The organism is Paenibacillus sp. FSL F4-0243 (assembly GCF_037963295.1).
In the GTDB taxonomy this organism is placed as follows: domain Bacteria; phylum Bacillota; class Bacilli; order Paenibacillales; family Paenibacillaceae; genus Paenibacillus_AQ.
Genome location: NZ_CP150151.1, coordinates 3,514,229 through 3,629,571, shown reverse-complemented (window position 1 = coordinate 3,629,571; position 115,343 = coordinate 3,514,229). Strand labels below are relative to the sequence as shown.

The window sequence follows — 115,343 nt, the reverse complement described above, 5'->3', positions numbered from 1 at the left end:
GCTGATAATCCGGTTCCAGCCTGCGTGCATCTCTTATCATGAAGCCAACTTTACCCTTAAATAACTTTTGGTCCAACAAATCGGGAGTATTCATTGTCACCCAGTCTGGATCTACAACTTTGGCTTCCATCATTTTATTGATATAAGCGAGCGCCTCTTTCATTTTTGGGTCGGTATACAGGAACACCGGTTCATTGTCTTTCACATCAATGGCTGATGGAGGATTGACACCAAACATCCACATCAAACTATCGAAGCCGTAGGTTTGCAGATTGCCTTCTTTATTCATGCCGCCTATGAATCCGTAAGTATCGTTTTTGCCATTACCGTCCGGGTCTTTCTCTGTAAAGGCTTTCATAACTTCGAATAACTCGTCAGGTGTCGTTGGCACTTCCATATTCAGTTTTTTCAGCCAATCATTTCGAATGAAGAAGCTTCGACTGATACCATTTACATTATCATAACCTGGAACCCCAATGGTTTTTCCTTGATAGGACATCGCCTCCCAGGAGTCGTTGCTAAAACGTTTCTGTAATTCAGGAAATTGATCCAGATACGGTGTCAAATCCGCAAGAACGCCTTGGTCATAATATTGCGCAAGATCAGCCCGGCTCTTCAAGAAAATCAAATCTGGAATATCTCCTCCAGCAATGAGCGTATTTAATTTAGTCGTTGCTTGACCTGATTGAGGAATCATCATTTCCAAGTCGATATTTACTGCTTTCTCCAACATTTGGCGTTGGATATCTTCTTCACGGGGAGGAATCGGAGCAGCAGCATTGAAAGTGCCTTGGTTAAACATCGAAATTTTCAATTTTTTTTCAAAGGGACTAGACTGGCCTTGTGAATTACCCGTAGCTGACGATGTAACCTCTTTTTTGTCCCCACAACCTGACAATACCGTTCCCACACCGACCATTGCTGTCAGAATAGCAAATGTAATCGCTTTACGTTGCATAATGACCTCTCCTTTGCTTCTATATTATCACGGTTTCCCCGTAACAACTCAGGTTGGAATTTCTTTTTAACCTTTAACAGATCCCAAGAGTACACCTTTGGTAAAATGCTTTTGCATAAATGGGTAAACGATCAAAATCGGAACTGTAGTCACGACAACTGCTGCCATTTGTATAGCGAACGTACTAACAGCTCCGGTATTGGCAAGCGAATCAGCACTTTGTGTTGCGACGTTAAGCAGGATGTTGCGCAAGATCACTTGAAGCGGCATTAAGTTGGAATCATTGATATAAACAATAGCATCGAAATAACTATTCCAATGCCCGACTGCGTAAAATAAGGAAATTGTGGAAAGGACGGGCAAGGACAAGGGTAAAATGATCCGCCATAACGACTGAAGCTCACTTGCACCGTCTACCCTCGCTGATTCCTCGATTTCAGCAGGCAATTGCTCGAAAAAGCCTTTAATGATCACCAGATTAAATGCACTAATGAGATTTGGAATAATCAATACCCACGGACTGTTTAGCAATCCCAGAGAGCGGACTAGTAAATAAGTCGGAATTAATCCTCCCCCAAACATCATGGTGAAGACAATGAATAGTAAAAATGGGCTTCGACCCGGCAAATATTTTTTGGATAACGGATATGCCGCTATTACCGTAAAGAACACATTAAGAGCAGTGCCTACTATCGTTCGAAACAATGTAATTTTATACGCCTGCCCGATACCATGAGAAATGAATACTTCTTTATAGGCTAGAAAGGTAAAGGATTCTGGTATAATAACAATTCCTCTTCTTAATACTTCCGATTCTGGCGTCACTGAAACAGCAACTACATATAGAAAGGGTAGTAAGCAAAGTAGAGCTAGCAAAATAAGAATAAAATAAACGACTGCTTGCCAGACTTTCTCTCCGATTGTCAAATTGATCATATTGATAACCACCTCACCAAATTTGCCCATCGAATTTTTTGGCGAGCTTATTCGCTGCCAACACTAAAACAAATCCGATGACCGCTTTAAACAATCCCACAGCAGTTGCCAAGCCAATCTTAAGTCGCTCGAGCCCTTCACGGTATACCCATGTGTCGATAATGTCGATCTTCTCCTGATTAAAGCTGTTGGCAAACATGAATATTTGGTCAAAACCAGCATCCAGAATATGGCTTAATTTAAGGATCAGCATCAGAATCATCACGCCTCGAATGCCGGGAAGTGTTACATGCCATAGCTGTCTCCATTTGGAAGCGCCATCAATTCTAGCCGCTTCATATAAGCTTGGATCGATTCCTGCTAATGCTGCAAGGTACAATATCGCTCCCCATCCAATATCCTTCCATATTTCAGATAAGATGATCAGCAGTCTGCCCCAGGCAGGTTCCGTTAGGAATGAGATGGGTTCAACTCCAGCTTCCTTCAAAATCATGTTAAAAAGACCATCCCCTGGGGCTAATAATGCCACCATCATTCCATAAACAATGACCCATGATAGAAAGTGGGGTAAATAAGTGATCGTTTGTACGATTTTCTTAAACCATTGGGTATAAACTTCATTGAGCAGCAAAGCAAGTATGATAGGAGCTGAGAAACCGAACAATAGCTTATACAGCGATATGATTATCGTATTTCTCATGATGTCCCAGAAATAAACGCCGTTCATAAAATCTGTAAAATTTCTAAATCCCACCCATGGACTATCCCATAGTCCCAATGCTAGGTTATAGTTTTTAAAAGCAATAATGATTCCCGCCATAGGAATGTATTTGAATACGGCAAAGTAAAGTAATGCCGGGAACAAGAGAGCGTACATCACTTTATACTTTTTTATCGTTCTTATCCATGAATTTCGCTTTTTGGTGAGGGGAATGGCGTCCGCTGCCAATTTTGCTTGCATATCATCACCTCGTCTTTATTTATATTTGTATAATAGCATCCCACTACCCGAATAAATTTCTGTGATTTCAAGAATTTCTTATAAGATTTTAAGTAAGTACAGCCTTGGATAATTCCAATACAATAGGCATGATAATACAATCCAGAGGTCCCAAACAAAAAAAGCCCAAGAAAAAATTGGGCTTAATTAAATGAATCATGTTTTTTATATAATGCATCCACGTATTTTATTTTCCATTACTAAAGACTACATTCATGAGCAAAAAAGGCGTCCTCCAGCGTGGAAGGGTTTCCTTTTACTTCTCCAATGTTCCATCTGCAACGATTGTTCCATGCTTAATAATCACCACATCATCAACCGTCGCTGCATGCTCTTCCATTAGATGAATGAATAGTAACACCGTGTTTCCAGACTCAGCCCGTTCACGTAAGTTTAGACTTCTCATTAAATAAAGCAATAGTGCTTATGGCTGAGCCAAAATTCCTTTAACAAACAATGAGACACTGTGCTTGTAGAACTCTTCTTCGGTGACGAGTTGGGATTGATATTGACGGTGAATCAGCTCGCTCATCTGAAATCCGTAGCACATCGAGAGAAAAGACATTGCGACAAGACGCTCATCCTGTCTGGCTATAACTTTTTTCTTCTGCAAGCGTTCAAAATATTCAACCAGCAAGGAGTGAAGCTTCGCCGGCGGATCGGCCAGCACTCTGTCTAATTCGGGAAGCATTCCTTTGTCGCGGATGCCAATCAAAATGATATCCGCATTTTTATGGAAAAACAAACGGTACTGCTGGCTTACATTCAGCAGATCGATTTCCGGGTTATCGGTCGCGTCCTCTTTTAACAGCTTCTCAAATTGCGGGATATCCGAATGTCTTTCAATGATGGCTTCCAATATGCCCTGCTTGCTTCCAAATTGCCGAAAAATCGTAGATTCATTGACTTTAGCTTCCGTTGCAATGGCTTTGGTGCTTACTCCCCGATAGCCATTCTTTTTGATGAGCTGTGTCGCGGCTTCAATGATTCTGTCTGAAGTTTGCATTGTATTTCTCCTTTTGCATATGTTAATCCTATTCTACTACAAGTTTTGCATATGCAGCAGGGTCGGGGTTCATCATTTTGATAAACGTTTTTTAAGGCAAATCGCTTCTTTTTTCCCAGCGGCTTGGTTCCGTAATCTTGACATGAACAGGCACCAATTGCGTGAGCGTGCCTAATTTATCAAATGTAATCTGGATTCGGTCAGAGGGCAACAGCCATTCTTCGGTCTCGATTGCGCAGCAATCCGGTATCGTCCCCATTCCTATAATCGTGCCCGGGAGCGGCGTGAAAACTTTGAGAACCTCCTCCATCACTTTTGCAGGATGTGCAGAATACTCGGATGTGCTCCCCTTCCAGTGCAGTCTCTCCCCGATGAATACATTCACATCCAGTACCAGCGGATTGTCGATTTCATCCGGCGTAACCAGAAATGGCCCTATTCCTTTGCTGCGATCAAAATCTTTGCAGCGCGTCGGTCCGGTCAGCCCCTGGAAATCCGGCCATTGCACATCGCGGACAGTACTGTCATTAAAAATAACATAACCTGCAATGCAGTTCTCCATCCCTGTAACAAAGGCCAACTCCGGCTCAATATCCAAGTAGGAAGAGTACGAAGGCCAATGAATCGTATCTCCATCGCCAATTAATGCATTATGGTTACATTTGTAATAACTGAAAGTTACTTTGTTCGGATCTTGCTGGAATTTTTCAGCAATTTTTTGTTTAAGCTCTTCTCTTTCCGGCCCTGTATATTCTCTTTGCAGCAGATTTACGCCAGCATTTCTCAGATGTCTTGGTGTCAGTCCGAAATCGATAAGCGCAGCCGGATTTGGAACTGGCGGCAGCAGTTTTACCGCTACAATCGGGCAGATTTCATTTTCATTAAATTGATGCGACTGTTCGACCGCATATTGCATTAATTCCTTAGCGGCATCATAACTTGACGGTAAATAATGAAGATAGCTGTCCATACTTTCAAGACTGTCAACGAATGTTCCCTGCTTTTTCATGATTACGGCAAAAGACACGACAAATTTCTCGTTAATTACAAGCCCAAACAAAGGTTCCTGGGATGTCTTGGTTTGAAAGGTTACTAGTTTCATGTTGCAGCGCCTCCATGCATGTAGTGTGATGTTGTTCTGTTACATCATATTACATGGAGCGAATGCATGCAAGTACATGCTTGCATTTATGTTTTCCACTCTCTATAATAAAGGCATGCTTTACCCCAAAAACATATACACAAAGGAGAATTTTCATGAAGTATGGACGTATTATCCAAAAACCTCGCGTTAAATTTTTTGAAGTCGCAGATGGCGTCTTTGCCGGTATTTCGCCGTATCGCGGCATCAGTTGGGCCAATGCCGGGTTCATCAACAAGGGTGAAGGGCTGGTGTATGACACGTTCTTCGATTTGTTCCATGCACGGGAAATGCGGGAGGCTTTTAAGGAAGTAAGTAACGGTGGCTCTCCCGCATATGTGGTGAACTCGCACTATAACAGTGATCATGCCTGGGGAAACAAAGTGTTTGAAGATGCTTGCATTATTATGCACAAGGAAGCGTCCAGAGAGCGTCTCACCGAAAATATCGCCTGGATGGATAACGTCATCAGAAGAGGAAAGGATTCTCCGGAATCGACTTCGGGCGAGCGGTTTTTTGCAGCAGAATTTGAAGGATTCGACCTGGAAGGCGTAGAATGGGTGCTCCCGAATATTGAGATAAAGGACGATATCAACATCCGTCTTGGCGATACGGAAGTTATGATTTACAACGTAGCTCCGGCCCACTCTGACAGTGACTTGCTGCTGTGGATGCCAAAAGAAAAAGTGCTGTTCGCCGGCGATGTCGTGTTTAACGGGTGTACGGCATACAGCGAAGAGGGAACCCACAATTGGGTTAAAGTGCTTGACCGCATTATTGATGAAATTAAACCCGAAATCGTTATTCCAGGACATGGCGCCATCTGCGGCCTGGACTTCGTGAAGGAACAGAGAGACTACCTCCTGAACTTGATCAGCGAGTTCAACAAGCATTACAATGACGAAATTGATGCCTTGTCCCTGACCAAGCAAATTGATATTTCCCGCTTCCTTCATTGGATTCAGCCAGAACGCTTGTATGTTACAGTGGACATCCTATTGAAAAGCAAACGAGGGTTACCACCCCTTCCAATTTGGAACGAGGTGCCTGCTAAGCTGGAAGACATGAAAGTTTTTTTGGCCGGAAAATATGGTAATCAAATCAAGCCATGGGACCCTATGAGTGTTTGGCAAGAATAGCAATTTACAGCTAACCTATGAAAAACAAAAGAACGGCCCTGTCGCAAACGATGCGAACAGCGGCCGTTCTTTTGAATTGTTCAACGGAATTAAAATGGGCGCTTAGAACCGACTATGATCAACCCCAACTAGATTTGGAGAAGATTCCCGTTGTTTTAATATTTATTATTCCAAATAGCCTTTTGCAATTTTCATCAAAGTTTCTTTGCTTACTTTATTTATGTCTCCACGTAAAGTATAGGCGTATTTCACCTTTTTGTCTGGGCTCTCGTATACCCATTTCAGCTCGTGCGTCTGCGAAGGAGCAAATTCTGTATGCAGCATTTCTACTCCCTTCACTTGAACCTTCTCCTGCTTAAATTCAACCTTCTCGTCAATATACATCGTAGGATCGCTCTTTCCACTCAGATTAGTGATATTAACCCCGATTTTATCTTCGCCATTTTGATACGTAGCAAAGAGAAGGAAAAACTGATCTGTCATTTCAACCGGCATCATGGCATATCCCTGATTGGATTCTTCCGCCTGCTTTCTCAGCTTTTCTGCCATTTTCTTTTTTTCTTCCGAAGAAGGAGGATTCACTTCCTGAGCATTTTTAAAGATTACGTCCGCCTTTTGGAATGTATAATTTCCATTGACTTTGTCTGCGATCTTAATGGATTTATCCGTAATCTTATCTCTCAATTGAGAAAGATCTTGGAAGATAGTCACCTTCGTTCCAAGAATTGTTTCATGATTCGGATTATTGGCAACCATATAGAACAGCCCAGCTTCCCCGTTCTTTAGCACCTTATCCTTAAGTTCATAAAATGCCTTGTAACGCTCTATCTCATCTTTCGATTCTGTTTTTCCGTAATCTTTCGTCGATTTAGTCTCATATACGACTTCGCCATCCTTATTCGTCAAAGAATGATATTGAACTGCCGCATAACCTGTGGAGGCCATTAACATCATCCCTACACACGCAGTCAAAACAACTTTATATTTCATAAAAAACCTCTCCTTTTCTTTTGGCTTAGCATGTAATATTCTCATTACTTTTCCTGTCAAGTCGGCGTCGGGAATGCGCGGGTCATCAAACAGTCTTTTCAAATCCCGATCCCTGTCCATATTCATACACTCCCACTCCCTTCACTTGAGCATAATACTTTCGAAATTTTGCAGATGCACGTTCGTACTTTTTACGAAGGCTGGCACTGTTTTTGCCGAGAATCAATCCGATCTCCTGGTAGCTTTTATCCTCGACACAACGTAAGATTAACAAATTACGCTCTTCCGCCGATAATTTTGCCATGGCTTGATGTACGGATTCATCAAAATAGTTGGCTTCAATATGCAAGTCGACTTCATTATTTTCTTTCTCATCCTGGTAAAAGAAAGGCAAATATTTCACCAACTTTCGCTTACGGATGATGTCGATACATTGATGGTAGGCAATCTTGTATACCCAGGCGCCAAAATCTATTTGATATTGGGTATATTTCTTCAACGTGCGGAATGTCTTCAAAAATACTTCCTGTGCGTTATCCTCGGCTTCGGCGTAATTGCCCAGCATATGATAACAGTAGAGAAAAATCGGTTTTTGATAAACCTCCATGATTTTTTCGAATTTTTCTGTGTCCCCATCCAACACATCTGCAATGATCTGACTTAACTCCGTATCATTCAAGCTGTCTCCCCCCCTTTCACTCTATACAACGAAGAGCTCGACCCAAAATGTGACAGCAATTGTTCATGGATTAAGCCATAGCTAATTACTTCAAAGAGTATGCCATCATAAACCTTAGGAATATCATGACTATGTATCATCACATTTTCTGTAGTAGATTCAAAGAAAAAACGGATTTTGGTGTTACCTAAATCATATATAAAAAACGAAAGGTGCCCTAAACAGCCATAAATTGGCCTTCTGGACACCGCAAGTGAATTAATCAGTCTTTTGTTTTAGATATTCATCTAGGTACGATTGTTGAAATAAAACTGTAATAAGTAGTGCTAGAACTTCATAAATCCATATCGTCAGTTTACTCATGAGCAGCCCAATCGATTCGAAATTGTTTCTCTTGATGTCCATTTCCTTCTCCTATTAAACTGCATACTTTATTCTATTAACAAGAAGGGAGCTGAATGCAATGGGACTTAGTTTTCGTAACAATACGAGTTTAACTGTATATGTTGCTTTCGCATATTACTCCTCTGCAAGCTGTAATCAGGGCTCTAACCCCTTGATACCTTGGCCCAGCTGGTATGAAGCGGTAGGTTGGTACACAATAAATCCAGGTCAAACGGTAGAGGTATTGAGTGGGGCAGTCAACAATCGAGAGAAATATTACTATGCTGAATCTACAGATAGGAGTCTTGTATGGTCAGGTGTTAACTATCTTACTCTACCGCAAAATGCTTTCAAACTTTGTGGTGGCGCAGGTTACTGTGATGCTCCGCTTTGTAGAAGGCTAGGATTGAGAAAAATCAGTATTGGTAACTTCAGAAATTATACAGTTAATATTGTATCTAGTAATATTCAAAGTCAATCTAAGTTTTTAAATGTCAACACAGCAGTTCCTGGTAAAAAGAATAGTGTTGGCCGGAGTACCTCTCCTATTAAAGGTCTTCGAGTTGTACGGCCTGCTGCTGGCAGAAAATCTATCTCGAAACGTTAAGCGAAAAAATGCAGAAACAGTCTTGGACTTTCCTATTCAGTCCAAGACTGTTTCTACTTTTCAAAACATCACACTCCAACTTCTCCTATCATTTGCTGTTCGATTTGTTTCATCTCATAAAAATAGCCTTTTTGCCCCATCAACTCCGAATAGGAACCCGTTTCGACTACCTTGCCTTGGTCCATGACCACAATTCGGTCCATCTCTTCCAATCCGGTTAGCCGATGACAAATCAAGAGAAGCGTATCATTAGCCGCCTGTGCGTAGAGATGCTTCAAAACGTGATGCTCTGTCAAATAATCCAGCGATGAAGTTGGTTCGTCCAGAAGCCATACCCGTCCTTTGCGGAGCATCGCTCGCGCCAGAGCCAACCGCTGCTTCTCGCCGTCTGACAGATTCTCTCCTTTTTCATACACCGTATCGGTCAACGATGTATCGGGCAGCTGCATTTTAGCTAGCACATCCAACAATTGTTCGTCAGTATGTTCTTCTCCATTCAGCAGCAGGTTGTCCCGGATCGTTCCCCGGAAAAAATGACTTTGCTGAAACACTACATTAGCCGTTTGCCAAATGCTCGTCTCATCCAGTTCCTTCACCGAAGTACCGTTTAATCGTATATCTCCAGCCGTTGGTGTTCGCAGTTTGAGCAGCAATTCGATAATTGTTGATTTTCCTGACCCACTCGGCCCGACAATCGCCGTTTTGGAGCCAGGTATAATGTGCAGGGACACATCCCTGAGCGCCGGTCTCCACTCCCCATCATATTGAAACGTAACATCGGATAGTTCCATCGTAACAGCATGATCAACAGACAATGTGCCACTTGGCTGCGAGGACTGCTCATCAAAGGTCTGAACTGTTTCCGTCAGTCGTTTGGCTGCGTGTTCGCTGTCCTCTTTATACGCGGGTAATGTGGCCATAGCCGTCGCTTCTTCAAATACGGTTTGGGATGCCATGACCAACATGGCAAGAAATACTCCTGCAAGCGCTCCTTCCATAATTAAATAGGCGCCGAGCGTCAGCACTCCCCAGGAAACGAGAAACGTAACAAAAGTGTGCATCGATTGCCCGCGCAACAAGTGCCCGGCTGCTCGTTGCTGTTCAGTTGCCAATACAGCGGAAGCGTGCTGAAGCTGTTCCTCCCGTTGTGCCAATTGACCGTATACTTTCAAATCCCGGAAACCGTACAACACTTCGGTAACTTCCGTAGATAGCTGCGCCCTCTGCTCACGAACGCGTCCATGTATTCTCCGCTGCCCGAGTAACACAATTCCCGGTACAACGAATGCCGTTATCAGCATACCTAGTACAAACAAAACGGCAATCCAGATCGAAAAGGTAGAAGTAAACAGCACCGTAGCCAAAAACACCATGACGACCATGATCGGAGGATAAGCGACTCGCAAGAAATAATTTTGTAAACTTTCGACATCCCCAACGATCCGCGCAAGCAGATCCCCGCTTCGATTTTTGTTCAATATACCAGGCGTTAAAGGAATAAGCTTGGCAAAAAAGGATGTACGTAAACGGCTAAGCATGGAGAATGTCGCCCGGTGAGAATATAAGCGTTCTCCATAACGACTCGCCGCCCGAAGCAGACCAAGCAGTTTGACCATCGAGGTGAGTACAATTAAAGTATAAAGCGGTGGCGCAAATACCGTTTGCGAAATTAGATACCCGCTCGCAGAAAAGAGTGCCACACCGGCTATGCCGGCGATAAATCCACCCAAAATCGAAAGAATGATATCCTTACGCTCCTGAATCATCGCCTTTGACAGAACGGCCAGTTCATTCATGAGGATATCCCCCCTTTCCGCTCTACATCAATCATCTCGGCATATTGAGGCAGGCGACCCAGAAGCTCTTCATGCCGTCCGGAGTCCACCAACACTCCATTGTCCATAAACAAAATCTTGTCGGCTTGTTGAATCGTATATAATCGGTGAGCCACCGTAATCATCGTAGCCGTTTTTGCCAGTTTGGCTATGGAGCGTTGCAGTACCCGCTCGGTGTGCAAATCCAGTCCAACTGTGGGTTCATCAAACAAAATGATAGCAGGACGCTTCAAAAAAGTGCGTGCTAAGGCAAGCCGCTGCTTTTCCCCACCAGACAGTCCCCTGCCTCCTTCACCAACAAAGGTATCAAATCCATGCTCCAATTGGGCTGTAAGCGCAGTGAGCCCTGCTTCCTCCCCCGCCCGCTCAATTTCTGCTCTGGAGATGCTCCCACGAGCACCAATCGCAATATTTTCAGAAAATGTGCCTGCAAAAATATACGGATGCTGTGTAATGTAGCTAACATGTTCGAACCATTCGGTTTCATCGTATTGCGAGAGTGGACTTCCATTCACCAGAAGCGTTCCAGATTCTGGTTTCAGCAGACCGGCAATGAGATGGAGCAAAGTCGTTTTACCGGAACCACTTTTACCTACAATAGCAATATGTTCTCCCGGTTTAAACTGGATCCGACCCGTCTCAAGCTTGAATGAATCTGGAGCATATTGAAACTGAAGATGATCTATTTCCATGGATGGCGGTACTGAAAGATCATTGGAATTTCCAATTTCTAATTTGCTTCCCTTGTCGACCCTATCCATGCTGTCGATCTCGTTAATTCCATCGGTTGTTAATGCTCCTTCAATGCTATTCGCGTCCCTGCTCTCCCCTGCCGGTTCTTCAAGCATCTGTTCCACCTTACGAACCGCACCCATACTTGTCCGGCCACTGTGAAAGGCCGTTCCCGTATTCTTTAACAGGTTGTAAAACTCGGGAACGAGCAACAACACGAGAAAGGCGGTGTGGAACGTCATAGATTTGAAAACGAGCAACTGGATGGCCAGTTCAAGAGCGACAATGCCAATGCTTAGCATCACGATCGATTCCAGCATAAAGGTATTCGTAAACGCAATCTTCAAAATGCCCATTGTGGCATCACGGTAACTCAGGCTACTGTGTTCAATTTTCTGTTGCTGACGGTGTGCCCGTCCAAATATTTTCAACGTCACTAGCCCTTGAAGAGAATCCAGAAACGTACCTGAAAACTCGGCCAGTTGCGCATATTTTTCTTCGGATTTGTTCTTCGTTTTCAGTCCTACCAAAATCATGAATAGCGGGATGAATGGAGCTGTAAATAATAGAATGAAACCTGTGTTGGCATGTTGGATAAATGTAACGACCAAAATCAGAATCGGGATGATAGCAGCTTCCATCATACGTGGCATGTACTGACTGAAATAACTATCAGCCTCATCCACAGCATCCAGAGCAATACTGACCTTCCCTCCCGTCTGTCCACGAAGGGTTGAAGGCATGGAAGCATGGGTCAAGTTTTGCAGCACGGCTGAGCGCATATTTGTCTTGGCGGTGGCAGCCATGTGCAAGCCAACTTTACCGTTTCCATATGACAACAGTGTGCGTGCAGCCATAACAGCCAGAAGAATGCCGAGCAACACGATTACCGATGAAAATGAAGCTCTCTCCACAAAAATCCGTTGGACTGCTTCAGCAAGCAGTCCAGCCTGACTCACAATAGCAGTACCAAGCGCGAGCGAAATGATCGCGAGGAGGGCCATATTTTTTCTTTGTGAAGACATTTGTTGAGAAATCAGACTGGATTTCCTCGGCACAGATCACACCTCCTTTATATATAGGCTTATAGAGAAACCTCAAACACACCGTAATGGATCAATTAGCTTTATTTTTTCCCTTTTACATAATCCGCATCAAACAGGAAGAGTTTGAAGACCAGAATAAGGGATGGGATCAACAGGCACAGACCGCCGATAAACACAACAACTAACGCTAAGCCCATTGCTGGTGAAGTTGCACTGCTCTGAATCGTGATATACGGATCGAGAATATAAGGGTATTGCCCAATCCCATAAGCGAAGAAGGCACAGAAAAATTGCAGCATGATGCATATGAAAGCTAATCCGTAACGGCGTCCGTTATATAAGAGCCACATCGCGATCATGAAGAAAGCAACGGAAAGTGCCAAGAGCCACCATAAATCCATCATATTTTGAAAATGCCGCTCATTGTGTTGACCCAAATAGATAAATGCTGTCAGTGCGAGAATTATCGTCGGTGTGCTCCAAAACAGGGCGTAGTTCCGCATCAGCTTCAACGCGGAATGATCCTCTGCACGAGATGCGTAAAAAGTCAGAAATGAGCCGCTTATGAACAAAACGGACACGATTGCCAGTCCAACGATGCTCCACGATAACGGATTGGTAAACAGCGCCCAGTAATCCAGAGAAACCGTCTCAGCCTGCTTCACAATAAAGCCGCCTTCAGACAAAGTAAGTGCCACTGACAACGAAGCCGGAATAAGCAGACCTGTAGCTCCGTACAAAAAAAGATATACTATGTTTTTCTTGGAACCATAATTTTCAAAAGCGTAGAACGAACCGCGAATCGCAAGAAGAATAACTGCAATACTTCCCGGAACAAGCAGCGCAGAGCCATAATAATAGGCTGTGTCCGGAAAAAATCCGACGATGCCAATATAGAAAAAGATAAAAAATACATTTGTAATCTCCCAAACGGGTGATAAATATCGGGAAATCAGACGATTAATGAGATGATCCTGCTTCGTCAAACGGGCATAAAAGGCGAAGAATCCTGCTCCGAAATCAATGGAAGCTATAATTAAATAGCCGTACAAGAACAGCCAGAGCACCGAGATGCCAATTATTTCGTAACTCATCATTCAGTGCCCCCCTTTTCCACAGATTGATTAGGATGTTCCTTCATCCATTTCTCCATCTCAACTTCTGCCGGATTATTGTTGAACAAACGTCTTAGCACGATTACACACATAGTGCCGAGTACGATGTACAAGAGTAATAAGGCGAAGAATATAATTCTTACATTCGGTGAAGTCGTGGCAGCCTCCTCTACACGCATATATCCGCGGATAATCCACGGCTGTCGCCCAACTTCTGCATAAAACCAGCCCAGCTCTACAGCTAGAAAAGCGAGCGGTGCGATCAGTGCGATGATGCCAAGCATCCACTTGTTAAGCACATTGCGTTTTTTCCAGAACACAAACAGGAAGTACAGGACCGAAATCGCGAGCAGAGCAAATCCGATTCCAGCCATTAAATCAAACAGATAGTGAACAAGAAGCGGTGGCCATTCTTCCTTGGGGAATTCCTCCAGCCCCGTTACCTCCGCATTAAAGTCTCCAAAGGCCAGGAAGCTGAGCACTTTCGGCAAATGAAGAGCCCCTATCACTTCATGCTCTGCATTCAGCCATCCCATTAGAACCAAGTCCACACCGCTACCCGTCTCAAAATGCCACTCTGCCGCTGCAAGCTTCTCTGGCTGATGCTCGGCCAAAAACTTGGCGGACACATCACCAGCTAATGTGTTCAGCAAGCTGAACAGCAAAACGACCGCCATCATGAGATTCAAGGATTTTTTGTGGTATGCGGACACTCCTTTTCTCAGCATCGCAAAGGCTGCAATCCCGGCTAACAAGGCAGCTCCTGTCAAATAGGCCGAGCTTAATACATGGAATACCTTGGAGAACGTCGCCGTATTCAGCATCGCTTGCACCGGGTCAATCGCTGTGAATTGGCCCGCTTCCATGACAAAGCCTCCAGGCTGGTTCATGAATCCGTTCACCGTCGTAATAAAAACGGCAGACATGCCTGCCCCGGCGACAATCGGAATCGTCAACAGCCAATGGATATACGGATTTTTAAACCGATCCCACGTATACAAATAAATGCCCAGGAAGATGGCCTCAAAAAAGAACGCGAACACTTCCATGAATAACGGAAGTGCAATAACATTCCCAGCCAGTTTCATAAAATTCGGCCATACCAGGGCTAATTGTAGTGATATGGCTGTACCGGTCACGACACCAACCGCTACAGAAATGACAAATCCCCGAGACCATCTCTTTGCCATAAGTGTATAATGGGGATCCTTTTTGCGGATCCCGATGAACTCTGCAATAGCGATCATTAGCGGTATACCGACGCCAATCGTCGCAAAAATAACGTGGAACCCGAGAGTCAAGCCTGTCACCAGCCTGCTCCATAGCACCGTATCAATTGCCATTCTTTACTGCTCCCTTCAAACGCTGTTCATTTTTCGTCATAACTTGATGCTTATGATTAGGCCGGCTAATTCTGGGGCTGCATTCAATATCAGGTTTAGCAGGGCTCAGCGACATCGTTGCCTGTTCGTTTTAGTATGACGTTCCTCGTTCTTTGCTATGTAAAAAGAGAAAAATTTCACAAAGCAAGAGTTGGCGAGCCTGATTTACCTGATACTGAGCAGTCAAATTAATAACGTGACCTAATGATTAAAATCATCTTATCTTAAATTGCAAGTAATTCAATCACAGATATCTCTTAATCCCTAAATGTTCAAGAAAGGGTCAAATCTTTCTGACAACTCAGTGAATAACATAAAAAGAACCCAAAAGAGCTATTGATTCAATAGCGTATATATGATTTCACAAGTCTCCTCCTACTTCGATGTTAGAAAAAAACAATATTTCCTCATTTTAACCTCTAATATATCCCCCCTTCTGCAACAAAAAAAACACTGACTCAAATCATCAGTGTTTTTGAATTAAAGCTAATGTCATCTTCGTCATGACAAATCTTTCTCCATTTCATATTGCTCGATGTATACGTCAAGACCAACGCTTTTAAGGAAGCGTATAGAATTTGTATCTCTTTTGTCTACATTATTGACGGTGATGATAGAATGTCTCTCTCCCATCCAATGAAATAAGGAACGTCCAAATCCCCGGTTTCTTTTTTCTCGCAAAATACCGAACTGTAGAACTGCTCCGTTGGCCGATTTTATTACCGCGTATCCACAAATCTTATTCTCTTCCCTTATCGTGACCACATCGTATAAATGCGGGTTTCGTAAAATTGCATGAACAGATTGTTCCCAAGAAGGTTCAAAATTCCAATAAGAATGTACCGATGTCCAATCGAATTCTTCCAGTCGAACCATAGTAATGAATGTATGTTTATGATCGTCCGGAAGGGTTACATCAATACGCCCCTTGAAACAAGCCAATTCTCTATGGATTTGAAATCCTATGGCGGTATACGCTTTTATAGCTTTATCATTCGTTTGAATCACTTCAAGCAAACACTTTTGAATATGAGCTTCTTTAAGGATGGGAAGAGCATGACGATATATTTGTTCGACTAGCCTTCTCCCTCTATAAATAGGAACGACTCCTGTACCAGTATTAAAAGCAGTACTTTCGCCATTACGATCCCCGATGCCATGCATAACAAATGCAATCAGTTTATCTTGATCAAAAGCACCAAATGAGATCTGATAATTAACTCCCGCGCCTGCAAATTTATCAGCTAAATACTCCGAAGAAACATGAAATGGAATTACATAATCGGAAAAGGCTTCGTTAAAGCAAGTTGTAAACTCTTGTAATTCAAGATCCTTAACACTTTTGATCAACATATAGTGTTTTTCTCCTTTTCTTTTGGTACTAAGTTCTTCATCATCAGCCAATCTCCAATTCATCATTTAGTACGGCCATAGAAAAAAGAATACCCATCTGACTTTCCAAGCTTATTCGTCTCCGTTGCGTCCACTAGCTTGACCGCTTTCAGCAACGATACAATTTGCGTATGCATAAGCTTTGCATCAAATTTGTCCATCTCTCTGTTTTCACTATCCACGAGCAGATAGTCGGGCATTGGAATGAAGCCAATCACCGGTATCCCTGCTTCAAATAAAGGCTGACTCTCTCCAAACTCAAACTTGTTATGACCACGTAATAATACAGTACGTGTGCCGTCGGTCTTTTCAATAGCCTTCAGCCAAATGGCCGCCATCATTTCATTGCCCGCATAGGTATATTCTGTACTTATTTTTCCAGTTGGTCTATAGTGACCCGTATTATCGTCCTTCCACTCCATACTGCCTAAATGCTCAACCGTAATTCCAGCTACAGCTTTTATATGGCCATTCTTGCCATCCCAGAGCTCTCGATGTCCCTCCATCCAAGTGGAAGTCGCCTGAGAGGATCCTTTGAAATCCGGTAATCTAAAATGGCCTGTCACAAAAGCGAAAATCATCGTACGTTCCGGCTGCTCCTGCTGTAAGTAACGAATCATGGACAGCATGCCCACAGCACCATTTTCCTCCACCACATTTATTCCATCCGTATGGGTATTTATGATAATCGCTTCATCTTTATTTTTCCCGTCAATTTTCACATAAAAGGATTCTGTTGGAGCATTTTTTTGTATTTCCGCTTCTAAAATAACCGTACCTTCTTTGTGCTTCTGGGCTGCATTGATCACCTTTTTCCCTTCCGTTTCATTGACCCAGATCGCAGGAATTCCAGCATAATCGGTAGTAAAAGGCACATACTGCTTTTCAACCTTATCGTCGGATACCCCTTTCCAGACAACAACAACAGCTTTCACACCCATTTCCTTCGCTTGCTCCAATTTAGCTTCTTTTAAAGCTGTAGTGAGGACTAGATCGCCTTCATTTGGGGCAATTTGGCTTTCCATTGGAGAGGAATCCCGCATGTTCATAACGATCCCACTTGGGAAATTTCTGAAATTCTCAATTTCAATGACAGCAATTTTTCCGCTGGCCTGGTCATACTCACCACGCTTCGTATATACCAGCTCCCCTGTTACCCCATTTTCGTCAGTTTCACCGGAATAAGGAAAAGCTGAAGAGACATGAATTGACTGCTGATCAATCATTAAAGAGCTGCTCTTTTCTTCCCATCGGTCAAAAGTATAGTGATCACGATAAACTTTCAGCCCCATATCTGTTACCTGTTGCTCCAGCCATGAAATAAATTGATTATGACCCTCAGAGCCGGTTGTACGGCTTCCAAAAGAATTCATTACTTCAATATCCTTCAGCATCACTGCTGCAGAATCCAATTTACGTTCATCGATCGTCACAGCCGCATCAGCTGCTAATGCCACAGGTGTTGTAATAGGTTTTGAATAGATTCCAATACCCCAAAGTGCAGTAACGATAAGAGCAGCAATGCTGAATAACACTTTACGAACCACTATCAATGGAGTGACTCTTCTGCGCACCTTTTGTCCAAAGAGTCCTCTCCATATGCCCGCTACGATCAGCAGCAAGATAGAAAGCGCAAGCAGCCAAAATTCTCTTGTCAGTAAGTACAACCCTTCTGCCACCATCGCACTAATTAACACCACATGTAACTTTTCACGCTTCTTTAAAAGTAAAAAAGAGATGCCTAATTCCGCTAACAAAAGGGTAATGGTCACTATCGAGATTACCGTTTCTTTGCCAATGAATACCGTAGCACAAAGTGCTAGGATCAAAAGCAGCCCCGCTGACAATCGTCTATATAAGTTTTCTAACATGACGCCCTCCCATTTTATCTACTACTATTTTGACATTACATTTGTAATGCCTTATGGTTTTAGCATATTGAAAAGACTCATGTAAAACAATAAAACGAACACCAGAATGTACAAACGGAGGGGATATGTCATCTCAAATCATGAATTATACAGTCCGAATACCTCTCAGCATCGTTCCAATAAAGAAACCAACCGTTTGACAAGAGAAGCCATCTGCACGGCATTAGTATACTTGATCCAGGAACAGCCTTTTAACAAAATCACCATCACCGATATTGTGAAGCGTGCAGGGGTCTCTCGAACGGCCTATTACAACAACTATTCCTCCAAGCAAGAGATCCTGGTGGATTTGGTCGATTCGCTTATTTTCGAAATTAATCAAAAACTCTTACCTTACACCAATGAATTAACAGGCAAAGCTAAAGAACCTCAAAAATTTATCAGAGTGCTTTTTGAAGTTGTTTTTCAGCAGCGGAACATCTACAAAGCACTTCAAAGCGCAAAATTTGATGATGTGATTCTGCATTGCTTGAATGAAATGATGCTCTCTACTGCTCACGACAAAAGCGATGAAAATGTGTACCGAATATACTTTAAAGCGGGGGCCCTCTATAATGTTCTCCTCAAATGGATACAATCCGACTTTGCAAAATCCATTGATGAGATGACCAAGATTTGTCTCGATGTATACCAAACACCAATGTCCCAGGAATAAGGGGTATTATCAGCAAAAAAACGTTCACTCATCAATCGATGGGTGAACGTTTCAAGCCTAATCATCTAGCAATATGCAGCTGCGGCAGAAGCCCGAATGCTCAACATGTTGAAGACGCCAATACCACGTGATGTATTGGCGTCTTTGTGATTTAACGGCTAAGGATTATTGCACGTACACGGTGATCGTATTACTCGATGTCACTCCAGCTTCGTTCACAAGCTCGCATCGATATTCATACGTGCCCGCCGGTAGATCACGGATCTCCGTTACTGCCGATTGCGCTTGAGGTGTCTTATTGGTGAGCGTCTGGGTATCGATGAGCACGCCGTTCTCATAAAGCCGGTACGACGACCCATTTGTTCCCCACCACATGTTCATGCTCACTTTGAAGGTTCCATCCCCATTCCAGTTATCATGTGAGAGAACTGGTTGGCCTGGATCAGCATCGGTCACGCGCACAGTTAGTATGTTGCTTCGCGTGGTACCGAATGCATTTGTCAGTTCAGCGATATAGCGGTACGTACCGTTTGCCTTGTACGTCACGGAGGTGACTGTGGATTGGGCTTGAGGTGATGCGTCTTTGAGTGTTTGTGTATCGATGAGTGCATCATTCTCATATAATTTGTAAGTTGTACCGTTGTTTCCCCACCACATGTTCATCTTTACGTCATAAGTTCCGTCCATTAAGCCTGTATTATGGCCGTTATTGCTTGATAGTTCGGGTTTACCGGGACCCCCAGAAGCATTCGCCACGATGTTGCTTACCTCCGCTTTCGCCGTACCCGTGTTCCCTGCTGCATCAACGAATTCGAATGTGAAGATGCCATTCTCCTTAAACGTATAGCTATCTGCTCCCTCATTGTTCGTTATCGTAACCGGCTCACTTGCCGTCATTGTAGCGATGACCTCTTGTTTGGTCGGTTCCGTAGTGCTGTATACAATTGATGCCGTTGGTGTAGTCTTGTCTATGCGGAAGGTGATTTTCTGGTTTGCCTCCACATTTCCTGCTCGATCCATCGATCGATACAGTAGGGTATACATACCGTCTTGTTCAAAAGTCAGAGGAATCGTGTACGGCAGCCATATTTTCCCGCCATCTAAACTGTATACCACGGATGCTACACCGGACTTGTCATCGGTTGCGCTCAGTGTCGCTTGTACGCTGCTCATATACCAACCGTTACGTTCCGTCCCTTCGAGTGAAGCGATCGTCGTCGGAGGGGTCATGTCAGTAACAATCCACTGCATGGAACGAAACTTGGAAGATAACTTCCCGTCGCCGATTCCTCCTCCCCATTCAATGAACCCTTTTCTGCCGGATCCGTCATTGTCATTAACAAGCAACGAGAAGCTGATGTTCCCGTTCTTCTCCGGCTTAATCGGTGCGACTTCCGACCAAGGGAGAGATAGTTCGTAGATCGTATTCTGCTCTTGATCTCTTGTAATAGCTAGCTGACCATTGGTGATGGGTCCTTTAATCACGCCCGGAGGGGCATTCCAACTGTATATTTGCGGACCATCAGGTGTTTGAGAAATTCCGATTTCGTACCAATACGGTTCTTCACCCGGAAGGCCATTCGCAATGGCAAACTGAATGCTGTCGTTGTTCCAAATATCGGCACCCAGGAAAGAAGAATAATGCACATTGTCCTTTACTTTCGCAGATAGATAGAGTTGGTTTGTATCGTAACTGATCCAGACATTTCCGCTTAAATCTCCTGCACCTTGATAGCCTGTCATTTTGACCGTACCCTTCGACAGATCGATCGGAGATGCGCTGGCTGCCGTGTCCGGATCCAGCACTCCATCTACTGCAACAGACCTAAGGGGCACAGGATTAAATTCGGCAGATCCCGTGTAGGTATACGGATCAAAACCATCGACATTAACTGTCACTTTAATTGTACTACTAACACCAAGGCTAATGGCAGATAGGGGGAATTTCACGGAGGTAGATGCATCAGCTGGAATCGAAACATTCAGAACCTCCGATCCGGATTGGGTTCCGAATCTCCATTCCACTTTATTAATCTGAATCGGCTTGGTTGTGGATTCGTTCTTAATTGTAACCATAAGTGCTTTGCTGCTATCCGATTCATTAAGAGTAGGTCGTACCTGAACGTTATACGATGGAAGTGTCGATGCCGAACTTCTCAACAGGCCGACTCTCTCGCTCCCATTCATCAATACGCCTGTAATAAGACGAGTACCCGGTTCGTTACCACTCGGCACGCTGATTGTTTCCGTCGTTTTCTGACCGCTAGGTGTAGACACGGAATAGTGCTGTCCTTCTACAACTAGATTGAAATCAAAGTCATCGGACATCTTGTTATCCGTCTCAAGGGCGAGTGACATCGAATCACCTACGTGTGATGACTTACTTGTTAACGTAAATGTGGAATCCTTCTCAATACCTCTAACTTCTCCTGCCACAAAAAAGGGTTCATTGCTTAATGTCACAAATACGTTGCCATTATACGGCGTGTATGTGTGCGTATTTCCCATCATATCCGTGATCTGAATCGGACTCGGCGTACGTATGACGACTGGCGTCGATGTGCTTGTTGTCCATAAGACACGAACCGGTTCACCATTTTTATCGAACGTATAGCTTCGAATATCTTCTTCCGTGACATCCCGCGCAACGAACTGTACGTTGTTCAGTATCCTTGTCATAGTCGCAAAACTCGTATAGGCGGGCTTTGGCGTAAGGCTCCCTAACGGATCGTTCGGATTTCGCAAAAGGCCGAAGTTATCTTCATTAATATTTTGGATCCCGTCATTGATCAGGTCGTACCATACAACCTGATCCACACCATTCGCGATTGCAACGACATAAGCGCGAAGCAAATAATTGGCTTGGGTCTTCTCATCCACGCCGCGGGCATCAAGCTGGGTTGGCCATCCGGTCTCATTAATCCAGATCGGCTTCAGATTTCCGTTGTTGTACTTCAGAATCAAATTTTTCAAATCAGCAATCTGGGTTTCATACCCTTCCGGCGCACCGGGATATAGATAGGGATGAATCGAGAACCCATCCATATATGACATGCCGCCCAGCTTAAGCACATCTTCAATCCATTTGAGATTACCCACTGTCGATGTGCCAAGAACAGGCAGTTCAGGGTACATAGGTTTGATCGTCTCATACGTTTTCTTCAAGAGTGGATAATAGAATTCTGGTTTGGAATCGGCTGGCCCATTGCCGCGATCTCCGAAGCTGCCATAAAATTCGTTGTATACTTCAACGGCATCCATCTGGCCTTGGTAATGATCGACGTAAGCCTTCATATAATTGGCGAATCCTGTCCGCCCGGCATCTGTATAAGGGGTACTGTTATTGTCGTAATTGGGGTTAGTGTATCCGGATACATAAAGGAAATCAAAATCGTCTGAATCTAGCATATTCATGTAATAGTCCGGCTGAGGGGTAAAGGTGTAGTTCCCCTGCTGTCGCTCGATGCCAGGCCACTCATAGCCGCCCCGCACCATGCGGATGCCGGCATCCTTCATCAGCTTCACGATATCAGGAGTCATGGCCTGTGGAAAACGATGCAAATGAGTCGATACTCCGAACGGAGCATGTTCATTTCCCGTTGCATCACGAGTGGCAAGTACAGTGAATGGTGTTTTAATTAATACAGGATCGCTCCCTGCAAGATCGGCTCTGACATGCAGTGTGAAATATCCATACGTGGAATGTGGAACAGTCCATATGGCTTCGTTATGAACCGTTGGTGCCACGCCTTCCGATACAAATGCTCCTTGATAATCGTAAACAGACCATGCGACAGATGGCCTCGCCGTTCGGACTTTGAACTGAATCGGCTCACTGTTCGTATAGACATTCCCTGGACGGGTCTGGATCAGCTTCGTCGTTGGTGTCGCTGCTGTAACATACGGACCATCATTGCTCCATTGATTCTGGGCGTTTCCGGCTTCCACTTTGAACGTATAATTCTGACCTAGCTGCAATCCCGATACGGTGTAAGAAGTCGTTGTTCCATTCACCGTCCCTAAGATGCTGCCATTTCGATACACCGTATAACCGGTCACGCCAACTGGGTCGGTTGCTGTGGACCATTCGAGCTGTAGACCAGACTCCGTTATATTGGTGACGCTCAGTGCTCCACCACCTTGCCAACTCGGTGCATTTGCATTCGTCCTATTGGAAGAAATGTCCAGGTAGGGCTGGTTGACGATGTTCTCCCTGCTGTTGATAGAGACCGAATGGCCTTGCGCCGCCTGCTGTATCAATGCTAGGCTTGCTATACCGTCTGCAGCCTTTTGCTGTTTGACAAAGGCCGTTACATCCCATTCTTGCCAGCTTGCCGTCTTACCGACATTAGCGGAGGACAAATAATGATTGATGTCAGGTTTATTGTTCCAGGTCACTGACTGCTCTTCCCAGGTGTCGTCCTCCATGCCATACGCTTGAACGCCGATCGTCGAATTCTCTGTATCGATTGCATATACCTTTATTTTGGCCGTGCCAATCTCTCCGGTAATGGAGCTAAGATCGAATTTTAAATACGTTTGCCGATTTAAATTAATATCCGCGTTATAATTTTTGACAATGAGCTGATTAGAGGTCCCATAATTTTTACTCGCATTCCCTCCAGCATTGACATAGGTATCTTCGAGCGGATTCAACTGGACAACCGTGGGAGCAGTATTAGCAGAGGCGATAGAAGACGTTACGAACATCGGTGCAGGCCATGGCAGTACAAGACTATGAAGCAAGGCTAACGACAATGCTAATCCCAAGATACGATTGGAGGCTTTCGTTGAGCTCTTATTGAACACCCTTCTCACCTCAATTATTTATTGTTAATCTACTTGATTTCACGTTCACAAACTTCAGAACTTACGTCCTCCTTATTTGTTAATTATGAAATAATACGACCCGTTCGGATGGCTTCTTCGCTAGCTTCAATGTTAGTGATTGGTCAGGCGACTCCAACGATGTTTGAACTTCATGTTCCGAGATAGAGAGCGACGACCTTCTGTCGGAATCCTCGTCCGGTCCGCAAAGCGTCAATGCAAACATGAACAACGCTTCGTTCATCGCATGGAAGTCAATCATCGAAGGTTCTCCTTTGTAGAGGACGTAATCCAAGCTAACAACCGGACCCTCTTCGACCAATTCCCAATGAAACGCACTGAATTCATCCATCGCGCCATATAAAGCCTTGACCGATAACGTCATCTCTCCAAGATACGTTTGGAATGCATCTTTGCCGATCTGTTTCCATGCAGGTACATCACCAGTACTGCCAATTTCAAGCCGGATTCGCAGATCTGACGCCGTCATTCGACCGTGGATAGGATCCAAATTCACATGTGTATCTCCGCCGTCCAGAGCGAATTGGATGCCATATAGTACGGAAGCTTGCTCCTGTACACTTGTATACACCGCCGAACAGAAGTCGTAACCGTCATGCAGCACCCGAAGCTGGATATAACTTCGCCCCTGATTTCCGGTGTGAACGTAACCCAGCAGATTTCGGCACTGCTTCCACATCACATTATGATTGAACGTGCCAAGCGTGAACTCAGAAGTCATGTACGTATAAGCCTTCCGCGTCCGGAACTCGTGATAAGAAGGCAAATCCTGCCTCAGTTCCCGCTCAACAATACTGGTGAACAGTCCATACAGCCGCTCCGGACAGACGATGCCTTGCGCATACCATTCCAGTCCATATACGAATTCGTCATTGCTTACAAATGACACGTCACCTTTACAGGCCATCTGAAGGAATGAGAGATGCGAATTACTTAGGAATGTCTGGTATGAACGGGCGTGGGGTCCGGACCATTGCTTCAGCAGCGGGTGGAAATGCTCGGCAACCATCAGCCAGGTCGCCTCTAACATCTCGTTCGCCAACCGCTTGGCCTCTGCTGTATTCGAATACATCACAAGTGCGGATAGTTCCAGAATGGCTACCGTACTGTACGCCGGGCTATTATATTCGAGGAATGCGCCGGTCTGCATAGAATAATCGTATAGGCGCGTGAGTCGTTCCAAGCCATACTCGAAATAAGTGCGGTTCTTTAAGCGTTCGCCTGCAATCAATGTAACGAATGCCCCCATAATCGCAATATTCGTGTAATCAGGTCCGACATTTCTTTTGATGATGGCTTCGCAGCTATGGGAGATCGCCTGGCTTGTTAATTGCTCAAGATCGCCCGGAAGTCGGTTGCTATGACGTATCAACACTTGCAGTAGTCGCCTCCCGATGAAATCAGCCCAGTTCCAATCCGGCGGTGACATCATGGACAGAGGCTCCTCAAAGTACCATGACCATATTCCGAAGGTAGGCGAATCCAGCTGCTGATCCTGAAGGGATAGAATCGTTCGCAGTATTTCGAACGCCCGATCTTTATAAGCATCTTCATGGCAATCCAGAATGGCCAGGGCATAATCCAGAGACTCCCGGATGGGGTGAACATTTTCTACATTTCTAAGCTTCGTATGATACCCTGGACTCGTAAACGGTGTGCGAAGCAACTTGATCTCATCATTGTAATTCACATGTTTGGGTTCCAATGCTTTCTTGAGGAAGGGAAGCCACTGGGTTTCCTCTTCGTGTATTCTGCTGAATTTCGTGCTCGACATGTTTTTCCTCCTTAGCTTTACCTGGTTACGGTATACTTCTGATCCTTTAGGCAATCAGAAGTATACCTACCGAGTGTTTCAACAGCGTTCTAATTCAGATTATCTTTGTTTGCGTCATACCACGCTTGCGCGAGCCTCTCCACATTGTCGCCGCCAAGACGCTTCCATTCTTTCTGTAACTCGTTCAGACCTTGTGCAGGCGTCATCGAGTTTCCGCCGGTCACAACCTTCGCTTCAATCTGTTGTGCGATCGGATTAAATGTCGCGATTAATTGGGTCAATTCCGGGAAATCAGGATTAAAAGGGATATCTCTGCGGTATTTATTTTTCATGACCAGTTCAAGCGACTTACCCTTCTCTTTGGCATAATTTTGTGACTGCTCATCCTTGGCCGCCATAGCGAGGAACGTCTCTGGACGTAACACATTATCGAGCATGATCGCATATTCAGAAGCATAGGCAACTTCATTCTTGAATTTATCCGGGTCGGTTTTCTGCCGGACGCCGTCGACTATGTTAAAGTGGACGCCTTCTTCGCCATACCTGAGCGGTTCCCAACCATCCTGCAGCATCCAATCGATAAATTGAATTGCTGATTTAATCTGATCTTCATTCATTTTGCTATTGAACGCGGTGAATACGCTCGGCGGTGCCTCTTGATACAATCCGTTTTTGCCATATTTGCTGCTGATCGACTCCAATGGAACTAGCTTTGCTGTGGGATCATTTTTTATTAAGTTATTATTCAACTCTTCGATATCCCAGTTGGCAAGGTAGATGCCAGCTTTGCCTGTCGTCAGCAGTTGACCTGAGCGCTGGAAATTCGTATCCGTGATATATTCCTTGTCGATTAATCCTTCGTCGAAGAGCTGCTTCTGGAAGGTTAACGTATCCACATACCGATCTAGCGTTCTGCCGAATTGCAGTTTGTCATCCTCGACGTACCATTGGTTCTCGCTTGTAAAAAAGAAAGCTTGATCAATCGAGTTGGAACTCACGCTTAATGCGATCGGTACGGTGTCTGCTTGACCATTGCCATCCGGATCCCCCTCCTTGAACTTTCGGGCAACATCGATGAACTCTTCCACGTTTGTCGGCGCTTTCAGTCCAAGCTTATCCAACCAGTCTTGACGTATCCACATCCCGTGGTTGGCAAGCGTTTCCCGTGCGAACGACACCGCATAAATTTTTCCGTTAAAATTCAAGTAGGGCAGTAGCTCAGGATGCTTCTCTAGATACGCTTTGTACGTCGTACTATATTTGTCGATATAATCGCCAATCGGTTGGATTGCGCCTTGATTTGCCAACTGACTGATGTAATTCCGATCGTATTCCCAGATTAGATCAGGTGCTTCCCCAGCGGCGATGAGTGCGTTCAACTTCGGCTGTGCTTGATTCCGCGCAATAGGAACCCATTTCACATGGACGGGTGATTTCTCATTGATCCACTTCGTCCAGCGATTATTCTCATACGTCCCTTCCTCTGTCGGCACTTTCCCACGATCAAACATCGAAATGCTGATTTCTTTCTTGTTTTCCTCATTTACTGTGGTAGCTGTGCCCGATGAATTAACCGGTTTCTCTGATACAGTTTTGTTCGAGCTGCATGCGGCCAACATCGTCACGGACATCGTGATCACCATCATAGTCATCATGGCTTGTTTCAGCTTCTTCATCGTTTCATCCCCTTTTTCCTATTGAACTATATCAAGAGCCTTCAGCCCTGTGATATCAGTCGTCAACCCTTGACCGACCCAATAAGTACACCTTTAACGAAATGCTTTTGTAGGAATGGATACATACATAAGATCGGCGTGACAACGATGACGACGGCAGCCGCCTTCAGCGCCTCTGGTGTCAGGAGTACCTGCTCCAACGCCTCATTTCCCCCCATGTTGTTCAATAAGTTACTGTCCACCAGACTAATCATCTGATATAGCTTGACCATAACGGTCAGCTTCGTTGATTCTGTGATATACAGCATCACGTTGAAATAACTGTTCCACCAGCTGACAGCGTAGAACAGAGACAACGCCGCCAAGATCGGCTTGCACAGCGGCAAATAGATTTGTAAAAGGATCCGCCAGTCGCCCGCGCCATCGATGGATGCCGACTCCTCAATTTCCTCCGGCAAGCCTTCCATAAACGTCTTCATCACGAACATGTTATACGTACTGATCAAGCCTGGAAGCCATACCGACCAATATGAATTCATAAGCCCAAGCGACTTAATCAAAATAAAGTTTGGAATCAACCCAGCGACAAAGAGCATTGAAATTGTAATGAACATCAGCAATACGCTTCTTCCCACCAATCTCTTCCTTGAGAGCGGGTATGCTGCCATAATTGTCATTACTACGTTTAATATTGTTCCGATAATCGTAACGACGACGGTATTTCCCATCGCTTTGATGAGCTGTCCATCATCGAATAGCCGACCATAAGCAACGGTATTGAATTCAATTGGCCACAAGAACACTTCACCGGACGTAATTGCCCTGCTGCTGCTGAAAGAAGCCACGATTTCGTACCAGAAGGGGAATAAGGTTAACAACGAAATAACACCTAGGATTGCGTAAGCGCTTACCATTGCGAGTTTATTTAAGAGTCTTTTTTCGGTTCGTATCATTGGATCACCACAACCCCCGTTCCCCGAAAAGTCGGATCAGTCGATTGACGCTGAGAATAAGAATGACACCAATGATGGATTGAAACAAACCGATGGCCGTCGTGTAGCTGTAGTTCATGTTCTGAAGCCCTACCCTATACACATAAGTACTAATGACATCGGCCACATCCAGTACGGAATTATTCTGGAGGACAAGGGTCTGCTCCAATCCGACATCCATCATTTGTCCCATTCGGAGAACGAGCAAAATGGCTATAGTACCGCGAATGCCGGGCAATGTGATATGCCAGATTTGCCGCAGTTTGGCGGCGCCGTCGATTTTAGCTGCTTCATAGAGTTGAGGATCAATCGAAGCCATGGCCGCCAGATAAAGAATGGTTCCCCAACCAGCTTCTCGCCAAATCCCTGCAAGGGTATAGGCAATAGGCCACCAGAACGAATCTGCCATAAAATAGATGCTTTCCCCGCCGGTTATTTTCTTCAATAGAAGATTCACGATTCCCGTACTCGGCGATAGCGCAGCAATAACAATGCTCCCTAGCACTGCCCACGACATAAAGTGGGGAATGTACAGCATATTTTGCACGATCCGCTTATACCAGTTACGACGTACTTCATTTAATAAGAGAGCTAGTAGTATCGGAACAGGAAAGCTGAACACCAGACTATACAAGTTAAGAACAAGCGTGTTTCTTAGAATCCTCCAAAAATCTGAGCTTGCGAATATCATTTGAAAATGTTTGAATCCAACCCAAGCGCTGCCGAATACACCGTCCGAGAATCTGTAATCTTTAAAAGCAATGACCTCTCCGACAATCGGCACGTATTTAAATAGAAAATAAAATCCGATGACAGGCACAAGCATTAGATATAAATGTTTGTCCTGCAGCATTCTACTCCAGATCGACCGCCTGTGTGTTCCGCTTCGTACTACATGCGATCCGGCCTGCGATTTCGCTGTCGCTAACCTCCCTTTCATATGTTCTCATCCTTTCATATCATCTCGCCTCACCCTTTCGCATGAAAACATGCGACTGATGAATGCTACGATTCAAATTGTAGGATAAGAAGCCTTAACCCGGAAAGAGACGCCTTATGCTATGAGTGACTTTTCTTACAAGATGTCGGGTCGCATTTTTTATGCTTCGTTCATTTTTTTGTGATGAGTTTCGTAAAAATCTTATTCCACGGTGATTTCGGCATTCGTATCTAGCATCCAATCCCGATGTTCCGAAGGCGTCATGCCTGTATATTTCTTAAATGCCCGTAAAAAGCTTCGAGTATTGTTATACCCAACCTCTTCGGCAATATCGTTGATTTTGCGATTCTTATCTATGAGCAAACCAACAGCAGCTTTAATCCGTGTCTCAATCAAGTAATCAATGAAGTTCTTCTCGGTATGCTCTTTGAACAATTTGCTGATGTACGTAGGAGTGAGCTCAAACTGATCAGCCAACTGTGCAAGTGAAAATTCGCTTTCTCTATAATGCTCCTCGATATAGATCAACATGGCCTCGATCAATTTATTACTGCCCCGCTGCTCCCGCTTCTCTTTTACTTTGCTTGCTATCTGCGTAAGCACGTCCAGCACGATCTGCTCCAGTACCTTCCAATCATGACAAAGGTTCATTCGTTCGTGTAGATTGCCCATGCTATCTAGTACTTCGTCTGTTTCAATGCCTGTCACAGCAATGGCCTGCAACGATTTTATCACCAGCTCATAGGATAAATGCCGGATGAGTTCCGGGGACAGACTGTTCCCAATCGCCTCCTGGTATAAGAGTGCAACAGTTATCCTGATTTTCTCGATCTCCGTGTGCCTAAGCGCTTCAATAATGCGCTCTGTCATTTTAATGAGCCGGTAATAATATTGATTATCCGAGCCGATCAAATCTTCAAATGAGATAACGGCATGGCTGCCGAACACCATGCGATATTGCAGTGCTTTTTGTGATTGCTCATACGATGTCGGAATATCCTTCATATCGAAATAACATCTACCTACCCCTGCCGTTACGCATAGTCCGAACTGATGCTTCATAATGTCCAGAATGAGTTCAAGAATCGTTAGGGCATGCAAATGGTTCTGTTCCACATCTCCTTCTGCGAAGCTAAAAATAATGGCAGATCTACCTGAACCTAAATCGATTGCAATGCCGGCGGTCTCCATATTGATCAACTCTTCGGCGACATTACAGAACACATAGGTATATAGCGTCTCATCCTTGGAGCTCATACTGCCTTCTTTCTCAATCTCAGCTGTACAGACGACAAACATGCTCGGATGCAATGGAAACCCAGTAAATTCTAACTGGATGCTTACGGACGAATACTCAGTTCGATAACCCGCTAACATATCCATCACGATTCTCCATTTCAGGATCGGCTTGGAGTCCCGAACTCGCTGCTCCAACTGCTCGCGATCCATGAACATTTGATCAAATACCGTCTCTAAATAATCAAGTCTGGCGGCGTGCTCCGGCTTCATTGGTTTGAATGCGCCAGTCATTTTATTTGCCAAGCGATCCAGCGGTCTAAAGGTTCGACGGTTCACGTAGAACAGCACGGATAATGCGAGTACGACCATCAAGACAACAATCCCGATCATAAGATTTCGAATCGATGCTAATGGATGGTACAACTGAGTCTCAGGAATAACGCTTACAATTCTCCAACCCGTATAATTGGACTTCGTATAGAAGATGGACTGCTTGCCTCCATTCCATTCGACTGCGAATTGCCCACTCCCCTTCTCACCTAGTATCCGGTTGATGTAAGGAATGTCTGTCATATTCTTATATAATTGTGATTTGTCATCATGCGTCACGATGTTCCCTTTGTCATCGATGATGAACGTATGTATTCCTTCTTGATTGCCATCGAACACATCGCTAATCATGCGGTAGAGTACCTCTTCATTAATATTGACAGCTACAAGACCTTTCCGGTAAGCCGGACTACTAATTAGCGGATAGGGTCGGATTAATGTGACGACATCCTGCATTTTCTCCCCATCCCATATCTTGTGCGTCGCGATCCACTTCGTATAACCATCCATATCTAGATAACTTCCTAACCAATGATCTTCTGACTCGTTTTTGTTGATATAAGCTTTATCCGTTAATACATCACCGCTCGTATTCGAGTAAATAAAGACGGAGGAAAATTGATTGTTGGCATGAACCATCGTTTTCAATTTGTTCGATAAACCGAAGAAATTCGCATACTTCTGTGAGACATCATCGTAACTGTCATACATGAAATACACGTATTCAAGTTGTTCAGATAAATTCAGCAAATCTTTCTCTGTTGAGCGAAACACGAGTTCGATCTTATCGTCGATCTGCTTGAGTAGCGCAATATGTGTATCTTTCAAATCGCTACGCAGACGTCCTACCATCCCGAAATAAGACAAGCTAAAGGTAAGGATAATAACGATGATAAAGATCGATCCATAAATCATCATAACTTTCCCCGAAATACTTAAGCGCATAACATATCCCTCCCTCAGCAGATGATTGGATGTCATTCATTTCGTCGTGAATTCCTATATCACTCTTTAAAATTCTAGAAATAGAAAAACTCCCTCCTGTTCCATCGTTTCTCTCTAGTTAAGAGCCTTGATGGACAAAAGGGAATCTATCTTGATTACGAATTCGTTGTTTGCGTGGTCAGATTACCGTACCAGTATTATTTGACTTCCGCCTTTCACTTCAATGACTTCACCATTCACTTCCAGCCATATCGAATGATAAGAGGGATTGTATACAAGATCCATCGCAGCAGAAAATCGTAGGCTCTGATAGATTCGCATGTAATCTACGATTTCGATGTTCGTCGCGTACCATATATCCTCACGACCACTAACCGATTCACAAAAGCTCTCGATTAGTTCCCAATTACTGTCTTGATCGAACTCGTAGCTGTGTCCCCAGATATACATCAAATAAAGATGCTGTCTTCGACCAAGCTGCTTGAATGTCTCGGTCAACGCAAGAAGGTTTTGGTTGTGGTGACAGGTCGGGTTCCACGCGAAGTAATCATCTGGCAGGTGAAAATTCCCATGACTTAGGACGTTTCTGGCATATTCGATCCCGAGGTGTGGGAGCATCTCTTGGATCTGGCGGTTGAATGAACCGTTGGGATAGGAAAACCCTCTGATCGGGTAGCCTGTGACTCGTTCTATAGACTTCCTGTCTTCAATTATCTCACCAACGATTTGCTCCCTTGAACATCGTGTTAGTGTCGGATGCGTAACCGTATGCACCGCGATTTCATGGCCTTTGTACAGATCCTTGACTTCTTCCAAAGGAATTCGTTCGTGATGTCCGGCCAGGCCTGAATTTAAATGGAAAGTTCCTTTAATGCCATATTGATTGAATAAGTGCAACAATCGTCTATCGGCTGATCTTCCGTCATCATAACTCATCGTGAGTACCTTATGTTTCCCCTCAGGGAACGTCAGTTGTACATTAGGCATAGAATTTTCCACAGTCTGCGTGTGCGAGTGATAACAGAATAAGAGTTAGCCCTTGGCCATACAGGGTCGGAATGCACGGAATTTCATCATAGGCCGCAATGCTCGGCATAACTGGCGTTCCTCCAGATACCCCTTGTACTGTACCGTCAGGGTCAATCCGATCTATAACGCCATGCAATGCCAGATTAATGGCTTTCTTGTATGAATCATCCAGCCAACCTAATCGCATACCAGCTAACCAACCCGCCGCGATGCCTGCGCTCCCGGATGTCTCCTTATAAAATTCGGATTGATCCATGACGGTACTCCACATGCCAGATACCCCTTGGAAATGCCGTAGTCCTGCTGCAAGCCGCTGGTATCGTTCTACAATCTCATCTGAAAATGGCGTCGTGGTACCAATCTCCTCCGCAATCCAAGGAATTGCGAGGATGACCCATGCATTCGCACGCGTCCAACGAGCGGAGGACATATGATTCTTCTCCTCACAATTCCAGCCATGGAACAATACACCCGTTGACGGATCCTGAAGCACACGTAAATGGCTAAGTAGTTGGAATTCCGCTTCTATCGCGTATTTGCGATCACCAGTTAGCTTTGCAAGTCGAGCCAGAAAGAGTACGGTCATAAATAAGCTGTCCGCCCACACTTGTTCGGAAAACTGAACATTCTCCGTGACTGTATGCTCAAAAGTACCTTCCCGCGTGCGTGGTGCTTCCGTTAGCATCCAATCCCCGACATTGAGCGCGGTATCCAAGTACCAATGTTCGCCCCCCAGCCGATACAAATCAGGGAAGATCGCATACGGCGCCATGGAATTGATGACATTTACTTGCTCACTCAATTGTTTATTTCGAGCCGTCCATTGAAGCAAATATTCGATGGCTTCATGATTGTTCATTAATTTGCCGTAAGCCAGAATTGAAATGACGCCGACGCCCGGAACCCAATCCCAGCTATCGATACCCATTCCCCAATCATTCGTCGTCTTATCGATCATCCGATGATAGACGCGATCCGCTAGTTCAGCTAGTTCATCTTTTCCCAACATCTAGATCCTCTCCCCTGAACAAGAATCATACTTTTGTTGTTCCCTTTCAAAAGGCTCTATTGTAAATGTAAAGGATATCCCCCTCAAAACTTGAGTAAATGTTCAGGTTTTATGGGGAATTTCCAAATTAGCAAGAAAGCATTGGAATAACACATGGTAATATTCACTTACTGCTCATCATTCCTTTTGGAACAGAAGCGCATATCATGGGTTTGTTTTTCCGTGACGGATTTATTGGACAAAACAAGATATTTTTGCCTGGAAGGTGAGGACAAGCTGCTAGTTGCGCCGATCGCATGTATTCTTTACATCCTGGCTCCATTGTCATCATCAATTTATTACACTTGATAAGCCGATACCTTCAAAACAGCACTTTTTTCATAAAACGTTCGGATTGCCGCTGTCTCTACCTCCGTCAGTTGCTTTAGCGGCTGCCTTGCTCTGTACGAGCGGATAATGCCCTGTGCATAGCAAATATACTTCTCATAAGGGATCACATCGAAAGACACCATATTCGCAATGACCTCATTCGCCTCGCCCTGCAGTTCTGAAAGACTTGACCAGTTCCCATGTTCCGCCTCTTGATACATCTGAACGAATAACGGAGCCATCATATTATAGGTGCTGCCTATAGCGCCGTCGGCTCCAGTGAGCGCGCCAGCCGCATACACCTCATCATGTCCGTTAAAGATTAGAAAGCGGTCTCCGCAGCGAGCACGAATTTGCTGCATCTCAAACAGGTTGAGGGATGTGAATTTGACGCCGATGCATTGGGGATACTGGGCCATCTCTTCGTAGAAATCCATCGATAATTGGACGCCTGTCGCTCCCGGGTAATGATAGATAAGCATCGGCAGCGGGACAGCGGCCATAATTGCAATATAGTGTTCCTTGATCTGTTCAACTGTCGTCTTGTAATAAAACGGCACCACTGCCGACATCGCATCGACGCCCTGCCGTTCGGCATGACGCGCCAACTCGATCGAAGCTTCCGTACCTATGGCTCCGACGTGGGCAATGATCGTTGACTTCCCCTCCGCCGCGCGGACGACTGTCTCCAGCACCTTTTGCCTCTCCACCGTATTCAGGATGAAGCCCTCACCAGTACTTCCGCCTACATAAAACCCTTTAACGCGCTGGCTTTGCAAATGTCGAACTAGACGGGCAAGTGACTCATGATCAATACTACCGTCATCGTGCATCGGCGTAATAAGCGCGGTATACACGCCTTTGAAATCATAAGAATTAGTCATCTCTATCGGCTCCTTTTTTTAAAAAAACTATCAACCCTTTACGCTCCCTGCGGTCATTCCCTCGATCAAATATTTCTGAATAAATGCGAAAATGACGATAATCGGTAAAATAACGATAACCCCGCTTGCGAGCAATCCGCCCCAGTTGGTCGAACCCATGCTTTCCATCAATTCGGCGATGCCGACCTGAACGGTCTTTGCGTCGATAGAGCTGGTTAAAATGAGCGAGTACTGGTAGTCGTTCCATCCGAGAATAAATGCATATAGTGTGATTGACACCAACCCCGGCAAACTAAGCGGAATAATGACTGTGAACAGCGTCCGCCACTTGCCTGATCCGTCAATCGCCGCTGCTTCCTCCAGCTCGGGCGGTATGGTACGGAAAAACCCGCTCATAATCCACACACCAACAGGTATCGTCAGTGTCCCGTAAATTAAGACCAAAATCGCTTTCGTATTCAGCAGTGAAAACGCTGCCGCTATTTTGTACCAGGGAATCATGATCAACGGACCCTGAATCATCTGGGCCAGCACGATTAGCACGACGACCAGGCTAACGCCGGGTACCTTATAACGAGCCAGACCATAGCCGCTAATGCAGGCGATGGCTCCTGTAACCAGTGCGGTGATACCGCATACGATAATTGAATTGAGCAGCAGTCGGGGCAGCTGAAATCCTACATCGCCAAGCGCCCATCTGTAATGATCCCAAGTCAAATTGTCCACGATCCAGGTCGGAATCGTTGAGAACATTTCCGTGTCCGACTTCAGCGTCGTGACGATCAACCAAGCGAACGGCAGCAGCGTGAATACCATCAACAGCGCCAGCCAGACATAATTTGCCGTTCTTTGAGCAAAAGACTCTTTCATAAGTCGCACCTCGAATCATGCATCGTTGTTAGTGGTACTATCCTGCATAGTACAAGCAGGACCAAGACTCGTTAGAACATCGTTTTAATCGGGTATAATATCGTTCCTCTGATGCCTATTCTAGGTTTCGGCCGAACAGACGCGAGTAAATACCGACGAGAATCAATACTATCGCCATCGACAGCGTAGCGATGGCCGAACCTTTGCCGAGATCGAAGTAAACGAATGAATTCGTATATAAATACGTCGGCAAAATACTGGTCGAATAGCCCGGTCCACCGTTCGTCAGCGCCCATATCATTTCGAATTTGGTCCAGGAGGAGACAATGCTGACAAGCCCGGTCACGTACATGATCGGCTTGAGCATTGGCAGCGTAATCCGGGTAAACCTCTGCCACGCGGAAGCCCCATCCATATGCGCCGCCTCAATCATTTCTTGGGAGATGCCCGTGAGTCCAGATAGCATCATCAGCGTAATATAGGGGAATCCCTTCCACGCCGACGTTAGCAGCAGTGCGGGCCAGACCAGTTGTTCATCTCCAAGCCAGACGATATTTTCCGAAATCAAGTGAAACATTTTTAAATAATGATTGAATAGTCCGTAATGACCGTCGTAAATCCACTTCCAGACAATGCCGATAATGACGACCGGCGATACCCATGGAACCATCATCAATCCACGCCACAACCCTCTGAACCGTATCTTGCTGAACAGAATAATTGCGGCGGGTATTGCAATCGCGAATTGAAGGGCAGTGGAACCCAGAACCCAGATGAAGCTGTTCCAGAAAATTTGCCAGAAAGCTCCGTCATTCACGAGCAGCTCCTTGTAATTGCCGAAGCCGTTGAATGACATGCCACGTCCGGAGATGAGCGAATAGTCGTACAAGCTCAGCCGGATCGTTTCCACAAGCGGATAAAATTGAAATACCACAATATAAAGGACGACGGGCGCCAGCAAAAAATACCCGAAGCCGAATTCCCGAAAAAACGCCGAAACGCGTCCCCGCTGTCGGTTGAGCGGCGGATCCTGCCTATCTAGCCTCAGTATGTCGGACATTTCTTACGCTTCCTTTCCTTCACCGGTCCCATAACATCCTGTGAAGCTGCAATGGCTCGGCATGCAGCTCCAACGGAGTCTGGCCTATTCCAGTTTTGCCTTGATTTTGTCAATGCCGTCTTTGATGGAGGCATATGCCTCTTCTACCGTCACTTTGTTGTTAAGCAGCTTGGCCATCTGTTCCTGAACGATGACTTCCATCTCGCTTTGTCCCGGAATTTTGTCCATCGGAACGCCGGATTCATCCAGCAGCTTGCTGAAGTCGTTCAGCATCGTCTTGTGTCCCTCTATCGCTTTTGGATAAATTTTTTCTGACTTCTTGATAATTTCATCGAGGCTTGTACTCTTGATCGCCGTCACGTTGACGACGGACGCTGCCGTGCTGTTGAATTCCTGGGATGACCATTCCTGAATGAGTCTCCAGGCGACTTCCTTGTTTTTACTGTCCTTGAACATCGCGATACCGACGTTCGATACCGGCGCTTTGGCTGATGTGCCTGAAGGCCCCTTCGGATACGCAATCGTACGGGAGACATTGACGATGTCTGGGCTAATGCTGTATACATTGGCTGTAAAGAACGTTCCCGCCGCAATCATGCCAACCTCGCCATTGCTGTATGCGCGAAACATTTCCGGGTACCCCCAGGTCAGATGCGCTTTCGGCTGATAAGGCTCCAGATTTTTGAAATGCTGAAGCGTTTCCAGGTATTTGTTTTTGCTCTCAGCTGACGTATCGCTCAGCAGCAGATTATTGCTATATGCGGCCGTGAACGGCACACGGAATGCGAACCGGGCTGTTCCAAGCGGATAGCCGAAACCGTACTTGCCGTCTTTCGTCATCGCCTTGGCTGCTTTCTCAACATCCTCCCACGTTTGCAAGTCCTCCAGCTTCATGCCTGCTTCGTTCAGCATTTTCTCATTGACGATCATCGTGAAGGAGTTCGCTAGATTCGGTACAGCGTACAGTTTGCCGTCCTCTTGGGCATATTCCATCGTACCCGGCAGAAAATCGTCCTTCTTCAAATGCTCGCCTTCTTGCTCAAAATAGGGGGTCAAGTCTTCCAAGCCGTTCAATCGAACCAAATTGGTGATGTCTTGCGTTTGTGTGAGATCCGGGACGTCCCCCGAATTTAACATGACGGATAGTTTTTTCTCCATATCGGCCCACGACAGATACATGTACTCGATATTGACGTTCGGATATTTTTCCTTCATTCTCGCCTTGAACTGTTCAGCCAGCTCTTTCTCCGCCTCCGAAGTTCCCGGATAGACGAACCGGATGTCAGCCTTGACTGTGTTCCAGTCGATGGCCTCTCCGCTTGCCGCCGTCGATGGCGGCTGGCTGTTCTTTCCATTCTCTGCCGCGTTATTCCCGCCAGATGTTCCGCATCCGCTCGCTAACAGCGACAGTGCAACAACCACCGCGCCGAACCCAAATCTCTTTTTCCCCCTGCGCATATCTGATCATCCTCCCGTTTGGACTTGTCTTGCTTGTGCACAATCCCATCTTACCCGCAGATTCGATACGCAACAATGCGGCAATTTCAAGGTTTAGTGGACTTCGTCAAGTAACTGGTTTCGATCTTCTACCTCCATATTGAATGTAGAGAAAGGATTTGCTAATGTAACAGTATAAATTGCTTATAACATTATTTTCCTATGCGGATGATCAAGCGCCGCCTGTTGGGAGGCTTTCCATGTTCGTATTCAGACATCTGCAAACGAAACTGTTCGTATCCTTTGTATTACTCGTCCTCATTCCGCTGCTGACGCTCGGCTTCTTTTCGTTTCGGACCGCCACCTCCTCTCTAGAGAAGGAAACGGAGCAAAATCAAGCCCAGACGGTACGCTTGATCGGCAATAACATCAAGCTGATGCTAGACGACGCCGGAGACATTACTTCCTACATTATGAATAACGTTAGCTTACAAAGCTTGCTCAGTCGGGATTATAACGGACCGGTCAACACTGAACAGGCTGCCGCACTTGCTTATCTCGACAACATCAAAGCCGCCAAAAAATACGTTAGCTTCCTTGTTATCTACGGCCAAAACGGCTTTTTGTACCGCGATTTCAGCGAGTTTTTCCGGCAGGTCATCCCTTATTCAGACTTCGCTGAGATGCCGCTATACACCGCTGTTGCTTCCCGGGACGGCGAGGCATTCTGGACGTATTACAGCACCCCCCTATTTACATTCGGGCACAGCTACAATGAAATTATGATTGGACGGCGGATCGTCGATTTATATGACCCGGACAACAAGCTCGGCTTGCTTTTTATGGGTGTTAATCGTGACGCTATCGGCAATATCATTCAGGACATTGAGATTGTGCGCTCGTCTAACATCTTTATTTTTGATGATAACTACAATCTTGTATCGAGCAAAAGTCAGGACAACGGATTAAAAAAAACACTGATGGACGATCTGAAACTCAAGCAGCAGCTTTCACTTAAGTCGCATTCGGAGATCTATGATATTAACGGAAAGCGTTATTCCGTCGCCAGTACGGTCGTGGAACCATATCTTTGGAACATTGTAAGCCTCACACCGCTGGAGATTATCCGTAGCCAACACCGAATCATGCTAAATGTAACTCTCGCCCTATCGGTATCGCTGCTCGCTCTCGTCGGGTTCTGCTCGGTATTCCTATCGCGCAGTATTACAAAACCGATTAAGAAGTTACTCCGTTCCATGAACAACTTCAAACGGGGCGACTTCAACCAGAATGTCGAGGTCACCTCACGAGATGAGATTGGATTGCTTACCCAAAAGTACAATGATATGGTCATGGAAACGAACAGTCTCATTCAGAAAGTGTACATTAGTCAAACAAAACAAAAGATGATTGAACTTAAGACGCTTCAGACTCAGATCGAACCGCACTTTCTGTACAATACGCTGGACTATATTTTCCTTAAATCGAAAATGAACGGTGATGATAATACAGCCCAGGTAACGCAATCCCTGACTGAGCTCTTCCGTCTTTCTCTTAACAAGGGTAAAGATTATTATACGATTCGTCAGGAGCTGAGCCAGGTCAAGGCCTATATTCATATCCAATATGCCCGCTTTCCGAACCGATTCATTCCTTGTTATGAGATCGATCCTGACATCATTCACTTCTATATGATGAAGCTACTGCTGCAGCCATTGGTGGAAAACGTGATTCTACACGCCTTTAGTACAAAGCGGGCACAGCCCGGCACGCTCTCGATCAGAGGAAGAAAACTGGACGAGCAGCGGGTTGAATTCGTCGTCGAAGATGATGGATGCGGCATGAGCCCGGAGATGGCAAGTTCTCTGCTTGAAAGTGATACCAGCGGCACCGGTTATGGCATCCGTAACGTCAATGAAAGACTGACGATGATGTTCGGGCCGGAATACGCACTACGTATTGAGAGTGAACTGGGGCATGGCACGCGTGTTATGCTGGTTATCCCGCTCATATCAGACGAAAACCAATGGAGGCTGCTTTATGAAAATCATGGTCATTGACGACGAACCCATCGTACCTCAAGCCCTTCGTGCCCTTATTCCATGGGAGGAGCATGGTTTTACTTGGCTTCCGCCTGCCGATAACGGAGATGAAGCGCTGGAGCTTATCGAGCGAGACAAGCCCGATCTGCTGTTACTGGATTGCCGGATGCCGGGCAAAACTGGCCTGGAGCTGTTGCAGGAAATCCATGCGCGGGAGCTGCCGGTTAAATCGATCATCTTGAGCGGACACGACGAGTTCACGTACGCACAGCAGGCGCTCAAGCTAGGCGCACTGGATTATTTACTAAAGCCACCGGATCTCGACCAGCTGCTGAATGTTGTCCTATCCATCCAACAGCAATGGAAAGATGAGCAAAAGCTCAAAAGTCAACTTAAGGACCATCTGCCGCTGATCCGTTTCCGTTTTCTTACTTCTTTGCTGGAGGGCGCCTGCTTCAACGACGATCTGTTCGTGGAAAAAACGGAGTTCCTACACATCCCTCTACGGATCGGTCCCGTATATCTAGCAATCATCGAGTTGGACGAAGATCCAGACTTTCCGAAAAACTACTCTTACGAAGATCAGCAGTTGATGAACTTTGCTGTTATGAATATAGCTGAGGAGACGCTTGCGGCATGGCCTGACAAATTCTTAATTTGTCCTGAGCACAACCGATTCATTCTGCAGGCCAATGTCACACCGTCGCAGAAGGCTCAGTTTCGGGAGGATTTGTGCAGACTGGTAAGTAATCTGCGCGAGGCGCTTCACTATATGGTGATGATCGGGGTATCGGTGCAAGGGATGAGCCTCAATACGGAGGGCAAACATCTCTATCAATCGGCTCGGACGGCGTTGGAGTACAAATACTATACCGGTCAAAACCAGGTCGTGTTCGTTGAGGATCTGGAATGGGAAAATACCGTCTCACCGAATCAGAAGTTTCCAGCTTCCACTCCAGTTGACGAAGCGCTTCAACTTGCGCTCAAAGTCGGTAATCCCGATCAGCTCACCCGATGGTTAGAGGACTTTATCCAACATTTGAAGAGCCGCGACTATCCTGTACAAGTGACCAAATCCATTGCACTCCAGCACATGGTGGCAGCTGCGGACTCGCTGATGGGCATGCACCCGAAGCTGGCACTCGACGAACTGCTTCCCGCAGGTCAAATTACGATGTTCTTCGAGACGTCTACGCTGGAGCAGTTAGTGGAAGAAATGCGACGCTATCTGGACGTACTTCTGCGGCGGACCCTCGATTTTCGCAAAGTCGGTAAAAACGCTATCGTGGAAAAGACAAAGCGATTTATTGAGGATAATTTTAGGGAGTATGTGACGCTGGAGACAGCAGCACAGGCAGTCTACTTGTCGCCCGTCTATCTAAGCTTTTTGTTCAAGCAGGTCCAAGGCATCAACCTGTCGGATTACTTGACCGAAATACGGCTTGCCGAAGCGAGACGATTACTTGCGGAAACCTCTCTGAAAACCTATGAGGTGGCACTCCGCTCCGGCTACCAAGACGAGAAATATTTCTGCCGTCTGTTCAAAAAAAGGACTGGCCTGACACCGACCGAATACCGCAATCGCCAAAATTGATCAGCCATACCGCTCAAAAGATTAATATAATCTACCAAATCTAGACTCTATCCAATAGGTTAGAAAGAGTTGATTTGGTATGATTCTTAATGTAAGCGCTTTATATTTTATGTCCAAGGAGCTGATGATTCTTTTGAAACAAGCTGTTTCCTGTTTGCTGCTCGTTTGTCTTATGGCGGCTTTGGCTGTGCCAGCAGCCGCTACTGGTTACCGTGTCGATCCGAAACGGATCTATGCAAATGATGGCACCAATGATTTCTGGTGGTCTCATACGCGTTGTGCCACCCTGCCGGGACAAGGTCAAAATGGCACTCCGGCGATATTGTGCACGGCATCCAAAGATTTGAACGACAACCACTCTGACGTGTTTTATGACATCGCCTACACGGTCAGCACTAATCTTGGTGACAACTGGACGCCTTACAACGTTATCCCGCAATACGATTGGAAGACACTTCCGAATGGCTACAGGGGCATGCTCATCGATCCCGTTCCTGTCTATCATGCTGCAACCGGCAAGATCATACTGCTTGGCATGGCGCAGTCGTACGACGCCAATTTCGGCAAAAAGCAAACCTATCCGGCATACGCCGTATTCGACCCAACTATCGAAGCCTGGAGTGCAGATTGGCAACTCTTTGATTGGCCACAAGTATTCGGTCATGCGGGAAGCTCTTATCCACACATAGACGAGCAGACGGGCAAGGTGTTATGGCCGATCCATTCGACCTCCGGCTCTGGCGCGCTGCAAGTTGTGACCGCCTCCTTCGACGGGACCTCGTTGATATACGAAAGCATGAGCGGTACGGTCCCGAACACCGGCGTACACGGCAATCGTTCAGGTATCGAGGCTTCGCTGACCATGTTCGGCGGCGAATACTTCCTGACGAGCCGTGATGACACGAATAATCGTTTGACCAAGAGCGTCAACGGTATCGACTGGCAGCCCGCCGTTGATCTACAGTGGGAAGACGGCACTCCCATCGTCGGTAGCATGAATACGCAGATGCATTGGATTACGCGACCGGACGGCTTGTATCTCGTTTATACTCGGCAAGATTCCGTCAATTCGGATGTGTTCCGATATCGGGCGCCTCTATGGATGGCCAAGATGAATCCGGAAACGCTTAGGCTTAAGAAGGAAACAGAGCACAACGTGATGCCGAACACGACCGACCGTGCGCAGCTCGGGAACTTTGGCACGCTGGATGTTACGCCAGAGCTGAGTATTGTGACCAGCAATGAGTGGAATTCGCTCCAGCCTAACAGTACCATCGTGTCGCGTATCTGGTGGAACCGTTCATTGCTCGGGAGCTGGCCGCTGAACGAAACAGCCGGGATGACGGCCGTCGATACATCAAGTGCAGGACACGACGGCTCGATCTCAGGTGCAGTACCGGGCGCGGAAGGGCACTTTGGTCCAGCACTGAGCTTCTCCCAAGCTGGCGATCACGTCAACCTTAGCCATTCTGCGGACGGCTCGTTTGACTTCGGCTCGACGCAAGACTTTACTGTCTCGGCATGGGTCAAGACAAGCCATACCGGATCGATCCAATATATCGTGAACAAAGGCGATACCAACGGCTCCTTCTGGCTTCGCTTCGAAGCGGACGGCTCACTCCGATTCTTGCTCGATTACGGGAATACGTTCGATGCAGTACAGTCCGCCGTTTCCTTAGCGGACGGTAAGTGGCATCATGTCGCTGGCGCGGCAGACCGCGATGCCGGACTACGGCTGTACGTCGACGGATTGATTGTCGCGCAATCGTCTGCGTTCCTGGGAGGCGACATAGCTAGCAACCTCCCCCTGACGATTGGTTCTAATTCAGCTTTGACGTTAAAGGGGCTGATTTCTGAGGTTAAATTATTCAATTATGTCTTAGAAGAACATGAGATGCTTGCTCTTGGTGGTGTCGCTGGCAGCTGGAGCTTTGACGAACCGACGGTGGGAAGCGGCATTATCACAGCCAACGATATAAGCGATTACGAATACGGGATGCTTTTGAACGGCATGGCTCGCAGCTCATCAGGTAAATCAGGTGGAGCTGTCCAATTCTCGGGAAGTGGACAATTCGTCAAGCTTGGTGATCCGGATTCCGGCTTGTACGACTTCGGCACAGATCAAGACTTTAGCCTGACCGCTTGGTTTAGAACCAATGTTGTCGGCACGCCGAAATACATCGTAAATAAAGGGGATACTAACGCTTCCTATACCCTGCGAATCGAGAGCAACAATACAATTCGATTCTGGCTCGATTACGGTAGCACCGCCGATGTCGTACAATCGACGCAGACGTATACAGACGGCAACTGGCATCATGTCGCGGCTGTAGCGGATCGGGACACGGGACTGAGACTGTATGTAGACGGTATATTAGTTGGAGAAAATAATTCGCTGCTCGGAGGTAACATCTCGAACAAACTGTCGTTGACCGCCGGACATAACTCGTCCTCCACAATGAACGGCCTAATCGACGAGGTTCGGCTGTACCGCTATGCGTTAACGGAAGAACTTTTACTGAACGAAATTGTAGGTGATTAAATCGGTGTACAGTTCCTTGTAGGACAAGTACTTGGACCTTAGCGCTGATTCTCTCTTGATCGGCAGATGTGACACAAGAATTGGAATCAAACAAAAACACCCTAATGCATTATGAAGTGCACCCCTTAGAATAGACATCGGATAAACCCCCTGGTTTATCCGATGAAATTCTAGAGGGTGCACTTCAATTTCGGCTCCGCAGTTCAATTATCAACCCTACAATTGGATTTGTTTCATGTAAGCTTTGAATTCCTCAGCGATTTCTTTGTATTTTGTATGATGCAGGTAATGAGAACCTTCCATCGGAATCATTTTTCCCTGTGCGGATTGTTTGACTTGCTCTTCATGAAGCGGAATCCACTGTTTATTGTGCTCATTATTCGATTGAACGAAGAGAAGCAACGGCAAGTCTTTTGGCATTGTGAGTTTTTCTCCATTTTTAAAATTGGAACCGAGGTGGCTCAGTTCATTCATCAACGTTGGATTGGTCGCGACTTGATTCGAAATCAAACGCATCTGTTCTTTGGTATGCTCATCGAATGCAAGCGATTTATACGCATCTCCGCTCACTTTTTGGAACAATCTCATCAGACCTGATTTTTGAAGAAATTGCATGGATTTCAAAGGTAATTTGACATCCATCCCGGGTTGATTGGGAACGCTGCTATCGATGCCGACAAAAGCAAGAACTTCATCCGGATAAGTGTTCACATAGGTCGCTCCGTAAAGTCCCGCGATGGAATGTCCCATTAGAATGTAACTGTCAACACCCAGTTGCTGCAGAGCTTCGTGAACCTCACTTACTATATTCTCCGTCGTTCTTTCCTTCTCGGTTTCATCGCTCAAACCATAACCGAAAGGCTCGACCAACACGACTTTATAATTAGGGGTAATTTCATCGATCAGCAATTTGAAATCAAGTGCAGGTGACGGGGTTCCTTGTCCCGGTAGGAGTACAACGGTTTGTTCTCCGCTGCCTTGTATGAGCACATTCATCTTTTTCCCATCCACATTGACATACTGGCCATAGGATTCGATTTTCTTTTTCTCTACCCCATCGCTGATTGCATCAACGATAAAAACGATGCCCATGAACAGCACGAGCGCCCCTACAATACCTCCGATTATTTTTAACCATAGGTTCCGTTTCTTGTGGCTCTTAGTCCCAGTTGTTTTTATTTCTACCTTATTTGCCACGTTCATCTCTTCCCTTCCTTGTCTCTGTATCTGAAGTGCCGCCTTGACGACATATTCAAAGTGTAATCAACTAAGATGTACTCATCGTGACGACAATATGAACGGAATATGAACAAGTCAAAAAGGAGGCGTTATATCTGAAAGATATAAGCACCTCCTGGAAACATATTTAGATCAACAGCAAATCGGAATGCAACACCTTGGAATACTTCTTACAAGATTTAAAACGCTCATCGTATTATTTGTTGACGGTTACCTTGATGATATCACTTAGGGTCTCTCCCGCTGCATTAACCAGCTCCGCCCGGTATTCATAATTGCCGGAAGCACGACCAGTGACGTCAGTTGTAGCGCTCTGCGCCGAAGGCGTGTTGGCGTTTAGCGCTTGCGTGTCGATCAGTTGCCCGTTCTCATAAAGGCGGTACTCTGTGGCATTAGTGCCCCACCACAGATTCATCGTTACTTTATAAGAGCCATCTCCGTCCCAGTTGTCATGGGCCAGGACCGGCTTGCCCGGTGCGGCATCGCGGATCGTCACCGTGAGCGGCTGGCTCTTGCTTGTGCCGTATTTGTTGGTAAGCTCCACTGTGTATATATAGGTGCCATTCGGCTTACCGTGAAGCGCTGTGCTTGCCGTCTGCGCGGACGGAGATACATCCTTCAGAGACTTGGAATCGATCAGTGTGCCATTCTCATAAAGCTTGTAGCTGGTAGCGTTATTGCCCCACCAGAGGTTCATGGTGACGGTAAAGTTGCCGTCACTGAGTCCATAACCGTAGCCGCTGTTCGAAGACAACACTGGCTGTCCAGGTTTGTCAGTTGCAAGCGCCGCTCCGCCAGTAATTTGGAACGTGTAGCTCTTTTCGGCAGTGTTGCCTGCGGCGTCGGTCACGACGTAGTTTACAGTATGGGACCCGGCACCCAGCTCCGCAGCATTCAGGGTCTGTCCGTCAGCTACGGGCTGTCCATCCAGCAGAAGCTGCTTGGAGGTGACGCCAGACAGATTATCTTCGGCAGCCAATACAAACTTAAGCTGGGCCTCCTCCTCCACATCTCCGACCGCATGACCGGACTCCGTCAGCTCGGCTGTCGGTGAAACCGTGTCGATATTAAGGCTCAGTGTCTTAGTTTCTTCCGCCTTTCCCTTGCCCGAAACCGCATGATAAGACAGCGTATGCCGTCCATCTTTGCTTACGACCAACGGAGTGCTGTATACGGCTTCCGCACCGCCGTTCAGCGAGTAATAAACTTTAGCTGTATCGGAGTCGGCCTTCAGGGTTACTTCGGTGGGCTGGTTCAACCAGCCGGCAGCGTTCGGATTTGCCGACAGGGTTGCCGTCGTTACTGGAGCCCCCACTTCTTCCACAATGCTGAAGTCTCCGAGACTTCTAGGCTTGAGTTGGTATACGTCTTTGAAGATCGCGGCTACGCCCGTAATATCGAGCTTCTGTCCTTCCGCATAAGGGAAGCTGTCTTTCGTGATGCCCGTCCGGGCATCCACCCGGATGTGATTGCTTGTCCCGCCATCGGCGATGGCGTCAAATTCAAAGGAACCGCTTGGAGTGGCTGTGATAATATTCGTCACTTTCACGTCTTTAAGCTTGAGCAGCTGACCTTGATTGGTATCGTTCACAGCCGGCACGTCAACGGACTCGGGCAGCTTCGCAGTGCCGCTCTTCTCGATCTGCACAACTTCGGTCAACTCTAGCTCCGAATTGTACAGCGCCGTGGACGCTGTTACCTTGACCGTGTCGCCGGCATGGAAGCCACTTTGGCTCTGGTAGACATAAAGTCCGCCGGTCTCATCCTGCAGATAAAAGGTTTGCCCGCCGAAAATACCCGGCTCAGTCGTTACGATCCCCTCAACCGTCACCAAGGATCCAACAATCTTGGTCCGGGCTTCGCCGATGGAAACGGTCGCTGGAATCGGATCTTCCTCGTCCGGAAGCGGTTCTGCTGGGACGTTACCGAGCGTTACTGATTCGGTCTTCAGGTTCGTTCCGTTCTGGCGCAGACGCAGATTGGATGCAGCCGTGGTGCCCGGTTTGATCTGTACGGTCAGATCTTTGTAGGCATGGCCGTTCAAGTCTGAAGTCAGGCTAAAGTTGGCGCTGTAAGCATAGCTACTCGGCCAAGTGCCGTCACTGTTCTGGATCTTGGCGATCTGGGCACCGCTACTCACCTGGTAGATACCCAATTGGAAGCCTGATACGCTCGTATTGGCAGGGAGATTATCTGCGCTGACACGAATCTGGAAATCCTGCGCGTTCGGCAGCACCGTTTGGTGCGTGAAATTGTACACCGCACTTGCAGTAGCTGCCGGTCCGCCGTAAGAGCCCGCCTTGTAGCTGGTGCGGTCAAACCATTTGTAGCCGGCATTCGGAGCGGCCCATGGCTCTGGCTGAGGCTCAGTGGAAAGCGCCGGCTCTTCGAACGGCAGCAGCTGCGTCGGCTGATCCAGCGTCAGGCCACTTACCTTGGTGAAATCCGTATAGCTCTCTTGTTCGGCGAGCCAGTTAACCGTGTTCACCAGGAGCTCAGCATCGTCAGCCTCCTTGAAGCCATCGTAAGTCGTTTTTTTGGCACCGGTATCCTCGCGCAAATACTTCGGCGTGGCATCCTCGACTGGGGAGGAGTCGCCGAGAAAGGCGGCTTTGCCGGCGCCTTTTTTCGCCACGGCCACATAAGGACCTTCCGCTACGCCGCCGCCATTGTAGACACCTTGGTCCACCGCGTTGCCCCAAGCATTGTTGGTTTTCGGCAGATAGACGATGCCCTTCGCTCGGGTCGGGTCGAGGATTGCCAGCGTGGAGCCGGCATGCATGGCTACACTTGATACTCCTGATGTAATACCGAAGGCCTGATCGGGAGCCACGATGTTGGTGGCGTTAATGTCACCGAGCGCATTGAAGCGGAACCGGACACCGAACTCTTCCGCCAGCCAGTCGGAGCTGACCACGCCTTGCATTGCCGCGGAACCGGCCTCTTCAGTGCTCATGCCTTTGGCCGGGTTGTCCCAAGCTCCGCGGCGGTAACCGTTGAATGCCTCATTGCCGTCCCAGCGGTTCTTATTGCGGTCCGCATTGTAATGATCGCCGATGAAGAAGATGCTGCCGCCGTTCTCCACGTATTCCGCCATAGCTGCCTGCTCGCTGGATTTATATGGAATGTTAGATTCGGCCACGACGAAGACGTCATAGCTGGAAAGATCGCCTAGCGTAATCGGAGTGGTCTTACGAAGCTCTTTGACGTAATAGCCTTCTTGCGCAAGCGCATTACCAAAATCGGAAAAAGCGCCATCAATAACCCAGTCGGCCGCTCCGGCCGTCTGCGCGTGGGTATTGTCAAACAGAATTTTCTGGCCTGCATGCTCGTTGACCACTTTGGCTTCAATGAATGGGGCGGGGTCGCTTGGCCCCTCAGCGTATATTGCCGAGCCGGCTCCGAATGCGAACAAATGCAGGGGTACGGCAACAGATGCAACCAGCATGCTTTTTAGCAGCTTCTTATTCCAACCTGAACGCTTCTCCTTCATATTCTTCCTCCTTAAGATATAGATCGGTGGATTTTTCCATAATTGTCCACCGCTTTCGTCTAATATGCTATCTCATAAGGATTAGGAAAAACATAGATTTTTGTAAAGTGTTGTAAATTTATACTTTCGGCCTATACAGTGGGTGAAAACAAGGTCGAATCTTGGAAATAAGCTATGAAAAAAGTCTTAGTGATACTGGAGTTTAGGTCCGGAACGTCCTAAGTGATTCTACAAAAATATAACAACTTTCAGCGGCAAGTAAAGTAATAGACTGACCCTAGAATTAAAACAGCGACAGCAAAGGACGAAAAATATAGTCCTAGACTGTCGCTGTTTAATTGAACTAACGTTTCACGTTAGTTTAGCACTATTTGATATATTAGCCCCTGAATGATTCAAATTATTGGAATCAGAAAATATAGAAGATGAGACCTTTGCCCTTCGCTACAGTTTGACTGTAGAAACGCCGGATTTCGTTAAAATGCTGAAGCATGTAAGCAAAGAACTCGTCCTTATCCTCGTCTGAAACAGTATCAGGATCTAGAGGATATACCTCGTTCTTGACCATGGCCGGGAAATTATACCGCAAACGGAGCTGTGCTTCATCCAGCGTAGACATAGCCTGAAGCGCTTCTGCAACTTGCTCGGCACGTAAGGAAAAAGCCCCGTATGAGCCAAAATCGATGGCTCTTTCTGACGTCAGTGGAACAACATAGCCAAGAGGCGCATCTCCATCGGAGATATCTCCACAAAGCAAGTAGTGAATCGCCTCGCAGGATCTATCAATGTCCAGTCCGGGATAATCGTCTATTTTCAAACTCTTCAATGCAATGTCTCCTACTGCGATTTTCTGCACCAGATTGTCATCCATTGCAAAGTAATAACCACGCATTCCCATGTTCTCAACCTTCTTTCCATTTTTAACCCCATAAATTTCCATGCACTGTTATTGTAAACTGCCTGTTAGCTGAGTGAAACATCGTCTATTGAAAAACGGTTATCACAACCAATATATAAAATCCCACTTTTTTCTCTTTTGAATGTACTTATAACAAATTTTACTGTGCTGAAGTACTGATTCATGAACTGTGTCCTACACTAGAAACTAAAAAATCCCCCCATGTATACAGGAAGAGTTCACAATCACGTGATCTCTTATATTCCTGACTATCATGAGGGGATTTTTGGCTAAAAAGCAGGCGCTGCTTGATGCAGCACATACTTCATTCGATTATTTATTGAAAGTAATCTTTTCCGAACCGTTCTCAAGAATAATCGAAGTGTCCCGCGGCTTTGTTTCCGCGATTTTGCGGCCGGCTCTGAACGAATAAAGTACTCCGGCCTGTTTACGAATGGTCTCATACTCATTCTCTGCTTCAAGAACGATGAAGTTGGCAGGTTTACCTACTTCAATGCCATACATATCCTCGATATTCAACGTTCTTGCGCTATTTTTCGTAATAAGATCGATTGAATTTACGATTTGATCGTATCCGAGCAACTGAGAAGCATGAATACCCATGTGCAGCACCTGAAGCATATTGCCTGTGCCAAGCGGATACCATGGATCAAAAATGTCATCGTGACCGAAGCATACATTAAGTCCCGCTTCCAGCAGTTCTTTGACGCGAGTTAACCCTCTTCTTTTCGGATAAGTGTCAAAGCGTCCCTGCAGATGGATGTTAACCAGAGGATTGGAGACGAAATTTAGGTCAGCCATCTTCAGTAATCTAAACAATTTGTACGTATATGCGTCATTGTATGACCCCATCGCCGTCGTGTGGCTTGCTGTCGTACGGGAGCCAAGCCCGCGTTCGTAAGCTTCTTTGGCTACAACTTCCAAGAAACGGGATTGCTCGTCATCGATTTCGTCGCAATGGATATCGATCAGACGGTCGTATTTTTCAGCGAGGTCAAACGCAACCTTCATCGAATCGACGCCATATTCTCTTGTGAATTCGAAGTGTGGAATACCACCCACCACGTCAACACCCATTTTCAGCGACTCTTCTAGTAATTCCACACCGTTCGGGAAGGAGTGAATACCTTCCTGTGGAAAAGCGACAAGCTGGATGTCAATGAACGGTGCCATTTCTTCTTTCACTTCAAGCATCGCTTTTACGGCGGTCAAGCTTGGATCAGTAACGTCTACATGTGTTCGTACATGCTGGATACCCTGCGCGATCTGCCACTTCAATGCAGTTTTGGAACGCGTTTTGACGTCTTCATGCGTCAGGAAGGCCTTGCGTTCTGACCAACGCTGGATGCCTTCAAACAGTGTTCCGCTCAAATTCCATTCCGGCTCACCTGCTGTTAACGTTGTATCCAAGTGAATATGAGGTTCAATGAACGGTGGCAGCACAAGTGAGCCGTTAACATCAATTACTTCCTCATTCGCAGTTAGCTCCATTGACTGCGTGATAAGCTCAAACTTCCCATCTTTCACAACAATATTCCATAAACCTTCTTTACCCCGCAATTTTGCGTTCTGTATAATCATTTTTATTCCCCATTTCTTTGGATTCTTTCTTAGCAACGATCAGCATTATCACGGTGTATACAACCGCTGTTCCAATCAGTGCATTAAGTGGTGTTATTCCTGGAGCCAGCTGGGCGAAGGCCACTCCGATAACCCAAGCTACCATCGCGATCCAGTTTACATTTTTGAAGGTCATGTCGGCAAATGGTTTATAGTTTCTGCGCTTCACAATAAAATAGTCTGCGATGATGATGGCGCCGATGGACGGGATCGCCGCGCCCAGCACATTCAGGAAACCAACGAAATTGTTGTACATCCACATGGCAAATACGGTACCCACGATGCCGTTAACGATAACGAAAAACTTTTTCGAAATTTTAGTGATATTGGCAAAGCCCAGCCCGGAAGCGTAAAGTGCGTTATCGTTAGTTGTCCAGATGTTCAGCCCCAGTACGATGATCGCAGGAATGAGCAATCCTTGCAAGAACATGACCTCCGAGATATCTGCCAAATTATAAGCCATTGCGCCGACTGCACCGAAGAGAAACATAAGTGAGTTCCCTAGAAAGAACGAAATGACCGTTGCAGTAACCGCCTGCCGGGAGGTTCTGGCAAACCGGGCAAAATCGGGCGTCAACGTTCCGCCGCTAATGAATGACCCGATACAAATGGTCAATGCTGCTGCTGCGGTGAGCGACTCTGTTGGTGTGTAATCGAGCAACCCTTGCATACCACCCAGCGTGTTTACTCCTTCGAACACGGAGTAACCACCGAGAATAGCAATGGCCGGAACTGCTATATAACCCAGAATGACGAGCGACTTCATGCCGAAGATGGCTGATGCCGTCATTGCGAGACCAAACACGAAGATCAAAAGGTACACATTCCAGTCCATCGCTCTGGCGACCGGTACCGCGAACATGGCTACACCGACACCGAACCATCCGACCTGTGTGAAGCCAAGCAGGAAAGAAGGAAGGTACGAGCCTTTTTCACCGAACGCATATTTTGCAAGCAAATGCGTGGAAAGACCTGTTTTGGCAGCGATATGTGCCAGTGCTCCGGTATAGATGCCGAGTGCCAGATTACCGGCAAGCACGATTCCAATGAACTCCATGAATGTCAAACTGACCCCTAACGTTCCCCCTGCCAACATGCTTGCGGAAAAGAAAGTGAATGCTAACATGACGGAGAACGTCTTTCCAAAATGATTTCTCTGCGTTTTCGGCACCGCTTGCCACGAAAACTCTTGATCTTGTTTACTCATCAGAATACCCCCAGTATAAAGTGTCCTGATACCAAAAAAGCAGAAACAAAAGAGGCTACTCGTCAGATCAAACTGACAAGTAGCCTCTTTTGTTCATCATAATCCGCGCTAAGACACAGAGCATCCCTTGACGGAATATGCCCTGCTTCTCACGTGATTATAAAAATCCGCTGTCCTTGTCAGCCTCTCTGGACTGAATTAAAGGTACCAGTATTCAATTACATTCTATTATTTTAGAAAAACCTATAGATGTCAATGTCATTAATATCCATTGATATAAATCCTCTTTTGAATGCTGCGCTTGGAATTATTATGTGGATGAGGTCGACCAAGGCACTTGCTCATAGTACAAAGCCTTATGTGGTACCGGACAACCTCACTCTCGGAGTTCCTCCACTTCCTATCAGGAACGGCCTGATCCACAGTCCAAACGGAGCGTTTTTTTTATTTATTCAGGAGGTGAATTCCGTTTCGTGCAGATGTACCGTATCTATTAAATTATTTAGTAGTGCCAAGTAATAAATTCACAATCGTATCCAGCTGAAGCTCTAATGAAAAAGGGTCCTCCATTACGAATTCATCATGATAGTTATCACCATACAAATAAACTTTGCCATTTTTCACTGCAGGGATGCCTTTCCATATGTTACTTTCCATTGCTTTATTTGTTGCATCAGCATCGCCATTATAAACAAAAACATAATCTCCTAAGTATTCTGGGAGCACTTCAAGTGAAATCGATTCAAACCCCTCCGCCATATTTTTTGCACTTTCTGTTGGAGGCAGCTGCAGCATATTGTATATAGTGGAAGAACCATAGTTTCCTCCCTTTGCAGCTAAGACGTATACCGCTTTTTCTGAAAATGAAACAACCGAAACGGTTTCCCCTTTCTTGATAACACCGGTGAGTTTCGACTTTGCTTCAGCTACTTTCTGTTCGTATTGCGCAATCCATTCTTCTGCTTCTTTTTCTTTTCCGAATATCTTGCTTACACCCCTGAATTTATCAAGCGGCCCTGCGGTTGATAACCCCTCCCAATAAGGCAGAAAAACAGTCGTTCCAATCTTCTCATATTGTTCTATGTTCTCATCGATTGAACCGATAATTAAGTCGGGATCTAGCATCGTTAATTTTTCCAGGTTTAAAGGAAAATCCCCCAGATCTTCAATTTTCTCGATCGTTTCTTTCGGAATGTCCGCCTTCTCCATCCAGCCTTCATCCAGCATAAATGTTCTTGCACCGATTGGAACAATTCCTAATATCAATAAATGCCCCATATATTGGTCAGCCGCTACTCTTTTCGGCTCTGCAGGTACTTCCACATCTCCCTTTGGCGTTGATACTATTCGAGTCTTCGAACTTTCTTCTAATGCAGTTTGATTTTCGGTTCCATTCCCAGTACTCTGCTCCTTCGCAACTGTGCCCGTCCCGCTTGAGCAAGCGCCTAATAATAGAGAACCGCAAAGCAGCAAAGCTGCCGTCGTCTGAGATTTTGTCATTTTAAACATATGTAATTCCCCTTTTTCCGTATTGTGATAATGATTATCATTATTAATATACTGTTGAACGATGTGTTCAAAAATAGAGGATGTGGGGAAGTTTGATGGACTTTCAGCAACTTTATGTGCCTGTATCTCTCTTGTTCTAAAATGTGCTGGGGATACACCTTTTCTTTTCTTAAAAATTCGGCTGAAATAATAAACGTCTTTATAACCAACGCTTGCTGCAATTTCCCCGACAGAAGCCTCTGTTGTCATTAAAAGCTCTGTTGCACGTTCAAGCCGAAAACGAATTAAGTAATCAATCGGACTCATACCTGTGTACTCTTTAAACAATGATGACAAATGATAAGCACTGAAATTAAATACTTCCGCAAGAGAATCTAATGTAATTGGCTCCGCATAGTATTCCTGGATATAGGTGATTACTTGAACTGCAACACTTGTTTGTTTCACCTCATTCTCTTTTTTATGTAATTCTTTTAAAACCTGATCAATGAATTGATAAAACAGTGATTTAACATGGAGTCTCTCTTCTTGCCTGTTCCATTTTTGATGCATCATTTGAAATTTGTTATAAAGTAAAATAGGTGCATTAGGGGAAAAACAATATTGTATTTGGAAGGGATCCTCTTCATGAATCCATGCACGGTAGTAAATGATATAGTAAACAAATTTCTTGCTTGTCGGAACAATATTGAGGGTCGCCCCTTTCCCGCTATGGAGGATTTGAAATCCTGTAAAAGAAAATTCGGCCTGATCTAACTGAACTTGAGCGCTCCCATGTACCGAAAGTAAAAATATACTGGCAGGAATCTTATATTTTTGAAGAATTTCGCTTTGAACCATTTCAATTTGGCGTACATCCAATAACTTGACGGTCGCTTGATCCCAAAGAAATATTTGATTGTTTATGTGCATAATGACTACCCCTCCGTTATCTGTCTAATGATCATCATAAATGATAACCATTATCAATAACAGTTGTCTAAAGATAATAAAGGTCTAGACTGAAGAAAACTGCTAAAATGTAGTAATGTATAATGTAAATATCCCTCATGAACAAAGGAGAACTGAAAATGAGAAAACTCGTTCTATTTCTTCACACATCGCTTGACGGTTTTGTAGAAGGGCCGAATGGTGAAATGGACATTGGTTGGGTTTCCTACGATGCTGATTTGGAGAAACATGCGAAAGAAATTCTGAGTACTGCCGACACTGTCCTTTGGGGACGTGGGACTTATCAGATGATGCATAGTTACTGGCCATCTGTGCCTTCGAACCCATCAGCTTCGCAGCATGAACGGAATCATGCCGAGTGGATCGAAAAGACAGCCAAAATCGTTTTTTCCACGACGCTGGAGAAAGTCGAATGGAATAATTCCAGACTCGTGAAAGAAGATGTCGAGAAAGAGATCAATAACCTCAAACAGCAGCCAGGCAAGGATATGGTCATCCTCGGCAGTCCTAGGTTCGCACACCACCTCATGGAGCTTAATTTAATTGATGAGTATAAAATTACGGTTTCTCCCGTTTTGATCGGTAAGGGATTGCCGTTATTCCAAGGTCTCAAGGAGAAGATCAATCTTAAGCTAATCGAAAACAAGACCTTTGATTCTGGAGCCATAGGCCTCGTTTACCAGACGCTAAGATGACCTTGTCACTTAAGGTGATTATGCTAACAGGGAACGTTATTGGAACGACAACAGCTGCAGTCTAATACTTTATTTTCACTAAACAACAGGACAAGATATTTATCTAAATAACAAAAATCCGATTGCGCCCAGCAGCGTCAATCGGATTTTTGTATAATAAATTATTGTTCAGCCCCCAATTGCAGGAAATGATCTGCAGCCAAACGGACAGCCAGGATACTTGCGCTGTTTAGTGAATTATCAAAGATAAGAACATGATTGTTTTTTACTGCTTCCAGTGAGTTCCACGCTTTTGAAGTTTCCTTCTCCTTGATGGCCGCCTTTGCGATATCCTTATCATGCTGGATAATAATATAATCGGGATTCATGCTGTATAGACCCTCCAGAGAAAGCGCCCCACCCTCTTCGGGATATCCATTTGGTGGCAACAACCCAAAGCCCATTGTTTGATTGTAGTACATTGTGTTTTTAGAGCCTTGAGCATTAAAATTGGCTTTTCCATCGACCCGTAGCAAGGCAAAGGTCTTATCTTCAAGACTATTTAACTTTTTTTTCGTATTGGCTATCATTTCTTGTGTTTCCTTAATGGCTTGTTCTGCTAACGTCTCTTTTCCAACAATCTGAGCACACAGCATTGTCGTTTTTTCCCAGGTATCGGTGTAGTCAATTAAGATGACAGGTGCAATCTTATTCAACTCATCATAATTGCTATCAACAGAACCCTTGAAGGTTACAATCACATCAGGCTTTGCATCCATGATCATTTCCAGATTCGCATTGCTATTGCCCAAATCAATAATCTCAGCAGTTCCGGCATAAGGCTGTAAAGTAGCGAAATCTTTCATTGCTTCTGCTGCATTAGTTGATGCGATTGGAGGCGTATCTAGAGCAAAAAAGTAATCTAAATACAAAGGATGAAGAACCGCTATCCGCTCAGGTCGTGTCTTGAGCACCACTCCATTGTCGCTGGCATCTGCAATTGTTCTTGGCCATCCCGCTTCCTCGATCTTGCCGACTTCAGGTGCAGTTGTGACTGAAGTTTCGGAACATCCAGCCAGTAATCCTGCTATTATAATTAAGGATGCAATCCATCCAAATAGTCTATTCATTTGGCTCCCCCTTGAGTTGTTATCATTACTATCTGTATAAATGCTTCATTAAATCACGGTTTTTCTGTATGAACAGGTCATTGTGCGAAGACACCATCCCGGTCGAATTTGCCTCTGGCGTGATGTATTGTTTGGCCTGGTTTACTGCATTGGCAGAATCCTGGAACGCTCCCGCTATCAGGTGCAGCTTACCTTCATGATGCAGAACATCACCTGCCGCATAAATACCCGGCACGGATGTCCCGCTCATTGCTGATCCTGAAATCCGATGTTCCCACAGATCAATTTTAATTTCACTGTTCACCAGTAGTTCCTTGTCGCGTTCATAGCCGTGATTAATGATGACCTCATCAACGGACAGCTCAAATGCTTCTCCGTTGTCATTGCTTTTTAGCAGTACTGTCCCTATTCTTTCGTGATCCGGTGTGGCAATCAATTTTTCGATTGAAGTATTTAATAAGCACACTACGCCATTGTTCGCCAAGCGTGAAATATCTGCTTCATGCCCCTTTAAGTTCTCTTTCCGGTACGTTAAATACACCTTTTTGGCAATCGGGGCCAGTTCGTTCGCCCAGTCAACAGCAGAATGTCCGCCACCCGATATTAGAATAGACTTCTCTTTGAAGCGGGCAAGTGACTTCACCGTATAATGCAAATTTGTGATTTCAAATCTTTCGGCACCCTCGATTTCAAGCTTGATCGGCTTCAGAATGCCTCCTCCAATGGCCAATATTACAGTTCTAGTGAAATGCTTCCGGTTTGCGGCCGTGTGCAATATAAAGTAACCTGCTTCATCTTTCGAGATGGATGTGACCTTTTCATTAAAAGCAACATCCGGCTGGAACGTCATCCCTTGCGCAACCATTTGTTCAATAAGCTGCGAGCCAAGAATAGGTTGTAAGCCTCCCACATCCCATATCATCTTTTCCGGATAGACATGCACCTTACCGCCAAGTACAGGCTGAAATTCAATGATTTTGGTCTTCATTTCGCGGAGTCCACTATAAAATGCAGCAAATAATCCGGCCGGACCGCCGCCAATAATCGTAACATCAAACATTTCCTCTTCATGCATCGTTCAATCGCCTCAACTCTCTTTTTTTATATCCCTAGATGCTCACGAAAAGTGCACCCCGTATATTCACTTCGAAACAAGCCTCTCTCAACCAGCTTCGGTACCAGCTTCTCAAAAAACAGTTCTATAGATTGTTCTGAACCGCCCGGCAAGGCGATGAAGCCATCCATAGCCCCCGCTTCAAACCGCTCAATAATATCGTTCAGTACATCCTCGACTGTCCCGACAGATACCCAATGAGCAGATCCGACAACCTCCGGCCTGTCCAGGATCTCTTTCACTGTAGGCTGGTTTTTGATAATATACCGCCGCAATAGTTCGGCATGTGTCCGACTGCGGACGGCCTGATTTGGATCGGGTAACATATCGGCAGTTACGCGCCTATCTATGGAATAACCGGTTAAATCAAGACCTAACACCGATTTAAGCGAAGCATGTCTGCGCTCAAGACTTAAATTCGCATGTGCGGTCTTATGTAATTCAAGCGCTTCTTCACGCGTATCAGCCAGGAAAAAATATAAGCCCGGCAAAACTCTGATGGCATCCGGATCACGTCCCTGCTCTGCCGCTCTTTTTCTCAGATCATTTCTTAGCTCCACTCCTGATTCGATATCCGGCAATGCTGCAAAAATAGCATCTGCAATGGAAGAAGCGAAATTCCGTCCAATATCCGAAGCGCCGGCTTGAAATAGCGGAGGCGTTCCTGACCTGTGAGCAGGCAAAGTAAGCGGTCCTTTTACACTGAAAAATTCACCGGAATGATTTATAGCAGTTACTTTATCCTTATCCGAGAACATACCCGACTGACGGTCGATAACAATCGCTTCATTCGGAAAACTCTCCCACAGCTTGCATACAACATCCGTGAACTCTTTTGCCTTGGCATATCTCTCTTCCGGTGAAGGCATAGGTGAATCGCTGAAATTATCGGCGCCTTCAATAGATGTGACAATATTCCAGCCAGCACGTCCATTGCTCAGCCAGTGTAAAGACTGAAGCTGTCTTGCTACAACATAAGGCGGATTAAAAGTGGTAGAAATCGTCGTCACTAGTCCGATCCGTTCGGTTTCACGGGCTATCGCTGCAAAAAACAATGCAGGGTCCGGGCTGCCGAAATTAGAGGAATCCCCTAACATCTGCGGGCTAACATACAGATAATCAGCCCTGAATAGAAAATCGAGCTTAGAATTCTCCGCCATTTTTGCCAAATCAATATAATATTCGATAGACCCCATCTTTTCGACTCCGCTATCCGGGTGCCGCCAGCCGTCTCCTTTCATCCAGGTTGCATTTAAGGACAACCCAATACATAATTGTCTGTTTCCTGTCATATCTACCAGCCTTTCATTTATAATCAATTTACTGATAATGATTCTCAGTTACAAGGGTGAGTTTATCAAAAATTTAAATGAATTCAAATGTACAAATCTTAAATTCTACATGCATCATTATTTAATCTAAATAAAAAAGTCTGCACTTCTGGTTCATCACCAGTAGCTGCAGACTTAATTCAAGTATAAGAAACTCAATATGTACATAATCTAATTATCTATAGGTAGAGGGAGAAACACCGAATTTCTTTTTAAATAATCGGCTGAAATACAGCGGATTATCATAACCGACACGGTCTGCAATCTCGTGGATAGGAAAATTGCCTGCTTTGAGTAAGTCACAAGCTCGTTCCATACGATAATTAACGACATAGTCGATTGGGCGCAGCCCCGTGTATTTGTGAAAGAAGTATGAGAAGCGGTTCGTACTCATTGCATGCCGTTCCGCTAACTCACCGAGTGTAAGTGAATTCATATAATGGAGTTTAATGTATGTAAGAGCTTCGTCTACCATCCTTTGATTCGGTGAACTGTCGTTCTCTCTGTAACTGCAAGCAATCAGAACCTGATGCATTAGGCTTAAGAACAGCTCTTTGATACGCAGCTTTCCAATCTCTCCGGATGGATGAGTATTCTGATGAAGCATGATTAGTAATTCAATAATTTTTAGATTGGCTCCTGGCTCCAGCTTGAAATGAGAGTCAAATTCGGTAGTACAATTCATTTCTTCTGGCATATCCAATTTATAAAAAAGGGAGTAATACTCAAGCTCTGATTGTCCTATAACCTGCGAATCCATTTGCATACCTGGAGCCGCATGAAAAACTGACCCTGGCCGTAATTCATATACGGTTCCATTCACACGTATTCTGGCTCCCCCGCGAATGATAAACAGAAATCCATGCTTAACGGTGGTAAATTCACTTAATAAACTTTTGGGCTGGATGACTAATCTGCTTCTATCTTCTATATCATAGACACCTTTAGTAAATGCCTTTGCTAATTTGTCCAAATTTATCAATGTTCTGCACCTGCTTCCTAGCACCATGCTTCTTTTAAAATCAGATCGAATTCTGATATTTATTAAAAATAGTATAGACAATAGTGTGCAAAATTGCTAGAAGTGTAGTAGATATTCTACTGTACATTGCACCCAAGAAGATGCTCAGGAGATTTTGGTTGAAAATATGCCGTCTTCATTACAATCAATTTGAAGAAGTTCATCCTGTAAAATCCAAACATCAGTGTTTTCAACAAAGAAATGAAATCCACCAATGGATTGAACCCATGCTGGATCGATCGGTGTAGCACTTGCATTAATTCCAACAGTGAAAGCATCTGAGCCTCCACCGGCATATTTTGCATAAATTCTTACATATTGACCCTCTTCCAAATTCCATTCATTCTTAAATGAATCCAATGCTTTTTCGGAAACTGCAAATGATATCATTCCTCTTCTCTCCTTTCTGCTGTTTAATCACATTTTTTTATTTCGCCACGATAATTGGCCATTCTGAAACTGGCTCCGCATCCACATGAAGCTTTTGCATTAGGGTTATTCATAGTGAATCCGCCTACCATTCCACTCTCTTCATAGTCAATTTCAAGCCCGTCAATATATGGAATACTATTCGGGTGAACCAATATACTAAAATCCTTTTTATTTAATACAATGTCCTCTTCTGCCTGCTGTTCATCTACGATTAGGGTGTAGGATAATCCACTGCATCCCCCTTCATCAACACCCACTCTAAGGAATGGATTTCGGATATTTGCACTTAATAAGATTTCGGTGATTTTTTCTGATGCCTTATCACTGACCTCGATGATCATTGTGAACTCCTCCTTCGGTTATTTGTTTTTCAAACCTAAAGATTGGATACCGGTTCCTATCTTGGTATACGTATCGTCTGATGTTGCGGTAGCGATCAGCCCAACGATAAACAAAAGAAGTGCGATAGTGTACGGTACTGCAGGTCCTCATCTATCTATGATTCGACCGACGACCAGAGTCCCGATAATCTACACAAGCAGATACGTACTTAATATCCAGCCATACATGCTAAGGCCGTATGTATACATCGTATCCGGACACTTAGTAAACATTTTTGTTTATAATGTCTAAGCTACAGTTCAGCTTTGACTTTGTCAACATTTTTGTTTAAAATGTAGTCTGTGATGTAGATTTAGTTGCTTCAAAAGGAGGTGCACCTTGAGCCGAAATCAAACCAAAAAGGATGTCTCAACCAAAACCCGAAGAGCGATCATTGATCTGTTAAAGCAGCAAGGGGGAATGGATGTTATGGCACTCTCCTCCCAGTTTTCGCTATCTGGAATGGCTATTCGTCAACATTTGAATGCGCTGAAAGAAGAAGGGTTGGTAACTAACAAAGAAGAGTCCCGTCCCATGGGTCGACCGACCAAGCTATGGATCTTAACTCCCGCGGCTGATCGGTTTTTTCCAAGCGGATATTCGGATTTATCCATCAGTTTGATCAATTCCATGAAAGAAGCTTTCGGAAATGAGGGGCTGGACAAGCTGCTGGCTGTTCGAAATAAGAATATGCAAGAACAATATCTTCAGCATCTTGGTGATACAACAGACGTTAGAGAGAAACTGGAGAAGCTGGCCGAGATTCGAACAAATGAAGGTTATATGGCCGAGGTTAAGGAGCAGGAAGATGGCAGTCTCTTATTCATTGAGAAACATTGCCCGATCTGTGAAGCTGCTGCTGTGTGTACCGGGTTATGCAAGAATGAGTTGCATCTATTTAAAACTGTTCTAGGAAATAATGTTCATATTGAACGAGGGGAGTACATTTTAGCGGGAGGAAGAAACTGTGTATATACGGTTAGGCAAAATAAGCTGCCGTTTTAGCGACTTTTAAAGGGACTATGTTCTTGTCCCTCGATCTTAAAACTGGCGGTGCGACGGATGAAAGAACCAGCCGCCTATGAGATTTATGGGAAGTAGCTCATTTTTCAGATTATCGAATACACTAGTCCATTCACAATACCTTGAAAATCTACAAGCTCACACCCTATCTCCCCCCATACACATAGTTAGTAAGAACAGCCCTTCTGCCACCATCGCACTATTACATACAACGGTAACTTCTCACGCTTCTTAAAGAGTAAAAAGAAGATGCCTAATTCAGCTACATAAATAGAATTGTTTAAGGAATTCACACCTATCTCCGTTGGAAAAGGAGAACCGCCGGCGGGAATAATGGTAGTCACCACAGTGTTGGTCGCTCCGTCGATAACGGATACGTTGTCGCTGTTCAAATTAGCAACATAAATACGATTGGTTAACGGGTTTATGGCTACCCCGGAGGATTCACGCCTACAGGGATGACTACTATCACCGCACCTGTTACTCCGTTGACATCATTGCTATTGAAATTGGAAACATAAATGCGTTTAACGGAGCCTGTGTGTCTATACAGAAAATGAAAATCTAGTTTTTAAAAATTGTTATTTCGATGAATCTTGGTATTCAGTATCTCTTGACGAAAGTACGCTAACATAATCGGATCCGATAGTAAATTATCAGCCTATGTGAATGCACTCACTAAAGTGGGATTTGTCATTGAGCAAATGATTGAGCAATCTGATGATAACTTATGTAGTCGCGGGACGATAAAAGCGATTTTTCAAAAAAAGCAAAAATGCTTCCTGTAACTTCTGAAATTAAAGCAAGAAAACTCTAGCATCCGATACCTATTGAAACAACACCTTACAACGTAATAATTATTAAATAAGCCGATCCAGAAAAGGTTCGGCTTATTTAATAGCTTTTTTAACGTCAATCTTGTCTGTTCTCAACAGATTTCATGCGGTTTTGATCGTCAGGCACTCGGTCATTACTGAATTCCTGTCCTGCTTCTACTTCACCATGACCGGAAGCACTTCGGGCAAAATTTGTGAACTGCCTTTTCTGCTCATCTAGCTTGTGTTTACTCTTAAGAAGCTCCTGCGGATCCTGATTTGTCATAATGCTATCCTCCCAAAATGGAATCATGCAGTTTATTCGCACTACAGAAGTTTTCCATAATAGAGCGGTGCTTATGCAAGAATTTCAATAACTTTATTCAAAACAAGGTATTCTAAAACAACGATCCCAACGCAAAGAATAATAAAAAACTGAAGTCTTGCCGTATTCATTCTATCCTTCCAATACTCTCCTCGGAATAATGAAACGATGTTAGGTGTAAAAGTATGTCTAATCGTTTCGTTATAATCATCATTATCCACAAAGAACACGCGAAACAATACTTTATATACTGGAATATTTAAGAACAGTAGAAAAATGATCATCACAAGATCGAGACTCAATTTACTCGCCTCCCAAGATTCACTTATCCTAATTTTACCACATAAATAACTCTAGACATTGGAGGTCGATGACAATTTTATAATCGCTTCGTTCAATAAAAAAGACCACCATTCGATACTCTAATTGGTAATATCATTGTATCCACCGAGAGAAAGTTTCTTTTATAGAAACTTTCTCTCTTTATTTGAGCTTATTCAAGTTCTCTCTTAATATTGACCTACATAAAGGAGGTGAAAGTATGAATTCAAAAATCCTAATAGCACTAATGTCACTTGCACTAAGTGCTTTTGCCATTGGAACAACAGAATTTGTTATTGTTGGTATTCTGCAAGAGGTAGCTTCAGATCTTGGCATATCGGTTACGCAAGCTGGGACTCTGGTGTCTGGGTATGCAATTGCACTTGCTATTGGAACCCCGATTATCGTTGTTATTACAGGTAAATTTCCTAAAAAAGGATATCTACTGTTCCTCATGATCGTATTCACTGCAGGGAACGCTCTGGCAGCATTAGCTTCTACCTATTCCATTTTGCTCTTAGCAAGGATAATTACAGCTGTTGCACATGGTGTGTTTTTCGCTGTTGCAGCTACAGTGGCCGCAGATATGGTCCCTACTAACAAAAAAGGCACCGCCATCTCCATCATGTTCACCGGGTTAACCGTCGCTACCATACTAGGTGTTCCCCTTGGGACATATATCGGTCAGGAATTTGGATGGCGGATGTCATTTGCGGTGGTTGCTGTATTAGGACTAATAGCTTTGTTTGTCACTATTATTGCCGTGGAAAAAATTCCGCGTTCAATTCACTCACCGAGCCTTAGAGATGTTGGTAGTCTGATTGCCAACCCACGTATCATCGCTGCACTGCTAATGACAGTACTGGGTTTCGGCGGAACCTTCGCCTTATTTACGTATATCTCTCCTATCCTTAAAGAGATTAGCGGATATTCAGCCTCGTCTATTTCATGGCTGCTGTTGGTTTACGGAGTTGCTGTGGCAATTGGGAATATTATTGGGGGGAAATTAGCAAATGGACATCCTGTAAAGTCGCTCCGATTTGTATTCCTGTTTCAGGGCATTGCTCTGCTGTTGCAAATATGGCTGCTACCCAACAAGACGTTCACCATTTTATCCCTTATATTAATGGGCTTCTTCGCTTTTATGATGTCTTCCGGCGTACAGGCTTACATTCTAATGCTTGCAGAAAAGCTGGTACCTTCTGCTAAGGATGTCGCTTCTGCATTAAACATCTCTGCATTTAATATTGGGATAGCTGCTGGTTCTACATTAGGTGGGCTTGCAGTAGACCATTTGTATATTATGGATACGGCTTGGATCGGTTCAATTATGGCTGGATTGGCTTTTTTACTCGCAGCTATAAACTACAAAATGGATAAGAAACAGAATCTTTATGTTGAGGAGAGAGGATAAATGGATTTAAAAGCATTAGACCTATTAGAGAAGGAATTGGAATTCACAAGTTTTAGCCATCAAGATGCACTCGCTATTGGCAACCGGATTGTGCAGAGTGCCCAAGATAACAAAGTAGCGGTGGCCGTGCATATTGAACGTAACCGAGTTCCCGTGTTTACGCATCTAATGGATGGTACTTCGGAAGAAAACTACGAATGGTTATTTCGCAAAAAACGGATCGTTGATCATTATAACCGAAGTTCTGCCTACATTGAGCAACGCTTTATCCAAAGTGGTGCTTCTCATGCAGAACACTCCCTGCTTTCCACGTCAGAGTATCAAGCAGTGGGTGGTTCTATTCCCATTCGTGTCAAAGGTGTTGGCGTTGTCGGGTCCGTAACAGTCGGGGGGTTGACCGGCGAGTTAGATCATGCTTATGCAGTTGAGGGCATTCACCTGTTTTTAAAAGGCGAATAAGTGTCATGGTTATGGTCATGACCATAACCATAACTACTTTAATATAAATGAGAGGGTTAGGCGCAAAGCTCAATCCCTCTCATTTTCATTCATAATAGTTCCAATAGCCACTTTCGATGTAATCTTTATGTTTCCCAAATAAACCCTTTGTAGAACAGACAAATTCATTATAATGCGTTGAGGTTCTCTGGCGAAAGACCTAACCAGTATAATGTTACTTTATATAAGCTAAAATGGAATTGAATGTTTTTATTTGTATACCAATAATTCAATTATAGTTTTGAGGTGAATCAATGGATCAATATGAGGTTGCAACCCTAAAAAAAGGTCTACTCATTCTAGACGCTCTGCAGCAAGGTGAACCCATGAGATTGACTGAGATTATGCACCGGTTTAACCTTAATAAGTCAACAACTTTTCGTCTGCTTTATACGCTGGAATTGACAGGTTTTATTCAAAAAGAAGGTCACACGTACAAAGCTTCTGAATTAAAGGGGCACCATTCATCATCTGCTAACACTCGACTTAATTGGTTAGTTGTTCCATCCCTGCATCAATTAGCGAATGAACTTGGCGAAACCGCATATATTGGGATTTTAGATGGTATGAAAGTCATGACAGTACAAGTGGTGGAGAGCAATCATGCCATCCGTAGCCATACACACGTAGGTGATTCTGCTTATGCCCATCTCAGTGCCTTTGGAAAAGTAATCCTGGCGCATCTAAGTGATGAACAACTAAAAGAAATGCTTACACATCTTACCCAGTACAAAGCAACAAAGCAAACTTTTGACGACAACCATTTATTAAAAGAGCATCTTAATGTAATCCGTCAACAAGGATACGCCATTGATGATGAAGAAACAGAAGTGGGTTTACGCTGCGTTGCTGCACCTATATTTTATAATGGTAAAGTGATCGCTGCATTGGCTATATCCGGCCCTGCTGCACGATTGAACCGAAAGAGAGACCGTGCGGTAAGTAAAATATTGAAGGAATGCAGTGCACAGATTTCCAGTCAACTTTGACACGCTCAACTATTCAAATTTCAATAATTCACACCAATAACACCATCTGACGCGAAAAAAAGGCGTATCCCAAACTGGGACACCCCTCTTTAAGCTTAGCTTAACGTTTCACTCTTCGAGCAAAATCAACGAACTGAAATTTATCCAGTCGATGCCTGGACTCGGTATATTGGAAAAGCACCGTGTTCTCCAAATAAACATAGTTTCGTACTACTACAATATGCGTGTAACTCTTCAAATCAAGCAGTCTATGATCCTCCTCAGTAGAAGGCTCAACGGATATCAGCTTCTTCGCATAACTAATTTTAAGACCCAACTCCTGCTCCAGATAATCATAGAGTGAGCCTTCCGCAATTTCCTCGCTTAGGAATGGAACAATATCCGCCCGGAAATAATCCTTATCCAAAATGATCCGATCGCCTTCAATCTCTCTGGCACGAATAACTTTCCAAACCAGAGTTTCAGGCGGAATCTGTAGGTGTCTGGCGAGCGCGGAGCCTGCCGGCTCACTTATCGTCCGCTCTACCAGTGTCCGCGAGGCAGTACCCAATGTATCGGCCATCTCTTTAAATGAAATCAGACCGGTAACGGGGAAATCCATTCTCGTCATATCAAGCACAAAGGAGCCTCTGCCCTTAATTTTGTGAATGTATCCTTCACGGAACAGCAGGTTCAGCGCTTTGCGAACGGTCTCTCGTGAAGTGCTGTAAGCTTCAGCAAGTTCACTTTCAGAGGGCAGTTTGGTTCCCGGCAGCAGTTGTCCAGAAAGAATTTGGTTGCTGTACTCATTATAAATTTGCAAATATTTATTTTCTCTCAATTTTGATCACCGCCCTTTATTGTATCACGTCATGCCTATGGAAGCATCGATTCAATTGGAGGGAAATTTATAGCGTGGAACATATGAATTCTTATATTTACAGAAAAACAGCCCCCAGGGGCTGTCTTTCTGTAATATAAAGTCTTTGCCAATATAGCCTGTATCAACCCTTGAGATGAATAGTCAAGATGCTAGATTGTCTAGCTGCAGCTGGTCCAGTCTTCTCCTCAATCTTCTCCACCATATCCTGACCTGCAGGAATGATGATAGGAGTAATCAAAGGGTAACCTGCTGCGCGGATAGCTTCCATATCAAATTCTAGCAGAAGCTCGCCTGCCTGCACCTTGTCGCCAATATTCTTATGGGTGGTAAAACCACTGCCTTTAAGCGACACCGTATTAATCCCAACGTGGATGAGTACTTGTACACCACTGGCATGCTCCAATATAAGCGCATGTTTGCTCTTGATCACATGAGCTACTGTAGCATCAAAGGGTGCATATACTTTACCCTCAGAAGGTTCGATTGCAATGCCTTCGCCCATCTGCTTCTCTGCAAAGGCAGGATCAGGCACCTGTTCTAGAGATACTGCAGTTCCACTGAGCGGAGAGATAAGCTCCAGAATATTCACGGAGTCCTGTGACTCTTGAACTGTAGGGCGGCTGTTCAAATTGTCTGTCTCGCTCACAGTACTAGTAGCCTTTGTAGCTGAGTTCTTTTCGGAACGCCCAACCACAGAACGGCCGTAGAGTACAGTGGAGACAAATGGCACAATGAGAACAATAAGCATACCAATGAAGAACACGCCCCACTGGTTCGGGAATATCGAAAGGAAGCCGGGAATCCCGCCTACGCCAATGGAAGAAGCGCGAACCTGATTAACGGTAAGAAGCATACCGGCAATCCCTGAGCCGATCATCCCGAAGATGAAAGGATAACGATAGCGGATATTCACTCCGAAGATCGCCGGCTCCGTCACACCGAGGAATGCAGAGACGGAAGATGTAGCCGCCAAGCCTTTTGCCTTCTGTTCTCTGACTACGAACATCATTGCCAGTGCCGCGGCACCTTGTGCAATATTGGATAACGCTAACATCGGCCAGAGGAAAGTGCCGCCCTCGCTGCCGATGAGCTGCACATCAACCGCCAAAAAGGTATGATGCATACCAGTGATGACCAGAAGCGCATAGAATCCGCCATAAATCAAGCCACCAAGAAGCGCAAAATGATCAAATACAAAGATCAGGCCGGAGGTGATGGCATTGGCAATGCCAAACGTAACCGGACCGATAATGGTGAAGGCCAGAAAACCGGTAATCAGTAGAGTCACTGGCGCAACAACCAGCAGTTTAATGGAATCATGCACCCGGCGGTTGAGGAACTTCTCCAGCCTTGCTAGAATGTAGGCCGAAACCAGTACTGGCAATACTTGTCCCTGATAACCGATCTTCTCCAAATGCCAGCCGAACAAATTCCAGGTTGGAACAGTACCCTCAGTGGAAGCACTTGCATAGTTATAGGCACTTAATAGATCCGGGTGCACGAGAATGAGACCCAAAACGATCCCGAGCAGAGGACTGCCGCCGAAACGTGTAACAGCTGCCCAACCGATAAGTGCTGGTAAAAAGGTAAAAGCTGTGCTGGCAATCGTATTAATAATCGCAGCAATGTCTTTCCATGCGGGATAGACATCCACCAGCGACTGATTATCAAAGAAGATACCAGGCCCGGTCAAAATATTATTGATCCCAAGCAGCAAACCTGCGGTTACGATAGCCGGTAGAATAGGAATAAATATATCAGCTAGCGTCTTGATCGCACGCTGCAGCGGATTCTGTTTTCGGGCAGCAGCGGATTTCACTTCATCTTTGGAAGAACGAGAACCGCCAGTGATCTGAATCATTTCATCGTATACTTTATCTACAGTTCCCGGTCCGATAACGATCTGAAACTGCCCCTGGCTAGAAAATTGTCCCTTTACTAGTTCGTTGCGGTCCAAGGCTTCCGAATCCACCTTGCTCTCATCATACAGCGAGAATCTCAGCCGGGTTACACAATGTGTCGCAACTTCTATATTTTCCTTGCCCCCAACTGCCCGTACAATATCCTCAATATTTTTGCGGTCTATAGCCATATTTTCACTCCTTACATAATTGATTTGTGCTCCTTCTCAAGTACACCTCGTTAGCGGATTAACCACATGTAGGAAGCATAAGGACTAAGCTGAAGCTCTTGTGTTAATGCAGGTGTTTCTGTTGTATTCCCAATCAGTAGCTCGTCTTTACCACTTGATGATAACTCTGCCCAGTGACTATCTTCAAAGCGGAAGGTAATCTCTTTACTGCTGAAGTTCGAGGCCACTACAAGCGCCTCACCATCACCTGTTCTGGCATAAGCGAACACTTCAGGATGACCATCATCGAGTCTCTTGAATCCACCTTCAATGAATATCCCATACTCCTTGCGTAGTGCAATCAGCTTACGGTAATGATGGAAGATGGAATTGGGATTGGCTAGCTCCTTCTGCACATTGATGTCCGAATACCGCTCATCAACTTTCAGCCATGGAGTACCTGTGGTGAATCCGGCATTTCGGCTGTCATCCCACTGCATCGGCGTACGGGAATTGTCCCGTGAACGTTCCTGAAGAACACTCAGGGCAGTCTCAGGGCTTTTCCCTTGTTCACACAAAATACGGTACATATTCAGTGACTCAATGTCACGGAACTCATCGATGCTCTTCCATACCGGATTTGGCATCCCGATTTCTTCCCCCTGATACACATAAGGTGTTCCCTGAAGGCCATGCAGAGTTGTTGCAAGCAGCTTGGCACTCTCTACACGGTAGACCTTATCATCAGTGAATCTGGAGAGGGCACGCGGTTGATCGTGATTGTTAAAAAATAAGGCGTTCCAGCCTTGACCTTTCTGCATTCCGGTCTGCCACTCTGTGAACAAGCTTTTCATCGCCTCAAAATCATAGGGCATTAGCTCCCACTTCTGTCCATTCGGATAATCGACTTTTAAATGATGAAAATTGAAAGTCATGGAAAATTCCCGCTCTTTAGGACTCGAGTATCGGATGCAATGCTCCAATGTAGTTGAGGACATCTCTCCGACCGTCACCATCTCATACGGACCAAATACCTTTTCGTACATCGCTTTGATGTATTCATGAACCCGTGGACCGTCAGTATAGAACTTGCGTCCATCCCCCGGTGGAACACTCCCGTCATCGTTAGGGAAGCGTTGATCCTTGGAGATTAAATTAATTACATCCATGCGGAAGCCGTCGACACCCTTTTTAGCCCAGAATAGCATCATATCATTCACTGCTCTACGTACCTTCTCGTTCTCCCAATTCAGATCCGCCTGGGTTTTATCGAAGAGAGTAAGATAATATTGTCCCGATGCTTCATCAAACTGCCAGGCAGGACCTCCGAACTTCGACTGCCAATTGTTGGGTAAGCCACCGTCCGGAGCCGGGTCCTTCCAGATGTAGTAATCACGATAGGGATTGTTCCTGCTTGAAATGGACTGTTTGAACCACTCATGTTCTGTTGAAGTATGGTTAACCACGATATCGATCATTAGCTTCATTTCACGTCTGTGCAGTTCCTGTACTAATTCGTCGAAATCCTCCATCGTACCAAAATCCGGGTTGATATTTTCATAATCCGCAACATCGTAACCGTTATCATGTTGTGGCGAGACATAGACCGGCTGTAACCAGACAATATCAATTCCAAGCTTCTGCAAATAATCTAATTTTTCAATAAGTCCTTTAATATCTCCTGTTCCGTTGCCTGTAGTGTCCTTAAAGCTCTTCGGGTACACCTGATACACCGTGGACCGGCGCCACCACTCCGAATACTGGGACTGACTCAAGTTGAACACCTCCAAAAGAATTACTTTATGTCAAATATTAAACCTGTATATACAAGTTCAAACACTTCACACAGTTTAAACCTGTATATACAGGTTGTCAATACTTTTGCTATCTGACTCGGAAAAAGAGTAAAAACTGGCGGTTCTTCTTTAATTAACCCATTTGATAATCAATTATTCTTATTCCTATTTCCTATCTTAATAATTGTTCTATAATCACAACAAAAAAAGCCGCTAAGAAAGCGGCTTTTTATATACAAAGATGTCTTGTGCAGAATTCATAACGATGACGAAAATCCGCTAAGTTTAACTAAAAAATGATACCGATGATCAGAGCGGATAAAACGCTTACAAGTGTGGCGCCAAATAACAGTTTTAATCCAAATCGAGCCACAATATTCCCTTGTTTTTCATTTAAGCCTTTCACTGCACCCACAATGGTACCAATGGACCCAAAGTTAGCAAATGAGATTAGAAAAACCGAGACAATGGCTGTAGTACGCCCACTTAAACCATCTTGGATCTTAACAAAGTCAAGCATAGCAACGAATTCATTCGCAACAAGCTTTGTCGCCATGATACTGCCTGCATCAACAGCTTCATGCCATGGGACACCGATAAGAAAGGCAATGGGTGCAAAGACATACCCTAAAATTCCTTGAAACGAGATACCGAATACTCCGCTGAAGACCCCGTTAATTAATGCAATGATCCCAACGAAACCAACCAACATTACACCAACTACTATGGCTACTTTAAAGCCATCCATAATATATTCGCCCAGCATTTCAAAAAACGTTTGTTTTTCTTCTACCTGAACTTCAACAATATCTTCTTCAGGTGTAACTTCATACGGATTAATGATGGATGAAATGATAAATCCGCCGAATAGGTTTAATATCAATGCAGCTACTACATACCGAGGTTCTAGCATCGTCATATATGAACCAACAATTGACATGGATACCGTCGACATTGCAGACGCACATAATGTATACAAGCGATGTTTTGGTAATAATCCAAGCTGGTTTTTCACCGAAATAAACACTTCATTTTGTCCTACAATTGCGGCTGCAACTGCATTATAAGACTCCAATTTGCCCATGCCATTTATTTTACTTAGTACCAAACCAATATACTTGATAATGAACGGGAGAATTTTGTAATGCTGCAATATCCCAATTAATGCCGACATAAAAACAATTGGCATCAAAACATAAAGGAAAAATGTATGGGCCCCTTCATTTGCAATCCCACCAAAAACAAAGTCAGTCCCTTCATTGGCGTATCCAAGTAATTTTGCAAAACTATCGGCAAACCCTTTAATTAAGAATTCACCTATACTTGTTTTTAGTATAATTAATCCCAAACCGATCTGAATAGCAATCATTACAATGATTGGTCGATATTTAATCTTTTTCTTATTGTTACTTCCTAGCCATGCCAGTAATAGAACAATAACCAAACCAGCAATAGAAATTAGATAATGCATTTTTAGCCCTCCAAATTATCGGTTAATTTTCTTGGAATACTCATATCGAAATGCATCTTTCCACATTAACCCTTGTTCCAAAATAATCGCCAACAGACTTCCGCATATTAATCCATTATTTAAAATGGCTATCACGATCGGAGATAAATTGGCCGTAGCTGATGAAGGGATAAACATTAATCCCACACCCACTAAAAGGGAAATTCCACTAACGATAAATGTTCGTTCTTCATGAATGACCTTCTTCAATTCCTTTAGCGCTAGTCCGACCATCTTCACAAAAATGACGAAGGTAACGGAATAGCCTATGGGAGCTGGAATCGCTGATATAACATTCATCATTGGCGGAAATAAGGATATTGAGATCACAAAGCAACATCCAATTAAAAATGATCTGCGCTCCTTCATCCCTGTTTGTTCAACATATCCCGCCGCTCCCGAGATAGGGACAGAACCGACCGCTCCTAAACCGCCACTAATAAGATGCGTAATTCCAGAAGTAAACCCGGCGCGCAAATAACGATGATGATCCACTTGCTTTTGTTTCATAACGGTCTCCATCAAACGGATCGATGCAACTGCATTGGTTATTAATAACAGCGTTAATAAAAATGCAGTAGTGATTGTCCCAGCATCGAATTGAGGTCTGCCAAATGGGAATATTTTCGGTAGCTTAAATAGAGTATCCGCATGAGAAAACACTGGTATATTACCGCAGATAATAAATAATAGGCAGCCTATCAATATACTGAAAATTATTGAAAACTGGCTGAGTACTACAAAGCGACTTTTTCCTAACCAAAAGGTAATGCAAACCACAATCACACTAAGGATGAATACTTTAACATCTAACGTGGTGTGGGCTATGGTAATCCCCATCATCCCTTTCATAAAAGATCCACTTAATTGAAAGATCAATAAAAGTAAATAAATAAAAGTGATGGTGGGAGTAAATAGACGAGCGATTTTATCCATTAGCTTAAATGCTGAAATTAGGATAAATAACACACCGCTAATGATCATTGCCCCACTTAAAGCTTGTAAAGCACCATTGTTAGAAGAATAAAGCCCCCCCACTAAACTTGCGTAAATCGTAAAAATGCTCCACCATAACCCTGCCGGACCTTCATGGATAGGGAATTTATGACCCATCAGGCCTTGTAAAAATCCAGCTATCCCCAAAGTAATCATTGTTCTCTGGATAAGCCCGGAAGTCTCTATGGGTGTTAAGTTATATAAATCTGCGATAGCAATGGGTGCAGCAATTGCACCAGCGATCATAAAAATCATCCACTGCAATCCTGACAGTATTACCTTCATTTCTTTCTCACTCTCTTTTCTAACAACACTGCTCTTATCCATAAATCAGCCATCAATGACTGTGTTAAGGGCTATTTCGACCATTTCATAAAAAGATAGTTCACTTTCTTTATGAGTCAGGTGTTCCTGTCTTAGCAATTGACTGCCGACTGTTAAAATCGATAACGCTTTTACACCATATTTAGCGGCTAAAGTGTATAGGGCTGTACTTTCCATTTCTACTGCTAATACACCAAAATCCATAAACTTGTGAAGTCGATCTAAATTTTCACGATAAAATTCATCAGAATTATAAATGTTACCAACAAAAACATTTGCATTTTTAGCTTGTGCTTGTTGATACGCTTTCATTAACAATGAAAAATCTGCTGTAGGTGCAAAATTACAACCATGAAAGATCTTCTCCGTCATATTACTGTCTGAAGACACCGCTTGGGCTATTATAATATCGCGGATATTAATTTCACTTTGCATCGCACCACATGTACCAATGCGAATCAATTTCTTAACTTCATAATCGACGATCAATTCTGTAGCATAGATACTCATCGATGGATTTCCCATCCCTGTCCCCTGAACCGACACCGGTACACCCTTGTATAATCCAGTGTATCCATACATCCCTCTTACTTCGTTATAACAATTAGCCCCCTCTAAAAAGTGTTCTGCTACAAATTTTGCACGTAAAGGATCTCCTGGGAGCAAAACGCGCTCTGCTATTTCTCCCTTATTTGCACCTAAATGCCTACTCATAGTTCTTCCTCCAACTTTTAATAGTAAACTGAGGTTTACCGAAATCGCTTTCCACTTGCCCTCAAGTAAAATCAGTTTCGAAACTAGATTGAGCATAAGGTTTTTTAACATTACAAACTAGACCAAAAACTTACGTAGGTAACGGAAAATAATTGGTCAAATTATAAAAGCAATTCTTTACGGATATTGTCCAAATCTCTTTTAGAAGGAATCGTAGAAATAATAACAACAGGCACGGTCTTTAGTGCAACCGGGATATTACTAATGACAAGATCAATATTATTTTGCTGCATGATCTCGTCGGTTAGCCCTTTCATAATGGAGGTATTAAGGATCAACTGATCCCCTATTTCCTTCTTTATCAAATCTGCTATGTAATGACGAATTGAAAATTCCTCCCCGATCACTAAGAAAGCCCTCTTACTCTTATAACGTAAACTCGAGCGGACAATTAAGGTTAGTTTTGTTAAATGAAAATTATTGAAGAGAACGGAAGGGTAAGTTTTATTCCACGTTTGCATACAGGTTTGCATTTCTTGATAAATCTGCTGGCACTCCTGCTCTACATATGTTGTTAAATGACTTTTCGAAATCATCATCCATTCCGGAATGGCATTTTCGATTAATAACTTGTCAAAGAACCCGTAAATCTCCAAAATAAATCGTTCATGCATATCCAAGTTCGGGTATACCTTTGCCAACAACATTAGAAGCAGATTCCCCATTTGATATTCTTCTTTATCCTTGTGTAATTCGACTTCTTTCATCGGAGTGATCTCTGACCCTTCATAATAATGATATTGGCTGAGACTAACCATGGATTGCATAAAGAATATTTCACTCTTTGGAAATTCGATAGACAGCTTTTCTTCAAGACGCTCTGCTATGGCTCTCACTGGTATATAAAACATCCCCTTTTCCCAGGGGTATTCATTTTTGTCGATGGTTACACAATTTCCTTTCCCAGCTCTTTCTATTACAATTGCCAACAAAAAGGACAATTTCCTTTTGGAATTGATAAAATATACAATGTTATTCTCATTCTCTATATTTGTGATCAATTGATTTATATAAGCAAAATCGACATTCGTAAAGGGCCATCCTGTAAACTCATACGCATCACAATATAAATTCCAATAAAAATACCGAATATTCATTTCATTCCCTTTGATCACAGGTGTAGAGTAACTAATGCGTAACTTATACGCTTTTAGATCATTGTTATTTAATTCCACAATCAGCTTCTTCAAAGACGAGGTACTCATAAACATGGCTTCAGAAAGCTCCTCCACAGACATTCGACCAGCATTCGTAAACAATAAATGCATCAGCCGATAAAAAATGGTTTGTCTGAACATAGAAGAAATCACTTCACTTATCGTACTTTGCCCATCACGTAGAAGAACGATTCCCTTACCTCTAGAAACTTCAATGGTTACAGTAGAGGGTAATTGCTTACTGATTTCCTCCACCATCTTCCGTATTGTCTTATCTGAGATCCCTAAACTTTTTTCCACTTCGGCTAAGGTAAACCATCTTTGTTCCGTATCAAGCAGCGTTAATAGTTGGCTAGCTAAATTAAATCCCTTATCCATTGTTATCCACCCTATTTCAATTTCATTTTAATTTTTATAGTATAAACAAATTCACATCTATAACCATATTATTTTTCAATAAAAAAACCCGGGTTTCATTTACCCGAGTTTCACATCACTTTATATTTGTGTTTTTTCTTCAATAGGGCTAATTGCTTTCAGCTGCATCGTTATGACGGCTGCTATAACGGCTTTGATGATGTCCCCCGGAAGAAAGGCTAACGCTCCGACAAGTCCAGCCCAGATCGACGTATTGGTTATTAATGCCATGACTGGTGCACCAATCAGACTCACTAGTAATACACCAAAGATTATGTTGATCACTATCAGCTTCCAAGTTCGGACCTTCGGCCAGATTTTTTCAGAATACCAGCCGATTAGGCCGGCCGCGATAGGGAAGCTAAATATGTATCCTGCAGAAGGACCAATGAGCACTGCGATTCCGCCACGGCCACCAGTCAGTACAGGCAGTCCAATGGCTACCAGAATGATGAAAATGACTAAACTAAGGGCGCCCATCCGTTTCCCCAGAAAACCTCCAGCTAACATGACGCCAAGCGTCTGGGCAGTGATAGGAACGGGGATGAAGCCGAGGGGGATGGGTGGAATCATGCCCAGCACCGCGATAAGCGCTGCGAATAATGCAGCATAAATAAGTTCTTTTGTCTTCAAAAAATTGACCTCCATTGGATATAAATAATTGTATTCTGGTTAGTAAATACGTCCAGTAAGCTGAATTATAATGGAGATATCATTGATTGTAAACCATAATATTTTTAGAGGTTTACAATAGAGCGAAATACCAAGCTTGAGTTTTTCCAATTGTTCTATAGAATTAGAGTATTCAGTCGCAATCGTTGGATGTTAATATATTCAATGGGTTTTGGTCGGAGAGTTATACTTTTGGAGGTTAAGTTCATGACAGTAAAAGAACATATTCTTGCCTTGCTCGACAGTAATAAGGGTGAATACTTTTCCGGCGAGGAAATAGCCGTTCAGTTATCCGTGACGCGCAGTGCTGTCTGGAAAGCCATAAAATCGTTACAGACTGACGGATATTCGATACAAGCTGTAACCAATAAAGGATATTCCATGTCACCTCAAACAGATATCCTATCTGCAAGTGCAATTTCAAAATATCTGGATACCCAGGGGCAAAAGTTACGTTTAGAAGTCTTTAAGACACTATCTTCAACGAATGAAGCAGTAAAAAGTCTTGCCTCAAATGGAGAAGCTGAGGGTAAGGTGATCCTTTCCGAAGAACAGACCGCTGGACGTGGGAGAATGGGCCGAAAATTCTTTTCTCCACCAGGAACGGGTATCTATATGAGTATCCTGCTGCGTCCCAAGCTGTCAGCAGCAGATTCCGCTCTGCTGACCACTTGCGCCGCTGTTGCAGTCGCCCTTTCCATCGAGAGCGTATCCGGTAAAGAAACGCAGATTAAATGGGTGAATGATGTTTTTATGGAGGGAAAAAAGGTATGCGGGATCCTTACCGAAGCATCCGTGTCGCTGGAAAACGGCTGGCTTGATTATGCCGCTCTTGGTATTGGTATCAATGTAGCGCTACCGTCCGACGGCTTTCCTAACGACCTTACCGAGATTGCAACAACTGTAATTTCTGAAAACAGTTCTTATGGTGATCTCCGCAACCGACTGGTAGCAGAAGTACTGAACAATTTCATGGGATATTATGAGCAATTAACGGATAGATTGTTTCTTTCTGAATATAGAAAACGGTTAATTTCACTTGGTAAACCCGTAACAGTGATAAAGAATAATGAACAGCTTAAGGCAACAGCCATTGATATCGATAACGATTGCCATCTGAAAGTCAGATATGAAAATGGTGACGAGGAATATCTTTCAAATGGAGAAGTCAGCGTTAAAATTTAGCTATTGTTCTTTTTAAGATAGGCTAGCTTATAACGTTTTTCGCAAAAGAAGCCACCTAATAGGCGGCTTCTTTTGCGTATATGTTATTCATGGTAATCGTCAAATTTAAACATGGAGAAATCATTTTTCAGTGGTTTATTATTGCAAATTATTTTTTATCCAGCTAAGCAGCGACTCTTCCTTCGGAGCCCAAGCAAGTAGATTTCTTGCATGGGTGGCACGCACACGGCTGTTCGAGGCGATAGCAAAACGCGCCCAGTCTCCAAGTTCTGCTATCGCTTCGTCTGCGGGCCAGCTTATGGTCTTGCCCCCAAAGCCTAACGCCTCGCTGACAGATTTGGCGATGTCCCCATAAGATTCCTCCCCATTTTCGGCAAAAAAATACGATGCAGACGGTGCTTTTTCAAGTGCCAATACATACAGTTGTACCAAATCTTTGATGTGGACATTAGACCAGCGATTTACGCCTTTACCTACGTGAACGCCTGCCTGCAGCTCTCTCGACTTGCGAATAATTTGCGGCAATTGATCGCTTTCCGCAGGCAACGCTAGTGCATCACCATAAATCATAGATGGGACTATCACGATGCTTCTCACCCAATCCTCAATTCCAGCCTTGCGTACGAGGTTGTTTATCGCTACGCGGTTTTCCCTAATATCCATAGGTACAAATGGTGTTTCCTCGTCAAAAATTTGTTCGCTCGCCGTTTCGCCACGGGCATCATCTCCAACCACACTTGAACCCGATGTATGCAAAAATGGCTTTCCACTTCCACGTAGAGCAGCTATAAAAGTTTCAACTGCCAGCAAATGATCAGAATCGGCTGTGTGAATTACTGCGTCGCTGAGCTTAGCATATTTCGTTAGCGTATCCGTATCTTCCAACGTGCCGAGTATAGGCTCTATACCAATATCCCTTAATGCTTCCACCTTATCGGGATTGCGAACCAGACCGAAGACAGTATGCCCGGCATCAAGTAAACCTTTAGCCACCGACCCGCCGATATAGCCTGAAGCTCCTGTGATAAACACTTTCATAATAATATTTCCTCCTCATCTATGCTGTTGATGCTTGTCCATTCGACAAAGTGTGGTGCCAGTCTCAATTATTTATTAATTTTGCTGCTTCTTTATTGTAAGCTCCAAAACATAAATAAAACAAATTATGAAATAACCATTTATTCATAAATTATTTTATAAATAATACTAGCTAATCCATCTTCTTTTCTCTTAGGATAGATATGATCTCATGAATCAGAGGCAAATGCTTATTCTTTAACTGATAAGCGATATATAACTCATTTTTTACTTTTAAATGCTTAAAAACAACTTTTGATTTTCCTTCTTTTAACGAGTTTCGCAAGAGGTATGTAGGTATGACACTCAAGCCCACCCCGAGCTCAACTGCCTTCAGGATCATGTGTAAATTAGGAATGATATGAATAGGTCTAATTTCAGGACGTTTCTTAAAATGTTCTCTCCAAATTCTTCTTATTATCGGCAATTCCAAGCCATAGCTGATCCATTTCTGTTCAGAGAGCCATTGCTCTTCAAGCTTCAGAGTATCAAATCCAAGGATTTCATAATCGCTTGGAGCTACTATAACAAACTCTTCATCCATTAGTTTCAGATACTCGACACCGGGAGTTTGGAACCTTTTTGACATAATGAGAATGTCTAGCTTGTCTTCCTTCAGAAGCTCTAGCAATTGCTCGGAGGTTTCAAAATGCGAAATGGTGCAAGTATTAAAATCAGTAAGTTGTGGCAGTATTTTTTCACTAAAAAACTCATGCGCCGCTCCCAGCTTGATCACACTCAGCGTAGGCAAAGAAGCCGATTTAAAGCTCATTGTCGTATTCTCTAATGATTCTATAAGTGGAGCGAGCTGGGAATATAACTCCTTTCCCCGCTCTGTTGGGGTGATTTTTCTAGTCGACCGAATAAATAAAGTTTCTCCCACCTCCGCCTCCAAGGCGGCTAAGTGCTGACTCATGGCTGGCTGCGTCATCATGCGGGTTTTTGCGGCTTCAGAAATCGATTGATACTTATATATTGTGCAAAAGCTTCTATACCATTCAAAATCAACCATACTCTAGGCTCCACCTTTATACTGTGAAATTTATATTAGAAGATGAACTTAATATATCAACTTAAGACTCTGTATTCTACTGTGCTAAAGTATTTAAATCCGGCTGCATCTTGTTCCGCAGAACATACAGCATGATGGCACCAACAAGGAACGCAACGGCATCCGAAATGACGAGCGACCAGACCACACCATGGAAACCATTCATTCGATTGGCTATATACAACACAGGAATCAGAGTAACTCCTTGAATAATTGACATTATAAATGCAGCAGTTCCTTGCGCTGTAGCTTGGAAGATCCCGGTAAACAACGAAGTCATTCCTGTAATGAACAAGGATAAGAATGTCACATGCAGAATGTAGCTGCCCATTTCAATTAATTGCGGGTCATTCGTAAATAAGCCAATTAAGTGGTCGGAAATCAGATAGACGATAACGCCGAACACGACAGCTAAAGCTATAATCGCTTTGATCGTGAATCCGATGGTATGCTTCATGCGTAATTTATTTGCTGTAAAAGAGAAGGCAATGAGCGGCACGACACCTTCGCATAATCCCATCAGAATACACTCAGGTAATTGTAATAAACGTGATGAAATTCCGAACCCCGCTATGGCTTGATCTCCATATTCGACTAGAAAATGGTTCAATATGAGTGACATTGCACCCAAGAAGATGCTCATAATAAAGACGGGAACTCCGATTTTGAATACATTGCTCAGTATATCCTTGGTAGCTTTGAACCATTTAAAAGAGACAGTTAAGAATTGGCTTTTATAACCCAAATGGTAGGCGTAGAATGCACTCGCAACCAAGTTAGAGATGACCGTAGCAGTCGCAACGCCAATCACGTCCCAATGCAAGACGAAGATAACTAGCGCATCGAGAATAATATTCACGACAACACTTAGAATCATCCCGATCATCGATGTGATTGCTGAACCTTCCGAGCGCACGATATTCTCCAATGTGAAGCATAATACAACGAATGGTGAGCCGATAAGCATAATCGTTACATAGTCCTTTGTAAATCCGAAGGAGTCGGGCGTCGCTCCCAGACCATGAACAATTGGATCAATCAACGGGAGGCCAACAGCCATCACGATAAGACCGATAACTAAACTGCTGTAAAAAGCGAATGAAGATACATGCTTAACATCATCATATTTTTTCTCCCCTAGCAAGCGGGAGATGAATGTACCACTGCCCATGCCAATCAAATTTCCTAGCGCCATAATGATCGCGAATAACGGCAAGGTTAGTGCAAGTGCGGTTAACATAGCCGTATTGCCCAGTGTGCCAAGGAAATAGGCATTCAAGATGGAATATATGACACTCATTGACATGCCTAACATCATCGGTATACCGAAGTGAGCTACGGCTTTTGAGATGGGCGCTTTTTCAAAGTAATGGAGGTTTTCTGCATCCATGTGGGTCACCACTTTCTTCATCTATTTAGTATTCAGATTACTTAGAATTCTAACTATTTATTGAATATGAACCATGACGCAGCAACAAACAACCCCGTACCGTAACATCGACTTTACGGGGTTGGTGTGCGAAATTAACTGTTCTTCAGTTTCCAAGAAAGTACGTCATTGCGCCGCCTTTGCCGTTCATCTTTCGTTTGTGAAAGGCACGCCACTGCTACTGTTTGACGAAAAGACTTTGCTTACTTATCGTCCGGATCATGTGACTGGTCTGGTGACGAATTTCTTCCATCTCTGGAAGGCCAGCCGAATCCGCGCATATCACGATGCCCTTCCCCGCCAAAGCCAGGGAACCTTCCGCTAAAGCGTTCGTCCCTAGAATTCCCCCACATTTTTTGCATTTGTCCACGCATGGCCATTAGTTTTTCGAATTCCTCTGTACCCATACGCTCCTTTGCAGCCTCCATCCACATAGCCATTACATCACGTTCTCCGTCCGTTCCAAGCTCTTCTTCTAAAGCCATAATTACGCGGGTTAAGTAATCCCCGAAAGCAACCTGCTCTTCTGAAGATAGGCTAGAAAATATGTTGACGCTATCTATCTCTTGCCCCTCTTCCTCTTGTCCTTTTTGGGTTAAGTAAATCAACATGATGCGTTTGTCTGTTTCTGATGGCTTACGGGTGATATATTCGGCTTTTTCCAATTTTGCAAGCAATTCATTGAGGGATGATACACGGATGTCCAGCATATAGGATAAATCTTTGGTGCTGATACCATCTTTCATCCGGAGAAATGCCAGTATCCTGCCTTGCCCGCGGGATGTGTCGGCCATAGGGCCAACGGCAGCGTGTGTTTTTAAGTGTTGGCGTTGCAGCAGCCATTGCAGTTTCGCGAGTTTTTCGTATAATTCAGTATTCATGTCCATATTGGATCCTCCATAAAGTTTGTATGGTACCTGTTAATCTTTGTGACGGTACCTGTTGATTTTTATTATAACGGTACCTGTTAGATATGTCAAAATGTTTTTTACAGGTACCGTTAGTATGTTGTTGATTGTTACCGCAACAATGTAGCGGGCAAAATTACTTACATCCTTATTACATTTTTTATCATATACTTACTGTAAGTTCGCTTGCACGATATTATAATTGGTGTTTATGACAGTAACACTTATTCGGGTTTATTTTAAAAAATATCTGGAGGTGATTTGATTGAAATTACTACAGCTCAGTTTAGCTGTTACTTTAGCGAGTACCCTATTATTTGGTCCTTCGTATCCATCTTTTGCAGCGTCTACTACAATAAACTCCCCTGTTCTATTGCAAATCAATGAGTACAATATTCTCTACACTTATCCAAAGCAACCTTATATTGATAGCAAACAAAGATTAATTGTTCCCCTTCGTGCAGTAAGTGAACTACTAGGAGCTTCAGTGTCGTATAATGCCGAATTAAAACAAGCAATAATTGAAAAGAATGGTAAGAAAATTATTTTAACAGAGAATTCGAATAAGATAATAGTAGATGGTGTAGTGAAAACAATGGATACTGTTCCAGTAGTATACAAACAATCTTTTATGTTACCTATTCGTGTACTGTTGGATAATATGAATTTAAGGGGAACTCACGATAGCCAAACGGGTATTTTGCACTTGGAAGATGAAGCGATCAACGGATTTAATATTGTAAAGTCTATTAAGGAATCGGACATTCCTCCTGATAGAATTGCTAATCAGAATGGAATTTTACCAACCACTTTTGATTTGACGCTGAGTGAACTAATTGAAAATAAGCTTCAGCAGGGAAATATCAATTTAAGCGCAAAAAATATTAGTGGAATTTCTATACCTAAAGGTAAAGAAGATCTACATGTTATTGTTATATTTAATAATACCTTTCAAATGGAAGCTGATCTTAACCCAACAACAGAACAACTACGTCCTCGTCCAGCCCTCATAAAAGATCAAGTATTTCAGCAGAAAACGGAGTTTACAGCAGGCAATTATGGCGACTATTTAAAATATATACTAGTAGTGGGCAGGATTCTAAAATAAGTAAATACAATTCACGAAACGCAAAACGAGCCTAAAAGTGATTTTAGAGGCTCGCTTTTGTCTTATTTTACAAGGAGGGGTATTAATATATGAAACACCCTATTCTAAGTAAAAAATCGCTCATTCTAATAATTTTTTTGATATTCCTTATAGGAATATACTTTTTATTCTTCGGATTACCATGGAAGTCCATAACTCATAAAAAACAATTCGAAGTCTATTTAGAAGATAAGTATCAAATTGACTTCAAGTTAAAAAAGATGGACTATGATTTTATGCACAGAACATACCTTACTTATGCATATCCCGTGAGTGACCCAACTTTAGTTTTTTTTGTAGGTCAAGATATTGAAAACAAAGAAATTCATGATCTTTATCTATATGAACTAGAAAAACGTATGTTCAAATAGGTTACTAGAATAACCGTTGAGCTTTGATCAGTTTTCTTTTTTTATATCTTCAAGCAAACCTTCAAACCATTGAATATTTACTATATGGTGGGAAAGTGAATTTTCTAACATTTTTTTAAAATAAGCAGTGATATTTTCATCGTTCTCAAGAGATAGCTGTATTAAAGAAATCTTATTTTTAGTTTGTTCGATTTGTATTTCTATTAATTTAGTTAGCTCTTCTTTTTTATATTCATCTGAAAATAACATTGCTACATAAAAAGATAGGTTTATATAGTCTGTCTTAGACCCATATTTGAACATCAACTTTTCAAACTCTTTTTCCCCTAATTCCGTGATGTTATAATTATGTGTCTCTCTGGTGCTGTCTCTTTGGTCAACTTTTACAATATACTTTTTCTCTACTAATTGCCCAAGATTATAATAAAAGGACCCTTTGGTGAAATTCACTATATATTTATAGTGTTTTTCTTCCATTAAGGATAACAATTCATAACCGTGAGCCCCTGGATTTTGTTTTAATAATCCTAAAATTAGTAATATTATCAACTCAACGCCTCCGTCAAAATGCTACTAGCTTTAATCATTGTTGATTTGTATAAACTTGGCTTGAAATTCGTCAAATGATATTTTTCCTAAAGCAAAATCCATACTCAATATATACATTTTTTCCGCTTTAGTGTGTGTTCTTGCATTATGGAGACTTAACAACTCCTGTTCATTAATTAGCGGCTCAAGTACATGTTGCTTATTAATAAAAGCTTCAAAATATCGCAACCCAAATTTTCTTTGAGATATTGCATCGATATGAATACCATCCGGATTAGAAGTTAAACCTGAAGCTGTAACAAAGTAACAATCATCTTGTTCAAAAGCAAATTTTTGTAACTCTTGATTCATCAACTCGTATTCAGTGCAATGTTTTCCAAATCCTTCTTTGCCTAAAAAATCCCCTAAGCCACCAATTATAAATGGAATATTTGGAGCATCTAGCTCTTTTCTAAGGGCCGTAACCATTAAAAGTAATTTCTGATAATAGACTTTGTAGCTGCCATTACTACTATCACTTTCTCCTTGATGCCATAAAATCCCCGTTAATTCACTATTTTGCATAGCAAATTTAGTTTCTTGCAATGCATGTTTAAAAAGTGCCCCATCTACAGCCCATTCATCAATGGTGCTCCCACCCTCAGCACAAGGAATTAAGCCAATGATGTCTTCTTCATTTTCACGACACCATGCATCCGTAAATGATCCTGCCAGACTTATTCCAGAAACAGGACGGTCATAATTAATAGGTTCAGCCATCATTTGCCATCTGCCATTACGTAGCATTTGGATTCTCTCGTTATAAATTGGGGGTACTTCATGTATAAATCCTCGTCCAGCCATATTTGACTGTCCAATCATTAGAAATGATTTGATCATTATTCTCATCCTCTCTTCAATAGTCTAATTAGACTGTTTATATTATTAGTCTAATTAGACTATTTGTCAACAAATACGCTTTTATTCTCTCCCTCTTTATGAAATCAAAAAAAGCTGATCTTCAAAAAGATCAACCTTTGTATGAAGTATTAACATCTCAGAAGTGAGGTAATACCATCTAATTCTGATACGATTTCATATACTCGCGTCCGTCTGCCTTACTTTGAATAGGGTTCCAAACCTGAGCAAAGAACGGTTCACGCTTCGCACGTTCTTTGTAATTCCAGCTTTCGAGCTCACACTGCGGGCAGAAATGTCCACCTTCTAGCATAAGCTTGGGGCTAGCCGTAAAGGTATGGTCGAACGCACATTTGAAATCAAGTTTGCCTGCCCAATTCCCCGTTTCCATATCTGTTGAAAGACATTCACCACCACGAAATTTCGCAGCACCCTTGATATCTTCAAGATTTAATTGCGATGTTGGCTTATTCTCATCATACCCGTGGTCAAGTTTGATGACTTTATCCCAATCCGCGAATTTCTTCATTTCAGACACCTTTGCAGGTATCGCCTCCCAGTTGTTCTTGCTGCCCCAATAAGCGTCTATTTTCTCAATGTCATTTTCCTCGATAAAACGTATCGTTCCTCGCTCTTTTACTGCTTGCTTTTTCATCGTCCGCTTAATCATCGCACCCATCAATTTTTGACCTCCGGGCAATTTAGTGATGACTTTCGCAACAGGCACAAGTGCGCCTAGATTATCGAGGTAGCTTTGATAGAAATAATCTATTGAATCTCGGCGAAAGTGAAAATAGTCCTCCAGCTTATCAGAGTCCAGATAATATTGTCCGTGAAAATTCCGTGTTGCATACCATTTAGGATCTATCACATAATCAAGATTTGTTAAACCTAACTTACCATAAAGCACCTGATACATCTCAAGCGTGCTGACTCGACAGCTCTCGCCCCCGCCAATGTTGTAAATATGTTGCCAAAATCCTTCATTTAGTTCTCCGTCTATATCCGAGATGCAGAGGTTTCGCATTAAACGTCCTGAATCCCGATCTGATACGTATTCAAGCACATTTTCTAGACAGTTATGGAACATAATAGGGTCTTCTATCTTGCTCATCGCTGGCCCCATAATACCTGTTTGGCGGAGGCTCACCCAATAGCTTAGTCCTGATTCAATTACCATACGCTCGGCGGCAATTTTCGAAACGGCATAGTAGTCATACACACTTGGTTTGAGAGGGTCGCCCACACGTCCCCAATGGATTGGCGGCATACGGTCACCCGTTTCCGCAATTGTACCGATATTTACGAAACGCGTTACATGGGCACGACCACTTTTCTTGATGGAATCGACGATGTTCTTCGCTGAACCATAATTAATCTGCATCGTTCGTTCGGGAAACTCATCTGCAGCAGGAGATACAAAGGCTGCTATATGAAGCACAATGTCGGCATCTTTCACACATTCATAGACAAGGTCGCAGTCTAGTAAATCGCCATAGACTACTTTAACACCACTTAGTCTCTCATATTCTTTCAGCTTATGGCGGCTGGTTGAATTGTCTAAATCAAAGAGTAACAGCTCGCATTTCGCTAAATCGTTTCTAAGAAATTTCAATGTTTCGCCACCCATATTGCCCGCTGCACCTGTTATCATGACTCGTTTTTTCTTTACCATATTCTTCACCTGCATTATAAGATTATTGACAAGTCATTCGTCTCCCTTCAGAATACAGACACAGTGTCTATTTCACAACCACCAGTTGATTATCAAACTGATGTAATATAGACAGTCGAAGATATTCTGTCCATTAGTTTTTAAAAATTTTTATAGGGGGTGAATCAACAATGAATCAACGTGAACGGTTAACCAAATTGCTGCTGAAGCAAAGCTTGATTCGTCTGCTCAAAGAAAAAAACATAAGCCAAATCAGCGTAAAAGAATTATGCGCTTCAGCAGGCATCAATCGCTCTACCTTTTATTTGCATTATGCAAATGCATACGATCTGCTTGAACATGTTGAGCAGGAGATTATTGATAACACAAATGCATATCTAGAAAAAATCGAAGCTAATGACAATGGCATCACTTATATATTGACCTTCTTAGACTACATCAAAAAGAATGATGATTTATTTGCCATCATGCTACTCAAATCAAATGAAAACGAGTTGTTTTCAAAACGTTTGCTTAATGAAGTACTGATGAATATTGACACTTTCCTTCAGCTTGACGTTCCCGAAAATATGAAGCGTTTTACTTACGCTTATTTGGTTAATGGAAGCTTAGCAATTATACAGGAATGGATATTAGAAAATTTCATTATATCAAGCGATGAATTGGCTCAACTTATTTTCTCTTTGGCGGATCATTCCTTATTAACGTTTAAGTCATCGGAAACTTGAAGTAATAGTCACCAGATCCAACTAGTAGTTTAAGGCCTTCTGACATTTGTTCCACACTGGATAGACCTATGACTTGTTCTATTGGTGTCCCAGACTCCAAAATACTGTCCTGATTCATCGTTGGAATAATAATCTCAGCTGTTGTATTGGATGGAATCAGCACTTGCATTTCTACTGAAGCTTCGTTCTGTTTTTTCCAAGTTACCTTGATCGTTCCATGGACAGATTCAAGCGAAGCATCAACCCACGTCAAATGTTCCCCGATCTGCGGCTGGATCCGTATTTTTTTATAGCCTGCTTCTAATAGTTCGATGCCACCGGCAGTGCGATAGAGCCAATCTCCAATAGCACCGTAAGCATAATGGTTATAGGAGTTCATATCATCGCTCCAGAACGAACCGTCCTGTTTTATTCCATCCCAATGTTCCCAAATGGTTGTAGCCCCTTGGATTACAGAATATAACCAGGAAGGATACTCTTTCTGCAGTACCAATTGGTAGGCTACATCCGTATAACCAAATCTAGAGAGGACTAGACACAGATAGGGAGTTCCTACAAAGCCGGTCGTTAGGTGCACTCCATTTTCTTCGATATGGTCGGCTAGCATCTTGGCCGTCCGATGACGATCCTTTTCCTCTAATAAGTCAAACATAAGGGCAAGTGTATACGCAGTTTGTGTCGGTGAGGCCACCCGACCATTTGGTGTTACGAACTCTTGGCGGAATGCCAGAACAATCTTCTCATGCAATGCTTCATATTTTAAGGCATCTTCGGGTTTTCCAATGACAGCCGCTGTCTTAGCTAGCAATTCCGTTGAATAAGCATAGAACGCGGTAGCGATCAACTCTTTTGGTGTTGCTCCGACGTAGCTGTTTTCTTTGGCATCCAGACCTAACCAATCTCCGAAGTGAGAACCTGTATTCCATAGATATTCGTCTTCACCTTGCGCCCGAATATACTCGACCCATGCTTTCATACTTGGATATTGCGTTTTCAGCACACGAATGTCCCCATAACATTGATAAAGCGTCCAAGGACAAATCACCGCGGCGTCTCCCCAAGCAGCAGAGCCGTATCCTGCCGCTGGCACATCGGGAATAACATGCGGAACTCTTCCGTCTCCTTCTTGATCTGCGGCCAAATCCTTTAGCCACTTTTCAAAGAACGGAACTACATTCATGTTGTAGGCAGATGTGCGAATAAAAACTTGAGCATCCCCCGTCCATCCCAATCTTTCGTCTCGTTGTGGGCAATCTGTCGGGATATCTAGAAAATTCCCCTTTTGCCCCCATAAGATGTTGTGCTGAAGCTGATTCAAGAGTTCATCTGAACAGTTGAAGTTTCCCGTTTGCTCCAAGTCCGTATGGATGACGCAGCCGATAAATTGTTCCAATAATTGATCTAGCGGTATGCCAGTCACTTTTACATAACGGAATCCTTGGAAGGATAAATACGGTTCAAACGTTTCTGCCTCCCCGCCATGGCATATATAAGTAACAGTCTGCTTTGCAGATCGTAAATTTCCGATGTAGAAATTCCCCTCGCGGTCCAACACCTCAGCATGTTCTAAAGTAATTAACGTTCCAGCTTCAGCATGAACCGTAAATCTTACCCATCCAACCATATTTTGTCCCATATCCAGCACATGTTCGCCTTTAGGTGTAGTAATGACTGCAATAGGCTTGATGGTTTCTATAACCCTGGTCGGTTCGTTTTCCTGAGCAACCAATGAAGTCTCTGGACGGTCCTTGAGAATAGTCTTTAGCCACTTTACATCCTCAAAACCGGGAGAAGACCAACCTTCTACCTCGAGCCTCGCATCATACGTTTCGCCATGATACAATTCTGACATCAAGAGTGGACCTGTAGAAGTACGCCAGTTGTCATCCGATACAATGATTTGTTCAGAACCATCAGATAATGTGACGTGCAGCTGGATAAGCACAGCACGATCCTCACCAAAGATGTCTTTCTTTCCTTCCCAAGCTAAATATCCTTTATACCACCCGTTTCCCACCATGCAACCAAGAGCGTTATTGCCAGCAGAAATCAAAGAAGTCACGTCATAGGTCTGATATTGAAGCCGTTTATTATAACTGGTCCAGCCAGGGTTAAATAACGTGTTATCTGCTGGTTTACCGTTTATATATAAGCGGTACATCCCAAGAGACGTTGCATACACACGCGCTGATACAACATTAGCAGGGATTGAAAATTCCGTACGAATATAGTCGCAAGGATCAGCCCCATTCTCTTGGTGATTCGGAGGTGCTGCTATCCATTTTGCCTGCCACTCATATACCGATAACAATGCCGTTTCCCAGTGCGCAGGTTCACTCCATTCTGAAACTATCCCATGATCGTCCCAAGCTCGAACCCTAAAGTAATACCGGGTGCGGGATTGCAAGGCGGGACCTTCGTATTCAATATGCACATTGCTATCCGACTCTACCTTTTCAGAATCCCATATGATTTTTGAAAAGAATTTGTGATCATTTGCGACTTGAACTTGATAGGCTGATTGGATAAATCCCCGTATTTCTGTGCTGATCCACCAACTAAGCCGCGGATGTAAATCATCAATCCCCAACGGATTCTTTCTATAGTTCACTTTAAGATTTGTAACTTCAAAATTGGACATATGTATCAACCTCCTATATTCATCCAGTAACCTGCCGGAACACTTTGAACTGTATTCATAGATCTTTGATCCGGCAGCTATTTCTATTGTATGAGTTGAGAGAATTTAGAATTGGGGGTATTTCAGACATTTTTATAGGTGGATCTAGACATTCATTCATTAGTTTCGTACGATATGTCTAGCCTTAGCAATTTGAAAGGGGCCACGATTATGAGTATCAGACGCAGCACTTTTGTCATGTCTGGAGATAGCTTTTTCGAGCCTGGTGTGCCAATTTATGTGAACAGGGCTTGCGAAACGTTCGAATTGAATGCGCATTCCCATGAGTTTATCGAAATTACTTATATCAGTGAAGGAGCAGGCGTTCACTACATTGACGATGAGGCTGTTCCTGTCGAGCACGGTACGTTATTTTTTATCCCCATTGGACGCAGTCATGTATTTCGACCTAAGACCCCGATGAAAGACCGCCCGCTCATCGTTTATAACTGTTTATTTCCAGTAGAGTATTTATCAGAACTTCAGGCTACCTTTCCTCACGCTACAGATATTTGTGAATTTTTCACAGACATGCAATTGCTATGGTACTCTATGAAAGATGTCAATGGCGCATACCATATAATGTTTCGTGAACTGTTTCGTGAATTCTCGGCAAAACCGCCAGGATATCTAGCTGTACTCGATGCTCTAGTCGTACAAATATTAACAGGCTTGTTTAGACATCGATTGCAGATTGTTGCGCCATCAGGGGATAAGCCGCAATGGATGGCAGTGGATGATGCGATTGCATTTATAAATTACAACTATGCCAATGGGCTTAAACTTAGTGATCTCGCCAGTAAAGCGAACCTTAGCGAACGGCAATTCAGTCGCCTTTTTCAGCATCAGACTGGAATGAGCTTTACAGATTATACGCAAAGTATTCGAATGGATGCTGCATGTCGTATGCTTTCAGGAGGTCATAGAAGTGTAAGTGAAATTGCCGCTGCAGTTGGATATGCTGATCTCAAATTTTTTCACCAAATATTTAAAAAAAAGATAGGAATGAGTCCCCGACAATATAGTAATTCTATTCGAAGTGAACACTAGCTTCTAACATTCAAGATAACAAAAGCTGCCTAGCAATTGCTAGGCAGCTTTTCCTACTTATCACCGGCAAGTGTAAGCCACTTGCGATTGTGATGCTCCTGAACTTCAACGGGGGTATCAAAGAAATCGCTCAACACATCCGACTGCAAGCAGTTTTCTGTCTCATCCCCTTTGTAGATTTCTCCGTTCTTCACCAGCAAAGTATGTGTAAAGCATGATGTTATCTCCTCGATATGATGCGTTACATACAGCAAAGTTGGTCCGTTCGGTTGCTTCGTAATCTTCTCAATCATTTGCAACAGCTGTTCTCGGGCAAAAATATCGAGTCCTGTGCAAGGCTCATCAAGGATCAATAGATCTGGATTGGCCATAAGTGCGCGTGCAATGAGGACCTTCTGACGCTGACCTTGCGACAAGGTATCGTATGTACGAGCGGCTAAGGAAGAGCAGTCTAGAAATTCCATCAGCTCCTCGGCTTGCTTTTGATCCTCTTCATTCGTCTTGTCATATAAACCGATAGTTGCGAATTTTCCGCTGAGGACGATGGTCAGCGCAGTCTGATGGCCGTATAGCTTCTGTTGCAGCGAGGTGCTGACCCAACCGATTCGCTTCCGTAACTCTCTAAGATCCACATCGCCAAAGCGGTGGTCTAGCACTTCGACTTGCCCAGTCGTCGGCCATATATAGCCGTTTACTACGTTCAGCATCGTCGTCTTGCCTGATCCGTTTAGTCCGACGATACACCAGTGTTGCCCTTGTTTCACTTCCCAATTCATATCGCGTAAGATCATTGTTGTATCACGTTGCCATGATACATTTTTGAGTGATATAATCATGCCCAAATTCCTCCTCTACATGAATGTCTATATTGAACTTAAAGCTCAGAAAGTGTTCCATTTAAAATTTTGAGCGTCGATTGTACTGCTTGATCTGAATCCCCATTTTTAATAGATTCATATACTTGTTCATGGTAATCGGATTGAGGATCATGGGAACTATAATTACGGTTTAATTTACTCATTGCATCTGACAAAATATGAGTAAACGTTCTATATAAGTCAATGATTACAGCGTTTTTACTTGCCATTGCTACAGCCATGTGGAATTCTATATCCGATTTGGCATACAGTTCACGATCATTCTGCTTTAGAGCCATATCTCTTGTATCCAAATGTTTTCGCATGTTGAATAAGTCAGTGTCATCATGCCGTAGAGCTGCTAATCTTGCGATTTCTAATTCAATCATTTTTCGAGCTTCAAAGACCTCAATCAATTCTGCACGAAGTAAACGATGGGTAAGTGGTTCTTGAATAATAGGACTGGATTTTAAGTAAGTTCCAAAACCCTGCTTTTTCTCCAATAGACCAGCATGAACTAACACACGGACTGCTTCTCTTATCGTTGATCGCCCTACATTAAATAATTTCATTAATTCAGGTTCTGGAGGTAATTTGTCTCCTGGCAGGATTGTTCCTGTTGAAATTTTTTGTTGTATTTGATTAACAACATCGTCCACTAACTTAGTGGCTTGAACGGGTTGGAACGACCCCTTTTCAAACATCTGATCATCTCCTCTTTTTGCAGAATAACATGATATTCTTTACTTAACAAGTAAGATTTTGAAGTTTATAACGGTCATAATGGGAATAAAAAAGCAGCTAATCATTTTGATTAGCTGCTGACGTAATTTATTTAACTATCCCCTTATTGCATGTTCACTCAATTTTATTGCCCTTTTTCCATTACCGCAAAGTAGTTATTTTCACCGTCTGCGAAATTGAATACTCTTCCACCGGGAATTTCTACAATATCTCCAACCGTAACATTTTTGTCCTTCAACTCTCGATTCAATTGATCAAAATTATCCGAAAAGAACATTAAAGAAGGTGTTCCGAGATTCATTTCAGGATTCATTTGGGCAACCAACTCTTTATTATGAAGAACAATACTAGTCGCTGCACCTTTCGGAGCAAGCTCGATAAATCTCATAGGGCCATTTGTTTCGTCTAAAATCACCTCAAATCCTAGCTTTTCTGTCCAGAATTTTTTGGATTCCTCTTGGTTATTTACATATAACATAATTTGTCCAATTTTATTAATCATAAGTTATACTCTCCTTCTTAGTCGGGATAATTTATTGCTTTTACAATATACCTCATGAAGAATATTCACGTCAAGGAATATTAATTCGAACTCCCCTTTTGCAAATATAAGTTGGCTTTGTTTCCGGAGGTTGTCCATATCCCCATATTATTTACTTTCTTTTCCTACATTAAACCGAATTTCAGACCAGCGAAAGAGAACATCGATAATTATTTTTATTTTTAAATACCTCTACAATATTTCAATATAACCTTCTGTTCCATTCACACGAATTCGTTGCCCGTCTTTTATCAGCTTGGTGGCATTTTCCACTCCGACAACTGCTGGCAAGCCATATTCACGAGCGATAACGGCTCCATGGGTCATCAGTCCGCCAACTTCGGTGACCAGGCCTTTAATAGATACAAACAATGATGTCCAGCCAGGGTCAGTAAAGGCGGTGACTAATATATCGCCAACTTCCAGATCTGCCTCTTCCATGTTTAAGATGACACGAGCTCGTCCCTCTATTACTCCGGTAGAAACAGGGAGACCTATAATCGCGTTGTCTGGCAGATTTTCTCGTTTGTATTCACCTGTAATAATTTCACCATCAGATGTGATTACACGTGGCGGAGTAAGTTTTTCAAAAAAATTGTAATCGTCTTTTCGTTTACTGATGATCTGATCATCCAGTTTATTTGTGCGTACGACTTCGTGAAGTTCTTCAAAAGTGAGATAGAATATATCTTCTTTTTCATGAATAACGCTAGCTTGTACAAGTTGTTCGGCTTCTTTCAGCAAAGCCTGCTTATAAATGAAGTAGCGGTTAATCATTCCGTATTTTGGATATTCACGGTAACCTATATAATTCCGGATAAAACTGATTACTCGTTTTGTCTCTTCAGCTTTTAGTTCTCCATCCGGTAATTGCTTCAATCGATCTAATAACTCTTGTTCTTTTTCTAAAGCCTCCTGTCGGCCTTGCTCAAATTTTCGATTTCCAGCATTAGGCTCAAAGTTTTTGATATTACTGAGAATCATGGGGACAAGTGTAATCGGTTTTTCACTCCAACGAGTTCTCGAAATATCGATTTCACCGGCACATCGCATTCCGAATTTGTTGAGATAAGCATAGAATGCGTCTTGAGTTGCTTGTCCACCATCAAACTTAACCAGTTTATCCAAAAAAACATCATCTTTTACATGTTGTAAATAATCAACTATTTCCGGGTAAGGACGAATCACATCTGCAACATCCAAAAGCGCCAGACCCATTTCTGAGGTAATGTTGTTTGGTACAGATTGAGAAAGCATATCTGCTGCGTTTTTTTCACCTAACCACTCGTACATTTTTTCATTAATCCATGACGAAGCGTTCATAGCAGTCATAAAAACCTTTGTACTTTGTGGGTCAGATAAGAACTTCTTTAATTCCTGGAGATCTTCAAGAATAAAATCAAATAGATCTGCTCCTGATTTCGTTCGGATGTTTTGTCTTAATTCTTCTATCGACGTTTGACTGTTCTTAATCAAATCAGAAACGATTGCCGGATCATTTTCGATTAATGCTTGAAAACCTTCTGACGAACTATCTTTACTGCTATTAACGGGACTCTGTTCTTTTCTATCATCTGGTAACGATTTTATATATTCTCGTTCTATTAGGGTCATAAATGCGTCTTTTATGAGCGGATCGGATTTCCCAAGGGTATTTATGAAATTTTCTCTGCTGACAGGTGAAGCCAGCATATGTGTAACATCAACAAACAACCTTCCACCGGCCTTACGCATGGGTGCAGGAGTGATTAACAGGTAAAAAGACAATCCTAGTGGTTTCATGGGATCCGTCATCATTTGTTGATGACCGACAGATACGTAAACGTGATTTTCTTGATCATTTACTTCAGGGATCGGGTATAAAGTAGTGATTGGCCGACTCTGAACAATATAAAAAGTATCATGATCCAAACACCATTCGATATCTTGTGGACAACCAAAATAAGCTTCAATCTCTCTACCTAAACGTGCCAGTTGTAAAATTTGTTGTTCGGAAAGGGTTTGAGTCTTTTGCTGATCGAGATCGATTTTCAGGGTCTCTGTTCCACCTTCTTTTAATCCATAGATAGCCAATTTTTTGGTTGCTATCATCATATCGACGATTTCCTCTTCCTGTACTTTATAACAATCGGCAGATACCAAGCCAGAGACCAGAGCTTCGCCGAGCCCAAAACTGGCATTAATAGATAGCAGCTTTCGATTAGAAGTCATCGGATCAGCAGTGAATAAAATCCCTGAAGCCTGAGGGGAAACCATCTTTTGCACGATAACAGATAAATATACCTGTCTGTGATTAAATCCATTTTGCATGCGGTAGATTACCGCGCGATCCGTAAATAGAGATGCCCAGCATTTGCTGATGTGCTGCATGATTGCTTCTCTTCCGATGATATTTAAATAGGTGTCCTGTTGACCGGCAAATGAGGCATGTGGTAAATCTTCAGCAGTTGCACTAGAGCGTACTGCATAAGCCTGTTCTTCACCAAGTTGTGAGAGATAGTGAGTAACTGCTGTCACAACATCGGAAGGAATTTCTACTTCCATGAGGAGTTGTCGAAGCTTCTTACTGATTTCACCAATTTGCTCTCGATCGTCTACGTTTAATATGGATAGTTGATCCAATAAAATATGATACTTTTCGTTCTTTTCGATGGCTTTTTGGTAGCCCACTGTTGTAACACAAAATCCTTCTGGTACTTTTATTCCTTCGATAGTTGATAATCGCCCTAAATTCAACCCTTTTCCGCCCACGAGCAAAAGCTGTGTGGTTTCTATTTCCTGAAAACCAAGAACCAATGAATGCATACAAAATCTCTCCTAACCATTAAAATGAGAAAAAATTTGACAAGAGTTTAGCTGCATGGTATCTTATAAATATAAGATGCATTATCTATGCCTTTATATTTTTAAAAGTCGTGATCCGATTATATCATCGTGTCTTTTTATATGCAATATAAAAGAACCTGAAAGCTATTCAGGTTCTTTTTTTGTGTTTCCCGCTATTATTTGTTATTCAAAAACCATGGTTCGAACCGAACTACAACCCATAGACTTCAAACTCATAAATTCGTGCTGCTGTATCGGCTCCTTGGGTTGGCTTAAGAGTTATTAATTTTACATAGCGAGCTTTCACCAAAGCAATCGCGTCTGTCGACTCAGCTGCCGAGTTTCCTTGCACGTTTACAACATCCGTCCAGTTCGTTCCGTCGTTACTCACCTGAATGGTATAATCGCTTGTATTAAACCCGGACCATTCTCCTCCACTCTGAGCATGCTTGATGATAAAAGTGCTGATTTGATGTTCGGCTCCTAGATCGACTTGTAGCCAATGAGGCAGATTTCCAAGTGCACACCACTTGCTATTATCCGTCACTTTACCGTCAACTGCGTTTGGCGCGCCTTCCTTGTCTCCGCATGCATGATCGGCTGTTGCAGGTTTTCCAAGTGCTAAATTCTTCACCGCACCAGCTTCCTTACTCACTGTAATTAGCGCCTTTTTCATAATTGTGTCTTGGCCCGAACTGTTGGTTGCAGTTAGTGATACGTTATATATGCCCTCCTGATTGAACATTACAACCGGGTTCTTCGATGTGCTGACAGCTGGGCTACCGCTTTCGAAGCTCCATGACCATTCTTCTGTCACTTCGGTCGACAGGTCGGTGAAGTTTACGCTCTCACCTGGAGCTACCAAGGTCCGATCTGCCTTGAACTCTGCAATCGGCTTCGGATAAGCTGGCCAGCTGATCTTCGCGCTGGAGGCCTGACCTTGCTCGTATCTTCCATTGATTGCAACGACCTTTAATGCTGTTAGTGTTTCTTTGTCTATTCTTCTCATCTCAGGAACGTAAAACACATGATTTGGCGTTGCGCCCAATAAAACCTCACTACCATCTGGAAGTACTCTATAGATTTCGTATTGCTTCACCTGCTGATCAAGTGCTTTCCACTCCAATCTAGCATCTCCATAAATTCCATCGCGGAAATCGGATTGAGTAACCTTCAGATCGCGAACCGCCGGCAGCGTTTTGATCGGGTCGTTGGCATTTTGGATGGAGAGCTGGCCAATTTGAATACTATAATTACTAATCGTATCCTTGGAATCAAAATAAAGTGATACTGCTACGATTCGTTTCCCTTTGTATGGGGTCAAATTCAAAGTTTCGGTAGTCCAGCCTGGTGCTGTCTTATCCTTCACATTAAGAAAGATAAATTGGTCTGGTTGGTCTGCAAAAGCAAGACCTACCTTCAAGCTAGGCTTGTTCAGCGTTTTATAAGTAACCGATAGCTTTGTGCTTGCTTCGATTTTAAGGTCTGTCTTGTATAGCTTCAGATGCGTTGCATTGTTATGGCTCAGATCACCTGAAATCTTCAGCGAACTGCCACCGTAATACGCATCTGACCAATCGAGCTCTGGAGTAAGTGAAGTTCCTTTGCTGTCTGCGATCCAGCGCCATGTTGGCAGGATATCCTGCAGGCTCCGGTTATTCCATCCCTTATCTCGTACCTGCTGCCCTCGGACATAATATTTCTGCCCGCTTCCTGTATTGAAATTGGTGATGAAAGGTAGCTTATTTACAGGGGATGATTCTGCCACATTGTTCGCGATTCCTTTCCAGGCCTGATCGCTCACGGTGTTACCCGGATTCCCGTTTGGCCCCACCCAGAATTTGTTCTCGCGTGCGAAGAAATCCTCCATGCTTTCTGCGCTGTTGAAAGACCAGTCTGGACGGTAGATACCAAGGGAAGTGACGGCAGGTTGACCATCCGGAAACAGCAGATTCCAGTTCACATTCGTATCGTAGCCCTTGGCTTCAACATCTATCCCTGCATACAGGTCATACGGACTTCTATCTAAACTTTTGGCCTTCTCTGCCGAGCTTTTAAGATCTTTCCACCAGAAGTTCAGGAACATATTGTCTGTTATTTTCTTATTATTGTCTTGCAGGAACATTGCATTCTTGTCATTTAGCGCATTTTGCCAACTGATACTGCCCTCCTTGGTCATGGAGTCGTACCATACGATTTGCATAGATGCAGATTTGTGCGATTCTAGATAACTTAAGAAAGCTTTCATTTTCTGGGCATCAGCTGGTGTTCCACCTTCAGTCTCCTGGTTAATAAACCAGCCGTCAAATCCGTAATACTTCGCAACCTGGATCAGCTTATCTGCGGCAGGAAAGGAACCGTCGCTGTTCTGCTGAAGCATTTGCTTCACCCATTCAAATTTCCCTCCATAAACAGTTGGCGGGAAGAACACCGTTCCGACGATCGGTACCCCATTTTTATGTGCTGCGTCGATCGTATCAGCGCTTGGTGGTACGATAATTCCTTCACCGGCAGATCCGCCCCAATAGACCAGCTTGTCAACATATTGCCAATAAGTAAACGTATTAGCTCCAAATTTGTCTGATCCCTGTGATGGCACACCACTTGTTCCCGAGTTCAGTGCTGATAAAGCCATAACTTTTGGCGCTTTTGTCGCATGAGCATTGACTCCATCTGTCACAAAGCGGTCTTGCAACGGAATTGTACTTCGGTTGAATATCGCATCCGGGTCGGATGCAGGACTCCACTGAAGCAATTGCTCTGGAAACCAGTAGGATGAATAAGGCTGTTTAGCGAACGCAGTAGTGGATAATGCTACGCACATCACAAATAAGAATATAAAACCTGCACCAATCTTTTTCATGCCGTACTCCTCCAATCGATTATTTTATGGTTGCGCTTACATTTTATCAAGTTGGACAAAGCTCTAGATAGTGGATTAATGACAAGTCCAGGTGCAAATATTACAGATTGTAAACCTGAAGCTAGTATCAGACAGCACTCCATAAATAAAAGAGCCCTCATTTAAACAAATGGGGGCTCTCAATCTTTTTATGTCATTTAGAATCAATACTGGACTTGTTTGGGATTTCAAGTTATGTATCCTGACGTTAAGCATTCAGGTTTAAAAGAAATTGCCGTGTGTTCTGATAAGCATCGTTCCATCCCATTTTAGCATAGAAGCGTAGTCCGTCGAGCCCCTTGAAATAATAAGCTCCCATTAGTCGCTCTTTAAAATAAGGTATCTTTATGCTGGCTTTCTCTTGATTGATTTGATATGTCTTAATGACATCACTCCACGGCATATGCCGATCGAGAATCGCAAGGTCTATGAGAGAATCACCGTACATGCAATTCCCATCGATGATGCCGGTAATTCGTGTTCCATCGGACAAAATATTCCACTGTTGAAAATCTCCGTGTATAAAGCTTCTGTACGATTCATTATAGGGTACGTAGTCCATCAACCGACCGTATATTTCTTCATATACATCTCTCTCCAAGCAAGAAGTACGGAAGAGATCATGCCAGTCCTCCCAGAACGTTCCCCTTTGATCCTCCGCATTTACGGCAACGACGAAGTCTTTCCATGATACATAGGATCCGTTGCCATCAGCAGTGATCCACCCATAGCCGTTAGTTGACCCAATATCTGCTTCAGCCATTTTTTTCAAAATACCAATAATCTCAGGCAACTGATGAGTTTGTTCCTCTGCTGTGAAATCGGATAGATTCCGTCCTTCCATTCGTTCCATGATTAAATAGGTTAACTGTTTAATTCTCCCTAACGCCAAACATTTGGGGAAAGGGATGTTTTGACCTGAGAGCAAATGGGATACATAGTGTTCCGTTTCATATGCTCCTTCCAGATCACTGAATTTCACAACATACCCCTTCCCTCCGTGGTTGAATGAAAACACATTACTTATGTTGCCACCAGAAAGCGGTTTAATCTCAGTCGAACCAGGCCCAAGATGATTTTCTAATAGTTTTTCAATTTCACTTATGGCCAATCTCGGTTTCTCATACGTCACCATTGCTTCAACTCCTATAAATCGATTAGTCTCGGATCTGTATCCTTTGAGGACTACTTCGGAATTTTCTTAACCTTTCGTTTCAAATACGATCAATTTATGTACAGCTTACCAGATAGTATTGATAAACTGGATAGTAAAAACAATTATAATTGAATTATCCGCAACTGAGCATTTTTGAACAGAGGGGACATTTTTAGGGGACCAACTAGTTAAGTATTTGACTTAATTATATTTCAGGAAAATCATCCAATAGGTGTTCCATTAGGCAGTTTCATATCTGGCTTCAATAGAATTACGTCACCCTTTTCAGGTACACCTCCAAGGACTAATACCTCTGAATTAAAGCCTGCAATTCGTCGAGGAGGAAAATTGACCACCGCAATTACTTGTTCTCCGATGATATTTTCAGCCACATATCTTCTAGTAATTTGTGCACTTGATTTCTTTATTCCGATCTCTTCTCCAAAATCAATCTCAAGCTTGATCGCAGGAACTTTTGCTTCGGCGAAGAATTCAGAGTTAATTATTGTTCCAACACGAATATCCAATTTCAAAAAATCATCAATAGTAGCCATATAGCATTCTCCCTTTAAATAATATTTTCTTAATTTATTTGCTTATTTACTTTGATTTTGATATTTAACAGTAGTGTAATTGAAGGCTTTTACCCAGAAATACATCCCCATGCCGAGTAGAGTCATCATCCCTCCTATAAATTGAAAGCTAGTGATTGTTTCTCCCAAGAATAGATAAGCAAGTATTATGGCGAGAACAGGCTCACCAATAATCCCTACAGAAATAGTAGTTGCACCTAAAGATTTCAATAACATATTAATAATAGATTGTCCCAAAATAGTTGGGATTAATGCGAGTAAAAAGAAATAGATCCAGTCCGAAGAGTTATAATCTATCAAAGAGAAATGGTTTGACAAATTGTAGATTAACAAGACGCTTCCGCCAAGGAAAAAAACAATAACACTGTATAAACTTGCTCCTATTTTATGACTTACTTTTTGTCCTGCCAGCATATACGCTGATACAAAAACGGTTCCTAATAATGATAAGCCATCCCCTATTAACGCCACTTTAGAAACTCCAAAGTCTCCCCAAGCGATAACTATTGAACCCAGAAGTGCAATCACTAAACAAAGAATGTTTACCACATTTACCCGTTCTCTGAAGATGAAGTATGAACCAATCATTACAAATAAAGGCTGCAATGATAATATCACCATAGAGCTTGCAACTGAAGTATAAACTAAAGACTCCATCCAAAATAAGAAGTGTAATCCAAGAAAGAGACCCGCTAAGAAAACAATACTCCAGTCTTTTTTACTCATCTCCAGACAGCTAAACTTTTTCCATGATACAAAAGGAAGCAATAAAATTACAGAAGCAAACAATCTATACATGCCGGCTACAGAGGTGGGAGTATTTGAAAATTTTATCATGATGGAAGAGATCGAAATAGATAAAATACTAATAAAAAGCAAAATGTACGGATATGACGGTTTATTTGATTTCACATATAATCCTCCAAAATGTTCTATCTACTTCCTGTGCACAGAGTGATAAAATCAAGATTGGATATAATAATATCATCATCATTGTTTAAATTGTGTCATTATATCGTTGTATTATATATAAATATCATCATTTTAGAAGGGACGTCATTAGATGTCAAAACTGCTGCACGAGAACATTCTTTTTCCTGATGCTTCATTTCCATACATTATGTACACAGCTAACTCTCGGAAAATTATCCCTGAAGGACGAGGATTTAATGACTTACATTGGCACGAAGAACTTCAGATCACTTTGGTTACTCAAGGTAAACTAGTTATACAAGTGAATGGTATTGATTATGAATTGAAAAATGGCCAAGCCATTTTCATCAATAAAGGTGCCCTTCATGTTACGACGCACCTGACTCCTGACGGTCAGTATGTGAGTTTCAATTTTCCTGAAAAGCTGTTGGTCTTTTATGCAGATAGTGCTATGGAAAAAAATTATGTATCACCTTATACGAACTCTTCCTTACTGTCTCTAGTAATTAAAGGAGATGCTGAATGGCAAAGAGATGTACTAAACATGCTTTTGGAGCTGAAGAATAGATTTGATATGCCAAAGAAATGGGGATGGGAATATGAGGTTTCTATCAGAACCGTACAACTCTGGTTAACCTTGATATCTAATATTTCTCTCTCCTTTGAGGACACAGCTAAATACGTAAAAAGGCAGCAAGAACGACTTCAACTCATGCTTTCTTTCATCCATCAGCACTACGCAACTAATATAACTTTGCAAGATATTTCTGATGCTGCTCATTTAAGTGTTTCAGAATGTACCCGTAGTTTCAAAAAGACCCTTCATATCACACCGTATGAATATTTAATAAAGTACCGGATTAAGAAAAGTATGGAGCTATTAATTTCAACTGATTATACAGTAACTGAAATTGCCCATAGAGTTGGTTTTAATCATGTTAACAACTTCATTCAGTCCTTTAAAAAACATCAAACAAGAACACCTAAAGATTTCCGGAAATTAAGAAATGAAATCAAAATCCAAGATACTTTGCCAATAGACACTCCTGGACGGGGGCCGGAATTGTTTTAAACTATATAAAAAAAGTGGCAGTCACGAAGGCTTTTTTGCCCTGTTTGACTACCACTCACTGTTTAATATCCCATATCCTTTAATATTTTGGATAACGTGCTCAGACGCTCACCGATCATTTCATCGTCATCGCTAAGAGCTTGATTAAATAGCTTAATATCTTCATTAATTCGCTCATTATCTGTACATACCGCTACAGTCATCGCATCCCCTTGCAAGCCAACTCTGTCGATGACGGGCTGCTCCGGGTCATATAAATTCTCATATCGATACGCTTCGCGGAAATGTTCTAACGACCGGCAAATTAGAATGGACAAATCAAGCACGCGATGAAGAGGCAGTTCCTCTGATTGTCTGGACCATTTTTCCCCGGTATATCTCCATACCTTAGCAGAAATATCGACCTTTCCTCGATCATTCCACTGCGCCAATCCTAAGGAAAGACCTTTCGCATCTGTGTTTCCAGCCATTCGGCCGTCAACCTTCTCATAATTCTCCGATACGACAACAGGCTTATGTTTTAAAGTTGTAGGTATTTTCATGTTTTTTTCTTCCTTCCAGTTACTATTTTACTAATTTACTAAACGACGGTTTCATCTTATCTTGGATTTCATCGTTAGTCAATTCGTGGTTTGTTATAACCTTTATCTCCGTAGGGATGTAACTTCTCTAACCATGGCTTTAAGATTTTCTTCCGTTCCCAGCGCATATCAGTTACCTTATCTATCTCCTTCTGTTCTAGTACCTCATAAGTGAACGCATCCGCACCGAATTCTTTCCAATCCTTCTGGAGCTGGGTATTTGCAAATCTCCCTGAATCCAACTGCATTTGCAGGGTAAGCCATTTGTTTTTCAAATTAGGATAGCTGTCGATAAATATTTTGCCGTTGATTTGGTTTTTGATTTGAGCAACACCCATATAAATCTTAATCTGTTTGTACTCCTCGATCAGCTCTTTGCGTTTATTCATATCCATATCTTTCTCTCCTTATCTTAGATAATAAATTCATGGAAATTGTAGTTGGATTTTCATTTTCCCAGCGATTCCAGCTCCACATTACTTCTTATCTTAACCACAATAGGAAGCAGAAAAAGCGCACCGATAATCACAAATACACCACTCGCCATAAATACGCCCATCAAGGAGAACGTATCCTTAAGGTAGCCGGAAATGAACATGCCAACCACCATCATTCCCATAAAAATAGGCATGATTGCTCCTGAAACTCGGCCAATAAAGGCCCCTTCGGTATTTCGCACAAGAAGTGTCTGAATCCCTCCTTGAATGCAAGGGTAAAACAAACCACTGATCACCAAGAAAATAATCGTCAGCCAAATTTGCTTAGAAGCTCCCATTCCAACCGTACAGACGGCATTGACAAGTAAGCCTATCAAAAGCAATAGCTGTGGCCTTACTTTTTTGGCTATCCCGATTATTGCAGCTCCGCCTACTAACATGGCTACCCCACTAGCCATCACAAGCCACTGAAGAAATTGTTTGTCCTTACCTAAATTCTCGATGACAAGAAAAATCTGAAGCGGCTGAGTTAGCCCTGATGCCAATCCCACCGCCGAGAAAGTTAAACTAAGTTTTCTTAAGGGTTTACTCGATCCGATGTAACGCAAGCCAGCCGTTAACTCTTTGATGAAGCCGCTGGCTTTACCTGACTTCGGTTCTTCTTCATCCCGAGGAAGGGAAGACAATATAAGCGAAGAGCCCAGAAACATAACGGCTGTCAGGATCAGAGATACGTGAATTCCAAACTTAATAAAAATAAACGTACCAATAACGGGTCCCAAAACCGTAAAGACAGCGACAAGGGTTTGGGACATCGCCATAACGCCTTGCAGCTGTTCAGCTGGCACATGTCTCTTGTACAGTTTCATCGCCGAAGGCTGAGAAAATTGAGATAAGCTGGCAGATACAAAAGATCCGATAAGAAGCGCAATCCATTCGCCATTCATGACCGCAATCAGCACCACCCCGACGGACAAGCCAGATAACAAATCGCTCCATACCATGGTTCTCTTCGGCCGCCATCGGTCGGCAAAGGTCCCACCAATAAGACCAAAAAGAAAGATCGGTGCAAATTCGGCAACTGATATCAGAGATACATCTACCGGATTATTATTCGTCAATTCAGATACATAAAGAAGGACGGCATAATTCCGGATCCATATTCCGAGCTGCAATAACACACGGGAGAGGATAATTGTTCGAACATAACGATTAGAAAACATTTTAATTCCCCATATCCTTTACTATTTTTTACACCTTCTCAAAACTCTCCAACATGACAACATGATTATGTTTAAACGTTGTTGGTATTTTCATTGCACCACTCCTATTTACTAATTTACTTATTTACTAATTTACTAAATCACTGCTTCATTTTATACAGGATAGTGTCGTTCGTCAAGCCGTTTTCAGTCTCGATATTCCACAATCCTTTTTTTTAAAGGTGTTAATTGATTCTGTAAACAAATAAAAAAGTGGAGCAACTGCCGTAGCATTTGCTCCACTTTTTTATGTTTATCTAATTTCAAAAAATTCTTTAGCGTATTCGACAACGCCATGGACATCTGAGAGACCGTCATCTATAAGCTCAACGGCCATAAAATTATCGTCTGAAACTTCGAAAGGTGCTTCTATACCAAATTGACTAGCTTTTTTATAACCAAACTTCGGATAATACTTATCATGACCCAAAACGACAGAGCCTTTATATCCAAGCTGTGTTGCGATTTTGTGGCCTTCAGTAATCAGTAGCTTCCCTATGCCCTTGCTTTGCATTTCTGGTAGTACTGCAACAGGTGCAAGCGCAACCAGAGTTTGATCACCCACTAGAATTTCTGTAAAAAGGATATGACCGACGATCTTATTCTCATATTCAGCTACAAGAGATAACTCCGGAATAAACTTTGTCGAGCTCCTTAGTCTATTTACCAAATTGTGCTCATCATGATCTGAATGTTCCGCATTTTCAAATGATTTTTGGACTACATGGTAGACTTCGTTAATATCTTGAGCTTTTTCTTGTCTAATGATAATGTTCATTGATTTAATCTCCTGATCATGGATTTGAGCTCATTGCTTTCTATTCTGGGTCTTGGATAACCGTTAATAGTTACCTGAATCATAGCTCGTCCCAATTGTTCCGATGTAATGACACTGTTTAACTTCTTTAGCAAGGGATAAAGTGGCTTCATCACATCATAAAGAATCTGATACACTTTTGTTTTGGATTGTACGCCATATAGGGGTAGAATCACACCTGGTCTGAACATATATGCGTCCTTAAAAGGTAGCTTCAACAGATCGTTTTCTGTCTTCCCTTTCACTCTCGCCCACATAGAGCGTCCTTTTTCCGAACTATCCGTCCCACTTCCAGAAACATATATAAAGGTCATTTGAGGGTTCAATCTTGCTAATGTTGTTCCGGCGGATAGCGCGATATCATATGTTACTCTTTTATATTCCTCTTCCTTCATACCAGCAGAGGAAACCCCAAGGCAGAAAAAGCATGCATCATAACCTGTGATTTCATGTTCTATACTTGATAATTCAGCTACATTGGAAAGTTGAATTTGTCTTAGTTTTGTATGTTGCTGCTCTGTCTTTTTACGCCCAATCGTAAGTATTTCTTGAACTCTATCATCCATCAAACATTCACGTAACGCGCTTTGACCAACCATACCTGTAGCTCCAAAAATAATGACCTTCATATCATTGACTCTCCAATCTAAAAGATGATTCTATTTCCAATATTAACAGGCATTTTCGAAGCCAACAATCTTTTGGCGTAATCATGGATTGTAACAATGTGCTTGCTTCTTCATCCTTTATAATCATGCAACAACAGAAGGATTCCCAATTTCCGCTTCACCTAATATAAAGTCCTAGAAAGCTATACTATAAATCTATTAAAGTTTGACCTTGTTTAGGATCAGTGAGACGAGCATATTCTATCGAGATTGATAATAGAATGAATGAAATGAAACCCACTCCAAGCCCTTCAACTTAACTATGATGCCCTAACCCCAGCTAGTGACCTGGGAGGAATAAGTGAAACGATTAACGGAGGTGTTTTTTATATGCGATGTATTTTGTGTGGTCCTTCTCCAGCCATCAACGTATTCCATGAGTATAGTTCGTTTACACTGATGCGGTGTAGCAACTGTGGTCTTATCTTTAGAGCGAATATTGCGGAGGTTGATACAACCGGCTTAATCGCAGATATTTATAATTCAGAATGGATTGCAATGCGTGAAAAATATGCTCAAGCGACCTATTCTGATCATGCTCTGTTTAATTTAATGCTGCTGGAAATGTTCAGTCCAGAAAAAGGAGCATTGCTAGAGTTTGGTTCTGGAACAGGTGAATTTCTACATGCAGCTGGAAATGGCGGCTGGAGAGCGGTTGGCATTGAACCCTCACAAATGTCACGAGCCTATGCCAAATATAAATATGGTGTGGATCTGGTTAAAGATGAATGGAAAAGCACCCAAGACGATGACTCGGCTAAAAATCCTGATCTTCCTCGTTATGATGCGGTAGTGTTCTGGCATGTGCTTGAGCATATTTCTGATCCATTTGCATTTTTGAAGGATATTCGTAATCTTTTGACAACGCAAGGGAAAATTTATTTCAGTATTCCCAATAGCCATTCATTAACCAACGAAGTCTACGGACCTGAATCACCGTTATTTATTGAACCCGATCACCTGTATCATTACACGGACGCTAATGTGCGTGAATTACTCAATCAGGCTGGATTTGAGATCATTTCGATATTCACGCGGCAGCTGGTCTCTGTTTCGGATGTATTGATCGATGCACATCCTCACTATGGGCCGAATACTCCATTTGTTGAACGAATGGCTCTTTTGGCCAGATGGCAAGGTGAACGTCGCGGACATGAGATATGTTGTGTGGCCAGTCTGAAGGAATAATTTATTATACTTGCAAGAAAAAAAGCTGGAGCCAAATACACTTGGCTCCAGCTCTTTTGTGATGATTACAATCCCATAATTCTATAAATCAAAGCAGCAGCCTCCGCACGGGTGGTCAGATTCAGTGGTCTGAAGGTTCCGTCGGAATAACCATTGATTATTCCTGACTGCTGCAGGTGTTTAACTGCTTCCCTGGCATAAGCTCCGATTTGCTTCTGATCAGCAAATACTACGGTTTTGCTGGAATAATCCAGCTGAAGAGAAACTAAGCTCAGAGCGCGGAATAAGATAACAGCTATTTCTTGGCGAGTAATCGGTTCTTTTGCGCTAAATAAGCCTTCGCTGCGTCCGTTAACCAGCTTCAGTGCCTGAGCCGTTGAGACAGCTTGGTAATACCAAGCGTCTGGACTCACATCTTCGAAAGTATTGCTGTTCTCAGGCTGAAGGTCCAGTGCCGATACCAGCAGTTGAACAAACTCTGCTCTGGTGATTTGGCGGGCAGGCTCATATTTGCCATCGCCTGTTCCGTGAACCAAATCACGAGATGCCAACGCTTCAAGGATAGCACCGAAGACCGAATTGACATCAGAGAAGTGTATATCTCCATTCGCTGCAGCGTATAATCCAAACTTCCGTGTTGTGAAGGTGATGCTTTCTGTACCTGAAACGTATTTGGAGTTCTTGACCACTTCCGCCAGCCCCTCGCGGGTAATAGAATAGACGATGGCTTGATTCGGCGCTTCACTAGGATTCAATTTATATCCAAACGATACCTTCATTGCCGCAGTTTGACTTAATGTTTCTATTTGCTTTCCGTCTACCATCAAGGAGATCCGGTACACGGCATGCGTTTTCCATTTCTCTTTTAATGAAACAGAAAGGGTTGAAGGATCAACAAAATGAATGGACAGCTCCAACTGCTTGGAACCCTCCGGAATATTGCTACCCATCTTGTCAATTGGGAACGTCACGGTGGTTTCACCTGCTTTTATTGTAAGAGAGATAACATTATCTTTCAGTTCGGTAACGGGCAATTGAAAGGTTACTCCCTTAGCTGTGGCATCTAATTTAGTAAGCTCAAGTGCCAATGCACCATCTTGCACACCCTTCATCGCTTTTTGAATTTCTCCAGTAGGAAGCTGTGCAATGCGCATTCCCTCAGCATCAGGTGAAGCCTGAATCTGAATACGGCCGGCTGAGATTATATTCACTGGATTAACTATTTTCCCTCCACTGTTACTATTGTTACTGCCATTATTGCTGCCGGACGAACTGCCAGGCGTTTCTGTTCCCCCGCGGTCTTCACTCCGTACCACTTTCAAAGTGTAGGTCTTTGTTGTTGTTCCATTTGCGGCGGTAACTTTGATGCTGACGCTATTTTCTCCTACTTTTAGTTCACTTCCGCCAGTTACTGTTAATTTGGCTTTCGGATCTAAAGGTATCCCTGTAACAGTCACGGCTGTTTTAGAAAAGGGTACATTTATTGTATAGGTCAATGTATTACGGTCAAACCCGGGAATATCTGTACCCTCCATACTCAAAAAGCTCAAATCAGCATTATCACTCGGTTGTGTCTCCTCCTCATCTTCGACATTCATAAACTGGAAGGTGCGGAAAAGTGCCGGATCCTTCGCAGCGCCTATGCCTGATCCCCACTCAATATACCCTTTTCGGCCCGCACCATCATTATCGTTAACCAACATCGAGAAGCTCAAGACATTGCCTCCCGCTCCTCGAATTGGACTTACTTCACTCCAAGGTAGTACCAGTGCATATGAGGTAATCTTAGTCGCTTCATCTCGGGTTACACTTAGAGTTCCTTTGGTCAACACTCCAGTAGCAGCACCTTTCATGGACAGCCAGCGGTATATTTGCGGCCCCTCCGGCGTCTGTGAAATTCCGTATTCATACCAGGATTGGCTATCGCCCGGTACACCGGGAGCGAGGCTGAATTGAATACTGTCATTTTGCCAAATATTAATCCCGGAAGCGTTATGGCTGAATACATCATCACGGATGTCGGCAGTCAAATAAATGTTATCCTTGTCCCAGCGTAGTTGTGCTGTTCCGCTAAGATCATCCGCACCGTTATACCCGCTCAACAAAGGGGTTCCGTCTGCAAGATCAATCAGCGCGGGAGTTCCTGTGTCTGATTGATGCTTCATCCGGTTAATATCTATGTTTTGCTTGAGGTGAATTGTCTCATAGCCTTCAAGGTCAACGGTCAAGTCAAGAGGATATTTGACACCTTCAGAGAATCCCGGCAAGGGTATTGGATAAGTAAATTTGTTATTCGGAGCGATTTCGGCTAGTTGCGACTCGCTACCGCTGAGTTGGCCACTTCCTTCCCCTATTTTCCAGGAAATTTTGTTAATTTTCAGAGGGTCTACTCCAGAACTGTTTGTAAACTGAAGTTGAAGGGATATGCCTCCGTTTCTACCATCTGTAATATGAGGAGCAATTTTTAAGCCTTGAAAATATAATCGCAGATCATCTACAGGTGCTTCAGGCAGTGTGGCAGGATCAAGTCCGGGTCCATTATAGGCTCCGATATTCGGTGGATTTTCTGCTGAAACAGCATTTCCCCAATAGTCATGGCCTCCGTTGTCTGCAATGATTGCACCAGCCCCAAGCGCAGGGGAGCCTTCTCTTAGCTTGTAACCGTCCACTGTATTCCAGCCAATTCCACCGCTGCCCTGAGCAACCAAGAGCGGATTCGCTGTGACGGGATTCGTATTTTCCGGCTCACTTACTGGATGATTTCCATACAACAGGTTGTGGTCGAAGCTGCCATTTACCCCGGGCAGATTATAACCTCCCTGTCCAAGGTTGTAGACCAGATTATTCCTGAACGTATAGGGAGCGTTGATATTTCCCGCGTCGTCCCATTCATGGTCGATTATTTTGGTGTTTTGCCCAGTGCCGATATAGATCGTATTGTTATAGATTTGCGTATCCGGCGTAACCCCGCCTGCAAAATTAAACGTATGCGTCAGATCATTCTGGCTGATGTTGTATCTGACTACATTGTTAGAGGAGCCGGTCAGCACTCCTGGAGTTAAACGGGCATCGACAAAAAGCATGAATCCGCCCTTATTGCCATGGCTGTAATTATATTGAACTACACTGTCCATAGTATCGATATCCAGATTGAAGCCCTGACCATCTCCCTCTGGTTTATTTGTGTTAAAGGACTCATTAAACTGCACGATATTATTCTTGCCCCGGGTCGGCCAGATTGCGGCTGAGCCGTTAAACTCGCCTTCTTCGGAGTAGTTCCCACCTTCTTCTGCTATGTTATGCTCAATTAACGCTCCGTCCGCACCGAAAGTGAGAATGCCGTCGCTGTCTGCTTGTTTGACATAATTTCCGCGGATCGTAACATTGACCGTAGCATAGTCGGCTCCGTTGAAACGCTGATCCCATACCACAATTCCTGTCCGTCCAATTCGTTCGACCGTGTTGCCTTCGATCCATACCCCATCAAATTTGTCCGTGCCCGTCGTTCCGCCCACATATACGGAGATTCCACCGAATGCATGCGGACCGCCTTCAGCTCCAGAAACTGTCGGATAACGGAAGCTGCTTGATACATCATGAACATAGTTATCCTGGATGAGGATATTTCTTAATGTCCCTCCGTTTGCGTTCTCCACCATTATGCCTTCCCGGTAAACCGTTCCTCTCTCGGAAGCATAATTAGTAACCTCAAGATCCCGAATTGCCCAGTTTGAGGCATTACGCAGGTATACAGCTGCTCCGGCCATGCCTCCACCATTGATAGTCGGTTTACTTCCGCTGCCATAGGAAGTGATTGTTATCGGTTTATCGTCTGTTCCGCTACCCTTAGGATATAATTGTTCATTCCAGATTCCACCCTTCTTTAACAAAATTCGGTCTCCAGCCTCAAAGGTAGTCTGGTTAACTACAGAGAAGGTCTTCCAGGCTGTCTCAGGTGTTTTTCCATCATTGCTGTCGCTGCCTGCAAATGAATCGACGTAATAATCTCCGTCTCCACCGCTGTTCCCTCCATCTCCAGGCAAGCGGTTGGACAAGGAGACCGATCCTAGCTGCAACAGCCAAGGGGCGGAATCGCCGCTGAGCTCTATTTTTAAATAATGAATGCCTGAAGGAATCCCTTGTACTGGGGTATAATTCGTCCCGGTCCAAGCTGCATCTCCTGTAGATTGTGGAGCTTCATGTATTGCTGAAATCTCTGTCCAGGTGGATGCATCCGCCGATCCATAGAACTTTATGCTTCCGCTAGACCCGGCAAAGGAATGCAGACGGACGATGAAATGCTGCAAATTATGCAAATGGTACACAAGTGATTCTGCCGAATCTGCTGTTCTCACTGCACGAGAATGATCTCCACCAAAAAAAGTGGGATTGCTTGTATCTAAAGACCAATTTGTACTAAATGCATACAGCTGTGAAACATCATCAAGCTCATCATTAATCGTTTGGGGTGCAAGTGATACATTGGAGAGCGTAAGGTGTCCAAGCTGCATCAGCCAGCTGTCGAGGTCGCCGCTGATCTCGATTTTGAGATAATTGACATCATTCGGAAGTGCACCGGCGGGCGTGTATACTGTTCCATACCAACCAGAACCGGTTGCTGTGGGACTGTCATTAATGGCTGGAAGCTCCGTCCACGCTGTCGCATCACCCGATCCGTAGAACTTGATTACGGCTGTTGAGCCAGAGAAATAATAGGCCTGAAGCGTAAACGACTGAATTCCTGTTAATGAATAAACGGCATAACCGGTATCCGTGGATGTCCTGACCAACCGCGTAGCATCTCCGCCGAAGAATTGAGGATTGCTGCTGTCAATCAACCAATTCTCCGAACTCAGCTCCGCTGCTGGCAGAGCAGAGAAATCATCGGCATACGTCTCTTCAGCATGGGCAGAAGCACCCATTACTGGGAACACTGTCGTAAAGATCAGAACCATCATTAGCAGTGATTTTGCGAGTTTTTTTAACATTGTTGTGTTATTCCCCCTTGAACATTTATTGAATGGCTTGGTTTGCGAGTCTTTCAGCCATTGGGTAATTCCATTCTGGGACAGCTTTGGATAGCTTATCGTCCACCATGGATCTAAACTTCTGTTGCGCCAAATGAAGTGTGATAGCATCCTTCACTTGATCGAAAGGTATAACTCCTGCATCCTCTACCGATAGACAGTAAAGTAGATGAATGGCCCCATTTTCAGCAAACAAGCCACTAATCTGTCCAGGTGCAAGCTGATCTGCAGCAAGCAATACCTTAGGATTTTCCAGCGCTGCTGTTCGCCGGGAAGCACTTGTTATTTTGACTTCGCCCACGTTTATACCCAGCTCTTTTGCCTGCTGATGGATGCCTGCGTCTGATCTTATTTCTGCTGTTGCTGCTGCCCGGAGCAATTCCATTTTCTCCATGGCCTCCTGCTGATCCTTGTATTCTGTTTCCGGACCAAAGGGCAGTGATGCCCATTCAAGATGTATAGCTCCCGGCCGAGAATATTTAGCAGCTTGCTTTGCTTCATATTCCAGCCTTACCTGTTCATCTGAAATCACGATGCCTCCGTTGCTGCGCATTGCTTCAATCGTGGTATCCTCAAGGTTGCTCATGTAATAACTGTAATAGGCCTGCGCTTCCAGATGAAGAGGACCATACACCACTTCCTTATTCGCTACCGCCTGACTCCGCCGTTGATTCTCACGCCCCATTCCTTTTAGAAAACCTTCATAGCTGATATCCGATACCACACCTGCTTCTTGAGCAAGCTGCAACTCCATCCGCTTCGTCAGTAGCTGCGTCTGGGATTCTTTTATCCACCTGTGGATTGGTTTTTCGCCGGAATAGTCGGTAGACCAGAATTTCTCTGAGTAGTCGGCATCGTAGGTCTGTTTGAAGTAATCAGCAGTCAGTGCCCGATTCATTTGAAGATGCCAGTTGAACTCCGCTGCAGTGACCTCCTGTCCGTTAAGGGTCAGAAGTGGTGCTTCTGCTTGTGGAGCCTGCACATTCATCGCGCCAATCAGCAACAGGCTTCCCGCAATCAGAGCGAACAGAATAGTGATAAGTCGATTTCTTTTGGAATGAAGCCTTAAAGTCATAAGTTGATTCCTCCTCTCCGCACTCATATTAAGCGCTTTCATTCTCTTCGATATTAGACATGTTACCCTTGAAAAAACAGGCGGGAATGCTGCGAAATGGTTTGCCATTTCACGATTTGCCTAAAAAGAGCAAGATGCTCCATCTATAAATACAAAAACAGCCCAGAATGTTCCGGACTGCTTAGCATTGCTCTTATGTTGGGGCTAACCCGAAAACATACTGAAGCTCAGGACGCCGCCTTTGATAATCTCTTCATGAGGCAAAGAATGGTGCTCCCAAAGCGTATGGTTCCAGTGGATTGATTTACTGTACACATTGGCGGGGCTGTTGTTTTGCGCTTCAATGACCCATTGCCGCCCATTTTCAAGCCGAATCGTTACTTTATCAAATAGTGGGCTGCCCAGTACATATTCGGAAATCCCG

General features: G+C 43.6%; 91 protein-coding genes and 1 pseudogene (2 of these 92 running past the window's edge). 18 read left to right on the top strand and 74 right to left on the bottom strand.

The features are described from left to right. The 5 genes from NSS87_RS15990 to NSS87_RS15970 all read right to left on the bottom strand — a co-directional run. On the bottom strand, positions 1-958 hold the 5' portion of the coding sequence (locus NSS87_RS15990; RefSeq protein ID WP_076283685.1) for an extracellular solute-binding protein. 629 nt of this gene lie to the left of the window's left edge; 958 of the gene's 1,587 nt are visible here — the first part of the coding sequence; its start codon is at positions 956-958; the stop codon falls past the left edge of the window. Between the two features lie 66 nt (positions 959-1,024). After that, complete coding sequence (locus NSS87_RS15985; RefSeq protein ID WP_042188438.1) at positions 1,025-1,894, bottom strand: carbohydrate ABC transporter permease; 870 nt, start codon at positions 1,892-1,894, stop codon at positions 1,025-1,027. Between the two features lie 13 nt (positions 1,895-1,907). Next, positions 1,908-2,855, bottom strand: a complete 948-nt coding sequence (locus NSS87_RS15980) for an ABC transporter permease subunit (RefSeq protein ID WP_076283686.1) — start codon at positions 2,853-2,855, stop codon at positions 1,908-1,910. A 463-nt stretch (positions 2,856-3,318) separates the two neighbouring features. After that, positions 3,319-3,900 (bottom strand): TetR/AcrR family transcriptional regulator, encoded by a 582-nt coding sequence (locus NSS87_RS15975; protein ID WP_339241163.1) that lies wholly within the window; start codon positions 3,898-3,900, stop codon positions 3,319-3,321. Positions 3,901-3,991: 91 nt separating this feature from the next. Next, a complete protein-coding gene (locus NSS87_RS15970; RefSeq protein WP_339241161.1) occupies positions 3,992-5,002 on the bottom strand; it encodes a fumarylacetoacetate hydrolase family protein in 1,011 nt (336 codons plus the stop codon). Positions 5,003-5,157: 155 nt separating this feature from the next. Between NSS87_RS15970 and NSS87_RS15965 the strand changes: the two genes are divergently transcribed. Beyond that, positions 5,158-6,180, top strand: a complete 1,023-nt coding sequence (locus NSS87_RS15965; RefSeq protein WP_339241159.1) for an MBL fold metallo-hydrolase — start codon at positions 5,158-5,160, stop codon at positions 6,178-6,180. A 165-nt stretch (positions 6,181-6,345) separates the two neighbouring features. Here the strand turns inward: NSS87_RS15965 and NSS87_RS15960 are convergent, their stop codons facing one another. From NSS87_RS15960 to NSS87_RS15950, 3 genes are all read right to left on the bottom strand, one after another. Then, a complete protein-coding gene (locus NSS87_RS15960) occupies positions 6,346-7,170 on the bottom strand; it encodes a hypothetical protein (protein ID WP_339241155.1) in 825 nt (274 codons plus the stop codon). Between the two features lie 85 nt (positions 7,171-7,255). Beyond that, positions 7,256-7,849, bottom strand: coding sequence for an RNA polymerase sigma factor (locus NSS87_RS15955; protein WP_042188431.1), 594 nt, complete (start codon positions 7,847-7,849; stop codon positions 7,256-7,258). Between the two features lie 258 nt (positions 7,850-8,107). After that, positions 8,108-8,254 carry a hypothetical protein gene (locus NSS87_RS15950; RefSeq protein WP_339241153.1) on the bottom strand — a complete coding sequence of 49 codons (147 nt, stop codon included), beginning with the start codon at positions 8,252-8,254 and terminating at the stop codon, positions 8,108-8,110. A gap of 58 nt (positions 8,255-8,312) precedes the next feature. Between NSS87_RS15950 and NSS87_RS15945 the strand changes: the two genes are divergently transcribed. Next, entirely contained in the window at positions 8,313-8,840 is a 528-nt protein-coding gene (locus tag NSS87_RS15945) for a DUF1036 domain-containing protein (RefSeq protein ID WP_339241150.1), read from the top strand. Between the two features lie 68 nt (positions 8,841-8,908). Here the strand turns inward: NSS87_RS15945 and cydC are convergent, their stop codons facing one another. From cydC to NSS87_RS15915, 6 genes are all read right to left on the bottom strand, one after another. Then, on the bottom strand, positions 8,909-10,636 hold the full coding sequence (gene cydC / locus NSS87_RS15940; RefSeq protein WP_339241148.1) for a thiol reductant ABC exporter subunit CydC: 1,728 nt from the start codon (positions 10,634-10,636) through the stop codon (positions 8,909-8,911). Then, positions 10,633-12,465 (bottom strand): thiol reductant ABC exporter subunit CydD, encoded by a 1,833-nt coding sequence (gene cydD, locus NSS87_RS15935; protein ID WP_339241146.1) that lies wholly within the window; start codon positions 12,463-12,465, stop codon positions 10,633-10,635. The genes cydC and cydD overlap by 4 nt, the downstream gene beginning before the upstream one ends. A gap of 68 nt (positions 12,466-12,533) precedes the next feature. Next, positions 12,534-13,550, bottom strand: a complete 1,017-nt coding sequence (locus NSS87_RS15930; protein ID WP_042188427.1) for a cytochrome d ubiquinol oxidase subunit II — start codon at positions 13,548-13,550, stop codon at positions 12,534-12,536. Further along, entirely contained in the window at positions 13,547-14,911 is a 1,365-nt protein-coding gene (locus NSS87_RS15925) for a cytochrome ubiquinol oxidase subunit I (RefSeq protein ID WP_339241143.1), read from the bottom strand. Before NSS87_RS15925 ends, NSS87_RS15930 begins: the two co-directional genes overlap by 4 nt. 540 nt (positions 14,912-15,451) lie before the next feature. Next, on the bottom strand, positions 15,452-16,354 hold the full coding sequence (locus tag NSS87_RS15920) for a GNAT family N-acetyltransferase (protein WP_339241140.1): 903 nt from the start codon (positions 16,352-16,354) through the stop codon (positions 15,452-15,454). A gap of 11 nt (positions 16,355-16,365) precedes the next feature. Continuing rightward, positions 16,366-18,213: a hypothetical protein gene (locus tag NSS87_RS15915; RefSeq protein ID WP_339241138.1), complete on the bottom strand. Its 1,848-nt coding sequence runs from the start codon at positions 18,211-18,213 to the stop codon at positions 16,366-16,368. A 196-nt stretch (positions 18,214-18,409) separates the two neighbouring features. Between NSS87_RS15915 and NSS87_RS15910 the strand changes: the two genes are divergently transcribed. Beyond that, entirely contained in the window at positions 18,410-18,928 is a 519-nt protein-coding gene (locus tag NSS87_RS15910; RefSeq protein ID WP_179086711.1) for a TetR/AcrR family transcriptional regulator, read from the top strand. 165 nt (positions 18,929-19,093) lie between these two features. On the opposite strand, the gene NSS87_RS15905 is transcribed toward NSS87_RS15910, so the two are convergent. The 12 genes from NSS87_RS15905 to NSS87_RS15850 all read right to left on the bottom strand — a co-directional run bounded on the left by NSS87_RS15905 (position 19,094) and on the right by NSS87_RS15850 (position 38,351). Continuing rightward, the gene (locus NSS87_RS15905) at positions 19,094-23,737 is read right to left on the bottom strand and encodes a DNRLRE domain-containing protein (RefSeq protein ID WP_339241135.1); all 4,644 of its coding nucleotides are present in this window, start codon (positions 23,735-23,737) and stop codon (positions 19,094-19,096) included. A gap of 79 nt (positions 23,738-23,816) precedes the next feature. Continuing rightward, positions 23,817-25,550: a hypothetical protein gene (locus NSS87_RS15900; RefSeq protein WP_076299824.1), complete on the bottom strand. Its 1,734-nt coding sequence runs from the start codon at positions 25,548-25,550 to the stop codon at positions 23,817-23,819. 89 nt (positions 25,551-25,639) lie between these two features. Next, entirely contained in the window at positions 25,640-27,226 is a 1,587-nt protein-coding gene (locus NSS87_RS15895; protein WP_076283706.1) for an extracellular solute-binding protein, read from the bottom strand. Between the two features lie 62 nt (positions 27,227-27,288). Next, entirely contained in the window at positions 27,289-28,179 is an 891-nt protein-coding gene (locus NSS87_RS15890) for a carbohydrate ABC transporter permease (protein ID WP_076299822.1), read from the bottom strand. Positions 28,180-28,183: 4 nt separating this feature from the next. Then, positions 28,184-29,158 carry an ABC transporter permease subunit gene (locus tag NSS87_RS15885; RefSeq protein ID WP_339241132.1) on the bottom strand — a complete coding sequence of 325 codons (975 nt, stop codon included), beginning with the start codon at positions 29,156-29,158 and terminating at the stop codon, positions 28,184-28,186. Positions 29,159-29,359: 201 nt separating this feature from the next. Beyond that, the gene (locus NSS87_RS15880; RefSeq protein ID WP_339241131.1) at positions 29,360-31,672 is read right to left on the bottom strand and encodes a helix-turn-helix domain-containing protein; all 2,313 of its coding nucleotides are present in this window, start codon (positions 31,670-31,672) and stop codon (positions 29,360-29,362) included. 183 nt (positions 31,673-31,855) lie between these two features. Beyond that, positions 31,856-32,659, bottom strand: coding sequence for a polysaccharide deacetylase family protein (locus NSS87_RS15875; RefSeq protein WP_076283710.1), 804 nt, complete (start codon positions 32,657-32,659; stop codon positions 31,856-31,858). After that, positions 32,652-33,710, bottom strand: coding sequence for a glycoside hydrolase family 88 protein (locus NSS87_RS15870; protein ID WP_339241129.1), 1,059 nt, complete (start codon positions 33,708-33,710; stop codon positions 32,652-32,654). Before NSS87_RS15870 ends, NSS87_RS15875 begins: the two co-directional genes overlap by 8 nt. Before the next feature lie 338 nt (positions 33,711-34,048). Beyond that, on the bottom strand, positions 34,049-34,963 hold the full coding sequence (locus tag NSS87_RS15865) for an N-acetylneuraminate lyase (protein WP_339241127.1): 915 nt from the start codon (positions 34,961-34,963) through the stop codon (positions 34,049-34,051). A 30-nt stretch (positions 34,964-34,993) separates the two neighbouring features. After that, entirely contained in the window at positions 34,994-35,833 is an 840-nt protein-coding gene (locus tag NSS87_RS15860; protein WP_076299818.1) for a carbohydrate ABC transporter permease, read from the bottom strand. A 115-nt stretch (positions 35,834-35,948) separates the two neighbouring features. Further along, the gene (locus NSS87_RS15855) at positions 35,949-36,893 is read right to left on the bottom strand and encodes a sugar ABC transporter permease (protein WP_076283714.1); all 945 of its coding nucleotides are present in this window, start codon (positions 36,891-36,893) and stop codon (positions 35,949-35,951) included. An 84-nt stretch (positions 36,894-36,977) separates the two neighbouring features. Then, positions 36,978-38,351 (bottom strand): extracellular solute-binding protein, encoded by a 1,374-nt coding sequence (locus NSS87_RS15850; RefSeq protein WP_339241125.1) that lies wholly within the window; start codon positions 38,349-38,351, stop codon positions 36,978-36,980. 239 nt (positions 38,352-38,590) lie between these two features. Between NSS87_RS15850 and NSS87_RS15845 the strand changes: the two genes are divergently transcribed. Both NSS87_RS15845 and NSS87_RS15840 read left to right on the top strand, forming a co-directional pair. Next, positions 38,591-40,390 carry a sensor histidine kinase gene (locus tag NSS87_RS15845; RefSeq protein WP_076283716.1) on the top strand — a complete coding sequence of 600 codons (1,800 nt, stop codon included), beginning with the start codon at positions 38,591-38,593 and terminating at the stop codon, positions 40,388-40,390. Further along, a complete protein-coding gene (locus NSS87_RS15840; protein ID WP_076283717.1) occupies positions 40,371-41,966 on the top strand; it encodes a response regulator in 1,596 nt (531 codons plus the stop codon). Before NSS87_RS15845 ends, NSS87_RS15840 begins: the two co-directional genes overlap by 20 nt. A 100-nt stretch (positions 41,967-42,066) precedes the next feature. Here the strand turns inward: NSS87_RS15840 and NSS87_RS15835 are convergent, their stop codons facing one another. Then, entirely contained in the window at positions 42,067-42,630 is a 564-nt protein-coding gene (locus NSS87_RS15835) for a hypothetical protein (RefSeq protein WP_179086709.1), read from the bottom strand. Between the two features lie 675 nt (positions 42,631-43,305). On the opposite strand from NSS87_RS15835, the gene NSS87_RS15830 reads away from it, so the two are divergent. Further along, complete coding sequence (locus NSS87_RS15830; RefSeq protein WP_179086708.1) at positions 43,306-44,508, top strand: LamG domain-containing protein; 1,203 nt, start codon at positions 43,306-43,308, stop codon at positions 44,506-44,508. 216 nt (positions 44,509-44,724) lie between these two features. Here NSS87_RS15830 and NSS87_RS15825 read toward each other — a convergent pair whose 3' ends face one another. The 6 genes from NSS87_RS15825 to NSS87_RS15800 form a co-directional block, all read right to left on the bottom strand. Then, a complete protein-coding gene (locus NSS87_RS15825) occupies positions 44,725-45,711 on the bottom strand; it encodes an alpha/beta hydrolase (RefSeq protein WP_076283719.1) in 987 nt (328 codons plus the stop codon). A gap of 232 nt (positions 45,712-45,943) precedes the next feature. Then, positions 45,944-49,195 carry a chitinase N-terminal domain-containing protein gene (locus NSS87_RS15820; RefSeq protein WP_339248584.1) on the bottom strand — a complete coding sequence of 1,084 codons (3,252 nt, stop codon included), beginning with the start codon at positions 49,193-49,195 and terminating at the stop codon, positions 45,944-45,946. 454 nt (positions 49,196-49,649) lie between these two features. Then, complete coding sequence (locus NSS87_RS15815; RefSeq protein ID WP_339241121.1) at positions 49,650-50,138, bottom strand: YfbM family protein; 489 nt, start codon at positions 50,136-50,138, stop codon at positions 49,650-49,652. A gap of 333 nt (positions 50,139-50,471) precedes the next feature. Next, positions 50,472-51,740, bottom strand: a complete 1,269-nt coding sequence (locus tag NSS87_RS15810; RefSeq protein ID WP_042188420.1) for a cytosine deaminase — start codon at positions 51,738-51,740, stop codon at positions 50,472-50,474. Continuing rightward, complete coding sequence (codB, locus tag NSS87_RS15805) at positions 51,709-52,986, bottom strand: cytosine permease (protein ID WP_339241117.1); 1,278 nt, start codon at positions 52,984-52,986, stop codon at positions 51,709-51,711. The genes NSS87_RS15810 and codB overlap by 32 nt, the downstream gene beginning before the upstream one ends. 498 nt (positions 52,987-53,484) lie before the next feature. Continuing rightward, positions 53,485-55,407 (bottom strand): AraC family transcriptional regulator, encoded by a 1,923-nt coding sequence (locus tag NSS87_RS15800; RefSeq protein WP_339241114.1) that lies wholly within the window; start codon positions 55,405-55,407, stop codon positions 53,485-53,487. A gap of 158 nt (positions 55,408-55,565) precedes the next feature. Here NSS87_RS15800 and NSS87_RS15795 point away from each other — a divergent pair, with 158 nt between their 5' ends. Further along, on the top strand, positions 55,566-56,141 hold the full coding sequence (locus NSS87_RS15795) for a dihydrofolate reductase family protein (protein ID WP_339241111.1): 576 nt from the start codon (positions 55,566-55,568) through the stop codon (positions 56,139-56,141). A gap of 161 nt (positions 56,142-56,302) precedes the next feature. Here NSS87_RS15795 and NSS87_RS15790 read toward each other — a convergent pair whose 3' ends face one another. The 6 genes from NSS87_RS15790 to NSS87_RS15765 form a co-directional block, all read right to left on the bottom strand. Continuing rightward, positions 56,303-57,250, bottom strand: coding sequence for an ABC transporter substrate-binding protein (locus NSS87_RS15790; protein WP_339241109.1), 948 nt, complete (start codon positions 57,248-57,250; stop codon positions 56,303-56,305). Between the two features lie 28 nt (positions 57,251-57,278). Further along, positions 57,279-58,325 carry an NAD(P)/FAD-dependent oxidoreductase gene (locus NSS87_RS15785; RefSeq protein ID WP_339241106.1) on the bottom strand — a complete coding sequence of 349 codons (1,047 nt, stop codon included), beginning with the start codon at positions 58,323-58,325 and terminating at the stop codon, positions 57,279-57,281. Positions 58,326-58,351: 26 nt separating this feature from the next. Further along, entirely contained in the window at positions 58,352-59,656 is a 1,305-nt protein-coding gene (locus NSS87_RS15780; RefSeq protein ID WP_339241105.1) for an NtaA/DmoA family FMN-dependent monooxygenase, read from the bottom strand. Positions 59,657-59,870: 214 nt separating this feature from the next. Next, positions 59,871-60,677 carry an AraC family transcriptional regulator gene (locus tag NSS87_RS15775; RefSeq protein WP_339241103.1) on the bottom strand — a complete coding sequence of 269 codons (807 nt, stop codon included), beginning with the start codon at positions 60,675-60,677 and terminating at the stop codon, positions 59,871-59,873. 144 nt (positions 60,678-60,821) lie between these two features. Further along, positions 60,822-61,106 carry a Fe-S cluster assembly protein HesB gene (locus tag NSS87_RS15770; RefSeq protein ID WP_339241100.1) on the bottom strand — a complete coding sequence of 95 codons (285 nt, stop codon included), beginning with the start codon at positions 61,104-61,106 and terminating at the stop codon, positions 60,822-60,824. A 23-nt stretch (positions 61,107-61,129) separates the two neighbouring features. Beyond that, on the bottom strand, positions 61,130-61,486 hold the full coding sequence (locus tag NSS87_RS15765; RefSeq protein WP_339248582.1) for an iron-sulfur cluster assembly accessory protein: 357 nt from the start codon (positions 61,484-61,486) through the stop codon (positions 61,130-61,132). Between the two features lie 382 nt (positions 61,487-61,868). Between NSS87_RS15765 and NSS87_RS15760 the strand changes: the two genes are divergently transcribed. Continuing rightward, positions 61,869-62,534 carry a metalloregulator ArsR/SmtB family transcription factor gene (locus NSS87_RS15760; protein ID WP_339241098.1) on the top strand — a complete coding sequence of 222 codons (666 nt, stop codon included), beginning with the start codon at positions 61,869-61,871 and terminating at the stop codon, positions 62,532-62,534. A gap of 185 nt (positions 62,535-62,719) precedes the next feature. Here NSS87_RS15760 and NSS87_RS15755 read toward each other — a convergent pair whose 3' ends face one another. After that, positions 62,720-62,944 (bottom strand): hypothetical protein, encoded by a 225-nt coding sequence (locus NSS87_RS15755; protein WP_339241096.1) that lies wholly within the window; start codon positions 62,942-62,944, stop codon positions 62,720-62,722. Between the two features lie 148 nt (positions 62,945-63,092). On the opposite strand from NSS87_RS15755, the pseudogene NSS87_RS15750 reads away from it, so the two are divergent. Further along, positions 63,093-63,369: pseudogene (locus NSS87_RS15750) on the top strand (class I SAM-dependent methyltransferase); the annotation flags it as partial. 95 nt (positions 63,370-63,464) lie between these two features. Here the strand turns inward: NSS87_RS15750 and NSS87_RS15745 are convergent. Then, positions 63,465-63,653 carry a hypothetical protein gene (locus NSS87_RS15745; RefSeq protein WP_042188410.1) on the bottom strand — a complete coding sequence of 63 codons (189 nt, stop codon included), beginning with the start codon at positions 63,651-63,653 and terminating at the stop codon, positions 63,465-63,467. Positions 63,654-63,724: 71 nt separating this feature from the next. Next, the gene (locus NSS87_RS15740; protein ID WP_052404299.1) at positions 63,725-63,994 is read right to left on the bottom strand and encodes a hypothetical protein; all 270 of its coding nucleotides are present in this window, start codon (positions 63,992-63,994) and stop codon (positions 63,725-63,727) included. Between the two features lie 239 nt (positions 63,995-64,233). On the opposite strand from NSS87_RS15740, the gene NSS87_RS15735 reads away from it, so the two are divergent. The 3 genes from NSS87_RS15735 (at position 64,234) to NSS87_RS15725 (ending at position 66,914) form a co-directional block, all read left to right on the top strand. Then, complete coding sequence (locus NSS87_RS15735; RefSeq protein WP_339241091.1) at positions 64,234-65,427, top strand: MFS transporter; 1,194 nt, start codon at positions 64,234-64,236, stop codon at positions 65,425-65,427. Next, positions 65,428-65,886 carry a heme-binding protein gene (locus tag NSS87_RS15730; protein ID WP_339241089.1) on the top strand — a complete coding sequence of 153 codons (459 nt, stop codon included), beginning with the start codon at positions 65,428-65,430 and terminating at the stop codon, positions 65,884-65,886. It abuts the gene before it with no gap. Positions 65,887-66,179: 293 nt separating this feature from the next. Next, the gene (locus NSS87_RS15725) at positions 66,180-66,914 is read left to right on the top strand and encodes an IclR family transcriptional regulator (protein ID WP_339241086.1); all 735 of its coding nucleotides are present in this window, start codon (positions 66,180-66,182) and stop codon (positions 66,912-66,914) included. Between the two features lie 100 nt (positions 66,915-67,014). Here NSS87_RS15725 and treR read toward each other — a convergent pair whose 3' ends face one another. From treR to NSS87_RS15685, 8 genes are all read right to left on the bottom strand, one after another. Further along, on the bottom strand, positions 67,015-67,734 hold the full coding sequence (treR, locus tag NSS87_RS15720) for a trehalose operon repressor (RefSeq protein WP_042188406.1): 720 nt from the start codon (positions 67,732-67,734) through the stop codon (positions 67,015-67,017). 163 nt (positions 67,735-67,897) lie between these two features. Then, on the bottom strand, positions 67,898-69,868 hold the full coding sequence (gene treP / locus NSS87_RS15715) for a PTS system trehalose-specific EIIBC component (protein WP_339241082.1): 1,971 nt from the start codon (positions 69,866-69,868) through the stop codon (positions 67,898-67,900). A gap of 50 nt (positions 69,869-69,918) precedes the next feature. Then, positions 69,919-71,622, bottom strand: coding sequence for an alpha,alpha-phosphotrehalase (gene treC, locus NSS87_RS15710; protein WP_339241080.1), 1,704 nt, complete (start codon positions 71,620-71,622; stop codon positions 69,919-69,921). Positions 71,623-71,932: 310 nt separating this feature from the next. Continuing rightward, complete coding sequence (locus NSS87_RS15705; protein ID WP_042188403.1) at positions 71,933-73,114, bottom strand: NupC/NupG family nucleoside CNT transporter; 1,182 nt, start codon at positions 73,112-73,114, stop codon at positions 71,933-71,935. Positions 73,115-73,129: 15 nt separating this feature from the next. After that, entirely contained in the window at positions 73,130-74,476 is a 1,347-nt protein-coding gene (locus NSS87_RS15700; protein ID WP_339241077.1) for a purine/pyrimidine permease, read from the bottom strand. A 3-nt stretch (positions 74,477-74,479) separates the two neighbouring features. Continuing rightward, positions 74,480-75,187 (bottom strand): purine-nucleoside phosphorylase, encoded by a 708-nt coding sequence (gene deoD / locus NSS87_RS15695; protein WP_339241075.1) that lies wholly within the window; start codon positions 75,185-75,187, stop codon positions 74,480-74,482. Between the two features lie 161 nt (positions 75,188-75,348). Continuing rightward, positions 75,349-76,782: a helix-turn-helix domain-containing protein gene (locus NSS87_RS15690; RefSeq protein WP_339241072.1), complete on the bottom strand. Its 1,434-nt coding sequence runs from the start codon at positions 76,780-76,782 to the stop codon at positions 75,349-75,351. A gap of 120 nt (positions 76,783-76,902) precedes the next feature. Then, complete coding sequence (locus tag NSS87_RS15685; RefSeq protein WP_339241069.1) at positions 76,903-77,454, bottom strand: biotin transporter BioY; 552 nt, start codon at positions 77,452-77,454, stop codon at positions 76,903-76,905. 246 nt (positions 77,455-77,700) lie between these two features. On the opposite strand from NSS87_RS15685, the gene NSS87_RS15680 reads away from it, so the two are divergent. Then, complete coding sequence (locus NSS87_RS15680) at positions 77,701-78,678, top strand: biotin--[acetyl-CoA-carboxylase] ligase (protein ID WP_339241066.1); 978 nt, start codon at positions 77,701-77,703, stop codon at positions 78,676-78,678. 138 nt (positions 78,679-78,816) lie between these two features. On the opposite strand, the gene NSS87_RS15675 is transcribed toward NSS87_RS15680, so the two are convergent. The 4 genes from NSS87_RS15675 to NSS87_RS15660 form a co-directional block, all read right to left on the bottom strand. Continuing rightward, on the bottom strand, positions 78,817-79,716 hold the full coding sequence (locus tag NSS87_RS15675) for an NAD-dependent epimerase/dehydratase family protein (RefSeq protein WP_339241063.1): 900 nt from the start codon (positions 79,714-79,716) through the stop codon (positions 78,817-78,819). A gap of 172 nt (positions 79,717-79,888) precedes the next feature. After that, positions 79,889-80,767, bottom strand: coding sequence for a LysR family transcriptional regulator (locus NSS87_RS15670; RefSeq protein WP_339241060.1), 879 nt, complete (start codon positions 80,765-80,767; stop codon positions 79,889-79,891). 76 nt (positions 80,768-80,843) lie between these two features. Beyond that, positions 80,844-82,196, bottom strand: a complete 1,353-nt coding sequence (locus tag NSS87_RS15665) for an MATE family efflux transporter (protein WP_339241057.1) — start codon at positions 82,194-82,196, stop codon at positions 80,844-80,846. A 242-nt stretch (positions 82,197-82,438) separates the two neighbouring features. Next, positions 82,439-83,122 (bottom strand): MarR family transcriptional regulator, encoded by a 684-nt coding sequence (locus tag NSS87_RS15660; RefSeq protein ID WP_081382919.1) that lies wholly within the window; start codon positions 83,120-83,122, stop codon positions 82,439-82,441. A gap of 286 nt (positions 83,123-83,408) precedes the next feature. Between NSS87_RS15660 and NSS87_RS15655 the strand changes: the two genes are divergently transcribed. After that, positions 83,409-84,251: a copper amine oxidase N-terminal domain-containing protein gene (locus NSS87_RS15655; RefSeq protein ID WP_042188395.1), complete on the top strand. Its 843-nt coding sequence runs from the start codon at positions 83,409-83,411 to the stop codon at positions 84,249-84,251. Between the two features lie 437 nt (positions 84,252-84,688). Here NSS87_RS15655 and NSS87_RS15650 read toward each other — a convergent pair whose 3' ends face one another. From NSS87_RS15650 to NSS87_RS15640, 3 genes are all read right to left on the bottom strand, one after another. After that, positions 84,689-85,210, bottom strand: a complete 522-nt coding sequence (locus NSS87_RS15650; RefSeq protein ID WP_042188392.1) for a helix-turn-helix transcriptional regulator — start codon at positions 85,208-85,210, stop codon at positions 84,689-84,691. 30 nt (positions 85,211-85,240) lie between these two features. Further along, a complete protein-coding gene (locus tag NSS87_RS15645; RefSeq protein ID WP_339241051.1) occupies positions 85,241-86,089 on the bottom strand; it encodes a sialate O-acetylesterase in 849 nt (282 codons plus the stop codon). 178 nt (positions 86,090-86,267) lie between these two features. Further along, a complete protein-coding gene (locus NSS87_RS15640; RefSeq protein WP_339241049.1) occupies positions 86,268-87,782 on the bottom strand; it encodes an NAD(P)-dependent oxidoreductase in 1,515 nt (504 codons plus the stop codon). 170 nt (positions 87,783-87,952) lie between these two features. On the opposite strand from NSS87_RS15640, the gene NSS87_RS15635 reads away from it, so the two are divergent. Then, entirely contained in the window at positions 87,953-88,510 is a 558-nt protein-coding gene (locus tag NSS87_RS15635; RefSeq protein ID WP_076283751.1) for a TetR/AcrR family transcriptional regulator, read from the top strand. Here NSS87_RS15635 and NSS87_RS15630 read toward each other — a convergent pair. Then, the gene (locus NSS87_RS15630) at positions 88,491-91,151 is read right to left on the bottom strand and encodes a family 78 glycoside hydrolase catalytic domain (RefSeq protein ID WP_339241044.1); all 2,661 of its coding nucleotides are present in this window, start codon (positions 91,149-91,151) and stop codon (positions 88,491-88,493) included. The two genes, NSS87_RS15635 and NSS87_RS15630, sit on opposite strands and share 20 nt — an antisense overlap. A gap of 210 nt (positions 91,152-91,361) precedes the next feature. Here NSS87_RS15630 and NSS87_RS15625 point away from each other — a divergent pair, with 210 nt between their 5' ends. Beyond that, positions 91,362-92,240, top strand: a complete 879-nt coding sequence (locus NSS87_RS15625) for an AraC family transcriptional regulator (protein ID WP_339241042.1) — start codon at positions 91,362-91,364, stop codon at positions 92,238-92,240. A 53-nt stretch (positions 92,241-92,293) separates the two neighbouring features. Here NSS87_RS15625 and NSS87_RS15620 read toward each other — a convergent pair whose 3' ends face one another. The 8 genes from NSS87_RS15620 to NSS87_RS15585 form a co-directional block, all read right to left on the bottom strand. Continuing rightward, on the bottom strand, positions 92,294-93,076 hold the full coding sequence (locus NSS87_RS15620) for an ABC transporter ATP-binding protein (protein WP_042188384.1): 783 nt from the start codon (positions 93,074-93,076) through the stop codon (positions 92,294-92,296). Positions 93,077-93,114: 38 nt separating this feature from the next. Next, positions 93,115-93,801 (bottom strand): FadR/GntR family transcriptional regulator, encoded by a 687-nt coding sequence (locus tag NSS87_RS15615; protein WP_042188382.1) that lies wholly within the window; start codon positions 93,799-93,801, stop codon positions 93,115-93,117. A gap of 164 nt (positions 93,802-93,965) precedes the next feature. Next, positions 93,966-94,343: a VOC family protein gene (locus NSS87_RS15610; RefSeq protein WP_042188380.1), complete on the bottom strand. Its 378-nt coding sequence runs from the start codon at positions 94,341-94,343 to the stop codon at positions 93,966-93,968. A gap of 231 nt (positions 94,344-94,574) precedes the next feature. Beyond that, positions 94,575-97,187: a phosphoenolpyruvate synthase gene (gene ppsA / locus NSS87_RS15605; RefSeq protein WP_339241036.1), complete on the bottom strand. Its 2,613-nt coding sequence runs from the start codon at positions 97,185-97,187 to the stop codon at positions 94,575-94,577. Between the two features lie 232 nt (positions 97,188-97,419). Further along, a complete protein-coding gene (locus tag NSS87_RS15600) occupies positions 97,420-100,071 on the bottom strand; it encodes a discoidin domain-containing protein (protein WP_339241034.1) in 2,652 nt (883 codons plus the stop codon). A gap of 247 nt (positions 100,072-100,318) precedes the next feature. Then, complete coding sequence (locus NSS87_RS15595; RefSeq protein WP_339241032.1) at positions 100,319-101,245, bottom strand: aminoglycoside phosphotransferase family protein; 927 nt, start codon at positions 101,243-101,245, stop codon at positions 100,319-100,321. A gap of 242 nt (positions 101,246-101,487) precedes the next feature. Next, positions 101,488-101,820 (bottom strand): chaperone CsaA, encoded by a 333-nt coding sequence (csaA, locus tag NSS87_RS15590; RefSeq protein WP_339241030.1) that lies wholly within the window; start codon positions 101,818-101,820, stop codon positions 101,488-101,490. A 42-nt stretch (positions 101,821-101,862) separates the two neighbouring features. Further along, entirely contained in the window at positions 101,863-102,771 is a 909-nt protein-coding gene (locus tag NSS87_RS15585) for a DMT family transporter (protein WP_339241027.1), read from the bottom strand. Positions 102,772-102,922: 151 nt separating this feature from the next. Between NSS87_RS15585 and NSS87_RS15580 the strand changes: the two genes are divergently transcribed. Further along, positions 102,923-103,864 carry an AraC family transcriptional regulator gene (locus tag NSS87_RS15580; RefSeq protein WP_042188375.1) on the top strand — a complete coding sequence of 314 codons (942 nt, stop codon included), beginning with the start codon at positions 102,923-102,925 and terminating at the stop codon, positions 103,862-103,864. A gap of 62 nt (positions 103,865-103,926) precedes the next feature. Here NSS87_RS15580 and NSS87_RS15575 read toward each other — a convergent pair whose 3' ends face one another. From NSS87_RS15575 to NSS87_RS15555, 5 genes are all read right to left on the bottom strand, one after another. Further along, the gene (locus NSS87_RS15575; RefSeq protein ID WP_042188373.1) at positions 103,927-104,406 is read right to left on the bottom strand and encodes a DUF6530 family protein; all 480 of its coding nucleotides are present in this window, start codon (positions 104,404-104,406) and stop codon (positions 103,927-103,929) included. Positions 104,407-104,480: 74 nt separating this feature from the next. Then, the gene (locus NSS87_RS15570) at positions 104,481-104,840 is read right to left on the bottom strand and encodes a GIY-YIG nuclease family protein (protein ID WP_339241022.1); all 360 of its coding nucleotides are present in this window, start codon (positions 104,838-104,840) and stop codon (positions 104,481-104,483) included. 53 nt (positions 104,841-104,893) lie between these two features. Beyond that, positions 104,894-106,105, bottom strand: a complete 1,212-nt coding sequence (locus tag NSS87_RS15565; protein ID WP_339241020.1) for an MFS transporter — start codon at positions 106,103-106,105, stop codon at positions 104,894-104,896. 292 nt (positions 106,106-106,397) lie between these two features. Further along, complete coding sequence (locus NSS87_RS15560; RefSeq protein ID WP_042188367.1) at positions 106,398-106,922, bottom strand: N-acetyltransferase; 525 nt, start codon at positions 106,920-106,922, stop codon at positions 106,398-106,400. Then, positions 106,919-107,590 (bottom strand): epimerase, encoded by a 672-nt coding sequence (locus NSS87_RS15555; protein ID WP_339241018.1) that lies wholly within the window; start codon positions 107,588-107,590, stop codon positions 106,919-106,921. Before NSS87_RS15555 ends, NSS87_RS15560 begins: the two co-directional genes overlap by 4 nt. 369 nt (positions 107,591-107,959) lie before the next feature. Here NSS87_RS15555 and NSS87_RS15550 point away from each other — a divergent pair, with 369 nt between their 5' ends. After that, positions 107,960-108,817, top strand: a complete 858-nt coding sequence (locus tag NSS87_RS15550; protein WP_339241015.1) for a class I SAM-dependent methyltransferase — start codon at positions 107,960-107,962, stop codon at positions 108,815-108,817. A gap of 65 nt (positions 108,818-108,882) precedes the next feature. Here NSS87_RS15550 and NSS87_RS15545 read toward each other — a convergent pair whose 3' ends face one another. The 3 genes from NSS87_RS15545 to NSS87_RS15535 all read right to left on the bottom strand — a co-directional run. After that, positions 108,883-113,805 carry an S-layer homology domain-containing protein gene (locus NSS87_RS15545; RefSeq protein ID WP_339241013.1) on the bottom strand — a complete coding sequence of 1,641 codons (4,923 nt, stop codon included), beginning with the start codon at positions 113,803-113,805 and terminating at the stop codon, positions 108,883-108,885. 25 nt (positions 113,806-113,830) lie between these two features. Then, positions 113,831-114,919: a peptidyl-prolyl cis-trans isomerase gene (locus tag NSS87_RS15540; RefSeq protein ID WP_339241011.1), complete on the bottom strand. Its 1,089-nt coding sequence runs from the start codon at positions 114,917-114,919 to the stop codon at positions 113,831-113,833. 204 nt (positions 114,920-115,123) lie between these two features. Then, a protein-coding gene (locus tag NSS87_RS15535; RefSeq protein ID WP_339248581.1) for a GH92 family glycosyl hydrolase crosses the window boundary here: on the bottom strand, positions 115,124-115,343 show its 3' end. The gene runs 1,940 nt beyond the window's last position; the window shows 220 of its 2,160 coding nt (coding positions 1,941-2,160); the start codon falls outside the window, past its right edge; it ends in the stop codon at positions 115,124-115,126.

Excerpts from the sequence above, each read along its gene's own strand:
- NSS87_RS15680 (WP_339241066.1), top strand. The coding sequence starts at position 77,701 with ATGACAGTAAAAGAACATATTCTTGCCTTGCTCGACAGTAATAAGGGT.
- NSS87_RS15975 (WP_339241163.1), bottom strand. The coding sequence starts at position 3,900 with ATGCAAACTTCAGACAGAATCATTGAAGCCGCGACACAGCTCATCAAA.
- NSS87_RS15835 (WP_179086709.1), bottom strand. The coding sequence starts at position 42,630 with ATGACCGAATACTTGTGGCCAATCAAAGAGTTGCCAATCTGCACTCCA.
- NSS87_RS15950 (WP_339241153.1), bottom strand. The coding sequence starts at position 8,254 with ATGGACATCAAGAGAAACAATTTCGAATCGATTGGGCTGCTCATGAGT.
- NSS87_RS15890 (WP_076299822.1), bottom strand. The coding sequence starts at position 28,179 with ATGATACGAACCGAAAAAAGACTCTTAAATAAACTCGCAATGGTAAGC.
- NSS87_RS15870 (WP_339241129.1), bottom strand. The coding sequence starts at position 33,710 with ATGTTGGGAAAAGATGAACTAGCTGAACTAGCGGATCGCGTCTATCAT.
- NSS87_RS15675 (WP_339241063.1), bottom strand. The coding sequence starts at position 79,716 with ATGAAAGTGTTTATCACAGGAGCTTCAGGCTATATCGGCGGGTCGGTG.
- NSS87_RS15615 (WP_042188382.1), bottom strand. The coding sequence starts at position 93,801 with ATGTTTGAAAAGGGGTCGTTCCAACCCGTTCAAGCCACTAAGTTAGTG.
- codB (WP_339241117.1), bottom strand. The coding sequence starts at position 52,986 with ATGAGTAAACAAGATCAAGAGTTTTCGTGGCAAGCGGTGCCGAAAACG.
- NSS87_RS15555 (WP_339241018.1), bottom strand. The coding sequence starts at position 107,590 with ATGAAGGTCATTATTTTTGGAGCTACAGGTATGGTTGGTCAAAGCGCG.
- NSS87_RS15875 (WP_076283710.1), bottom strand. The coding sequence starts at position 32,659 with ATGCCTAATGTACAACTGACGTTCCCTGAGGGGAAACATAAGGTACTC.
- NSS87_RS15630 (WP_339241044.1), bottom strand. The coding sequence starts at position 91,151 with ATGTCCAATTTTGAAGTTACAAATCTTAAAGTGAACTATAGAAAGAAT.
- NSS87_RS15830 (WP_179086708.1), top strand. The coding sequence starts at position 43,306 with ATGACGGCCGTCGATACATCAAGTGCAGGACACGACGGCTCGATCTCA.
- NSS87_RS15795 (WP_339241111.1), top strand. The coding sequence starts at position 55,566 with ATGAGAAAACTCGTTCTATTTCTTCACACATCGCTTGACGGTTTTGTA.
- NSS87_RS15970 (WP_339241161.1), bottom strand. The coding sequence starts at position 5,002 with ATGAAACTAGTAACCTTTCAAACCAAGACATCCCAGGAACCTTTGTTT.
- NSS87_RS15895 (WP_076283706.1), bottom strand. The coding sequence starts at position 27,226 with ATGAAGAAGCTGAAACAAGCCATGATGACTATGATGGTGATCACGATG.
- NSS87_RS15730 (WP_339241089.1), top strand. The coding sequence starts at position 65,428 with ATGGATTTAAAAGCATTAGACCTATTAGAGAAGGAATTGGAATTCACA.
- NSS87_RS15985 (WP_042188438.1), bottom strand. The coding sequence starts at position 1,894 with ATGATCAATTTGACAATCGGAGAGAAAGTCTGGCAAGCAGTCGTTTAT.
- NSS87_RS15735 (WP_339241091.1), top strand. The coding sequence starts at position 64,234 with ATGAATTCAAAAATCCTAATAGCACTAATGTCACTTGCACTAAGTGCT.
- NSS87_RS15640 (WP_339241049.1), bottom strand. The coding sequence starts at position 87,782 with ATGGTAAAGAAAAAACGAGTCATGATAACAGGTGCAGCGGGCAATATG.
- NSS87_RS15885 (WP_339241132.1), bottom strand. The coding sequence starts at position 29,158 with ATGAAAGGGAGGTTAGCGACAGCGAAATCGCAGGCCGGATCGCATGTA.
- NSS87_RS15690 (WP_339241072.1), bottom strand. The coding sequence starts at position 76,782 with ATGGATAAGGGATTTAATTTAGCTAGCCAACTATTAACGCTGCTTGAT.
- NSS87_RS15980 (WP_076283686.1), bottom strand. The coding sequence starts at position 2,855 with ATGCAAGCAAAATTGGCAGCGGACGCCATTCCCCTCACCAAAAAGCGA.
- NSS87_RS15865 (WP_339241127.1), bottom strand. The coding sequence starts at position 34,963 with ATGACTAATTCTTATGATTTCAAAGGCGTGTATACCGCGCTTATTACG.
- NSS87_RS15600 (WP_339241034.1), bottom strand. The coding sequence starts at position 100,071 with ATGAAAAAGATTGGTGCAGGTTTTATATTCTTATTTGTGATGTGCGTA.
- NSS87_RS15925 (WP_339241143.1), bottom strand. The coding sequence starts at position 14,911 with ATGGCAATTGATACGGTGCTATGGAGCAGGCTGGTGACAGGCTTGACT.
- cydC (WP_339241148.1), bottom strand. The coding sequence starts at position 10,636 with ATGAATGAACTGGCCGTTCTGTCAAAGGCGATGATTCAGGAGCGTAAG.
- NSS87_RS15820 (WP_339248584.1), bottom strand. The coding sequence starts at position 49,195 with ATGCTGGTTGCATCTGTTGCCGTACCCCTGCATTTGTTCGCATTCGGA.
- deoD (WP_339241075.1), bottom strand. The coding sequence starts at position 75,187 with ATGAGTAGGCATTTAGGTGCAAATAAGGGAGAAATAGCAGAGCGCGTT.
- NSS87_RS15965 (WP_339241159.1), top strand. The coding sequence starts at position 5,158 with ATGAAGTATGGACGTATTATCCAAAAACCTCGCGTTAAATTTTTTGAA.
- NSS87_RS15745 (WP_042188410.1), bottom strand. The coding sequence starts at position 63,653 with ATGACAAATCAGGATCCGCAGGAGCTTCTTAAGAGTAAACACAAGCTA.
- NSS87_RS15700 (WP_339241077.1), bottom strand. The coding sequence starts at position 74,476 with ATGGATAAGAGCAGTGTTGTTAGAAAAGAGAGTGAGAAAGAAATGAAG.
- NSS87_RS15840 (WP_076283717.1), top strand. The coding sequence starts at position 40,371 with ATGAAAATCATGGTCATTGACGACGAACCCATCGTACCTCAAGCCCTT.
- NSS87_RS15645 (WP_339241051.1), bottom strand. The coding sequence starts at position 86,089 with ATGATCAAATCATTTCTAATGATTGGACAGTCAAATATGGCTGGACGA.
- NSS87_RS15625 (WP_339241042.1), top strand. The coding sequence starts at position 91,362 with ATGAGTATCAGACGCAGCACTTTTGTCATGTCTGGAGATAGCTTTTTC.
- NSS87_RS15900 (WP_076299824.1), bottom strand. The coding sequence starts at position 25,550 with ATGTCGAGCACGAAATTCAGCAGAATACACGAAGAGGAAACCCAGTGG.
- NSS87_RS15540 (WP_339241011.1), bottom strand. The coding sequence starts at position 114,919 with ATGACTTTAAGGCTTCATTCCAAAAGAAATCGACTTATCACTATTCTG.
- NSS87_RS15810 (WP_042188420.1), bottom strand. The coding sequence starts at position 51,740 with ATGATTATACAGAACGCAAAATTGCGGGGTAAAGAAGGTTTATGGAAT.
- treP (WP_339241082.1), bottom strand. The coding sequence starts at position 69,868 with ATGGCTATAGACCGCAAAAATATTGAGGATATTGTACGGGCAGTTGGG.
- NSS87_RS15850 (WP_339241125.1), bottom strand. The coding sequence starts at position 38,351 with ATGCGCAGGGGGAAAAAGAGATTTGGGTTCGGCGCGGTGGTTGTTGCA.
- NSS87_RS15580 (WP_042188375.1), top strand. The coding sequence starts at position 102,923 with ATGTCAAAACTGCTGCACGAGAACATTCTTTTTCCTGATGCTTCATTT.
- NSS87_RS15800 (WP_339241114.1), bottom strand. The coding sequence starts at position 55,407 with ATGCACATAAACAATCAAATATTTCTTTGGGATCAAGCGACCGTCAAG.
- NSS87_RS15825 (WP_076283719.1), bottom strand. The coding sequence starts at position 45,711 with ATGAACGTGGCAAATAAGGTAGAAATAAAAACAACTGGGACTAAGAGC.
- NSS87_RS15930 (WP_042188427.1), bottom strand. The coding sequence starts at position 13,550 with ATGATGAGTTACGAAATAATTGGCATCTCGGTGCTCTGGCTGTTCTTG.
- NSS87_RS15575 (WP_042188373.1), bottom strand. The coding sequence starts at position 104,406 with ATGAAAATACCTACAACTTTAAAACATAAGCCTGTTGTCGTATCGGAG.
- ppsA (WP_339241036.1), bottom strand. The coding sequence starts at position 97,187 with ATGCATTCATTGGTTCTTGGTTTTCAGGAAATAGAAACCACACAGCTT.
- NSS87_RS15945 (WP_339241150.1), top strand. The coding sequence starts at position 8,313 with ATGGGACTTAGTTTTCGTAACAATACGAGTTTAACTGTATATGTTGCT.
- NSS87_RS15670 (WP_339241060.1), bottom strand. The coding sequence starts at position 80,767 with ATGGTTGATTTTGAATGGTATAGAAGCTTTTGCACAATATATAAGTAT.
- NSS87_RS15660 (WP_081382919.1), bottom strand. The coding sequence starts at position 83,122 with ATGGACATGAATACTGAATTATACGAAAAACTCGCGAAACTGCAATGG.
- NSS87_RS15545 (WP_339241013.1), bottom strand. The coding sequence starts at position 113,805 with ATGTTAAAAAAACTCGCAAAATCACTGCTAATGATGGTTCTGATCTTT.
- NSS87_RS15725 (WP_339241086.1), top strand. The coding sequence starts at position 66,180 with ATGGATCAATATGAGGTTGCAACCCTAAAAAAAGGTCTACTCATTCTA.
- NSS87_RS15855 (WP_076283714.1), bottom strand. The coding sequence starts at position 36,893 with ATGTCCGACATACTGAGGCTAGATAGGCAGGATCCGCCGCTCAACCGA.
- NSS87_RS15915 (WP_339241138.1), bottom strand. The coding sequence starts at position 18,213 with ATGTTAGAAAACTTATATAGACGATTGTCAGCGGGGCTGCTTTTGATC.
- NSS87_RS15565 (WP_339241020.1), bottom strand. The coding sequence starts at position 106,105 with ATGTTTTCTAATCGTTATGTTCGAACAATTATCCTCTCCCGTGTGTTA.
- NSS87_RS15815 (WP_339241121.1), bottom strand. The coding sequence starts at position 50,138 with ATGGGAATGCGTGGTTATTACTTTGCAATGGATGACAATCTGGTGCAG.
- NSS87_RS15785 (WP_339241106.1), bottom strand. The coding sequence starts at position 58,325 with ATGCATGAAGAGGAAATGTTTGATGTTACGATTATTGGCGGCGGTCCG.
- NSS87_RS15960 (WP_339241155.1), bottom strand. The coding sequence starts at position 7,170 with ATGAAATATAAAGTTGTTTTGACTGCGTGTGTAGGGATGATGTTAATG.
- NSS87_RS15595 (WP_339241032.1), bottom strand. The coding sequence starts at position 101,245 with ATGGTGACGTATGAGAAACCGAGATTGGCCATAAGTGAAATTGAAAAA.
- NSS87_RS15570 (WP_339241022.1), bottom strand. The coding sequence starts at position 104,840 with ATGGATATGAATAAACGCAAAGAGCTGATCGAGGAGTACAAACAGATT.
- NSS87_RS15665 (WP_339241057.1), bottom strand. The coding sequence starts at position 82,196 with ATGGATGCAGAAAACCTCCATTACTTTGAAAAAGCGCCCATCTCAAAA.
- NSS87_RS15790 (WP_339241109.1), bottom strand. The coding sequence starts at position 57,250 with ATGAATAGACTATTTGGATGGATTGCATCCTTAATTATAATAGCAGGA.
- NSS87_RS15560 (WP_042188367.1), bottom strand. The coding sequence starts at position 106,922 with ATGAACATTATCATTAGACAAGAAAAAGCTCAAGATATTAACGAAGTC.
- NSS87_RS15770 (WP_339241100.1), bottom strand. The coding sequence starts at position 61,106 with ATGATATCATTTGCAGTTTCCGAAAAAGCATTGGATTCATTTAAGAAT.
- NSS87_RS15635 (WP_076283751.1), top strand. The coding sequence starts at position 87,953 with ATGAATCAACGTGAACGGTTAACCAAATTGCTGCTGAAGCAAAGCTTG.
- NSS87_RS15880 (WP_339241131.1), bottom strand. The coding sequence starts at position 31,672 with ATGCGCTTAAGTATTTCGGGGAAAGTTATGATGATTTATGGATCGATC.
- NSS87_RS15550 (WP_339241015.1), top strand. The coding sequence starts at position 107,960 with ATGCGATGTATTTTGTGTGGTCCTTCTCCAGCCATCAACGTATTCCAT.
- NSS87_RS15780 (WP_339241105.1), bottom strand. The coding sequence starts at position 59,656 with ATGACAGGAAACAGACAATTATGTATTGGGTTGTCCTTAAATGCAACC.
- NSS87_RS15705 (WP_042188403.1), bottom strand. The coding sequence starts at position 73,114 with ATGCATTATCTAATTTCTATTGCTGGTTTGGTTATTGTTCTATTACTG.
- NSS87_RS15845 (WP_076283716.1), top strand. The coding sequence starts at position 38,591 with ATGTTCGTATTCAGACATCTGCAAACGAAACTGTTCGTATCCTTTGTA.
- NSS87_RS15610 (WP_042188380.1), bottom strand. The coding sequence starts at position 94,343 with ATGATTAATAAAATTGGACAAATTATGTTATATGTAAATAACCAAGAG.
- NSS87_RS15620 (WP_042188384.1), bottom strand. The coding sequence starts at position 93,076 with ATGATTATATCACTCAAAAATGTATCATGGCAACGTGATACAACAATG.
- csaA (WP_339241030.1), bottom strand. The coding sequence starts at position 101,820 with ATGGCTACTATTGATGATTTTTTGAAATTGGATATTCGTGTTGGAACA.
- NSS87_RS15860 (WP_076299818.1), bottom strand. The coding sequence starts at position 35,833 with ATGAAAGAGTCTTTTGCTCAAAGAACGGCAAATTATGTCTGGCTGGCG.